The following is a 115,343-nucleotide window of genomic DNA, read 5'->3' as shown; positions in this document are numbered from 1 at the left end:
GTCCTGGCCGGTACCGTCGCCCTGATCCTCGTCGGACAGATCGCCATCCCCCTGCCCTTCACCCCCGTGCCGATCAGCATGGGCACCTTCGCCGCCCTGGGCGTCGGCGCCGTCCTCGGCTCGCGCCGCGGCGCCCTGTCCGCGCTGCTCCTCGGGGTCCTGGCCGCCGTCGGCGCCCCGGTCCTGGCCGGCTGGAGCGGCGGCGTCGTGGCCACCTTCGGCTACGTCGTCGGCTACATCCTCATCGCCGCCATCGCCGGGCGCGCCACCGCCGTGTGGTCGCGCCGCTCCGGGTCGACGGTCTCCCGAGTCGCCACCGGCGTCGCCCTCATGCTGCTGGCCTCCGCCTCGGTGTACGTGCCCGGCGTCGTCTGGCTGAAGATCGCCACCGGCGCCAGCTGGAGCGCCGCCCTGAGCATGGGACTGGTCCCCTTCATCGTGGGTGACGTCCTCAAGTCCCTGGTCGCCACCGGCCTGCTGCCTGTGGGTGGCAGGCTGCGCTGACGGCCTCGCGCCGGCCCCGTAGCGGTCCCAACCCCGATCCACCTTATAGGTCCGGTCCTTCGCGTGCCCCGCCGAGCCCCCGCTCGGCGGGGCACGCGGGCCTTAAGGCTCGGATCGGGGCAGGTCGGCGCGGGTTAGAGTGCCGGTATGAGTCAGCCCGAAAGGCGGGCCCTACCGGTTTTGTCCGTCATGGACATGGTCCCCGTCAGCGCCGGTCGCAGCCGCTCCGACGCCCTCAACGACATGATCGCCCTCGCTCGAGCCGCCGACGCCGCCGGCTACGAGCGCTACTGGCTGGCCGAGCACCACGGCTCCACCACCTACCTGTCATCGGCCACCATCGTCCTCATGGGACAGGTCCTGGCCGCCACCGAACGCCTCGGTGCCGCCTCCGGCGGGATCATGCTGCCCAACCACGCCCCGCTCGTCGTCGCCGAGCAGATCGGCACCCTGGCCACCCTCTACCCCGGCCGGGTCGACCTGGGGCTGGGGCGCGCCCCGGGCACGGACCGGCGCACGGCCGCCGCACTGCGCCGAGGAGCCTCCGATCCCCGCCGCTTCGCCGAGGAGATCCTCGAGATCCTCACCTACCTGGGCGACGAGCCCGCCCCGGAGCCCCACCTGGTCCCCGGCTCCCTCCTCCTGGGGGCCGCCGCCGCTCCCGACGACGCGCTCCAGGGCGGCGGGGCCGACGGTCCCCGGGTGAGGGCCATTCCGGGCGAGGGCACCCACCCTGGCGTGTGGGTGCTCGGCTCCTCGGTCAACGGGGCCCGCGTCGCCGGACGGCTCGCACTGCCCTTCGCCGTCGCCTCGCACTTCGCCCCGGTCCAGGCTGAGGCGGCGATCGCCACCTACCGCTCCGTCGTCGAGTCCCGGGGGGAGGGGGATCGGGGGACTCAGGCCGCTGCGCGGGTCGCGGCCGCTGTCAACGTCATGGTGGCCCCCAGTGACGACGAGGCCCGCCTCCTGTTCAGCACCGCCATGGCCGCTGCCGCCCGCATCGTCGGCAACCGCCCCGGCCCCCTCGACCCGCCCACGGCCGACCCGAACGCCTGGCGGGCCTATGCGCCGGGCAGGGAGGCGGCCGTTGAGTCCGCCATGTCCCTGTCCTTCGTGGGAACGGCCGACGACGTCGCCGCCCGCCTGCGCGAGCAGGCCGACCGCTGGGACCTCGACGAGATCCTTGTGGTCACCTACGCCCACGACCCGGCCCTGAGGCGACGCTCCTACGAGCTGCTCGCCCAGGCCTGGCACGCCTGAGCAGGTCATTTTTCCGTATTCTCCTACATGTGACCAACGTGTCGACTCTGTTTCCTGGTTGGACGTAGGATCTCCGCTCATGGGCGGAGCCCGAGCGTCCTGCGCGCCTCCATCCCCATATCCCAATGACGGTCCTCGTCAGTTCCATGCCCCATGGAGGTCGCATGAACCACGCTCTGACAGTGTCGCGCCGCAGCTTTGGACTCGGCGCGGCCGCCTTCGGCCTGCTCCTTGCCTCAGGATGCTCGCGCGGATCGAGTTCGAGTGGAGGTGGCCTGGGCAGCGGCAGCGGCAAGCTGACCCTGGCCTACAACTCCGACGGCCCGCACAAGACCTGGGCCGAGGCGGTGTGCCACTCGGTCTCCAACGTCCTGGGCATCACGATGGAGCCCCTGCCGGTGGCCCAGTTCTCCGAGATGCGCTCGGCCATCACCGAGCACACCCTCCTGGGCGTCTTCCGCTCCGGCTGGTCGGCCGACTACCCCTCGCTGGAGAACTTCCTCAACGCCACCTTCCAGACCGGCGCCAGCGCCAACGACACCCAGTACTCCTCGAAGACCTTCGACGACCTGCTGGCCCAGGCTGCGGCCGCCACCGATCCCGAGACCGCCTACGGGTACTTCCGTCAGGCCCAGACCCAGCTCTTCGCCGACCTGCCCGGCATCCCGCTGTGGTACCAGAACGGGTTCGGCGGGTACTCCCGCAACGCCTCCAACGTCGACTTCAACTGGACCGGCACCCCGGTCTACGAGGAGGCCAGCTCCAGCGCCAACGGCGGTGTCATCCTGTCCAACCTCGCCGAGCCGCAGAACTCCCTGCTGCCCACCAACACCAACGAGTCCAACGGCGGCCGGATCCTCGACCTGGTCTTCGCCGGACTGGTCCGCTATGACAAGGACGGCAACGTCATCAACGAGGTCGCCTCCTCCATCGAGACCACGGACAACCAGCACTACACGATCACCCTCAAGCCGGGCTGGACCTTCTCCGACGGAAGCCCGGTGACCGCCGACTCCTTCATCAAGGCCTGGAAGTTCGGAGCCCTGCTGTCCAACGCCCAGCTCGGCTCCTCCTTCTTCGAGCGGATCAAGGGCTTCTCCTACGACGAGGACTCCGAGCTGACCGGACTGGCCAAGGTGGATGACCTCACCTTCACGGTCGAGCTGACCGCTCCGGCGTCGGACTTCAAGATCAGCCTGGGCCACTACGCCTATGGCGGTCTTTAATCAAGCTTTTCTTGGGTTGGTGTGATGGGTAGGTGCTCGAAGTCGTAGTCGAAGGTGCGGCTGGTGATGTAGCTGGTGAATGCGGTGTAGGTTTCCTCGGGGTTGTCTCGTTGTATGTTTGAGATGTTCTTCTTGGCGGTGTTCCAGACGTGCTCTATTGGGTTGTGGTCGGGCGCGTAAGGAGGTAGGTAGATCGGCCTGACGCGCTCCAGGGCCTGGCCGGGCTCATACAGGTCAGTGACCGCCTTGGCGTGGTGGAAGCCGGCGTTGTCAAGAACAACAGCGATCTTGTCGTTTGCCGTCTCGCGTACCAGACGGGCCAGGGCCAGGGTGACCTGCTCGGCGTTCTGGTTGCCCTCGATGGGGTAGACGCGCACCTGCTTGCTGGTCAGGCTCAGGGCGCCGAAGAAAGACTGGGCCGAGCGTTCTCGGTCGACATAGATCTTGGTCCGACGGCCGGTGGGCAGCCACATACGCCGGGTGACGGCCTCGTGCTCGACGCGCACCTCGTCGACGGTGTAGACCTCCCAGCCCCGGGCCAGCAGGTCGGCGACCTCCTGACGGACCTGGTCCATTCGCTCGGTGACGGCGGCCTCGTCGCGGCGCTTGTCGAAGGGGTCGGGCAGCTTGAAGCTCATCCCCACGAAGCGCAGGAGCAGCTGGTAGGAGGAGTCTGAGGCGTACTCCACGCCGAACTTGATCCGCACCACGTCACGCAGGGCCGGTACGTCCCAGAAGTCCGCCCTGATCCCGCTCTGGGCCGGTGGCCTACTCAGGATCCGCTTGAGCTGCTCCTTGTGGGCGCGGGTGAGCTTGGCGGCGTTCTCGTTGCCGGCGTGCCCAGTGACAACCGAGTGCAACCTGGAGCACCGCCAGCGGCGCAGCCAGTTGCTCACCGTCCTGCGGCTGCGGCCGACCATCTCAGCGATAACACCCGTGCCGACACCACGAGAGGCATACAAAATGGCCTCAGCCTTTAAACGCACCAGGACGAACGAGTCACCGCGTTTCTTCCACGCCAGAAGAACATCCCGCTCCTCCGCAGTCACATCAACAACCACACACACATTCTATATCGATACCCCCAAAACCACCCGACAACACAACCCCAGAAGGAAACTTTGTTTAATGCCGGCCATACTACCCGATGCCCGAGTCGGCCTTCGCCGACACCAAGGCCTACGGGGCCAAGCCCGTGGGCAACGGTCCCTACCGGCTCGTCTCCTGGGACCACGACAGCCGGATCGTCCTGGAGCCGAACCCCGCCTACGCCGGCGGGCGCACCGTGGCCAACCAGGGCATTACCTTCAAGCTGTACACGAGCTATGACTCGGTCTACAACGACCTGCTGGCTGACGTCCTCGACATCACCGACTCCATCCCCGACGCCTTCCTGCCCACCTTCCGCGAGCAGCTCCAGGGCCGCGCCGTCAACAAGCCCGCCGCCTACTTCCAGGGACTGGCCATCGACGTCACCCACGAGCACTGGAAGATGGACGAGGAGGGCCGCGCCCGCCGCGCCGCCATCTGCCGGGCCATCGACCGCAACCTCATCTGCGAGAAGCTCTACTACGGCACGCGTACACCGGCCAAGGACTTCACCGCCCCCACCGTCGAGGGCTGGACCGCCGAGGTGCCGGGCAACGAGGTCCTCACCTACGACCCCGACGAGGCCCGGCGCCTGTGGGCGCAGGCCGAGGCCATCTCAAAGTTCTGATCGGGAGGAAGAAGTAGACATGCTTCGCTACGTCGCACGCAGGCTGCTGCAGATGGTCCCGGTGTTCTTCGGGGCCACGCTGCTCATCTACGCGATGGTCTTCGCCCTGCCGGGCGACCCCATCGCCGCGCTCGGGGGCCAGCGCTCGCTCAGCCCCGAGGTGATCGAGCAGATCAGGGCCAGCTACCACCTCGACAAGCCCTTCATCGTGCAGTACCTGCTCTACCTCAAGGGACTGCTCACCCTGGACCTGGGCCAGTCGCTGCGCGGAACCGAGTCCGTCCTGGACGTGCTGGTGCGGGCCTACCCGATCACCATCAAGCTCTCCCTCATGGCCCTGGCCTTCGAGGCCGTCGCGGGCATCGGCTTCGGCCTCATCGCCGGGGTGCGCAAGGGCGGCTGGTTCGACGCCACCGTCCTGGTGCTCTCCCTCGTGGTCATCGCCGTGCCCACCTTCGTCATCGGCTTCGTCCTGCAGTTCATCATCGGGGTCCGCCTGGGGTGGCTGCCCGTGACCGCCGGCGAGAGCCCCGGCTTCACCGAGCTCCTCATGCCGGCCATGGTGCTGGGCGCCGTCTCCTTCGCCTACGTGCTGCGCCTGACCCGCACCGAGGTCGCCGAGAACCTCACCGCCGACCACGTGCGCACCGCCCGCGCCAAGGGCCTGAGCGGGGCCCGCGTCATGATCGTCCACGTCCTGCGCAACTCCCTGGTCCCGGTGGTCACCTTCCTGGGCGCCGACCTGGGCGCCCTCATGGGTGGTGCCATCGTCACCGAGGGCATCTTCAACATCAAGGGCGTGGGAGGCACCCTCTACTCCGCCATCATCCGCGGCGACGGTCCCATGGTCGTGTCCTTCACGACCGTGCTCGTGCTCGTCTTCATCATCTCCAACCTCCTGGTGGACCTGCTCTACGCCGCCCTGGACCCGAGGATCCGCTATGCCTGAGAACATCACGTCCCCCACCACGCGCCCGGGGCAGGAGCGCTTCGTCAGCCAGGACGACGAGCTCGGCCTGGGCGCCGTCGACGCCGTCGCCGACGAGTCCGCCCCCGCCTCCGTCTGGCTCGACGCCTGGAGGCAGCTGCGCCGTCGCCCCATCTTCTGGGCGGCCTCACTGCTCATCGCCGTCGCCGTGCTGTTCTCGCTGGTCCCCGGCCTCATCGCCCCGCGGGACCCCGGGTACTGCACGCTGGTCAACTCCTACCAGGGCCCCTCCTGGGCCCACCCCTTCGGCTTCGACATCCAGGGCTGCGACATCTTCGCCCGCACCGTCCACGGCGCCCGGGCCTCGGTGAGCGTCGGTATCTTCACCACCCTCATCGTGGTCCTCGTCGGCTCGGCCGTCGGGGCGCTGGCCGGGTTCTTCGGCGGGATCTTCGACGCCCTGCTCTCGCGCGTCACCGACATCTTCTTCGCCGTGCCCTTCGTCCTGGCGGCCATCGTCGTCATGCAGATGTTCCGCAACGACCGCTCGATCCTCACCGTCATCCTGGTCCTGGCCCTGTTCGGCTGGCCCCAGATCGCCCGCATCACGCGAGGCTCGGTCATGAGCGTCAAGAACGAGGACTACGTGACCGCCTCCCGGGCCCTGGGCTCGGGGCGCATGGCCATGCTGCTGCGCCACGTCATGCCCAACGCGGCCGCCCCCATCATCGTGACCGCCACCGTCGAGCTCGGCGTCTTCATCGTCTCGGAGGCCACCTTGAGCTTCCTGGGCATCGGACTGCCCGCATCGGTCGTCTCCTGGGGCGCGGACATCGCGGCCGCCAAGGACGCCCTCAACAGCCACCCGAGCGTCCTGCTCTTCCCCGCCGGCGCACTGGCCCTGACCGTGCTCGGCTTCATCATGCTCGGCGACGTCGTCCGCGACGCCCTGGACCCGAAGGCCCGCAAGTGACACCGACCAACGCATCCTCATCGATCAGCACCCAGGCCAGCGCCCCGGCCCGCTCTGACAAGGGCTTCACCCCCGCGGCCTCCTGGGACGCGGCGAGCGACCCGCTCCTGGAGATCACCGACCTGGAGGTCGCCTTCCGCTCCTCGACCGGACTCGTCCCGGCCGTGCGCAAGGCCGGCCTGACCCTCTACCCCGGACAGTCCGTCGCCATCGTGGGGGAGTCCGGCTCCGGCAAGTCCACCATGGCCCACGCCGTCATCGGACTGCTTCCCGGAACCGGCCGGGTCACCGGCGGCACGATCCGCTTCCAGGGGCGCGACATCACCCACCTGAGCCCCCAGGAACTCACTGCCCTGCGCGGCTCCTCCATCGGCCTGGTGCCCCAGGACCCCATGTCCAACCTCAACCCCGTGTGGTCCATCGGCTTCCAGGTCAAGGAGGCGCTGAGGGCCAACGGCCTGGCCGGCGTCGCCGACGACCGCCTCGCCCACCTCATCGCCGAGCACACTGAGCACGCCGACGAAGCCGGGAAAGACACCGAGAAACCGGCCCCGTCCGTCGGCGGGCGCATCGACGTCGACGAGCAGGTGGCCCTCCTGCTGGAGCAGGCGGGCCTTCCCGAGGCCTCCAGACGGGCCAAGCAGTACCCCCACGAGTTCTCCGGCGGCATGCGCCAGCGCGCCCTCATCGCCATCGGACTGGCCGCCCGCCCCGACCTGCTCATCGCCGATGAGCCCACCAGCGCCCTGGACGTCACCGTCCAGCGGCGCATCCTCGACCACCTCCAGACCCTCGTGCGCGAGCTGGGCACCGCGATGCTCTTCATCACCCACGACCTGGGGCTGGCCGCCGAGCGTGCCGAGCACATCGTCGTCATGCACCGCGGCCGCGTCGTGGAGTCCGGGCCGAGCCTCGAGGTCCTCCAGGACCCCCGCCACCCCTACACCCAGCGCCTGGTCAAGGCCGCCCCCTCCCTGGCCTCCCGCCGCATCGAGTCCGCCCACGCCCGCGGCATCCAGGTCACCGACGACGAGCTCCTGGGCGCCAGCCTCGGGGCGACCTCCACCGAGGAGATCCTGCGCGTGGAGCACCTCACCAAGGTCTTCGAGGTCCGCGGAGCCAAGGGCAACGACAAGACCCTCACCGCCGTCGACGACGTCACCTTCGGCATCCGCAAGGGCACGACGACGGCGCTCGTGGGCGAGTCCGGGTCCGGCAAGTCCACGGTCGCCAACATCATCCTCAACCTCATCGACCCCACCTCCGGCAAGGTGTTCCACGACGGGGTCGACCTGTCCACCCTGGGACCCAAGGAGCTCTTCGCCCTGCGGCGCATCATGCAGCCGGTCTTCCAGAACCCCTACGGCTCCCTGGACCCGATGTACTCGATCTTCCGCGTCGTCGAGGAGCCGCTGCGGGTTCACCGGATCGGCACCGCCAAGGAGCGCGAGGAGCGCGTCGCCGAGCTGCTCGACATGGTCTCCCTGCCGCGCTCGGTCATGCGGCGCTACCCCCACGAGCTCTCCGGCGGTCAGCGCCAGCGCGTCGCCATCGCCCGCGCCCTGGCCCTCAAGCCGGAGATCGTCGTCCTCGACGAGGCGGTCTCTGCCCTCGACGTGCTGGTCCAGGCCCAGATCCTGCGCCTGCTGTCCGAGCTGCAGTCCGAGCTGGAGCTGACCTACCTGTTCATCACCCACGACCTGGCCGTCGTGCGCCAGATCGCCGACGACGTCGTCGTCATGGAGCACGGCCGGATCGTCGAGGCCGGGGCGGCCGACGAGCTCTTCGCCTCGCCGCGCCAGGACTACACCCGCGAGCTCATCCGGGCCGTGCCCGGTGCGGGCATCGACCTCTACGGCGACGAGGCGGCGGACAAGGCGGCGGAGGTGTGAACGGCGGGCATGATGCGCCCGTGCCCACTGTCGCACCCACCGTCGTCATCCGCTCCCTGCCGGCCCGCCTCGGGACCGCCCTCATCGCCGTCGCCTCGCCGGCGATGGCCCTGACGATCGGGCTCGCCGACGGCCCCGCCCGCGGCCTGAGCGCCCTGGTCTGGGCGAGCCTGCTGTCCTTCCTCACCTGGCTGCTGTGGTGGGCGCCGCAGATCACCCTGAGCCCTCAGGCCCTCGTCATCCGCAACGCCTGGCGCACCCACGTGCTGGGCTGGGACGAGGTCGAGATGTGCCGCACCCGCTGGGGACTTTCCGTCATCACGTCCGATGACGTGGAGGTCAGAGCCTCGGCCGCACCCCGCCGCGGTGGGATGGCCGAGGCCTTCCGACGCCGCCAGATGCTGCGCGAGCAGCAGGAGCGACACGACGGGCTTCGGGGCTCCGAGACGGTTCCGGCCGCAGTGGTGCGCCCGGAGTACCTGACGGGGGAGGGGAACCACCGCACCAACCTCGACGCCGGCGACGCCGGGGCCCTCATCACCGCCTATGCCGAGCAGGTGCGCAGCCAACGTGGCGACCCTGCGGATGCGGCGGCTGACGCAGCGGCAGGCGCGGCGGCCGACACGGTGGCCGGCGTGACCAGCAGCCTCAACCGGCTGGTCGCCGTCGTCGCCGGAGTGCTCGCCGTCGCGATCGTGGCTGTCACGGTGCTCCTGTGACGGATCCTGTGACCTGACGCGCCGGTGACGTGAGCGTGAGTGGGCGCACAGGCGAGGTGTTGGCCCAACCATGGCAGGTCAGGACCGGCGTCCTCTAATCTTTCCCTGTTTCATGCCCCTGGTGGCCGATGCCGTGAGCGGCGTTCGGCCCACGGCGTCCCCCACCGGAAGAAGTGCCCCCTATGAGCGTGCGCCAGGACCTGCGTAACGTCGCCATCGTCGCCCACGTCGATCACGGCAAGACCACTCTTGTCGACGCCATGCTCTGGGAGGCGGGCGCCTTCGGGGCCCGGGCCACCGAGGAGAACACGGCCGAGCGCGTCATGGACTCCGGCGAGCTGGAGCGCGAGAAGGGCATCACGATCCTCGCCAAGAACACCGCCGTCCACTACGCGGGGCCCGCCGCCGTGGACGCCGGCTGCCCCGAGGGCATCACCATCAACGTCATCGACACCCCCGGGCACGCCGACTTCGGCGGCGAGGTCGAGCGCGGGCTGTCCATGGTCGACGGCGTCGTCCTCCTCGTCGACGCCTCCGAGGGACCCCTGCCCCAGACCCGCTTCGTGCTGCGCAAGGCCCTGGCCGCGAACCTGCCGGTCATCCTCGTGGTCAACAAGGTGGACCGTCCCGACTCCCGGCTCGACGAGGTCGTGGCCGAGTCCACCGACCTGCTGCTGTCCCTGGCCAGCGACCTGGCTGACGAGCACCCCGACATCGACCTCGACGCCGTCCTGGACGTGCCCGTCATCTACGCCTCCGCCAAGGCCCGCCGCGCCGACACCGAGGCCCCCGCCGACGGCGAGCTGCCGGCCAGCGAGAACCTGGAACCGCTCTTCCGCACCATCATCGAGCGGATCCCCGGCCCCTCTTACGAGGAGGGCGCGCCCCTGCAGGCACACGTCACCAACCTGGACGCCTCACCCTTCCTGGGGCGCCTGGCGCTGCTGCGCATCCACAACGGCACCCTGCGCAAGGGCCAGGCGGTGGCCTGGGCCCGCCACGACGGCTCGCTCGCCTCGGCCCGCGTCTCCGAGCTCCTCGTCACCGAGGGCCTGGACCGCAAGCCGGCCGAGGAGGCGCACGCCGGTGACATCGTCGCCGTCGCCGGGATCGAGGACATCACCATCGGCGAGTCCCTCGTGGACCCCGAGGACCCGCGCCCGCTGCCGCTCATCACCGTGGACGACCCGGCCATCGCCATGACCATCGGGATCAACACCTCCCCGATGGCCGGGCGCACCAAGGGCGCCAAGGTCACGGCCCGCCAGGTCAAGGACCGCCTGGACCGCGAGCTCATCGGCAACGTGTCTCTGCGGGTCCTGCCCACCTCCCGCCCCGACGCCTGGGAGGTTCAGGGACGCGGGGAGCTGGCGCTGGCGATCCTCGTGGAGCAGATGCGCCGCGAGGGCTTCGAGCTGACCGTCGGCAAGCCGCAGGTGGTCACCCGCACCATCGACGGTAAGCGCCACGAGCCCATCGAGCGCATGACCATCGACGTCCCCGAGGAGTACCTGGGCGCCGTCACCCAGCTCATGGCCGCCCGCAAGGGGCAGATGGAGACCATGACGAACCACGGTACCGGCTGGATCCGCATGGAGTTCCTCGTGCCCGCCCGTGGCCTCATCGGCTTCCGCACCCAGTTCCTCACCGATACCCGCGGCACCGGAATCGCCTCCTCCATCGCCGAGGGATACGCCCCCTGGGCCGGTCAGATCGTCTCGCGCACCACCGGCTCCCTGGTCTCCGACCGCGCCGGAGCCGTCACCGCCTACGCGCTCATCCGCCTGCAGGACCGCGGCAGCTTCTTCGTCGAGCCCACCCAGGAGACCTACGAGGGGCAGGTCGTGGGGGAGAACCCCCGCGGCGAGGACATGGACGTCAACGTGGTCCGCGAGAAGCAGCAGACCAACATGCGCTCCTCGACCGCCGACACCTTCGAGGCCCTCGTGCCTCCGCGCCGTCTCACCCTGGAGGAGGCCCTCGAGTTCGCCGCCGACGACGAGTGCGTCGAGGTCACCCCGGACGCCGTGCGCATCCGCAAGGTCATCCTGAACTCCCAGGAGCGCTTCCGTGAGAACGCCCGTCGTCGTCGCGCCGAGGCCTGAGAGGAACCACCACCCATGAGCCAGTCCGTCAACCGCGGGGAGAAGTCTGTCGCTTCCGCCGCCTCTCCCGAGGTCGTGGAATCCGCCGAGCCCGTCAAGCCGGCACATCCGACCGGCGCGGAGCCGACCGCGCAGCCGACCGTGGAACAAGCTGAGGAGCAGACCGACGAGCGGGCCGATGCCGCGGCCCCTCCTGCTGAGACCAGGAGCTCCGACGACACCCCGACCGTCAACCTCGATGATGAGTCCGGGGACTCCGATGACTCCGACGACTCCGATGACTCTGAGGGCGGGCAGGCCGAGGAGTCCGACGACGAGACCCGGGGCGCGCAGCCGACTGCCGAGGGGGCTCGAAGCGTCGCCGAGAGCCCCGCGGGGGAGCCGACGGAGGAGGCGGATCGGGACGCGGACGAGAACCCGGACGCGACCCCGAGTGAGCCCGCGGCTGAGACGCCGGTGACGCAGCCGGCCGGGCCGCAGATGACGGCAGACTCCGGTGGGACGGCTCCCGACAGGATGCCGACCGTTCGGCTGACCGGCTCGCTGGGCCGGCCCGCCGACGGCGCCGAGCCCGAGGCCGAGACTGCGTCGGCGTCGTCGCAGAACGAGGCCTCAGCCGCTGAGCCGGTGGCGACGCCGGCGTCGGTGGACGTCGTCGACGAGGCCGCCACCCCGGCCGAGGCGCTCTCGCCGTACGACCCGACCGGTGCGGATGCTCCGCCCTCTGCCGCCGAGCCCGGTGAGCGCGCCGCATGGAGCCCGCAGTCCGAGGGGATGCCGCCGTCGATCGCGCCGAAGAGCCCGGCAGCCGCAACGCCTTCGTCTGCGCAGTCTCAGTCCGAGCCCCAGCAGGACGCCGCCGTCGTAGCCGATGCTGCCGAGCCCGCCGGGGTCTACCTCGAGCCCACGGGTGAGGCCGCCTTCCCGGCCGCCCTCCCCGAGCCCGCCGCCAAGGCTGAGAAGTCTCAGAAGCCCGATAAGGCTGATAAGGCCGCGACGAAGACCGACAAGGCAGCGGCAGGATCGAGCGCCTCGCGTCGTCGGCGCCTCGTCCCCGCCGCCTGCGCCGCCGGAGCCGCGGCCCTCCTGCTGGCCTGGGGCGGCATCGCCTGGTGGACCACCCAGCACATCGCCTCGGGCACCAGCGTCTCCGGCGTCGACGTCTCCGGCCTCAGCCCCAAGGAGGCACGCGACCGGATCAGCAAGGGCGTGGGCGACCAGCTCGCCCAGCCGGTCACCCTCACGGTGGGGCAGGGCAGCTCCGAGCTCGTGCCCTCCGGCTCGGGCGTCTCGGTGGACACCGACGCCTCGGTCAAGCAGCTCACCGGCTTCACCCTCAACCCCGTCACCCTGGCTCACCGCCTGAGCGGTCAGCGCACCGACGCCGTCATCCGAGTCGATGCCACCACCCTGCGCGGCGCCCTGGAGGACCGGGTCGACACGATGGCCAACGGAGCGGTCTCCGCGACCGTCACCCTGGAGGGCACCAAGCCGGTGACCACGCCCGCGAGCAACGGCGTCGGCCTGGACGTCGACGCCTCGGTCAAGCAGCTCACCGGCTCCTGGCCGCTGGGCGAGCAGACCATCGCCATGCCCGAGGGCACCGCGGTCCCCGCCATCACCGACGAGGAGGCCACGGCCTTCGTGAACGGCACGCTCACCCCGCTGCTCGCCAGCGGGCTGACCGTCGACGGCGCGGGCGCCGGTGCGCAGGGCCAGAGCGCGGGGGGAGCGGCCGCGGCCTTCTCCCCCCACGACACCGCCGGCATGCTGCGGATCTCCTCCGAGGGAGGTGCCCTGAGCGCCACCTTCGACCCCACCGCCCTGCACGACGCCGTCGTCGCCAGGATCGGCCAGGTCGAGACCCCCGCCCAGAACGCCACCTGGAGGATCGACGGCTCCGCCGCCGGTGCGCCCGGCGCGCGCCCCCAGTACGTCCCCTCCGCCCAGGGCAAGGTCATCGACACCACGGCCCTGTCCGAGAGCCTGCTCAAGGCGGGCACCTCCGCCACCGACGTCGCCGGGAGGACCGTGGCCCTGCCGATGGTCGTCGCCGAGCCGACGGTGACGACGCCGCAGAACGAGTGGGGCATCAGTGAGCCGGTCGGCGAGTTCGCCACCCCCTACAACAGCGGGGACGCGCCGCGCACCCAGAACCTCACCCGCGGCGCCGAGCTCGTCAACAACACCGTCGTCAAGCCCGGCGAGGTCTTCTCCCTGGAGCAGACCCTCGGCGAGGTCGACTACGACCACGGGTTCGCCGACGCCGGCGTCATCTCCAACGGCCAGCACGTCGACTCCCTGGGCGGTGGGCTGAGCCAGGTCGCCACCACCGTCTTCAACGCCGGCTTCGAGGCCGGTATGGATGACACTGAGCACCACGCCCACCAGTACTACTTCGACCGCTACCCGGCCGGGCGTGAGGCGACCCTGTGGACCGGTAGGCTCGACGTGAAGTTCACGAACTCGACCTCCAGCTCGGTGCTGGTCCAGGCCTGGTTGGACGGCGAGCAGATCCATGTGCGCCTGTGGTCCACCAAGTACTACGACGTGTCCATCACCTCCTCGGAACGCTTCAACTTCCGTCCGGTGACCACCGAGCGCAAGTCGGGTCCCGGCTGCGAGCCGTACTCGGGCGGCAACCCCGGCTTCGACATCACCGTCACCCGCACCCGCAAGCACGACGGCAAGGCCCTGCCCGACGACGTGCTCACCACCCAGTACGCCGCGGACAACAACATCGTCTGCTCCTGACGCGGAGGCTCGTGCCTCCGGCCCCGGTGGAGGTGAAGGCCAAGACGTTGAGAGTGACGCTGAGGGTGATTTTGTCCAAATGGGACGACTTTGACGCTGTCTCCGGACGCCTCCGTGAGACGGCAACGCTCTGACCTGCGCAGATGTCAACGGTCCGTGGGATGTCGGATGTCAAAGTCGTCCCTCCTGGACACTTTTCGGTCAACATCGCCTCGGATTCCGGTCGCACGTCGGGGCCTTGCTCAGGGTGCTCCCCACGGTGTGGGCTCGGTACCTGAGAGCGGTGTTATCTACGACATTCGCGCCGTGGCAGTGACGTAATCGTGCTGCGACAACCCCGAGTTTTCCGCGTGCTGACGGCCACTCTTCCGCCTCTTGGGTCTATGGGCCCTGGAGGACCATACTTGCCCCGACCCCGCCATCCGCGCGGGAGGTTCCCCGGAGAAGAAAGGACACTGCTGCTATGACGTACGTCATTGCCCAGCCCTGCGTTGACGTCAAGGACCGTGCTTGCGTCGACGAGTGTCCCGTCGACTGCATCTACGAGGGTGAACGCAGCCTCTACATCAACGCCGACGAGTGCGTCGACTGCGGGGCCTGCGAGCCCGTGTGCCCCACCGAGGCGATCTTCTACGAGGACGATGTTCCGGAGGAGTGGGAGGACTACACCCGCGCCAACATCGACTTCTTCGAGCTCAAGGGCCTGGGCTCGCCCGGCGGCGCCCAGCGGACCGGCGCCCAGGACTACGACGACCCCATGATCGCCGCCCTGCCTCCGCAGAACGACGAGTGGAAAGAGGCCAACGGCTACTGAGCCGACGGCGCGGGGCCGCTCGGGGGTGGAGGCGCACCCGGCGTGTGAGGAAGAATCGGTGCCGTGAGCACCAGCGCGACACCCGAGACCTTCCCCAGCCCCCACCTGCCCCGCCGCCTCGCCCTGCCCGACTTCCCCTGGGACTCGCTGCGCCCCTACCGGCAGCGCGCCGCCGAGCACCCCGACGGCGTCGTCGACCTCGCGGTGGGTACGCCCGTCGACCCCACCCCCGAGATCGCCCGGACCGCCCTGTCCGCGGCCGCCAACGCCCCCGGCTACCCGGCGACGGTCGGCGCCCCCGTGGTGCGCGCCGCCATCATCGAGTGGATGGAGCGCCGCCGAGGCGTGGCCGGTCTGGGCGACGAGGAGGTCATCCCCACGATCGGCTCCAAGGAGTCCGTGGCCCTCCTGCCGCTGCACCTGGGTGTGGCCCCCGGCGACCTCGTCCTGCACCCACGGGCCGCCTACCCCACCTACGACGTCGGTGCCCGCCTCGTGGGCGCCACCCCCGTCCCCGTGGACACCGACGCCGACCCCGACACCTGGGACATCGCCGACGACGCGCGCGTCGCCGTCGTCTGGCTCAACAGCCCCGGCAACCCCGACGGCCACGTCCTGAGCGCCGAGCAGATGGCCCGGATCGTCACCTGGGCCAGGGGCCGCGGCGCCGTCGTCATCTCCGACGAGTGCTACGCCGAGCTCGCCTGGGACTCGCCGTGGGACGCCGAGCCGATCCCCAGCCTCCTGGACCCCCGGGTCGGGGGAGCATCGGGCCGGGGCGGTCTGCTCGCCCTGTACTCCCTGTCCAAGCAGTCCAACCTCGCCGGCTACCGCGCGGCCTTCCTCGCCGGTGACGCCGCCCTCGTGGGTGCGGTCACCGAGGTGCGCAAGCACACCGGGATGCTCATGCCGACGCCGGTCCAGGCCGCACTCGTGGCGGCCCTCGGCGACGAGGCGCACATGGAGGTGCAGAAGGAGGTCTACCGGGAGCGCCGCGAGGTGCTCGTGGAGGCCACGGCCGCCGCCGGGCTCGTCAACGACCCGGCCTCCGTGGCCGGCCTGTACCTGTGGCTCAAAGGGCCGGACTCGATGAGCGCCTACGACCTGGTGGGAGCCTTCGCCGAGCTCGGCATCGTCGTGGCCCCCGGTGACTTCTACGGCGAGGCCGGGGCCGGTCGGGTGCGCATGAGCCTGACCGACACCGACGAGCGCGTGGAGGCCGCCGCGCAGCGCCTGCGCTCGGCCGAGGCTACCGCCCTCTTCGCCGGCTGAGCCACCCGCGACCATAGGGTCCTCATAGTCTGCGTTCAACCTGCTCTTAAGTTCATAGGACAGGTTCCTCAACATGAGTTCATTCATGAGAACGTCTCGCCGTGCACTCCTGTCCGCCGGAACCGTTGCGGGTGCAGGTCTTGCACTCGGTGCGTGCTCATCGAAGGCAGCCTCCGCGACAACCACGTCCTCCGCCGCACCATCCTCATCAGCGGGAGGCTCGACGGCGTCGAACGGGTCGAACGGGGCGAACGCCTCCTCCAGTGCGAGCACCTCGGGCCCGGTGCCGACGATCGATGAGCTCAAGCCTCTGGCGTCCTCCTTCACCCAGTCCTCCTACAGCGACTCGGAGACCGGGAAGTCCTTGCCGTTCAACATCTTCCTGCCGGAGGGGTACGACGCCTCGGGAAGCTACCCGCTCGTGCACTTCATCGCCGACGCCTCCTTGGTGGGTGGCGAGGTGACCGCACCGCTGAGCCAGTACGGGGCGCTCATCTGGGCGCACCGGGTCACCCAGGACCTCCACAAGTGCGTGGTCGTGGTCCCGTGCTACCCGGAGGTCGTCCTCGATGACCACGACGGATACACGACGACCGACTGGATGGACGTCACCCGCCGGTTCGTTCCCTGGCTCCAGCAGCAGTACGCCATCGACTCCAGCCGCGTGTACGGGACCGGTCAGTCCATGGGCTGCATGATGCACATGGTGATGGCGGCCCAGGACCCGACGATGTTCTCGGCCTGCATGTTCGTCGACGGCCAGTGGGACCCCACTCAGCTGACTGGGCTGGGTTCGGCCACCTGGGTCTACCAGGTCGCCGGCGGTGATGACCGGGCCTTCGCCGGGCAGCAGGCCGTCAAGGAGATGCTGACCTCCGCCGGCGTCGACTTCGCGGTCGCGCCGCAGGAGTGGGACGCCACGGCGTCGGCCTCCGAGCTCGACGAGCAGACGAAGGCCCTGTTCAGCCAGGGCAAGGCGCGCAACTTCTCGGTCTTCAAGGCCGGCACCGTCATGGAGGCCAACCCCACCGCCAGGATGGAGCACATTGCCTCCTTCGAGCCCGCCTACAAGCTGACCGGGATGCGCACCTGGCTCCTGGACCAGAGGAAGTAGTAGCCGCTAAGCGCTGGTCTCCTGGGGCATCGAGGCCGTTATTCGGCGTCGGTTGCGAGGCTGTTGATAAGTTTATCGCTCGACATTGGGCTTGATAACTTTATCAAGCGGCCGCGAGAGGCCGGTGGGCCGGGACGCGGAGTCACTGAGACGCTCCAATGAGACGACGTCGTGACAGCATACCCCGTACAGTGTGCGCTGGGTCCGCCGGACACCCCCGTGGGCCCTGGCCTCGCCGTCGCGATGCGCGCGGCCCCGAGCCCCCAGGAGACATGATGACGAGCACCCCCACCCCTGCCGCGGCCTCAGTCGAGCAGCCGGAGCCGACGCGGTCCGGCGCCGTCGACGGCCCCGGACTGCTGAGCGTTGATGACAAGAACCTTGAGCTGCCGCGCACCCGGGCGACTGACGGCGCCGACGGTTTGGGCGTGTCCAAGCTGCTGGGCTCCACCGGCGTGGTGACGCTCGACCCGGGCTTCACCAACACGGCGTCGTGCACCTCGCAGATCACCTACATCGACGGCGCCGCCGGCATCCTGCGCTACCGCGGCTACCCGATCGAGGAGCTGGCCAAGTCCTCGACCTTCCTGGAGGTCGCCTACCTCCTCATCAACGGCGAGCTGCCCGACCGCGAGTCCTTCGAGCGCATGCAGCGGCGCATCTCGCGCCACCGCCTCCTGCACGAGGACTTCCGCAGCTTCTTCACCTCCTTCCCCTCCTCGGGCCACCCGATGGCGATCCTGCAGGCGGGGATCGCGGGCCTGGCCACCTACTACGAGGACACCCTCAACCCGCACGACCCCTACGAGCGCGAGCTCGCTACGGTGCTGCTGCTGGCCAAGATGCCCACGATGATCAGCTACATCGCCCGGCGCGCCATCGGGCTGCCGCTGCTCTACCCGGACCCGCAGCGCTCTTACGTCGAGGACTTCATCCGCCTGACCTTCGGCATGCCCTACCAGTCCTACGACATCGACCCGGCCGTGGTGCGGGCCCTGGACATGCTCCTCATCCTGCATGCCGACCACGAGCAGAACTGCTCGACCTCCACCGTGCGCCTCGTGGGCTCGGCCGACGCCAACATGTACGCCTCCGTGGCCGCGGGCGTGGGGGCCCTGTCCGGCCCGCTGCACGGCGGGGCGAACGAGGCGGTCCTGCGGATGCTGGACACCATCCAGAGCTCGGGGATGAGCACGGCCGAGTTCGTCCGCAAGGTCAAGGACAAGGAGGACGGTGTCCGGCTCATGGGCTTCGGCCACCGGGTCTACAAGAACTACGACCCGCGCGCCGCGATCGTCAAGGAGACCGCCCACGACGTCCTGACCCGCCTGGGCTCCGACGACGGCGACCGCAAGCTCGAGATCGCCATGGAGCTGGAGGAGACGGCGCTGCGCGACGAGTACTTCGTCTCCCGCAGCCTCTACCCGAACGTCGACTTCTACACCGGGCTCATCTACCAGGCGATGGGATTTCCCACGAAGATGTTCACGCCCCTGTTCGCGCTCGGGCGCCTGCCGGGCTGGATCGCCCAGTACCGCGAGATGATCGCTGACCCCGCCAAGCGGATCGGGCGGCCTCGCCAGGTCTACGACGGCTCCACCGAGCGCCACTACGTGGCCATGCACCGGCGCAAGCACGACGACGGCCAGTACCCGGCCACCCGCGCCGGCGTCCCCAGCCTCGACCGCGTCACCAGGGTCTGAGGCTCAGGTCCTCAGGGCCCTCATGGCCGATTCGGACATCGTTGGGATGCCGGACAGGCCCTCGCGTTCCTTGTGGGCTCCTGCCGTGGTGGTCGACGTCGTAGACCCGGTGGTCTGTAGCCGGCCTGTCGCAGGGGACCGGGGCTACGGCGTCGCCGGTCGCTTCCGGGCGCCCACTCCACGAGGTCCGGGTGGTACTGGCCGGGGTTTAACCGCACTGCATGTGCCTCCGGATCACGTGGAGTCCCCCCATGTCCTGGCCAGTAGCACCCCAGTCTCGTGCAGTATCGGTGGGCTCCACGAAGACAACGGCACTTCTGAAGGCTCTCGTGGAGAGTTGCGGCACTCTTGAAGGCTGTCGTGGTGGGATCTGGGGCCTACAGCCTGGTCAGGTCGACCTTGCCCATCTGCAGGATCTTCTCGCGCGTGGCGGCGTCGGTCATGAGCTCGGCGATGTTGTGGGGGACGACCTGCCAGGAGACGCCCCAGCGGTCGACGCACCAGCCGCAGCGCTCGGCCTCGGGCACGGCCGACAGCCCCGCCCAGTAGCGGTCGATCTCCTCCTGGTCGCGGCAGGAGACGATCATGGAGACCCCGGGCGTGAAGGTGAAGTCGTGGAAGGCACCGGCGTCCATGGCGGCCATCCAGGTGCCGCGCAGCGTGAAGTCGGTGAACATGACCGTTCCCGCCTCCATCGGCCCGCCCTCCTCGTAGCGGTACAGGGCCCCGCGACGGGCGTCGTCGAACAGGTCGATCCAGGCGTTTGTAGCCTCCTCGGCGTTGGCGTGGTTGGTGCCGCCGAACATGAAGGACGGAATGACGAAGGGGCGCGGCTCACCGGCCGGGTCGGTGAGCATGAGCTGCCAGGTCATGCCGAAGCGGTCGCGGACCCAGGCGTAGCGCGGCGAGAAGGGGTACTCGCCCAGCTCCATGAGCACCCCGCCGGCGGAGAGCTGCTCGTAGAGCTCATCGAGGTAGGTCCGGGCCTGGTCCTCGCCGCCGAACAGCAACGGGTCGAAGTTCAGGATGCAGCTGATCGACGGGTTCGGGGCGTACTGGTCGCCGCCGTCGATGAGCGAGAGCCGGAAACCGTGGATACTGACCGTGGCCGCGAGCCCGGGTGCCTGCTCGACGACGTGGGCCTCGCGGAAGACGTCCGCGTAGAACTGGGCGGCCTCGGCGGCGGTGCCGTCGCACCAGACGGCGGGGGTGATGAGTTGATCCATCCGGTCACCGTAGCGCCAACGAAAGCCGGCGATCCAGCAGTCCGAGGGATCTGACCTGTGGCGTGACAGAGCGGTCATAGTGGCCGACGGTATTAGTAGCATGGACTTCCCTGAGCGAAGGGGCGACTCATCGAAGGTTATTCAGGGGCGTGTATGGGGGTTTAGGGGTTCGGTGTGTTGAATGGGTGACGGCTCGTTGGTCTGAGAGAATCAGATTGCTACATGAAACCTCTCAGGAACGAGCCGTCATGGGTAAGGGTATCACAGGCCTGGACAGAACGCAGTTGAGCTGCCTGGTGGAAATGGTGCTGGGTGATACTGAGATCTCCTTGGCGCCAAGAATTCTTGGCCCACTGGCCGCGGTGCGGGCGACGTTGATGTATTTGCGCACCAACACCTCCCAGGAGGCGATCGCCGAGATCATGGGGGTGTCACAGCCGACGATCTCGCGGGCGATCTCGGTGGTCACCCGGATCATCGCCAGGGTCTTGGGGCCTGTGCTGGCGACCGTCGAGGAGGTCCCCCATGGGGGCGTGCACATCATCGACGGTACGCTCCTGCCGTGCTGGAGCTGGAAGGATCGGACGGACCTGTGGTCGGGCAAGCACAAGCGCACCGGCCTGAGCCTGCAAGTGCTGGTCAGCCCCGCCGGGCGCCTGCGGTGGGCCTCAGACCCGCTACCGGGGGCCACCCACGACACCAAGGCCATCACCACCTCCGGTCTCTTGGAGGAGATCGACCCCTCCTGCTGCATCGCCGATAAAGGCTACATCGGAACCGGGGTTCTCACCCCCTACAAGAAACCTCCCAACAGTGAGCTCACCAAGGCCCAGAAGCAGGCCAACAAATCCCTAAATGAAATCCGGTATGTCGTGGAGAGAACCATCGCGCACATCAAATCCTGGAAGATCCTGGCCCACGACTACAGGCGCCCCCTGCACACCTTCAAAGAAACTATCACAGCCACCCTAGCCCTCTACGCCTACACCAACCCCTGAATAACCTTCATCACTACTCACCGCCCCTATAGTGCCCGCGCGCCGTCCCCCTGGGCATTCGCCGGCTCATCGGCCTACCCAGGTGGATCCGGCCTGGTTAGGGTGACCTCATGAGTGACAAGCCCGCTGACTCCGCAGACTCCGCCGCCTCGACCGACTTGCCGCTGCCCTACGCCGACCGGCCCATCGCCTCCGCTCCCGGCCACTGGGTCCTGGCCCGGGCCGGCAAGCGCGTCCTGCGGCCCGGCGGCGCCGCCCTGTCCGCCGCCATGCTCAGCCACGCCGCCCTGGCCGGATCCGACGTCGTCGAGCTCGCCCCGGGCCTGGGACGCACCGCCGCCGAGATCATCAAGGCCCACCCCGCCTTCTACACGGCCATCGACCGCGACCCCGACGCCGCCCGGCGCGTGGCCGCCGTCGTCGGCGACCTCGGCACCGTCCGCCAGGGAGAGGCCGCTGACACCGGCCTGGACGGGGCCAGTGCCGACGTCGTCGTCGGCGAGGCCATGCTCACCATGCAGGGGGACAAGGGCAAGGCCGCCATCGTCGCCGAGGCCGCCCGCGTCCTGCGCCCCGGCGGCCGCTACGCCATCCACGAGCTCGGCGTCACCCCCGACGACATCGACGAGGAGCACTACACCGAGCTGCGCCGCGACCTGGCCCGCTCCATTCACGTCAACGCCCGCCCCATGACCGCTGCCGCCTGGAGACAGCTCATGGAGGAGGCCGGGCTCGTCGTCGACTGGGTCGACACCGCCCCCATGGCCCTGCTCAAGGTCGGACGCAACATCCACGACGAGGGCCTGGGCGGCTTCCTGCGGATCGCCCGCAACGTCGCCGCCGACAAGGAGCTGCGCCAGCGCGTCCAGGAGATGGCCGCCACCTTCAAGCGCTACGAGAAGGACATGGTCGGCATCGCCCTGGTGGCCCACAAGCCCGAGTCCTGAGCGCGCCCCTCCCGAGAGCTCCGGCGGCCCGGCCCGGTCCCGCCTCGTGGACGTCCCGAGGTCCGGCGGCCGCAGCACCGTTATCAGGGTGAATGAGCCCGCTGCGCGATAACCTCGCCCTGGAAGTCTGAGCTCCATGGACGAAAGGACCAGCCGTGCCCGCTGAGATCTCACCGGTCTCACCGGTCTCACCGCGCAGGACCGGACCCTCCCGCCGTCAGGCCCTGGCCGGCGGCGCCGCCGGGGCCCTCGCCGCCCTCCTGGCCGTCTCCGGCTGCTCCAAGAGCTCTGACGGCCCGCGCCTGCTGACCGTCCCGCGCGAGGACATGGGCACCTTCACCCGCAACTTCAACCCCTTCACCACCAACAGCGCCCCCATGACCGGGCAGGCCGTCTACGAGCCCCTCCTCATCGTCAACCCCCTCAACGGCGAGATCACCCCCTGGCTCGCCGAGTCCTGGGCGATGGCCGACGACGCCACCTCCCTCACCTTCCACCTGCGCCCCGGCGTCACCTGGTCCGACGGCAGGCCGCTGGTCGCCAAGGACGTCGTCACCACCTTCGCCGTCCACCGCGCCGTCACCGGCGGCTACGACTACCTCGACACCGTCACCGCCACCAGCTCGACCGCCGCGACCCTCACCTTCACTCGCCCCTACTCCATCGCCCTGCAGGAGCTCGGCAGCCAGCTCATCGCCCCCGACCACGTGTGGTCCACCATCTCCGAGCCCGCCAAGTTCCCCAACCCCGACCCCGTCGCCACCGGCCCCTTCACCCGGGTCACCGGCTTCCAGGCCCAGTCCTTCGACCTCATGCCCAACCCCACCTACTGGGGCAACAGCCGCCAGGACGACGACGCCGACGACGCCGGCGCTCCCGCCCCGAGCGCCTCACCGAGTCCCACACCGAGCGCCACTGCGAGCCCTACCTCGGTCCCCGGCATCCGCATGCTGGCCTTCGCCGGCAACGACAGCGCCAACCTGGCCGCCGTCAGCGGCGACGTCGACTGGGCGCCCCAGTACATGGCCGACATCCAGACCGCCTACGTCGACAAGGACCCCCGCCACCGCCACTACTGGTTCCCCGGCGCCGACTCCACCATCCAGTGGACCCTCAACACCACCAGGGCCCCCTACAACGACCCCGCCTTCCGCAAGGCCCTCAGCCGGGCCATCGACCGCAGGACCATCTGCGCCACCGGCATGTCGGGCTACGCCCAGCCCGCCGACCCCACCGGCCTGAGCGAGAGCTTCCAGGCCTGGAAGGACCCGGCCGTGGCCGCCCTGGACCTGTGCACCTACGACAAGGCCGCCGCCGCCACCGCCCTCGACGCCGCCGGCTACACCCTCGGGTCCGGCTCCAAGCGCCTGGGCCTGGACGGCAAGCCGCTGGCCCTGACGATCCAGGTGGGCTCGACGTCGTCGGACTGGCTGAGCGTCGCCCAGATCATCGTCCAGAACCTCGCCGACGTCGGCATCAGCGCCACCATCGACTCACCGGACTGGAACGAGGTCACGGCCGCCCTGGAGACCGGCACCTTCGAGACCGCCGTGTGCTGGTCCTCGCTGGGCGCCACCCCGTACACCTACTACGAGTCGGCCATGAGCACCCAGAAGGTCAAGCCCATCGGCACCCACGCCCTGGAGAACTACCACCGCTTCGGCGACGAGCAAGCCACCGAGCTCCTGGGCCGGTTCGCCGCCACCACCGACCAGACCCGGCAGATCGCGATCTGCCACCAGATCCAGCAGCGCTACGCCGACCAGCTGCCCGTCATCCCCCTGTTCCCCGGACCGGTCTGGGGCGCCTACACCGACGAGCACTTCACCGGCTGGCCCGACCAGGACAACCCCTACGCCTCGCTGAGCACCCGCGCCGCCACCACCGTCCTGGTCCTCAACTCCCTCAGGCCCCGCGCCTGAGCCGCCGCCTCAGGGCATCCGCCCCGAGCGCCTCGATGCGGGCGGGCCACGCGCGACTACCGAGCACTCAGGCAGAACGGGGACACTGTCCCCGGCGGGCGCCCCACCGCGTCCGCCGGACCTCGACACCCAAGAACCGGGAACAGGACCGGGAAGGAGGAACGCGCCGGTGGCCTACATCCTCAAGCGCCTGGGCTACTACCTCCTGGCCTTCTGGGCCTCCATCACCCTCAACTTCCTCCTGCCCCGACTCATGCCCGGCGACCCCGTCTCACGCATGTTCGCCCGCTCCAGCGCCCGCCTCACCGACACCCAGGCCCTCCAGCTGCGCCGGCTGTTCGGGCTCGACGACGCCCCCCTGTGGCAGCAGTACCTCAGGTACCTCAGGTCCGTCCTGACCGGGGACCTGGGCGTGTCCATCTCCCGATTCCCGGCCCCCGTCAGCGAGGTCATCGGCAGCCAGATCGGCTGGACCGTCCTGCTCGGCGGCCTCGCCCTGGTCATCGCGGCCGGCGCCGGCAGCCTGCTGGGGATCCTGGCGGCCTGGCGGCGCGGGGGAGTGGCCGACTCGGTCCTGGTGCCGCTGCTGGTCTTCCTCGGATCCTTCCCCTACTTCTGGCTGGCCATGGGCGCCCTCTACGTCCTGGGGGCGGGGCTGGGCTGGTTCCCGCTGCGTCACGCCTACACCGCCGGGACCGTCGTGGACTGGTCCAGCCCGGCCTTCCTGGCCGACGTCGCCCAGCACCTCGCGCTGCCGGCCCTGACCATCGTCGCGGTCTCTCTGGGCGGCTGGGCGCTGGGGATGCGCAACACGATGATCGCCACAGCCTCCCAGGACTACATCCTCCTGGCCGAGGCCAAGGGGCTCTCGCGCTCGCGGATCATGCTGCGCTACGCCGCCCGCAACGCCATGCTGCCCACGGTGACCGGCGTCGGCATGTCGCTCGGCTTCATCGTGGGCGGCTCGATGCTCACCGAGGTCGTCTTCGCCTACCCCGGTATCGGCTACCAGCTCTTCAGCGCCGTGAGCGCCCTGGACTACCCGCTCATGCAGGGCATCTTCCTGACCATCACCACCGCCGTGCTGGCCGCGAACCTCCTGGTGGACCTCGTCTACGTCCGTCTCGACCCCCGGGTGCGCACCGGCGGGCAGGGGGCGTCATGAGACCGGTCGAGCAGGACAGCCAGCAGGACATCCGACGACGCGCACGGCAGCGGGTCCGACGCTCCGGCAGCCCCCGGCCGGGTCTGCTCGCCTCCCTGGCCCGCTCCCACCGGGCCCGGGCCGGAGCGACGATCCTGGTCCTGTTCGTCGTCGGCGCCCTCCTGGCCCCTGTTCTCAGCCCCGGCGACCCGACCCGCATCACGGGCGCACCGGCCGCCGCGCCGAGCCCCGCCCACTGGCTCGGTGTGACGCCCAAGGGGCAGGACGTGCTCGCCATGACCCTGTGGGGTGCCCGATCCTCCCTGGCCGTGGGCCTGGGGGCCGGCGCGGCGGCGACCCTCGTGGCCCTCGTTGTCGGGCTGGCCTCGGCCTACCTGGGGCGGGTGGTCGACGGCCTGCTGTCCGTGGTGACCAACGTCTTCCTCCTGCTGCCGGGGCTGCCGCTGCTCGTCGTGCTGGCGGCCTACATGCCTTCGGGGTGGGTCAGCATCCTCATCGTCCTCGTCGTCACCGGCTGGGCCGGAGCCGCCCGTGTCCTGCGCGCCCAGGCCATGAGCCTGCGCGGCACGGACTTCGTGGAGGCCGCCGTCGTCACCGGGGAGGGGCCGGTGGGGATCATGGTGGGGGAGATGCTGCCCAACATGGCCTCGGTGGTCATGTCCACGCTGCTGGGCTGCGTCAACGCCGCCATCGGTGCCCAGGCCGGCCTCGAGTTCCTGGGGCTGGGCCTCTCCGGCTCCGTGTCCTGGGGCACCAACCTCTACTGGGCGGCCACCGACGGCGCCCTCATGACCGGGCGCTGGTGGACCTTCGTGCCCTCGGGCCTGAGCATCGCGCTGGTCGCCTACGCCCTGGCCCTCATCAACGCCGGCGTTGACGAGGCCACCAACCCCCGCCTGCGCCGGCCCGGGGAGGTCCTGACATGAGGCGTCCCGCATCTCGTTGGGCCGCCCCGGGCGGTCCCGCTGGCCGGGACGGCCAGCCCCGTGAGGAGCACGGAGGTTCGGGGCCGGTGCTGCGCATCGAGGACCTGAGCGTCGAGTACGACGCCGGCGAGCGAGCCGGAGCGGGCCGGAGCGTCGTGGGCGCCGACCGGTTCAGTCTCACCGTCGAGCGCGGAGAGGTGATGGGCCTGGCCGGGCCCTCCGGCTGCGGCAAGACGACGGTCGCGGGCGCGATCATGCGCATGCTGGGGCCGGCGGCGCGCATCACCGGAGGCCGCGTCACGGTCGGCGGACGAGACGTCCTGGCCCTGGACCCCGAAGAGCTGCGCCGCTTCCGCTGGCGCCAGGTCGCCATCGTTCCCCAGTCCGCCATGAACGCCCTCAACCCCGTCATCACCGTCGGCGAGCAGATCGTCGACGTCCTGACCACCCACGAGGGCCTGGCGCGCAGTGCCGCCCGTGAGCGCGCCGCCGAGCTCCTGGGGTCCGTCGGCATCCCGGCCGACCGCCTGCGCGCCTACCCCCACCAGCTCTCCGGCGGGCAGCGCCAGCGCGTGGTCATCGCCATGGCCCTGGCCCTGGGGCCCCGCCTGCTCATCCTGGATGAGCCGACCACGGCCCTGGACGTCGTCGTCCAGCGCGAGATCATGGAGCTGGTGCTCACGCTCAGGGAGGGCCTGGGCTTCTCCGTCCTGCTCATCACCCACGACCTGTCGCTCCTGGCCGGGGTGTGCGACCGCATCGGCGTCATGGAGGCGGGCTGCCTCGTGGAGCAGGGGCCGGCCGCCAGCATCCTCAGCGCGCCTACCCACCCGGCCACCCAGGCGCTCGTGGCGGACCTGCCGACGCGCTCCGGAGCCGGGGCCCGGCCACCGGTTCCGGAGGCACCGGTCCTGGAGGTGCGGGGCCTGCGCAAGGAGTTCCCCGTCGGCGGGCTGCTCTCGCGGCGCACCGTCCCGGCCCTGGCCGGCGTCGACCTGACCCTGCACCGCGGTGAGATCCTCGCACTGGTGGGGCGGACCGGATCGGGCAAGTCGACGCTCGCCCGCATCATCGCGCGCCTGGAGACTCCCACCGCGGGGCGCCTCCTCCTGGAGGGGCGCGATGTCCTGGCCGAGGAGCCGCGCCGCGCCTCCAGCGGCTACCGCAGCCGGGTGCAGATGGTCTTCCAGGACCCCTTCGCCTCCCTCAACCCGGCCCGGACCGTTGGACACGCCCTGGGGCGGGCCCTCGCCCTCCACCGGAGCGCACCGGGAGCCGGTGGGAGCGCCGTCGGCCGGGCAGACCGGGACGGCCGGGCTGAGACGGCGGCCGGGCTCCTGGAGGCCGTCGGCTTGAGTCCCGACCTCCTGGGGGCGCGCCCCCACGAGCTCTCCGGCGGGCAGCGTCAGCGCGTGGCCATCGCCCGGGCCCTGGCCCGCAACCCCGAGGTGCTGATCGCCGACGAGCCCACCTCGATGCTGGACGCCCCGCTGCGCGCCGGAATCCTCGACCTGCTGCGACGCCTGCGCCAGGAGCGGGGCCTGTCGATCCTGCTCATCACCCACGACCTGGCCTCGGCACGCTACCTCGCCGACACGACAGCGGTCCTCCACGCGGGACGGATCGTGGAGTCAGGCCCCACGGCCGAGCTCATGGAGCACCCCGCCCACTCCTACACCCGCCTGCTCGTCAGCGCGCCCCTAACTCGGAGAAGACCGGCCGTCTCCCGCGACTGAGGCGGGAAACGGCCGGATCAGGCCGCCGTGGCAGCAGGTGGCCGGATGCCCTACTGGTTGGCGTGCAGCGCCGAGTTCACCAAGCAAGTTCAACAAATTCGAGTGAGTCATGCCGGACTGACACAGTCCGGCTGAGGCGACTACGGGCCTCTTGCCCTATTGGTCGTCGCGGCGGGCTTCCTCGAGCGCCGGTGGGCTACCGGGGCGGTCGATGGCGACGTGGGGGACACCGTCGGGCTTGGGGCCGAATCTCTTTCGGATGCGGGCGGTGTTGACCTTGTTGAGCTCCATCATGGACAGGTAGTAGTCCAGGAAGTCGTCATAACGCTCAACGACCTCTCCGGACACCCAGGAGACGGTTCCCTCTGCTGGGGTGCCGGGCCTGCCCATGAGGGCGATGTCAATCGACTCCAGTGAGGCGACGATGGTGAAGTGGTCGGCGGCGATGACGCCGCCGGAGGCCATGGCCGCCACGCACTCGGGCAGGTCCAGCTGGATTTGGCCCGCTTTGTGCAGGTCTCCGCCGAGCAGGTCGCTGGTGGAGAAGATCGTCATGTCCTGGTAGAAGCAGGGCCATCCGTCGGCGGTTAGGAGGAAGCTGCGGTAGGACTCCGGGAGGCGAAAACCCAGCTGGGCCTCGGTGCGGGCGCCGACGATGTTCCACGGCGCTCCTGTACTCGATGCAGTGGTGTCGTCAGGGACTCAGATGTCGAGTCGGCGCAGCAGGTCGGCCGGTGGCAGGGTGCCGTCCTCGATGTAGGCCCGGAACACTGGTACGGCCTGCTCGCCGGTGAAGACCTCCTCGGGGTGGACCTGGATCGTGAAGGGCTCAGCACCACCGTTGTCCCAGGACACCGTCGTCCATGCCTCAGGGTCAGCCACAGGCTCACGGGCCACCGCGTACTGCTCGTAGGAGTTGTCCTCATGGGTCACGCGGATCTCAACCGTCATCGCCTCCGTCGACCCGCCACACTGAATATACGTCGCCCGCGCCGGAGACGAACGAGGAACATCATCAACATGCCACACCCCCTCAGGCAACGCCCACACCAACATGGAAAAATGCTTCACGCCGTCCATGAATCTTGAGGTAGACATACGCCGAGTTACTCGATTTGCGAACTCTTGCGGTGTCTGAGGTAGAAAAAAAGTTTCAACTCGGCCATTCTTACCGTTTGTTTCATAGGCAAAGCGTCTCACTGTTGTTTCTCAACTCTCTTTACTGGCTCTTCGTGTTTGAGAGTGTAGTAAGCAGGGCCTATTGACCTGTTTGGTGGGGGTGGTGGGGGCGTCGTTGCGGTGGGTGAAGGTCAAAGGTCCCCGATGATGGGAGCTGCTACACAGTCCAGTTGAGAGACCTCGACGTGCCGCCCCGGTCCGCTCACTGCTCAAAGGTCGTCGCGGCGGGCGTTTCCTGATATTGGTCTCCCTTTGGAGTAGTCGATGACGGCATGGGGGACGCCGTCCGGCTTGGGGCCGTCCTTCTCCCGTATATCGGCGGTGTCGAGCTTGTTGAACTCCATCATGGTCAGGTATAGTGTGATTAAAACAAGATTCGTGTTGCTGGTTTTGTTGTTGGGTTGGTGATCGGGTATTCGTGGGGCGTCCGATGTGGGGGTGTCGCTTTCTCGTGGGGTGCTTGGCTGCTGGTGCTGGCTTCTTTTGTTGTCGTCTCTTGTGTTGTCGGCGTTTCGTGTGAGCTCTCGGGTCGAGGGCGGAATATCATGCTGGGATGGACAGGGTCGTGGTTAGTGATGATGAGTGGACTGTTTTGCAGGGCTATAAGCACCAGGCGCCTTACAGGTTGATGCGTTTGAAGTCCGAGGCGGTCGTGCTGCTGTCCAAGGGTGTGGATACCGCGGTCGTGGCCCAGGTCGTCGAGCGCACGCCCGAGACGGTGCGCAGCTGGGCTCGGGAGTGGAACCGGTACCGCCTGGCCTCAATCCACACCGGTCACGCCGGCAACCTCAACGCCTCCAGGCTCACCGCCACCCAGCGCCAGGAGGTGGCCGGGGTACTGTCCCGGCCCCCGTCGGAGCAGGGCCTGCCCATCGGGTTCTGGGACGTGCCCCATCTGGCGGCCTGGGTCTACGACCACTTCGAGGTGGAGTACGCCTCTGCCGCCTCCTACCGGTTCCTGCTGCACATGGCGGGCCTGTCCTTCCACCGCCCCCAGACCGTTGACCAGCGCCGCCCGCCCCAGGCGGACGTTGACCAGCGCATGAGCCAGATCCGTTCCGAGATCGTCCGCAAGTGGTCCGATCCCGAGGTGATGGTGGTGTGCGCCGACGAGGTGCGTATCGAGCACGAGGCGATCGTGCGCAGGGCGTGGATCCGCCGGGGGGACGCCGCCCGCCTGGAGGTCGACCGCCGCCGCCAGGCCCAGTCCTACATCGGCTTCCTGCACGAGACCGACGGCACCGTCGACTTGATGACCCTCGACTGGCAGGACACCGGCACCATCACCCAGGCCCTGATCGACCTGACCGTGAAGCACCCCGACAAGAAGAAGATCGTCATCGTGTGGGACAACGCCTCCTGGCACCGTTCAGCAAAGCTCACAAACAGCCTCAAGACCATCAAGAACCTCGAGAGGATCCACCTGATCAACCTACCCGCCTACAGCCCCGACGAGAACCCCATCGAGCACGTCTGGAAAGAAGCAAAGGACAGTATCAGCAACCACCAAAGAGCCACATTCCCCCAAACCCGACAAGCATTCGAGACCTTCATCCAGGCAAACAAGTTCCCCTACCGACTCACAAAATAATCTCGTTTAAACTCCACTACAGCAGCCTTAGTCGCCATCCACTCCGGAATGAACTCCGGATCCCGGGGGTGAATCCTCAGCTCCACCGCAGCACCCTGCTCAGACACCGGCTCACCCATCCACATAGGTTCACGCATCCAGTCCGACTCCTGATGCAGCACCCCATCAGCAGCCTCCATCCACAAGTGCGAGTACAACCACGCACCCCGAACAGGATCCACCTGAGCCGGACGAAGGGCATCCATAGAAAAACCCAGTTTAGCGGGAAAGCGTACGGACTTACGCTGGCCGTCAATCGTCAGCCAGTTGATGATGTGCCCGGTTCTGTGGATGGCGTTGTACTCGATGTCGACCCGGGTCCCACCACTGTCACGCAGCCACTCCCGCAGCATCCCCTCGAACCGGTCAAAAGCCTCCTGGGCACTCAGGTTCTCAACACTCACAGACACTACCTCCTAGTGATGGTTCACGAACGGCTGATTCTGATCGACTCCAGACGCGTCCGTCCACGTCGCTTTGAAATCAGTGGGTACTTGCTCGGTCTTGGTCAGCTCCGGCCCGACCGGGTCGCGGTAGTTGAAGTCTACGGCGAAGCCATTGTAGTTCCCCGGGTCCTTGGCGATCTGCTGCTCCAGCTGCAAGTAGGACTCAAAACCGCTGTCGGGGAAGTTCTGGTTGACCTCCTTGAGCATCGCCACCACGTTGATCCTCTCAGGCGGCCCATGGAACTGGGTACCTGCCCCGTGCACACCGTATCCAGGTCATCCGCGCACGACCCCAGCTTGGTACCGATATTCGACCATGTCGAAGCCGCCGCAGCCACCGCGTCACTGTCACCGGTGAGCTCATTGAGCCACTCGTTGAGACTGCCCAGGTGCTCAATGACCCACGCCACCCCAGCCGACAGCGCCTCACCCAGAGGATCCATCACCGCCGAGGCCGTGTCAGCAGCCGTCGCCAAAGTCGCCAGACCACCAGCAACCCAGCTCTTGGACTCAAACACCTCTGACGCTCCAAGAGGAGCATCAGAGGCGAAAGCCAGAACGAGTCACCTTACGCCGGTGGAGCGCAATGTCCGACGGCGCAGGAAAAGAGGCTGCGGTCCTGCGCCGGGCGGGGGACACAGGACCACAGGGCCCTCTTGTTCTTCGTGCGGTCAGACATCAAGTCGGCGCAGCAGCTCGACCGGCGGCAGGGCACCGTCCTCAATGTAGGCCCGAAACACCGGCACAGCCTGCTCACCGGTGAACACCTCCTCAGGGTGGACCTGGATCCTGAAGGGCTCAGGGCCCCCGTCATCCCAGGACACCGTCGCCCACGCCTCAGGATCAGCCACAGGCTCACGAGCCACCGCGTAGTGAGTGTAGGAGTCACCTCCGTCGGAGACCCGCACCTCAACAGTCATCGCCTCATGAACACCTGCGACCTGCATGTAGCTGTTGAGGGAAGGGTCGTTCTTGGGAACATCCTCCGGCCACATCACCCCCTCCGGAAGCGCGCACACACCAAACGAAAAGAAACCGCCGAGTCGCAGGAATTTCGGAGACTCCAGCTGATCTTTTATCTCGTTGAAAATTATGTTCGGCGTCTGCGGAGTGAGGAAATTATTCCTTAAGCCGAACCTCGGACTGACGGTCCATGTCGTAAAACGTCTTTCCATTTCATCCTCCTCAAGGCTACTCGTAAGTATACGCCACTCTCACGACTTCTATAGTGTGATTAAAACAAGATTCGTGTTGCTGGTTTTGTTGTTGGGTTGGTGATCGGGTATTCGTGGGGCGTCCGATGTGGGGGTGTCGCTTTCTCGTGGGGTGCTTGGCTGCTGGTGCTGGCTTCTTTTGTTGTCGTCTCTTGTGTTGTCGGCGTTTCGTGTGAGCTCTCGGGTCGAGGGCGGAATATCATGCTGGGATGGACAGGGTCGTGGTTAGTGATGATGAGTGGACTGTTTTGCAGGGCTATAAGCACCAGGCGCCTTACAGGTTGATGCGTTTGAAGTCCGAGGCGGTCGTGCTGCTGTCCAAGGGTGTGGATACCGCGGTCGTGGCCCAGGTCGTCGAGCGCACGCCCGAGACGGTGCGCAGCTGGGCTCGGGAGTGGAACCGGTACCGCCTGGCCTCAATCCACACCGGTCACGCCGGCAACCTCAACGCCTCCAGGCTCACCGCCACCCAGCGCCAGGAGGTGGCCGGGGTACTGTCCCGGCCCCCGTCGGAGCAGGGCCTGCCCATCGGGTTCTGGGACGTGCCCCATCTGGCGGCCTGGGTCTACGACCACTTCGAGGTGGAGTACGCCTCTGCCGCCTCCTACCGGTTCCTGCTGCACATGGCGGGCCTGTCCTTCCACCGCCCCCAGACCGTTGACCAGCGCCGCCCGCCCCAGGCGGACGTTGACCAGCGCATGAGCCAGATCCGTTCCGAGATCGTCCGCAAGTGGTCCGATCCCGAGGTGATGGTGGTGTGCGCCGACGAGGTGCGTATCGAGCACGAGGCGATCGTGCGCAGGGCGTGGATCCGCCGGGGGGACGCCGCCCGCCTGGAGGTCGACCGCCGCCGCCAGGCCCAGTCCTACATCGGCTTCCTGCACGAGACCGACGGCACCGTCGACTTGATGACCCTCGACTGGCAGGACACCGGCACCATCACCCAGGCCCTGATCGACCTGACCGTGAAGCACCCCGACAAGAAGAAGATCGTCATCGTGTGGGACAACGCCTCCTGGCACCGTTCAGCAAAGCTCACAAACAGCCTCAAGACCATCAAGAACCTCGAGAGGATCCACCTGATCAACCTACCCGCCTACAGCCCCGACGAGAACCCCATCGAGCACGTCTGGAAAGAAGCAAAGGACAGTATCAGCAACCACCAAAGAGCCACATTCCCCCAAACCCGACAAGCATTCGAGACCTTCATCCAGGCAAACAAGTTCCCCTACCGACTCACAAAATAATCTCGTTTAAACTCCACTATATCACCTCGCCTGTGTCGAGACGAACTCGTGCTGGGTTGTCAGAGGAGACAGCCCGATCGAATTCTCTCTGCTCCGCCTTAAGGGAGGCGGAGCCGTGCTTATTCTCAATCCCAGTCCAGGTACCATCCGCCTCCTGAGCCAACCCATCATAGAACCGCCCCTGTTCGACCCCGTCTACGTGAGCCTTACGCTGCTCCTCAACCATCCGCTGAAGAGGTTTGCCAGCCTCTTCTCTCTGTTGAGAATACACTTCTCTTCCTTGGCGCTCGTAGTCGGCATAGGTGTTCGCCCCGCCGTTACGCTCTGTAAAGCGGCCTCTGGCGTCGCGACGGTCACCACGGTCAGTCCGATCATTCTTCGGATCAACCTCGGACTTGCCAGCACCGCTGGCGGACTCTGTTGGGGTCTCTTTGCGTTTTTGGCCCCAGCGGCCTTCGTTGGGGTTGGACCGTGAGGGCTTGGTGGTCTTGGGACCCTTGGGCCTGTAGACGGTGGGGCTAGCCTTGGTCACCTCACGGGCCTGGCGCGTGGTCATACCCGGCGCCCCGGCCAGTGCCTGCTGCGGGCGCAGGGAGGACAGGAAGTCACCGACCTGCCGAGCAGCCCCGGCAACGCCGTCACCGGCCTTAGCCGCAGCCTCACCGATACTGGAGGTGATACGACCGAAAGCCGCACCCACATCGTCAAGCAGCTTGCTGGCCTTGTCCAGCAGGCCCTTGAGGTTCCTGGCCGACAGAACCACGTCGGCGACCTCCTTGGACAGGCGAGTCACCCACGACGACACATCAGCAATCACCGAGGCCACCGCCCACGGCGCCGCCAGACCCGCCGTCAGCACCCCGATCGCCACCTTCGAGGCCACCTTACCGATCACATCAGCAATCGCGTCACGCACCAGGTCATGCACCATCCGCACAATCACCGAGGCCACCGTCAACCCACCCGAGATCGCGCCGGCCACCTGACCGGTCATCCTCAGGTGCGAAGCAGACCCAGCCTGCAACGACTTGAACGTCGCCACAGCCAACGACTCCTGACCCGCCAGACGCCCCGTGCACACCGTCTCCAGGTCATCAGCGCACGAACCCAGCTTGGTACCGATATTCGACCACGTCGAGGCCGCCGCTCGCCCCTACGGTGGCGAACCAGAAGCCCGACGACGCAGTAAGTGAATCGCCCCGGGTTTGATGGAGGCGGTGATGACACGGAAGGATCACTGTCATGGGACAGAGGAAGTACCCCGATGAGCTGCGCGAGCGGGCCACGAGGACGGGCCTTGGAGGCGCTGGCCGACCCGGCGCGGGCCAAGGGCGCGATCCGCAGGATCGCCGAGGAGCTGGGAGTCCACCCCGAGGCTCTGCGCTCCTGGGTCAAGAAGGCCCAGGTCGATGGTGGTCTAAGACCGGGAACCACCACCGATGAAGCGCAGCGGATCAAGGAGCTGGAGAAGGAGGTCCGAGAGCTGCGAAGAGCCAACGCGATCCTGAAGAGCGCGTCGGCTTTTTTCGCGGCGGAGTGTGAGCGCCCGTCGCGCTGATCTGTCAGTACATCGAGGCCAAGAAGGAGGAGTTCGGGGCCTGGCCGATCTGCGCCACGCTCAGCGAGGCTGGTGTGCAGATCGCCCCGAGCACCTACTACGCCCGTCGTAGCCGTCCTCCATCAGCCAGGTCGTTGCTCGACGAGGCCCTCAAGGCGGAGATATCCAGGGTCCACAAGAACCAGCTACTCGGTGCTGGGGGCCCGCAAGATGCACGTGATGCGGGGTCGCCCTTGAGGTCGCCGAGCGTCACGGAGCCGGTCACGTGGCCCGCTGTACCGTCGAGCGGCTCATGGGCGACCTGGGTCTGCACGGTGTCAGGCGCGCCAAGTCGCCCAGGACGACCCGCTCGGCACCTCCGGACCGGTGCCCGGCCGACCTCGTCAAAAGGCATTTCAGCGCGTTCAGGCCCAACGAGCTGTGGGTCGCCGACATCACCTATGTGCGTACGTTCTCGGGGTGGGTCTACGTCGCCTTCGTCACCGACGTGTTCTCGCGGCGGATCGTGGGGTGGCAGACCACCTACCGGCCAGTGTGCACCGACCTGGCTCTGGACGCCCTCAAGATGGCCGTCTGGCAGCGAAAACGCACCGGGGCTGATCTCTCTGGCCTGGTGCACCACTTGCGACCGCGGCGTGCAGTACCGGTCCATCCGCTACGGGCAGGCCCTATCAGACTGCGAGGCAGTCGCCTCTGTAGGCTCTAAGGGGGATTCCTACGACAACGCTCTGGCCGAGGCGCTCAACTCGCTGTACAAGGCCGGGGCTCATCCGTAACCAGGGACCTTGGGAGGACATCGACGCCGCCCGTGGTCGCCACCGCCGAGTGGGTCCACTGGTACGGGCACCATTCGCCCTCACTCCGCCATCGGCATGCGCACCCCCGCCGAGCACGAAGCCGCCTGGGCCCCCGACACCCACCACGACCACCACCGCCAGGAACAACCACAACCAACTAAACCGGCTCTTCGCGTTTGAGGGTGTGGTAGCTGAAGCCTATTGAAGTGTATAGGTGGGGTGGGTGCGTCGTTACACCAGGTAGGGGTCGAGGTCCCCCGATGATGGGAGCTGCTACACACGCCACCTGAGAGACCTCGACGTGCCTGAGACTTGAATCGCCCCGGGTTTGATGGAGGCAGTGATGACACGGAAGGATCACTGTCATGGGACAGAAGAAGTACCCCGATGAGCTGCGCGAGCGGGCCACGAGGACGGGCCTTGGAGGCGCTGGCCGACCCGGCGCGGGCCAAGGGCGCGATCCGCAGGATCGCCGAGGAGCTGGGAGTCCACCCCGAGGCTCTGCGCTCCTGGGTCAAGAAGGCCCAGGTCGATGGTGGTCTAAGACCGGGAACCACCACCGATGAAGCGCAGCGGATCAAGGAGCTGGAGAAGGAGGTCCGAGAGCTGCGTCGGGCCAATGAGATCCTGCGCAAAGCGAGTGCGTATTTCGCCCAGGCGGAGCTCGACCGCCGGTAGAGGTCATCGACTCCTTCATTGACGACAACCGGCGGGATCTCGGGGTCGAGCCGATCTGCACTACGCTCAGCGAGGCTGGTGTGCAGATCGCCCCGAGCACCTGACTCACGCCCGCCGTAGCCGGCCTCCTAGCGCCAGGAGCCTGCGCGATGAGATCCTCAAGGCGGAGATATCCAGGGTCCACAAGAACCAGCTACTCGGTGCTGGGGACCCGCAAGATGCACGTGATGCTCAACCGACCCGAGGCCGCCGAGTGTCATGGTGCCGGTCACGTGGCCCGGTGCACCGTCGAACGCCTCATGGGCGACCTGGGTCTGCGCGGCGTCCGCCGCGCCAGGTCCCCGCGCACCACGCGCAGCGCACCGCGAGAGCAGTGCCCGGCCGACCTCGTCAAAAGGCATTTCAGCGCGTTCAGGCCGAACGAGCTGTGGGTCGCCGACATCACCTATGTACGCACCTTCTCCGGATGGGTCTACGTGGCTTTCGTGACCGACGTGTACTCGCGGAGGATCATCGGCTGGCAGACCTCCACGAGCCTGTACACCGACCTGGCCCTGGACGCCCTGAGCATGGCCGTCTGGCAACGAAAGCGAACCGGTGCTGACCTGACGGGCCTGGTGCACCACTCCGACCGTGGGGTGCAGTACCGGTCCATTCGCTACGGGCAGGCCCTGTCCGACTGCGAGGCAGTCGCCTCTGTAGGCTCTAAGGGGGACTCCTATGACAACGCTCTGGCCGAGGCTCTGAACTCCTTGTACAAGGCCGAGCTGATCCGCAACCAGGGCCCTTGGGAGGACATCGACGCCGTCGAGGTCGCCACCGCCGAGTGGGTCCACTGGTTCAACACCACCCGGCCACACTCCGCCATCGGTATGCGAACCCCTGAATCGCCCCGGGTTTGATGGAGGCGGTGATGACACGGAAGGATCACTGTCATGGGACAGAGGAAGTACCCCGATGAGCTGCGCGAGCGGGCCACGAGGACGGGCCTTGGAGGCGCTGGCCGACCCGGCGCGGGCCAAGGGCGCGATCCGCAGGATCGCCGAGGAGCTGGGAGTCCACCCCGAGGCTCTGCGCTCCTGGGTCAAGAAGGCCCAGGTCGATGGTGGTCTAAGACCGGGAACCACCACCGATGAAGCGCAGCGGATCAAGGAGCTGGAGAAGGGAGGTCCGAGAGCTGCGAAGAGCCAACGCGATCCTGAGGAGTGCGTCGGCTTTTTTCGCGGCGGAGTGTGAGCGCCCGTCGCGCTGATCTGTCAGTACATCGAGGCCAAGAAGGAGGAGCTCGGGGCCTGGCCGATCTGCGCCACGCTCAGCGAGGCTGGTGTGCAGATCGCCCCGAGTGCCTGCTACGCCCGTCGTAGCCGTCCTCCATCAGCCAGGTCGTTGCTCGACGAGGCCCTCAAGGCGGAGATATCCAGGGTCCACAAGAACCAGCTACTCGGTGCTGGGGGCCCGCAAGATGCACGTGATGCGGGGTCGCCCTTGAGGTCGCCGAGCGTCACGGAGCCGGTCACGTGGCCCGCTGTACCGTCGAGCGGCTCATGGGCGACCTGGGTCTGCACGGTGTCAGGCGCGCCAAGTCGCCCAGGACGACCCGCTCGGCACCTCCGGACCGGTGCCCGGCCGACCTCGTCAAAAGGCATTTCAGCGCGTTCAGGCCCAACGAGCTGTGGGTCGCCGACATCACCTATGTGCGTACGTTCTCGGGGTGGGTCTACGTCGCCTTCGTCACCGATGTCTTCTCGCGGCGGATCGTGGGGTGGCAGACCACCTACCGGCCAGTGTGCACCGACCTGGCTCTGGACGCCCTCAAGATGGCCGTCTGGCAGCGAAAACGCACCGGGGCTGATCTCTCTGGCCTGGTGCACCACTTGCGACCGCGGCGTGCAGTACCGGTCCATCCGCTACGGGCAGGCCCTATCAGACTGCGAGGCAGTCGCCTCTGTAGGCTCTAAGGGGGATTCCTACGACAACGCTCTGGCCGAGGCGCTCAACTCGCTGTACAAGGCCGGGGCTCATCCGTAACCAGGGACCTTGGGAGGACATCGACGCCGCCCGTGGTCGCCACCGCCGAGTGGGTCCACTGGTACGGGCACCATTCGCCCTCACTCCGCCATCGGCATGCGCACCCCCGCCGAGCACGAAGCCGCCTGGGCCCCCGACACCCACCACGACCACCACCGCCAGGAACAACCACAACCAGCCACCACCGGAACCAGATAAACCAGCCTCCACAAAACCCGGGGCTTGACAAAGAGCACCCCAACGGTCAAGCCCTCAAGGACGCCGAACCACGCGAGCAGCAAAGCCGTGGGGGTCGAGCCTACTGGCTCGACCCCCACGAGAGTGATCGGACAGCGAGGAGCTCACCCGATTAGCACGTCGCGCAAGCCCCTTCAGGCAGAGTCAGCTGGCAAGAACCGCCGGAATCGCCTCATCCAGGTACCACAACCAGAACCCCCGACGAGCAGCCACATCAGTCTCATCCACCGGCATCCAGTTCAAAGCGCCAGCAACGACTGAAGCACAGCAGTAACTAGTTTCTAACGAGTCTGGGAGTAGTTCGTCGTCATCCTCAATGTAGTCGGCGGTATCAAAATCAGAATTTCTGAAGCATGCCGACGTGACCATGTGGGCTGCACCATCCGCCAAAGGCGCGACCGAAGCCTGGAGTTCATTTGAATCATCGACCTCATCGTATATCTCTACAAGAAAGTCATCGGCTTCTGGCTCTGCCTGGTCGGGGGTGATGCGGCGATCAACAAGCCCTTGAGTCAAAGTGAGCATGTCGTCAATCTGATTATTTCCAGGGAAGGCGGTCTCCCAGCGTTCTTGAACATGTCGCACGGATAACATTTTCAAAGCAATCCGATTATGATAGGAGACTTCTGCGTCGGCGGGATCTGTCATTGCGCGCCAAATCCGAATGCGAGCGCCGAGGGAAAGTATTCCTTTGATGTTGTCTTCGGCGGAAAGTTCTGATTTTCCGTTTTCGATTTCGATGTTTACCGCATTCATGTCAATCATAGATAATGTTCCTCATTCTATATCGCGTGCATCACAGTCGCTAAGATGCTTCTGTGTCCACTACTTGTATTCGATAGATCCGTCAGCACGAAATATCCACGTCTTTTTTGGGTCGGTGACGTACCAGTCGCGGCCCTCGTGTTGGGCTAGTTTAGAGAAGTAGGCTTGGCAGTCAGAGCAGCATGGCTTGCCGACGCCGATGTATGGCTCCTTAGCGGTCAAGGACAACTGTTTTTCTGCATGTGACGCATTGTACTGTCCCTCGATTCCATTGTCGTTGCGGCGGTGAGGCTTAGGTTCATGTCCTATTTCTTTACATTTCTCTAGGACCTCATCAACGTTAGGGTCTTGGTAGCCTGGGGGTCGCCTAGTTTTACTCCATCCACTCAGTGTTCTCACATGATCAGAGGCGGGCGTCTTATCTTTATATGCCACTTTTTCCTGCAGGGCTTTACGTAGATCTTTTGCTCGGGCATATGCTTCCTTGGATGTTTTTACCGCGTCCCCCTCGCCTCCGCCGCCCTTGGGTGGAGTACCTCCTCCGCCGCCTCCACCTCCTTTGCCGGGCGGAACAGCGCCGTCAGCTCCTTTAGCGCCGTCAGTGGCCGCGTCTACCGCGTCTTCAGCGGCCTCAACGGCATCATCAGCCTTCTTGGAGCCGCGGCCCATGAGCATAGCCACCAGGGCAGCGAACTTCTCACCCACATCATCGAACAGCTTGCTGGCCTTGTCCAGCAGGGTCTTGAGGTTCCTGGCCGACAGAACCACGTCGGCGACCTCCTTGGACAGGCGAGTCACCCACGACGACACATCAGCAATCACCGAGGCCACCGCCCACGGCGCCGCCAGACCCGCCGTCAGCACCCCGATCGCCACCTTCGAGGCCACCTTACCGATCACATCAGCAATCGCGTCACGCACCAGGTCATGCACCATCCGCACAATCACCGAGGCCACCGTCAACCCACCCGAGATCGCACTGGCCACACCACCGGTCATCCTCAGGTGCGAGGCAGACCCCGCCTGCAACGACTTGAACGTCGCCACAGCCAACGACTCCTGACCCGCCAGACGCCCCGTGCACACCGTCTCCAGGTCATCAGCGCACGAACCCAGCTTGGTGCCGATATTCGACCACGTCGACGCCGCCGCAGCGACCGCGTCACTGTCACCGGTGAGCTCATTGAGCCACTCGTTGAGACTGCCCAGGTGCTCAATGACCCACGCCACCCCGGCCGACATCGCCTCACCCAGAGGATCCATCACCGCCGAGGCCGTGTCAGCAGCCGTCGCCAGAGTCGCCAGACCACCAGCAACCCAGCTCTTGGACTCAAACGCCTCCTTGAGGTCGAAGCCGTCCTCGATCAGACGCGTACCCGTCCAGACGGTCTCCGAGTCCTTCACCTCGGCAACAAGCTCGTTACCCGTCACCGATCACGCCCCCACCTGACGCGCACCGGAAGCGGCGTCAGCGTCCGCACCCTCCAGAGCGCTGGCCGTGCCGCGCAGGCCGGTGGCGCTGTTGCGCAGCCCCTTCTCAGCGGAGTCCATCATCGCGTCGGCAGCGCTCTTGACCAGCGTGTAGGCCGGCAGGAACAACGGCGAGCACATCAGACCAAAGGCGTTATCCCCCAGCGCCGCACCCGAGGCGTCCCGCGCCTGAGCCACACCAGCAGCCACCGCATCCGTATCCCCGGCACCAGAACGCAACGTCCCACCATCAACCTGAATGTCCGCCACTACCGTCCCCTTTCCCGTTCCTGCTATAGTGTGATTAAAACAAGATTCGTGTTGCTGGTTTTGTTGTTGGGTTGGTGATCGGGTATTCGTGGGGCGTCCGATGTGGGGGTGTCGCTTTCTCGTGGGGTGCTTGGCTGCTGGTGCTGGCTTCTTTTGTTGTCGTCTCTTGTGTTGTCGGCGTTTCGTGTGAGCTCTCGGGTCGAGGGCGGAATATCATGCTGGGATGGACAGGGTCGTGGTTAGTGATGATGAGTGGACTGTTTTGCAGGGCTATAAGCACCAGGCGCCTTACAGGTTGATGCGTTTGAAGTCCGAGGCGGTCGTGCTGCTGTCCAAGGGTGTGGATACCGCGGTCGTGGCCCAGGTCGTCGAGCGCACGCCCGAGACGGTGCGCAGCTGGGCTCGGGAGTGGAACCGGTACCGCCTGGCCTCAATCCACACCGGTCACGCCGGCAACCTCAACGCCTCCAGGCTCACCGCCACCCAGCGCCAGGAGGTGGCCGGGGTACTGTCCCGGCCCCCGTCGGAGCAGGGCCTGCCCATCGGGTTCTGGGACGTGCCCCATCTGGCGGCCTGGGTCTACGACCACTTCGAGGTGGAGTACGCCTCTGCCGCCTCCTACCGGTTCCTGCTGCACATGGCGGGCCTGTCCTTCCACCGCCCCCAGACCGTTGACCAGCGCCGCCCGCCCCAGGCGGACGTTGACCAGCGCATGAGCCAGATCCGTTCCGAGATCGTCCGCAAGTGGTCCGATCCCGAGGTGATGGTGGTGTGCGCCGACGAGGTGCGTATCGAGCACGAGGCGATCGTGCGCAGGGCGTGGATCCGCCGGGGGGACGCCGCCCGCCTGGAGGTCGACCGCCGCCGCCAGGCCCAGTCCTACATCGGCTTCCTGCACGAGACCGACGGCACCGTCGACTTGATGACCCTCGACTGGCAGGACACCGGCACCATCACCCAGGCCCTGATCGACCTGACCGTGAAGCACCCCGACAAGAAGAAGATCGTCATCGTGTGGGACAACGCCTCCTGGCACCGTTCAGCAAAGCTCACAAACAGCCTCAAGACCATCAAGAACCTCGAGAGGATCCACCTGATCAACCTACCCGCCTACAGCCCCGACGAGAACCCCATCGAGCACGTCTGGAAAGAAGCAAAGGACAGTATCAGCAACCACCAAAGAGCCACATTCCCCCAAACCCGACAAGCATTCGAGACCTTCATCCAGGCAAACAAGTTCCCCTACCGACTCACAAAATAATCTCGTTTAAACTCCACTATAATCGACCAATCGGACGCGGAAGCCACCCTAACCACCGTTCGGTCGCGCGCGGGCGCAGGCTGACTGTCAAGTAATTAACACGACTCCGGCCATGCGTGGGCTCGACACCAGGCACATCAACCTGCTATTGCAAGGTGCGGTTCACTCCGCCGCCACGACTGACGCGGTAGCTCAATGACTCGTGCGAAAGGGGAAAAGGGGAAGGAGGAGGTCCCGACTGGGGGGATTGGCACGATGCGATTCACCCGGCCAAGACCTCGTCAGCCAGTACGGAACCGGTGCGGAAAACCGGCTCAGCGGCTCACTGGTTGGCGTGCAGCGCCGAGTTCAGCTCGATGCCCTTGCCGCCGCGGGCCAGCGCCTCGACGGCGCCGGACTGGGAGTTGCGGCGGAACAGGACGTTGGAGGCGCCGGCCAGCTCGCGGGCCGAGACCACGCGTGGCTCCTTGAACAGCCCGTGGCTACCGGGCACCACGCCGCCCTGCGGCATGAGGGAGACCTTCGTGCCGGCCGTCAGGTACAGGCCCGCCTCGACGACGCAGTCGTCACCCAGGGGGATCCCCAGCCCCGAGTTCGCGCCCAGCAGGCAGCGCTCGCCCAGGGCCACCCGCTGGCGGCCGCCGCCCGAGAGCATGCCCATCGTGGAGGCGCCACCGCCGACGTCGGAGCCGTCACCGATGACAACGCCCTGGGAGATGCGGCCCTCGACCATGGAGTGGCCCAGCGTCCCGGCGTTGTAGTTGACGAAGCCGGCGTGCATGACCGTGGTGCCCTCCGACAGGTAGGCGCCCAGGCGCACGTTCGCGGCGTTGCCGATGCGCACGCCCGAGGGCAGGACGTAGTCGGTCATGCGGGGGAACTTGTCCACCGAGTGCACCTGGACCGGGCGGCCCAGGGCGGCGCGCAGGCGGGTGCGAGTGGTCTCGAAGTCCTCGGCGCGGCAGGGTCCGGCGGAGGTCCACACCACGTTGGGCAGGCGGGAGAAGATTCCGTCGAGGTTGACGGTGTTGGGCTCGGCCAGCCGGTGGGACAGGGCGTGCAGGCGCAGGTAGGCGCCGGCGACGGTCTGGGGGGCGTCGTCGAGGTCGGCCCAGGTGCGCACCACGGTGGTGTGGACACCACGGGCCTCGTCGCGGCGCTCCATGGCGCTCAGAGTCTCCAGGAGGTCGGCGTGCCCGTCCTCGGGCTCGTCGCCGAGGACCGGGCGGGGGTACCACACGTCAAGGGTGTTGCCGTCGTCGGTCACGGTCGCCAGACCGAGACCCCATGCGCTGCGAGTCGTCATGGGGAACACCCTACGGGAAGCGGTGGCTGACCGCGGTGGACGGACGTGCGAGAATCGCCGCATGGCGCGCACGACGATCCACCTCATGCGGCACGGCGAGGTGCACAACCCCGAGGGCATCCTCTACGGCCGCCTGCCCGGCTACCACCTATCGACCCTGGGCCACCAGATGGCCCAACAGGTCGCCGACGTCCTGTCCGCCTCGGGCCACGACATCACCCGGGTCATCACCTCGCCCCTGGAGCGGGCCCGCGAGTCCGGCGCCCCCACGGCCGCCGCCTTCGGCCTGACGCCGACGACGGACGCCCGGCTCATCGAGGCCGGCAACAGCTTCGAGGGCGTGGCCGTCAACCGCAACCGCTGGATCCTGGCTCACCCCGCCTACTGGCGCAGCTACGTCAACCCGCTGCGCCCCTCCTGGGGCGAGCCCTACCGCGAGATCGTCGAGCGCATGCGCGGCGCCATCGTCTCCGCGCTCGACGTCGCCGAGGGCCACGAGGCGCTGCTCGTCTCCCACCAGCTGCCCATCTGGTCGCTGCGCCTCTTCCTGGAGGGACGCTCCCTGGCCCACGACCCGCGCCGGCGCCAGTGCGCCCTGGCCTCCCTGACCTCCTTGACCTTCGAGGACCGCACCCTGGTGGGGCTGGCCTACTGGGAGCCGGCCGGGGACCTGCTGCGCCAGGCCCGCGACATGGTGCCCGGCACCTCCGCCGCCCAGGCCGCCACCGGCCACGGCAGTCCTGGCGACCGCGGCGAGGCGGCCCGGTGACCCAGCAGCCGCCCTCGCGTCCGGTCGGCAGCGAGCTCGCGCGCACCGCCACCCGTTCGGCCGCCTCCGGCGCCGGATCCCGGCGGCCCGCCCCACGGCGCCCCTGGACCGGGCAGGACTTCGTGTGGTGGCACACCGCCGCCGTCCTGACCGCCACCCGCCAGGGCCGTCGCCCCAACCCGGTCTCACCGACCATCGACCCCGTGCGCCCGTCCCTGGGCTCCGGCGAGGTCATGCTGGCCACCTGCGACGCCGAGCTGCTCATGTGGCGGCGCGGGGATGCCACCTACAACCCCTCACGCGGCTTCTTCCTGGCCGGCGGGCCCGTCGGCCTGGCCCTGACAGCCGCATTCTTCGGTGGGCAGGCCTACCTCAACCACCGCCGCCGGCGCGCCGCCGAGGCCGACGCCGTCGAGAAGTGGCGCCACCTGGCCGGTGCCCGCCTGACCGTGTCCACCCACGGCATCTACCTGGGCACGGGGGAGGGCGTCATGCCCATCTCCTACGCCGACATCCAGGAGGTCCGGCTCACCGCCACCGGCGAGATCGTCATCGCCGCCGCCAACGCCTCCGGCTCGGTGCGCCTCAAGATCCGGGCCCAGTGGGCCGAGCTCGTCCTCATCCTGTGGTCGGTGCGCTACATGCCCGAGCACCCCCAGGTCGTGGGGCGCACCTGGATCCCGGGGGACTGGCTCATCCACGCCGCCGCCCACGGCTACGACGTCGACACCGGCCCCTGGCCCCAGGCGCCCGCCGCCCTGCCCTGAGCCCGCCGACCGCCACGGCGCACCGCGACGTCTCAGGAGGTCTCGGTGCGTGCCGGAGTCCCGCCAGTCCTGGGCCTCTCCGGTTCAGTGCTGGTTAGTGCCGGTTCAGTGCCGGTCGCTTCCCGACCGGTCGGAGTCGTCCGTCTCCCCAGCATCCTTCCCGGTCTCGTCGTCAGCCGGCTCGTCGGCATCGCGACCGCCGGCGGGCGTCTGCGGGTGGTGCTTACGACGACGAATGTCCTGCTCCAGGTCCCGCAGGAACTCCGGGTCGTCGTCGGGCGCCACGGGACGGGCCCGCTCCGGGCGACGGAAGGTCGTGCCCTCCTTGGAGGACCACACCGTGGGCTCCACGTAGCCGCCGCGCTCCTCAGCGGCCTTGACCCGCGAGACGATGATCCAGGCGATCGGACCGATGGTGGGGAACAGGACGATGAGGGAGATCCACAGGAACTTCGGCATCCGCGCCGGCATGCTCTCCTCCGGCGTGCGAGCGCAGTCCAGCAGGGCGTACAGCGTCAGGGCGAACACCAGGACGATGAGGACGATACGCATGGGCCAACCCTAACCGAGCCGGACGGCCCCGCCGACCCCGCCCCTGCCCGCCGGCGCATCCCACCCACCGCGGGGCGTGGCACGATCATCCCGTGCCCACCGCGCCCACCATCCGCCTCCTGACCGGCGGAACCGCCCCCGACGACGTCGCCGCCCTGCGCACCGCCCTGGCCGAGCGCCTGGCTCAGCGCGGCCTGCTGGGGCCCGGAGACGGTCGGCCGGCCGCGAGCCCCCTCCCGCTGCTCGTGCCCATCGGCCCGAGCGAGGACGCGGACCAGGTCCGGGCCGACCTGGCCCGCCGCATCACCCGAGTGCCCCCGCGCACCGACCTCATCCTGCGCACCTCCGGCTCCACCACCGGCACCGGCCGGCTCATCGCCATCAGCGCCGCCGCCCTGGCGGCCTCGGCCCGCGCCACTCACGATCGCCTGGGCGGCCCGGGCACCTGGCTCCTGCCCCTGCCCGCCCACCACGTCGCCGGCCTGCAGATCCTCATCCGCTCCCTCATGGCCGCAACCGCACCGGTCGTGGTCGACACGAGCACGGGATTCAGCCCGACGGCGCTCGCGGACGCCCTGCGCTCCGCCCGGCCCGTCCACGGCCCGTCCACGGCCCGCCTCTACACCTCCCTGGTTCCCACCCAGCTGGTGCGCGTCCTGCGGGACCCGGCGGCGAGCAGCGCCCTGGCGCAGGCCGACGCCGTCCTTCTGGGCGGCGCCGCCGCCGACCCCGCGCTGCTGGCCCGGGCCCGAGGGGCCGGCATCACCGTGGTCACCACCTACGGCATGAGCGAGACCGGTGGCGGCTGCGTCTATGACGGCCGCCCCCTGGACGGCGTCGAGATCTCCATCCAGGACCCGGACGCCGACGGGTCCGGCCGCATCCTCATCTCCGGGCCGGTCCTGGCCGAGGGCTACCTGCACTCACCCGAGCTCACGCACGACGACGCCGGTGAGGGCTTTGCCGACAGCGCCGGCGCACGCGTCCTGACCACCTCCGACCGCGGCCGTCTTCGCCCCGACGGGCGCCTGGAGGTCCTGGGGCGCCTGGACGACGTCATCATCACCGGTGGCATCAAGGTCGAGCCCCGCTACGTGGAGGAGGCCCTCACCGGACTGGAGGCGGTGGCCGAGGCCTGCGTCGTCGGCCTGCCGGACGAGCAGTGGGGCAGCGTCGTCACCGCCGCCGTCGTGCTGGAACCCGCCGCCGGGCGGGAGGGTGCGGGCGCTCCCGACGGCGCCGCCCTGCGCGAGGCGGCCCGCGCCCGGCTGGACGGGGCCCGCGCCCCCAAACGGGTCGTCATCCTGGAGGGTCTGCCGCTGCGCCCCAGCGGAAAGGTCGACCGGCGGGCAGTCGCCCGGATCCTCGCTGAGGCCGCAGCCACGGCCACACCCCCGGCCGCCGAGTCCCCGGGACCCTCCGCGCCCTCCTCTACGCCAGGGCCCTGATCTCCGCCTGGCTCGGGCAGGTCGCCGGGCCGAAGCGCGTTGTCGTCAGGGCGCCTGCCACATTCGCCCAGCGCAGCGCCGTCGTCATCGCCGTACCCCGGGCCAGGGCGGCGGCCAGGACCCCCGAGTGCGCGTCCCCGGCCCCGTTGGTGTCCACCGGCGTCACCGGGATGCTCGGGGTGTGCACCGCCGCGCCGCCGTCGGCGAACCAGGATCCCTGCTCCCCGGCCCGGACCAGCACTGTCCCGAGCCTGCCCGAGAGCGCCTCACAGGCGCCGGCATGGTCGCCGGCCTCCACCCGCAGCCCCAGACGGTCCGCGAGCAGGCCGGCCTCCCGCTCGTTGAGCGACCAGATCGGTCCCAGCGCGCCGATCCTCTCCAGCGAGGGCAACGGGACCGAGCCGACCATCGGGGAGACGTCGAACAGCGCCGTGCACCCCACCCGGGCCTCGACCAGCCGCCCCACCAGTCGCTCCAGCGCGGCCGTGGAAGCCGTATCGGTCAGTGAGTAGCCGGAGAGGTAGACGACGTCGTCGCCGCGCACCTCCAGGTGGTCGAAGGCATCGACCGGGCCACGGGTCTCGGCCCCGCGCGTTGAGACGAAGGTGCGCTCGGCCCGCGCGTCGGTCATGGCCACGCAGTAGCCCTGGTCTCCCGGCGTGATGGGCCCGACGTGGGCAACCCCGATCGCCTCCAGCGCCCCGCGGGCGGCCTGGGCGAAAGGGCCCTCGCCCAGCGGTCCGGCGTACAGGGTCTCGACGTCGAGCCTGCGGGCGGCCGCCAGCACGTTGAAGCCGCCGCCGACGGCCATGTCGGCCTCGTCGGCGAACACGTCGGCGCCCGGCTCGGGAACCGCCTCGAGCCGCAGAGTCAGGTCGATGACGACCTGTCCGGTGTGAAGGACTCGCCCGCTCACGGCCGCCTCCTCTCCGCGGCGGTCCCCGAGGACCCCCGGCTGCCGGAACGGATCGCGAGCAGGGCCTCGCAGACCGGAGCGAGCTCCAGCTCGGAGCGTTCCAGTACCTGGCGGACCGGCTCGGCCGGGAGCAGGCGGGGCGCGCTCGCCCCCAGGATCGCGCCGGCCATCGCGGCGATGGTGTCGGTGTCGCCCCCGAGCTCGGCGGCGAAGCACAGTCCGTCCAGGGGCCGGTGCGCGAACTCGCGCACGATGACCAGGGCGCAGGGGACCGACTCGGCCGACTCCACCGAGGTTCCGACGCAGGTGCGCAGGTGCTCGGCCAGAGCATCGCCGTGCAGGCCGCGGCTCGTCTCCAGGGCCAGGCGGGCGCGGGCGGCGACGGAGGCCTTCTCCGTCCAGTGGCCCACCTCGGGGCGGGCGGACACGAAGTCCAGTGCCGCCTCCAGGGCGCAGGCGGCGTCCGCGCCGTCGACGGCCGCGCTGACCGCGGCGGCGATGAGCCCGGCGGCCTCCAGGCCCTGACGGGTGTCGTGGGTGACCAGGCAGGAGGCGTGAACCGCCCGGGCCAGGGCATCATCCGAGCTGTCCAGGCCAAAGGCGATGCCCACCGAAGCCACCCGCATCGCGGCGCCGTTGGTGGTGCCCTCCCTGCCGGTGCGGCGCGGGTCGGCCCCGGCGCGCACCCGTTCCAGGGCGAGCTTGGTGGAGGGGCCCAGCAGGTCCAGGGAGCCGCGGGCGCGCATGTCGTCCTCCCAGGTCAGCAGGGCCTCGGCGAGCCGGTGGGGGTCGATGCGGCCGTGACCGTCGATCAGGAGACCGGCCAGGATGAGGGCCTGCTCGGTGTCGTCCGTGACACTGCCCGCAGGCATCGAGGGGGCGACGGGCTGCTCGGCCACGGCGTCGCGCAGCCCGGTGATCGTGCCGTAGTGCCGGCGGATCTGCGCCGGGCTCATGGACTGGGTGGGCATGCCCAGCGCGTCACCGAGGGCCAGGCCGGTCAGCGCCCCCAGGGCGCGCTCTCGGACCGAGGGCGCACCTGCTGAAGGCTCGGCCACGGTCTCGCCCGAGGGGTGATGAGGGCGGGGATCGGTTTGTCTCACGGAGGTCCTTCTGACGACGAGGAGCACCGGCCGCCGCACCGGCAGGAGGGCGCCGGCTCCTGCGCCGGCCCCGGTACCGGCCACGGCGCTGGTAGGGTCACTGCCGCCTACCTTAGAGGAATGGAGAGAGGAGCGGAGGAAGCCGTGAGCGCCGAGACAGCACAGGACGGCGGGCCCCGCGCCACCAGCTGGGCGGAGGTGGTGCGCCTGCGCACCCTGCCGGCCGCCGTTGCCCCCGTCATCCTGGGCGCCGGAGCCGCCGCCGCGATGGGGGACTTCTCAGTGGTACGGACCCTCCTGGCCGCGGGGGTGGCCCTGGCGCTGCAGGTCGGCTGCAACCTGGCCAATGACTACTCCGACGGCGTGCGCGGCACCGACGACGAGCGCACCGGTCCTCCCCGCCTGACCGCCTCCGGGCAGGTCTCCCCCCGCACCGTCAAGCTCGCCGCCTTCGGCTGCTTCGCACTGGGGGCCCTCCTGGGTCTGGCGCTGCTGGTGCTGAGCGGTCACTGGTGGCTGCTCGCCGTGGGCGCCGCGGCGATCGCGGCCGCCTGGTTCTACACCGGTGGGCCCCGCCCCTACGGCTACGCCGGCCTGGGGGAGCTGTTCGTCTTCATCTTCTTCGGCCTGGTGGCCACGGCGGGCACCACCTACGTCCAGGCCGACACGGTCCCGGGATGGCTGTGGCCCTCGGCCTGCGGAATCGGCCTCCTCGCCTGCTCCCTGCTCATGGTCAACAACCTGCGTGACATCAACACCGACCCCGCTCACGGCAAGATGACCCTGGCGGTCCGCCTGGGGGAGCAGGGCGCCAGGCGGGCCTTCTCCCTCATGCTCTGGCTGCCCCTGGGGCTTGGGGCCGTCGCGCTGGTGTGGACACGGGAGACCGGTTCGGCCGCTCCCGCCGACGGCGGAGGCCATATCAGCCCCTTGCTGGCCCTGGTCATCGCGGTGGCCGCGCCGCTCCTGCTGGTTCCACTGGTCCGGCGTGCGACCGCTCCGGTACGGGCCGGAGCAGGGGGCCGTGACCTCATCGGCTCCTTGCGCGACGCCGGGCTCCTGGAGCTTGCCTACGGCATCGTCTTCGCTGCCGCCACCGTCATCGTCACCCTGTGAGCCCGGCCGCTACTGCACGAGGGTGGGGTGCTACTGGCTGGGAGGCGGGTGTACTCCACGTGGGTCAGGTTCCCGTGCAGTGCGGTTAACCCCCAGCCAGTACGACCCGGACCCCGTGGAGTAGGCGTCAGCCGGCGGACAGCGGGCGAACGAACAGCGTGGGCCGCACCGTTGGTAACGGTGCGGCCCACGTGAGCTGCACTGTGGTGTCGCGCTGAGCTCCGGTGGCTCAGCGGGCCGGTTCGGCGTCGAGCGGAACCCACGGGTCGGGCTGGTGGGTGATGCGGTTGCGCAGGTCGCGGCGCACGAGCTCGATGGACCACAGCCAGATGACGTGCCCCAGGGCCTCGGAGAAGTGCTCCGCCCAGGTCTGCCCGCCGGCCACCCACGGGAAGGGCGAGGGGACCGTTCCCGTCAGCGGCATGAGCACCAGGTGCGCCCCCACCCACACGAGCAGACCGAAGGCGGCCCCCTGCCACAGCGTGATCGCCTTGTAGTACTCCGCCATGACGCAGTAGAAGACGGCGAAGACGATCGCGAAGCTGAAGTGGATGATGAAGGAGTAGATCGGCAGGCCCTCGTTGCCGTTGAAGGTGACGCCGGTGTGGGACTGCTCCGGGCTCATCCCCAGCTGCTCGAGAAGCCGCTGGGGAGGGTTGGTGGCGTTGCGCTCCGGGGTGCGGGGCGGGAAGGGGACCTCCCAGCCGAACTTGACGATGGCGGAGAAGAATCCTCCGATGATGCCGACGACGACCGCGGTTCCGATTCGTCGTCGCGCGGGGTCGGTCTTCTCCAGCAGGGTGGACAGCATGGGTGTCTCCTGGGGTCGGGGGCACGAGCGGTGTGATGACCGGGTCGGCGGACGGCTTGCAGATCGAACGGTGTCTTAGTCGTCCGTTGTCCACCGACCCGGCCCCCGGAAGCCTGGCACGGGAGACGGTCCGGCCGCAACGCTGTCGTGACCTGTGGTTGATCGTGTCCCGCACGTGTCCCGTGCGTGGTCGAGGCCAGGGGCCGGGGAAGGCACGGCGAGCGCCCCGCCACAGCTGTCGCTGCGACGGGGCGCTCGTCAGATGGGTAACGCGGGGTCCGCCGGCTCAGTTGCCGCCGCCCTGCTGGCTGTCGCCCTGCTGGCTGTCGCCGCCCTCGGAGCCGCCCTGCTGGCTGCCGGCGCTGCTGTCGGCACCGCCCTGGTGGCCCTCGTGGTTGTCACCCTGAACGGAGCCGCCCTGCTGGCTGTCGCCGCCCTCGGCCCCACCGGTCTGGTTGTCGCCGCCCTCGGCGCCACCGGGCTGGGCGGAGCCGCCGCCGGCCGCGCCGCCCGTGCTGTTGGAGCCGGCGCCACCGGACACCTTGCTGTCGGCGCTGGGGGCGGCGGAACCGCCGTCGCTGGTGCTGCCGGCCGTCTTCTCGGTGGCAGGGGTGGTCGAGTCGCTCGAGCCGGAGCCCGAGCAAGCGGCCAGACCGAGTCCGGCGGTGGCGATGAGGAGTGAGGCGGCGAGGGTCTTGGCACGTGTAGCGGTGAATCGCATGAGTTCTCCTTATGCGGTTGCTGGTGCAGTGTCAGTGCGGGATGGCCCGCTCTTGCGGATCCGGAGTCGCCGTCGTCCATGGAGTTCATGTGGGAGACCGACGGCGCTCGCCGTGAGTGACGATCGTCATAGACGGCTATGTGGTTGTTCGACAATCCCGGTTGCCGATGGCTCCGAACCTCTTTCGAGACTAGCAACAACAAACGGACCGAAAGGGTGAATCATCGTGACAACCATCTCTAGTTTGGTGGTCATCGGACTGCTCGGAGGGCTCATCACGGGTATCTCGCCGTGCGTGCTCCCCGTCCTCCCCGTCATCCTCCTCTCCGCGGGAGCGCAGGGCGCACGCGGTGATGGCGAGGAGTCCGACGTCGGCCTCGCCTCCCGTTTTCACCCCTACCTCGTGGTCAGCGGCCTTGTGGTCAGTTTCACGGTGTTCACGCTCCTGGGATCGACCCTGCTGAGCCTGCTCCACCTGCCGCAGGACCTCATTCGGTGGGTCGGCATCGTCATGCTCGCGCTCATCGGCCTGGGCATGATGGTTCCGAGGGTCATGGAGATCCTGGAGCGTCCTTTCGCACGCTTCCAGCGCTTCGGAGGCTCGAAGAACCCCTCGAACGGCTTCCTCCTCGGCCTGGTGCTGGGAGCCGCCTACGTCCCCTGCGCCGGTCCCGTCCTCGCCGCCGTCGCTGTGGCGGGTGCCACCGGGAAGATTGGTGTCGACACCGTCGCGCTGGCCGTGTCCTTCGCCCTGGGCACTGCGATCCCGCTGCTGGCCTTCGCTCTGGCCGGGCGCGGCATCACGGAGCGGATCCGGGCCTTCCGCACCCGCCAGCGCGCCATCCGCGTCACTGCCGGCGTCGTCATGCTCGGCCTGTCCGTGGCACTCGTCCTGGACGCCCCGGCCGCTCTCCAGCGCCGTCTGCCGGACTACACGGCCTCCCTCCAGGCCCGCACCGACACCCTCCTCCACGGCAGCTCCTCAGGCGCCTGCCAACCCGGAGCCACCGAGCTCGGCGACTGCGGGCCCCTGCCCGCCATCGACGGCACGGTCGCCTGGCTCAACACCCCCGGCGACCAGCCGCTGACGCAGAAGGACCGTGCCGGCAAGGTCACCCTGGTCGACTTCTTCGCCTACTCCTGCATCAACTGCCAGCGCTCGGTCCCCGGCATCGAGAAGCTGCACCAGACCTACGCCTCGTCAGGCCTGCAGGTGATCGGCGTCCACTCCCCGGAGTACGCCTTCGAGAAGGAGGTCGACAACGTGCGCGGCGGCGTCGAGCGCCTCGGCATCACCTACCCGGTGGCGGTCGACTCCAACCTGACCACCTGGACCAACTTCAACAACCACTACTGGCCCGCCCACTACCTGGCCGACGCCAAGGGCAACGTCCGCCAGACGCACGTCGGCGAGGGCGGGGAGGCCACCACGGAGAGGCTCGTCCGCGAGCTGCTCAAGCAGGCCAACCCGAACGTGAACCTCCCCGCCCCCGTCTTCTCCGAGGCCAGTGACGACGCCGCAGCCTCCTCCAGCCCCCGCACCCCCGAGACCTACCTCGGCTCGGACCGGGCCTCCGGCTTCGCCCAGGGCACCTTGAGCAAGGGGCAGCACTCCTTCACCTTCCCCTCCAACCTCCAGGCCGACACCTTCGCCCTGGACGGCACCTGGAAGGTCGAGCCCCAGTCGATCGCCCCGGTCGAGGGTGCCGGCCGGCTGCGCCTGTCCTACCGCGGTAAGCAGGTCAACCTCGTCGTCTCCGGGGAGGGTGACCTGACCTGGACGGTCGACGGGCAGACCCGCACCGCCCACGTCTCGGGCGTGCCCAACGGGATGGAGCTGGTTCGCACCGATGAGGTGGGCTCGGGCGTGCTCGAGCTGGAGGCCTCGCCCGGGCTGCAGCTCTACTCCTTCACCTTCGGGTGACCCGGCGGTGACGCAGTCAGTGGCCCGGTGCCCTTCCCGGCAGAGGGCTCAGGAGGTGGTGCGGTGAGCCTGGCGACGCTGGAACCGCGCACCACGGCGCGCACCGTCTGCGCCGTCGGTCTCGCCTACCATTCCCCTGTGACAAGCACGAGCAGCTCCGAGGCGGAGTGGATCGCTCAGGTCGCCGACGGCGACGCCGACGCCTTCGCCCGCCTCTACGACGCCTGGTCCTCTCGCCTGTTCGCACTGATCCTGCAGATCGTCGTCGACCGCGCCCAGAGCGAGGAGGTCCTCCAGGAGGTCTTCCTCGAGGTGTGGCGCACAGCCGGCACCTTCTCACCGGCCCGGGGCAGCGCGCGGGCCTGGCTGGTCACCATGGCCAGGCGCCGGGCCATTGACCGGGTCCGCTCCTCCCAGTCCTCCCGGGACCGGGAGAGCCGCTGGCACGACTACATGCCCGACGTCGACCTGACGGTTCAGCAGGTCGAGGACAGGCTCGTGGGCCAGCAGGTGCACCGGGCGCTTGAGGCCGTGGGGGAGCCCTACCGCTCCACCATCGAGCTGGCCTACTTCACCGGCCTGACCCACCGGGAGATAGCCCGCCGCACGGGCACCCCGCTGGGAACGGTCAAGACACGCATCAGGGATGGAATGGCACGGTTACGACGAGAGATGAGGGGGCAGTCATGAACGACCGCGAGAACACTCGCGAGGACGCCGTCAACGGTGCCGCCGGTGCCCTGGGCGCCGTGGGCCTCGACGGCGCCCAGGGCACCGACGACGTCGACACCGTCGATGACGAGGCCTTCGATGATGAGGCGCTCGATACCGAGACGACCGAGACGGCGGCCCTGCTCGGCGCCTCGCTGAGGCCCGTGGCCCCACCCGCCGAGATCCGCTCCGCCCTGCTGGAGGTCATCGCGCGCGAGCCGCGGGCCCAGGCCGACGGTGCCGACGGCGCCGGTGGGTTCGGCAGCGACTCTGCGGCGAGCTCCTCCGCGATCCCAGCCGCCGAGCACGGGGCTGATGGCGCGGAGGCGGCCGTCGTCCCTCTCGATGCGCGTCGCCGGCGCCGCTCCGCCTGGCACACCGGCCTGGTGCGGGCGGCCGCGGCCGTGGTCCTACTCGGCGTCGGCGTCGGCGTGGGGCGCTGGAGCGCACGGGGCGCGGTCGATGAGGCGATGGACTCCATGGCGACCTCCATGGCACCGACCCAGCACTACGCCCACCTCAACCAGGCCCAGGACGTCCAGCGGGTCACCGACACGATGCCGGACGGCCATGTCGCGACCCTCACCTGGTCGCGCGACATGAGCATGACCGCACTGACCCTGCCGGCCGCCATGAAGGAGTCGGCCGGCGGCCGCAGCCTCCAGGTCTGGCTCAGGGAGGGGGACAGGACGACCTCGCTGGGCGTCTACGACCCCCGGGACGGCGCCGGCTTCTCCTTCCTCGATGTCATGCCCGAGCCCGGTCAGCAGATCGTCATCACCCTGGAGCCGGCGGGCGGATCGGCCCGGCCGACGACGCCGCCCCTGGTCACCCTGCGGGTGAGTGAGGACTCCGACCGCTCCGGCGCGACGACCGGCTCGCCGGTCCCCGAGCCCGCAACCGGCCCCACCGGCGAGTCCGCCTAGTGGCCGGTGGCGCGCAGCAGGAGCGAAACACACCCATTGTTGTGACGTAATTAACAATCAAATCGGTCTCAGGAGTCCGCCCTGGGCACTGACGGACGTCAGCTCCTGTGGGGCAGCCGCCCGTCCGGCCGCGGTTCTCCGCGACGGCGTCGGTGGGCCGTGAGGGGTGGTCGATAGCGGATGCTGGAGTGGGGGAAATGACGAACTTTTCTTCTTCCGTTCTGCGAAAAGCGCTAGGAGCTTTTGTTCCCCTCTTTGTCCCCTCGGTTTTGGTACTCACCTTGATCCAGGATTTCGACGTCGCATCCGGTGTGGAGAACCCGGTTCCATGGTTGATGGCGGGTCTCGGCAGTATTGGTTACCGGTGGTCTTATCGAAACGTCACAGGGTGACGTATCGCGATCAGAAGTAGTACGGGAAGGGCGACCAGTCGGGGGCGCGGCGCTGGAGGAAGGCGTCGCGCCCTTCGACGGCCTCGTCGGTCATGTAGGCCAGGCGCGTGGCCTCCCCGGCGAAGACCTGCTGGCCGGCCAGACCGTCGTCGGCCAGGTTGAAGGCCAGCTTGAGCATGCGAATCGCCTGCGGGGACTTGCTCGCCACCGTGGCCGCGTACTCCAGGGCCCGCTCCTCGAGCTCGGCGTGGGGGACCGCCTCGTTGACGACCCCCCAGCGCTCGGCGGTGACGGCGTCGTAGGTGCGGGCCAGGAAGAAGATCTCGCGGGCGCGCTTGTCGCCGACCTGGCGGGCCAGGAGCGCGGAGCCGTAGCCGGCGTCGAAGCTGCCGACGTCGGCGTCGGTCTGCTTGAAGCGGGCGTGCTCGATCGAGGCCAGGGACAGGTCCGCGACGACGTTGAGGCTGTGCCCGCCGCCGGCCGCCCAGCCCGGTACTGCGGCAATGACGACCTTGGGCATGGTGCGGATGAGGCGCTGGACCTCCAGGATGTGGAGGCGCCCGGCCCGGGCGGTGTCGAGACGGGCCTGCGCGGCGGCCACATCGGCCTCGTGGCTGTAGCCATCGGCGTCACCGGGGTCCTGTCCTCGCTCATGCTCCCGTTCGTAGCGGTATCCGTCTCGGCCGCGGATGCGCTGGTCGCCTCCGGAGGAGAAGGCCCAGCCGCCGTCGCGCGGAGAGGGGCCGTTGCCGGTGAGGATGACGGCGCCGACGTCGCCGCTCATGCGCGCGTGGTCCAGGACCCGGTAGAGCTCGTCAACGGTGCGGGGGCGGAAGGCGTTGCGCACCTCGGGGCGGTTGAAGGCCACCCGGACCACCGGCAGGTCCTGCAGCCAGGTGCCGTCCTCGCTGCGGAGGCAGCCCCGGTGGTAGGTGACGTCGGTGAGGGCCTGCGCCTGAAGCGCCTCGGTGGTCTTGGCGTCGGGCTGGGCGTGGGTGAAGCCGGGCACCTCCCGCCAGCGGGCGGGGTCGAAGATCTCCGAGACGCGGCGCGGCAGCGGGTGGGCCGGGGCGGGGGTGGGGTTCATGGCTCCAGCGTAGGGCTGCTGGGACTTCTCGGCCCCGGGCCCCGGTGCCGGATGCCGTTCAGCGCGGCCTCTCAGTTCCCCAGGGCTGCGGCGATGAGCTCGGTGCGCGAGGTGTGGCCGAGGCGGTGGAGGACTTCGGAGACGTAGATTCGCACGGTGTTCTCCGAGATGCCGAGTCTGCGGGCGATGCGCCGGTTGGTCAGGCCCTCCAGGAGGCAGGTGTAGACGTCCTGGAGCCGGGGCGGGAGGTCGCTGACCAGCTGCTGCATGCGGGCCTCGGCAGTGGCGCGGCGCTGCTCGGACTGGTAGGCGCTGACGAGCATCTCCGTGGGGCGCGAGGACATGACGGGCTCGCCACGGCTGGCGCGCAGAAGCGCAGCGGCAACGTTCTCCGTGCTCTCGTCCTTGGTGATGAACCCGTTGACGCCCTCGGCCAGGGCGTCGGCCAGCATCTCGTCACGGCTGAAGACCGTGAACATGACGATGGGCATCTTGGGGAAGCGCTGGTAGATCTCCCTGGCGGTCCGGGCCCCGTCCATGTCCGGCATGTCGCTGTCCAGGAGGACGACGTCGACCGGCTGCTGCCCGGTCATGAGGAGGCTGATGGCCTGCCTGCCGCCGGAGGCGGCGGCGACGACGGTAATGGCCCGCTGCGTGTCGAGCTGCTCGGCGAAAGTGGTGCGGATAAGCGGGTCGTCATCAACGATGAGGACTCGTAGGGAACGCAGGGTGTGGCTAGGCATAAGCGGCTCCGTCCGGCGGTGATATGAGGGATCGTGCATTAGTGGCTGGTGTGGCGATCTCGTTCCAGGGCAGGCTGGCGAGAACGGTCCAGGAGGTCCCGATACGGTTGGAGCTGAGAGATCCTCCGGCGTTTTCGAACCGGTCCTGGAGCGCCCATAAACCGTATCCTCCGCTCATCTCCTCGGGGACCTTCTGCTCCCGCCAGGGCGAGCTGCAGCTGATGAAGAGGGTGTCCTGCTCCAGCTCCACGAACAGGGAGACCAGATCGTGCGGGGAGTTGTACTTCAGGGCGTTGAGGGTGTTCTCACGAATGAAGGCGACCAGGAGCCGACCGGGCTCGGAGCGGTGCAGCGCCGGAATCTCCTCGATCCCGTCCAGATCGGCGTCCAGGACGATCTCGCGCTGAGCCAGCGTGGAGATGCTGGAGTCCACGATCTCCCGGAGGGTGGGCTCTTCCTTGGGCGGCCCCTGGGAGACGGCGAGGTTGTGGATGAGCAGGCGCAGGTGGGCGAGGGCCTGCTGGGTGCGGTCCTGCAGGTCGAGCATGTGATCGCGGTCATCACCAATCGGGAGTCTGATGGAGCGGGAGATGATGAGCATGCGGGTGAGGTCCGCGGCCAGGTCGTCGTGGAGGCTGTCGGCGATGTCGCGGCGCAGCTGCTGAATGAGCTCGGCGGTGATCTCCTTGGAGCGCTCCGCCTCCTGCTGCATCTCCTCGAAGCGTTCTTTTGTGTTACGGATGAGAGAGCCGACAGATGCGCAGAATCCTCCCCAGATAACTGTCCAGAATACTGCTGGAAGGAACGGAATTCCTGAGATGAGCTGAGCGAAAATAAATGTCGATATTTGGATGAGAGTCAGTCTGTGTTCGCGTGCTGCCAGAAGGTCGGCGATGATAACATAAACGAGAGTCCAGGCCCAAACTGGACGTACTCCTGGTGCGGAGAAAAATGCAACTAGCACAATGGAGAATGTGAATACTCCAATGCGCCGATCTTTTGCGTAGACATATGGAATGAAAGAAAGTATCTGGAGTGCTTCCCAAAATATGGGTAAGTTCAGGTTGGCTTTGTAGGTAAAGTATGTGGAGACGTCTAGAAGAATGATGGGCGTGATGGTTAGCAGAAGTACGGTTCGTCTCAGGTGCGGTAAAAACCTGCTAAACCGCACCCAGAACACTGAGGGCAAACTGTCGTTACGCATTAACCCTTGATAGCGATTTCGTCTCTGTGAGGCTTAATTTTATAGGAGACTGACTGTGAAAGTGTAGGTGGTCGCTGTGTTTATGAATGCCTCCTCGTGTATTCTGTATGAGAAGAATCTCGCCACCCCTAGGTTGAACCTAGGGGTGGTCGAGATGGGACTTACTTAGTCAAACCAACGGCTCATTTTTCTGTCGCACCAGGGGGAAGGAGGGAAGATGCACCAATCACGGATGGGTTGTCCAAAAGCGCTCACCGAATCGTCCTGTCTTGCGGGGGCGCCGGTTGGTGCGGCACTTGCGGGAGTCGCGAAGCCCGCCAGGAGGAGGGCGACAAGGGACAAGCGAGCAACGGTTTTCATGAGGGGAACTCCTGACTCGGGGGAGGTGATAAAGGCAATTCATCCTACCATTCTTGCGGTTTGTGACAACTGCGTATCTTCGGCTCCCCAACTGATTCGCTGCTCAACAAAAGGCGTCGGGACGGAGCTGGTCTCCGCTCTCCCAGTCGCCTGCGCGGGACACGCGCAGGTCGCCTCCTCCGCCTCCCGCTACCCTGTGACCATGACGCAGACCGGTGAGACTGCCAGCCGCCCCTTCATCCCCGTAGCCGACGGCGGGGGGCGAGTCGACTCCGAGACCGGCGCCCTGCGCGAGGTGATCGTCCACCGCCCCGGTGGGGAGATCGCCCGCCTGACCCCCATCAACGCCGACTCCCTGCTCTTCGACGACGCCCTCAACATCCCTCGGGCGCAGGCCGAGCACGACGCCTTCACCGCGATCCTGCGCTCCGAGGGCGTCGTCGTCCACGACTTCCGCGAGCTGTTCACCGAGGTGCTCGCCGTGCCCGAGGCCCGCGACCTGGTACTGGATGAGGCCGTCGGTCCCGACGTCGTCGGCGTCTCCGCCTCCGAGCTGCTCATCGACTACTTCCAGTCCCTTCCCGACGCCGAGCTCGCCGAGGTGCTCCTGGCCGGCATCACCCGCGCCGAGCTGCGCGAGCGCCTCAGCCAGGCCGACGGGCGAGACCTCTTCTCCTCCACCTACCTGTCCACCCTGGAGGGGCAGTTCGTCGTCACCCCCCTGCCCAACCTGCTCTTCACCCGCGACACCTCCGCCTGGCTCTACGGCGGGGTGTCCGTCAACTCCATGGCCCTGGAGCCGCGTCGGCGCGAGGCCGTCGGCTATGAGGCCGTCTACCGCTACCACCCCGCCTTCGCGCCCCGCCTGGCCGAGCTGGGCGACGCAGCCGTTGACGGAGCGTCCGGCGCTGCCGCCCCGGCCACTCGTCTGTGGCGCGAGCAGGGCCGGGTGTCGGCCGCCTCCACCATTGAGGGCGGCGACTTCCAGATCCTGGGGAACCGCACCCTCGTCATGGGACTCACGCACCGCTCCACCGCCGCCGGCGTGGAGCGCCTGGCCTCCCAGCTCTTCGAGGCCGAGGTGGCGGACAGGGTCATCGGCGTCCACATGCCTGACGCCGCCTTCTACACCCAGCTCGAGGCCGTCATGCACCTGGACACCCTCATGACGAAGGTCAGCCCCGACACCTACCTGCGCTTCCCCGGCTTCACCGAGGTCACCACGGTGGAGATCGAGCCCGGACCGGCCGGCCGGGCCCTCAAGGTGACGGTCCACGACGGCTCCGAGATGGACGCGGTCCTCGCCCGCGCCGCCGGCATCGACTCCTTCCGCGTCATCAGCCCCGGCGCCTCCGACGAGGCCGAGGCCCTGCGAGAGCTCGCCCGCGACTCCTGCAACGTCGTCGCCCTGGCACCCGGGCGCGTCATCGGCTACGCCCACAACCAGTGCGCCAACGACGCCCTGCGCAAGGCCGGCATCGAGGTCGTCGAGACCCCCGGCGTCGAGCTGGTGCGCGGCCGCGGCGGCTCGCACTGCATGACCTGCCCTGTCACCCGCGACGCCGTGTGAGCGCCGGGTGGGCGCCGTGTGATCGCCGGGTGAGCACGGCCGCCGGTCAGAGCAGCCGGCGGGCCCCCGGACCCGGCCTGGTCACGATCGTCGCGGCGCGCTCGGCCAGGCCCTCACGGTCCCGGTAGGCCTCAAGCCACTGGGCGGCGAAGTCCTCGGCATGGTCGGCCGGAACCAGGGCGTACACCGACCCGCCCCACCCGGCACCGAATGAGGAGGCGCCGATGGCGCCCACCTCACGGGCCAGCGACACCATGAGCCGGGTCTGCGGCACCTGGTTGCGCAGACCCCGGTCGGCCAGCTCCTGGGAGCGCTCCAGAACCTCGCCCACGCCGGGGTCGGCCGCGGCGATCAGCCGAGCGCCGGCCGGCACCAGCACGAGGGACTCGATGAGGAACTGCTCGATCCTCTCCCGCTCGTAGCCGGGCTCGCACAGGCTCAGCAGCTCCTTCAGGGCAGGATCGCCGGCCGCCTGCTCGCCGTCGGCGTCCCCGACCAGGTGCCTGACCGCGCCGGCCAGCGAGGCGTCGGAGCGCCCAGTGGCCTCGTTCCACCTGGCCAGCACCGACTGGACGGTTGCCGGCCCGCGGTTGTAGTCCTCCAGGGCCGCGCCGGTCTTGTGCGCCAGAACCCCGCTCACCCCGATGACGAGCGCCCACTGGGAGGGGAAGGAGACGGTCCGCATGATGCGCATCGGGTCGAATCCGGCCAGGAGCAGCCGGTCCTGGGCCCCGCACAGCATGCCGGTGTGGTCCTCGCTCCCGCCGCGGGTGCCCACCCCCGTGGTCCCTGGCAGGTCGTGCCAGGCCCGTCCGCCCTCCACGGCGGCCAGGTAGCCGGCCAGGGACAGCCGGTCGGGCATCGCCTCGATCCACCGGGGCTCCTGGCTCCACCCGTTGAGGTCGGCCAGGGCCAGGGCGGTGGCGCACACGAGCGCGGAGGACGAGCTCATCCCGGAGGCCGGCGGCAGGTCCGAGGAGATGGACAGGTGGGCCGCGGCGGAGGCCCCGAAGTTGAGGGTGAGACGGTCCAGCACCGTCTGAAGGTAGTGGCCCCAGTGACCCGGCTCCAGGCCGGGGTCCACCCCGGCGAACAGGGTGACGGGATCGCCGCCGTCAGTGGTCACGGTCAGGGACGACGGCGGCCCCTGGGTGCGCCGTGCTCGCGCCGTGATCGCCCGGTCGACGGCGCCGACCAGGACCGAGCCGCCGGCGTAGTCGGTGTGCTTGCCCAGGACCTCGACGCGCCCGGGCACCCTCCACGCGACCTCCTCGGGCGCCCGGCTCGCCACCCGGCTCACAGTGACACCTCCACCCCGGCCAGGCGGGCCTCGACCTCGGACACGTCCTCGCGACGGGACAGGTCCAGGACCGCCCCGGTGGCCGGGAGGACCGACACCGGGCCGGGCAGGGCGCGCACGGCGTCGACGATCTCCAGCTCGCCGCGCGGTGAGGGGACGATCCGGCGGCAGGCGGCGAAGATCTCGCTGGTGAAGCCGAAGGCGTTCATCGACACCAGGGCCTGGGGCCCGGCGGCCTGGACGACCTCGGGGGAGGGCTTCTCGACGATCTCCTCCAGCAGCCCGTCGTGGGCGCGTACGAGCGCGAAGGCGGCGACCCTCTGGGCAGGGATGTTCGACTCGGCCACCAGGGCGGCGCGCTCGAAGCCGGCCAGGGCGTTGCCCCGGTGGCGGGCCAGGTCATGCAGAGCCCGGTGCGGGTAGTAGTTGTCCCCGTTGACCATGAGGAAGGGCTCATCACCCACGGCCGGCTCGGCGGACAGGACGGCGTCTGCCGTACCTCGGGGCTCGGCCTGGACAGCCAGGTCGATCGTGAGCCGCTTGGGCTCCAGGGAGTCGATGTGCCTGCGGAAGTCCTCGTGCTCGGGGCCGACGACCAGAACGACCCGCGTGATCCCGGCCTCGGCCAGGGCCGACAGGCCGTAGTCGATGAGCCGGTGCTCCCCGATGGGCATGAGCGCCTTGTAGCCGCAGGCGGCGGCAGCAGCCTGCTGGGAGGTCAGGCCGGAGCCGGTCGGGTCGGCCGCCCGCATACGGGTGCCCAGGCCACGGGCCAGGACGACGGCGGTGCGGGTCTGCTCTGCAGCGTCAGTCATGTGGATCCTTCCTCCTGCTCGTCTCAGGCGCCCAGGCCGTAGTGGCTCGCGACGGCGGCCGCGGTCGCCCGGGCCTCGTCACCGGTGGGCATCTCGGCGAAGACCCGCAGGAGCGGCTCGGTGCCGGAGAAGCGGATCGTCACCCAGCCGCCGCCTGAGAAGTACACCTTGCAGCCGTCCTCCCAGGAGACGCGCTCAACGTCGTGGTCGAAGGCGGGAAGATCGTGGGCGCAGAAGATGCGCTCCTCCAGGTCGGCGCGCCGCTCGGGGGTGAAGCCGTAGGCGCCCTCGACCATGACGAGCTCGCCGTACCGCTCCACGATATCGGCGTAGAGCTCGGAGAGCCGCTTGCCGGAGGCCGCCACCGCCTCGACCAGCAGGGATCCGGCGTAGACCCCGTCCTTGCCGGGGATGTGGCCGCGCACGGTCAGCCCGCCGGAGGACTCGCCTCCGATGACGGCGTCGGTCTCAGCCATCTTCGCGCTGATCCACTTGAAGCCGACGGGCACCTCGTAGCAGACCTGCCCGTGGGCGGCCGCCACCCGGTCCAGCAGGTGGGTGGTGGACATGTTGCGCACGGCCGGGCCCGTCCACCCCTTGCGGGTCAGCAGGTAGTCGTAGAGCAGGACCAGGACCTGGTTCGGGGTCAGGTAGGCGCCGGTGTCGTCGATGATTCCCAGGCGGTCCGCGTCACCGTCGGTGGCGATGCCCAGGTCGGCGCCGGACTCGACGACGGCGTTGCGCAGGGTCGTCACGGTTCCCTCGGCGGGCGAGGGCATGCGGCCCCCGAACAGCGGGTCGTAACGGTCGTGGATGACGTCCACCTGGCAGCGGGCGGTCAGCAGGATCGTCTGCAGGCTCGTCTCGGAGACCCCGAACATCGGGTCCAGCACGATGTGCATGTGGGCGTGGCGGATCGTCTCGGTGTCGAGCTTGTCAATGATCGCGTCCAGGTACCAGTTGATGGAGCGCTGGACAGTGACCAGCTCGGAGGAGCGGGCCGCATGGGGCTCGACGCTGCGCACGTCCTCATCCGTCAGGAGGCTCACGGAGGCGGCGAGCTCATTGGTGAACTCCAGGTCGGCGTCGCGGCCACCGGGCAGGAAGATCTTGATGCCGTTGTACAGGGCCGGGTTGTGGGAGGCGGTCACGGCCATCCCGTAGGCGGCCTTCAGACGGCGCACGGTCCACATGGTGGTGGGGGTCGGCGAGGGGCGGTCGATGAGGGTGACTCGGACGCCGTTGCCGACGAGCACCTCAACGGCCCACCAGGCCGCGGTGTCCGACAGGAAACGGCGGTCGTAGCCGATGACGACGCCCTGCTCGGCCGTGCCCTCAGCGACAATGCGGTTGGCCAGCCCCTGGGTCAGGAGCCTGACGTTGGCGCGGGTGAACTCATCACCGATCACGGCTCTCCAGCCGCCGGTGCCGAAGTGGATCATGGTTGTTCCTCGGGTGAGGTGGCCGCCGCCCGGGACGGGGCGGCAGCGCGGATACGGGTGGACACGGGACTGGGGAGGGTGGGGCCGGTGTCGGGGCCGGGCTGAAGGTCGGGGGCTCTCAGCCCTTGACGGCGCCGGCTGCCAGGCCGGACTGCCAGAATCGCTGCAGGCCCAGGAACAGCACGATCAGGGGGATGACGCCCAGAAGGGCGCCCTGGAGGAGCGCGCCGTACTGGGGGTTGAAGTAGGTCGACATCCCGTAGAGCCCCAGGGTGACGGGCTTGAGCGAGGCGGAGTTGATGGTCATCAGGGGCAGGAAGAAGTTGTTCCAGGTCGCCACGAAGATGAACAGGAAGATGGTCACCATCGCCGGGGCGAGCAGCCGCAGCACGATCGTGAAGAAGATGCGGATCTCGCTGGCCCCGTCGATGCGGGCCGAGTCGATGATCTCGTTGGGCACCGAGGAGTCGGCATAGACGCGGCCCAGGAAGACGCCGAAGGGGCTGACCGAGCACGGCAGGATGACCGACCAGATCGTGTTGGTCAGGTGGACGGCGTCGAGGACCAGGTACAGGGGAATGGTCAGCAGGGCGATCGGCATGAGCAGACCGGAGAGGATGGCGACCTGGACGGCGCCCCGACCGGCGAAGCTGAACTTGGCCAGGCCGTAGCCGGCGGCGACCGACAGGAGCGTGCCCAGCACCCCGGCCACGCTCGAGTAGAGCAGGGAGTTGAGGATCCAGCGCCAGAAGAGCCCCTGGGTCCAGCTCATCAGCGCGGTGTAGTTGGCCGAGACGTTGTTGCGGTGGGAGAACCACCACCCGGAGGTGGTCAGCAGGTCGGAGTTGGACTTGGTGGAGGAGACGATGAGCCAGTAGACCGGGCCGAGCATGTAGGCCAGGACGATGACCAGGACCGCGATGGTCAGGACCCGTGAGGGGATCGACGGGCGCAGTGAACGGGGGATGTCGGTGGGCTTCACTTGTCGATCCTGTTCTGCACGAGGGCGTAGAGGGCGGCCAGGGTGCCTGCCACGCAGGCGATGAGAACGGAGACCGCGGAGGCCGGACCCGAGCCGGATGGTGACAGCGCGCCGGTCATCGAGTTGTAGGCCATCATCATCGGGGTGTAGTCCAGCCCCATCCACTGGTTCTGGTTGTACATAACGGTGGGCTCGTTGAACAGCTGCACGGTCCCGATGATGGACAGCAGGACCGCCAGCAGGGAGGCGGAGCGGACCATGGGGATCTTGATGCGCCGGACGATCTGCCAACCGGTGGCGCCGTCGATGCGGGCGGCCTCGTAGAGCTCGTGGGGCACGGACTGGAGCGCCGCCAGGAAGATGAGCATGTTGTACCCGGTGAAGGTCCACGTCGTGATGTTCGCCATGGACCACAGCATGATGTTCCTGCCGAAGAAGTCGACGTGGAGGCCCACCAGCCCCAGCAGCTCGTTGATCGGGGAGAAGGTGGGGTTGTACATGTAGAGCCACATGATCGCGGCCACGATCCCGGGGATCGCGTAGGGCAGGAAGAAGCCCAGACGGAAGACCGTCACCCGTCTGACCAGGAGCGAGTCGAGCACCAGCGCCAGGGCGAGGGCCGCCAGGATCATGACCGGGACCTGGACCACCCCGAACAGCAGGACCCGTCCCATCCCCTTCCAGAAGGCGGGCTGCCCCGCGGCCTGGACGTAGTTGTCCAGGCCGACGAAGGTGCTGACCTTGTCCCCGCCGCCGTACAGGTCCCCGCCTGAGGCGACGTCCCGGAAGAAGGACCGGTAGACCGACACCACGATCGGGATGAGGAAGACGACGGTGAACATGATCATGAACGGAGCCACGAACCCGATACCCGCTCGGGCCTCCCTGCGCCTGCGCAGCGAGGTGGTGCGCAGGCCAGGAGAGGCTGTCCGCTGAGGTGCCGAGGGAGCGGGGGAGCGCCCCGTGGTCGTTGTTGTCGTGCTCATGGTGTTCTCACTTCGATCGTGGTGCCGATCACTACCTGTTTCTTCCCGCTGCTGCCTACTCGGCAACGGGCAGGTTGGCGTCCTTCAGGGAGCTGACCGCGGTCTTCTGGGCCGACTGGAAGATGTCGTCGACCTTGCCGGTCCCCTTCCCGGCCGCCTCGGCGGCCTGGGTCATGGGGTCGGTCAGGGAGGGCCAGGTCGGCATGAAGCCGAACTTGGAGTTCACGGCCGCGTTGGCCTTGGTGAACTCGGCGTAGACGTCCTGGCCCCCGAAGAAGGTGGAGATGGACTCCGGGGTCTTCACCGGCGCCTTCGCGGTCAGGACCAGGCCCTGGGTGGCCAGGTCGTCGACCTGCGTGTTGAACCAGTCGTTGAAGGCCATGGCCCCCTCGGGGTTGGAGCAGCCCTTGAGAACGGCCACGCCGGATCCGCCGTCGGGACCGGACATGGGGGTGTCACCGAAGGCGGGCAGCTGGGCGACCGCCCAGGAGCCGGCGTTGGGGGAGTCCTTCATCGTGTCCGCCAGAAGCGCCCCCTCCCAGGCCGCCCCGATGGTGCCGATGAGCTGCTGGTCGACCAGCGCCTTGCCGAAGGCGTCGTCCCAGCGGTTGGCCACGAGGGCCGTCTTGGAGTCCAGGAGACCCTGCCAGAAGGTGGAGACCTTGGCGGTCTCCGGGCTGTTGACGTTGACCTTCCACTTGTCGTTCTCAGCGCTGAACCACTGCGCGCCCGCCGCGGCCGACTGACCCGCCAGGGTGTTGGGGGCCTCGTCGGGCTCGAAGGCCACGGCGTACTTGCCCTGGGCCGCCGCCTTCTGGGCGACGTCGGCCAGCTCGGCGCTGGTGGTGGGCACGCTCAGTCCGAGCTGGTCGAAGGCGGCCTTGTTGTAGAAGTAGACCAGCGGGCCGGAGTCCTGCGGCAGGCCGACGACGGTCTTGCCCACCGTCATCAGCGACATCGACCCCTCGGAGAAGTGGTCCTTGTACTTCTCCGCCTGCTGGGACACGTCGGCCAGCAGGCCGGAGGAGTAGAGCTTGGGGATCTCGGCGTAGCCGACCTGCGCCAGGCAGGGGCCGGTTCCGGCCTTCACGTCGTTCTCCAGCTTGACGTTCATGTCCGAGGCCTTGCCGTCGAACTTGGTGGCCTCGACCTTCATGTCGGGGTGCTCGGCGTTCCACCGGGCCACGATGTCATTGACCTTGGTCATGCCCTCGCCGTCGGGAAGGCGGTGCACGTAGCGGATCACGCCGTCGGACGAGGACGAGCCGGACGAGGACGTGGCGGAGCAGCCGGCGACGATCATCGCGAAGGCGAGCATCGAGGCGGCCAGTGCGTGTTTCTTCATGGGTTCTTCCTTCTTCGTCATTGAAAAGGACCGGCGGATGCCGGAAGGAGTGAGGATGGGGTGGTGACGGGAGCGAGTCGGCACGCTGTCGGCACGGGCCCGTCTGCGGAACATGGAACATGGGTGCTCACTGCGCCGGAGCGGTGAGCCACTGGTGTCCTCCTTCCTCCAGACGCACTGTCCGGGGGCCCTGGGGCGTCGGTACCGTCGTGGTGACGGGTTCGAGCGCGTTGTTGATGACGAGGGTGGTGCGCCCGTCGGGGTAGGCGGCCACCTCCACCCGGGGGTCGAGGGCCGCCCAGCGGGAGAACTCCTCCTCCTGGCCCGCGGCCCAGAAGACCGCGCGGTGCAGGATCCGGGAGTTCTGGGCGCAGTAGGGCAGTCCCGTGGCGTACACCGCTCTGCCCCGGCCCGCCTCGTTGGCCGCGAGGCGGACCTGGCCGTCCGCGGCGTCGAGCACCTGAGTGGTGGGGCTGGTGACGACGACGTCGGGGGTGCCCTCGCCGTCGTCGAAGCCACCGGCCAGGTCGCGGGTGATGAAGTGCTCCCGCACCTGCGGAAGGGGACGACGGGTGCTCAGGCCCCAGCCGATCTCGCGGTCGACGCCCAGGACGTCGGCGAGCTGGAAGGTGACCCCGTGGGCGGGGTGGGCGCTGGGAGCCCCCACCCCGATGAGGCCCCCGCCGCTGGTGACGAAGGAGCTGACCGCGGCGACCAGCGCCGGGTCCGCCTACTGCGCGCCCCCGGAGAAGGCGGTGCCCTCGGCCCCCGCGCAGATGAGGACCTTCACGTCCTGGGCGGCGCCTGCGCGCACCTCGTCGAGGGAGAGGAACTCCACCTCCAGGGGCAGGCCCGACAGCGCCTCCAGAACCCCCAGGTAGGAGTAGGTCTGGCGGTACCACAGCGCGTGCGCCACCATGTGCGTCATCCAGGAGCGCAGGCGGCCCCACGAGTTGATGACGGCGACCTTGAAGCCGGGGACCAGCGGCCGGTGCCCGGCGGATCGGGCGTGGATGGAGCGGAACTCCGAGACGATCTGCTCGACGCGGTCGATGAAATCGGGGTGCTCGACGGCCAGGGACAGGTAGCCGCCGTAGCCGATCCGGTCCAGTGGGGAGCGCACGATGGCTCGGCGGGCCTCCAGCCAGCTGCGGTTCGCCTCGGCGATGGGGTCGCCCCCCGGGTGGAAGACGTCGGGGAAGAAGTAGGGAAGGAACCTGCCCTCGGTGTACCGGACGTGGGGGATGTCGGCGATCATCCTGCAGGTCGCCCCCGAGCCGACGGAGCCGACGACGGCGTCGATGCCGGTGGCGGCGAAGTGCTCGCCGTAGGGCTCGGTGCCGATCCAGTTGTCCCCCAGGAACATCATCGCCTCCTTGCCCCGGGCGTGGACGGCCTCGGTCAGCTCGCGCACCCGGGAGGTCACGAAGCGCTGCTGGAAGTCGATCCAGTCGCGGAAGGCGCGGGTGGGGACCCGGAAGGGGGAGTTGTAGTACCCGGCGTCGACGAAGTCCTCGGCGCTGAGGCGGTAGCCGTACTCCTCCTCGAAGGCCTCCAGGGCGGGGAGGCTCACCGAGGCGGAGTAGCCGAACCAGTCGACGTAGCGCTCGGCGGCGTCAGCGCCGTAGACGAGGGTGAAGTGGTAGAAGAAGGTGGTGAAGCGGACCACGTCCACCTCGGGATGCTCGTCGAGCCAGGACCGCAGGTGGGAGCGGACGTGGGCCCACGTGGCCTCGTGGCGCACGTCGAAGGGCTTCTCCCTGGTGCGCGAGGGGTCGTCGTCCCAGCCGTTGGTGAGGTAGTTGTACATCTGGGTCGGGTCCCAGATCTGGGTCGCCAGGAAGCTGACGGTGTAGACGTGGCCGGCGAGCGCCTCGTGCACGGTGACCGTGCGTCCATCGGCGCCCACGCTCCATGCCGTGGCTGGCAGCTCCTGGCCGGTGGTGCGGTCATGGGCCTGCCACCAGCGGGAGACGTCGCAGCCGGTGTCCGGGCGGACCTGGTCGGCGAACCAGGAGGACAGCAGGTCGATGCCCAGCGGGCCGTCGGTGGTGGCGATGACCCGGTCGGACATGAGGAAGATCCGGGTGGCCTCCTCGGGGTGGGCGTCCGCCCAGGCGTTGTCGCCGCGGCCCACGAAGTAGGTGGAGTAGACCCTGGTGGCCAGCTCCGAGACGATCCCGGGCAGCTCAGTGCCGTCGGAGTTCCGCACGGCGTCGGCGCCCAGTCGGGCGATGAGGGAGCGGATGGCCTCGTCCATGCCGGTCTGGATCGGCAGGGTGAGGCGTCCTGCCTCACTGGAGGGGCGCGGCGCGGGCTGGGTCTGGAGAGACATCAGCACTCCTTCGGGCCGAATAGTCTGAACTCCGAACAAAATACAGCATGCGCATTCCGCCCGCTACTGGCGAGGCGGTAGATAGGCGCGACGGCGGCTAGGCGTCGTGTCCGAGATCCACCAGGCAGGGGTTGTCGAGCACGGATTCCAGCGCCACGAGAGCCGCCCCATGTGACGAAGCCCACTTTCCAAGGTGGGAGACCTCCAGCCTCGCTCTGGCCCGCTCATCGAGGAGACGCGCCTCCAGGGCGGCGGTGGTGGGGGCGATGAACACGTCCGCGAAGGCGGCCAGGTATCCCGACAGCACGATCACCTCGGGGTTGAGGACGTCCTCCAGGATCGCCAGCGCGCGTGCGAGGGCCTGTTGGGAGAGCGCCAGCCTCTGCGCGAGCCCGGTGTCGCCGGCGTCGAACCGGCGGCGCAGGATCTCGATGCGCTGCTCCAGGGAGGCGGTTTCGTCACGCACCTCATCGTCCGGCGGGTACGCCGAGGTCAGCGCCTGCAGGCCGGAGCGGGTCTCCCAGCAGCCTCGTCTCCCGCACCGGCACGGCAGGCCCTCGGGCTCCACGGGCATGTGCCCGACCTCGCCGGTCAGGCCCAGCCAGCCCCGCAGGAGGTGCCCGTCGGCGATGATGCCTGCGCCGATCCCGTCCCCGCCCGACAGGTAGAGCAGGTTGCGCACCCCGGCGCCCGCATAGCGCTCGTAGGTGGCCAGCGCCGCGAGCTTGGCGTCGTTCTCCAGCGTGATGAGGGGGACGTCCTGATGGGAGGTCATGTGGCGGGTGACTGCGCTGCGGACCTTGTCCGCCAGGGCGACGTCGTGCCATCCCAGGGCGGAGGAGTAGCGCACGGTGTCGTTGGCGTAGTCGATGATCCCGGGCTGGGCCAGGACGATGCCCGGAACCTTCGTCCCCTGCTGCGCCAGCCGGTCCAGGGCGCGAGCCAGCATGGTGCCGATGCGCTCGATCATCCTCTCCGGGCGGTGCCCGGCCTCGCCGACGAGCTCGGAGCTGCGCAGGACAACCTCCCCCGACAGGTCCGTGATGGACAGGAGCAGCGAGGCCCCGCTGATCTCCAGGCCTATTCCGGCGGCTGCGCGGGGGGCCGTGCGCAGGCCCGTGCTCGGTCTGCCCACCCTGCCGGACAGGTCGGGCTCCTCCTCGATGAGCAGACCTCGTGAGCACAGCTCGGCCACCAGGGTCGACACCGTCGCCTTCGACAACCCCGTCTCCCGGGCCAGGCGCGTGCGTGACAGCGCGGGGCTCTTCTGAAGGTGCCGCAGGATGAGCGACATGTTCGAGATGCGCACGTCGGCATGGGCCTTGGGGCTCTGCGCTCCCGGGCCTTCGAGGAATCCTCGAGGACCCGGCCCGTCCACCGGGGTCCATCCTGCAGTCGGCACGCCAGTCTCCTCCTTCATTGGTCGGCTCTCTGGGTCGTGATCGTGTCCCTCAGCCTAGTGATTCTGGGGTGGCGACCGGCCCGCTTCGGAAGGCGGCCTGCGCCGTCGTCGGCGGTCCGATCCGTCTGTGCGGGTGGTGACGTCGGGTGGGGGCGGTGGTCCTCAGACGTCCTCCGTCGGCTCAAGGTGGAGGGAACCTAGAATGAAATGTGAATATATTCACTTGGAGAACCCTTGAGAACCTCCGGTTGCGGATGCTCGAGTTGTTGGTTATGTGACGCGCCTGTGGTCTAGATGAGTGCGACCCATGGAAGTCCTCTTATTCGTGATCGTTTCAATCGATTCCGGCCGTGCGGGGCGATGGACCCGGTCCTGATCCTGCGGCGCTCATCGCCCCGTTCTCCGAGCCTGTCCCGGACCATGCCCGGAGGTGTGTCAAGGCCTCAAGGCCCGCGAATCCGCGGCTTCTGAGGCCTTCTCAAATTGACCGCCTGCATGTTCCGCAGCACCATGAAATGGGCTTGCGACCGTGATGGGGCCCGGAGGCGGCTCTCACAACACGTTTCCGGATTCTCGCGGGCGGCCCTGGAGCCTGGAGCTAGATCGCGAGGAGTACTGTGAAAGTCATTGAGGCCAGCCATGTCTACAAGGTCTTCGGGCGGCGACCGTCCGACGGCGTCAAGAAGCTCAAATCAGGCAGGACACGGGACGAGCTGAGGAAGTCGGGGCAGACCGCCGCCGTCATCGACACCTCCTTCGACGTCGACAAGGGAGAGATCTTCGTCGTCATGGGGCTGTCGGGCTCCGGCAAGTCCACGCTCATCCGCATGGTCAACGGTCTGCTGCCCATCACCGCGGGCAGCATGACCCTCTATGGGGAGGACCTGGCCCACATCTCCAAGCCGAAGCTGCGCGACCTGCGCCGCAAGCGCGTCTCCATGGTCTTCCAGAACTTCGCCCTCCTGCCGCACCGGACGGTGGGGGAGAACGCCGCCTACGGCCTGGAGATCCAGGGCGTGGGCCGTTCCGAGCGCGAGCGCCGGGCCGAGGAGGCCCTGTCGATGGTGGGCCTCGAGGGCTGGGGCGGCTACAAGCCGGGCGAGCTCTCCGGCGGGATGCGCCAGCGCGTGGGTCTGGCCCGGGCGCTGGCCGCCGAGACCGACATCCTGCTCATGGACGAGGCCTTCTCCGCGCTGGACCCGCTGATCCGCCGCGAGATGCAGGATCAGCTCATCGACCTCCAGGGCAAGCTCGGCAAGACCATCCTGTTCATCACCCACGACCTCAACGAGGCCATGAGGCTGGGGGACCGGATCGCCATGATGCGTGACGGCCGCGTCGAGCAGGTCGGCACCGCCGAGGAGATCCTCCGCGATCCGGCCTCCGACTACGTCTCACGGTTCGTGGCCGACGTCGACCGCTCACGGGTCCTGACGGCCGGCTCCATCGCGGAACCGCCGTACGCGGTCCTGGGCTCGGACCGCAGCCCCCGCGCCGCCCACAAGCTCCTGCGGGAGAACCAGCCGCCGTGGTTGCTGGTGCAGAACCGCGACCGTACGCCCTTCGGCTACGTCTGGGAGGACGACGTCGCCCGCGCGGTCAAGGAGGACTCCAACGTCCTGCCGCTGTCCACGATTCACGAGATGCCGGTCGTGCCGCACTCGACCCCCGTCAACGAGCTGTTCGCCTACGCCGCGCAGCATGCCGCCCCCATCGTCGTCGTCGACGACGACGGGCGGATCTCCGGCGTCATTCCGCGCGTCACGCTGCTGGCCGCCATCAGTGAGCAGAACCAGGACGTCAGTGCCTCCAGCGCCGGGAGCCCCGAGCCCGCGGCCCGCGGCGGCGCCCCGCAGGGCGCCGGGGCCGAGCGGGCCACAGAGCGGACAGACGAGCAGGCCGCCGAGGCCAGTGAGACCACCGAGGCCGAAGGAGCCGACGCCTGATGATTCCCGCACAGACCCCCATCCCCAAGATTCCTCTGGGCTCGATGGTCGAGGCCCTCATCGACTGGATCCAGAACCATCTTCACGGATTCCTCTCCGTCGTCTCCCAGGCCGGAACCTCGGTCAACGACACCCTCGTGGACCTGATCCTGGCCGTGCCGCCCCTGCTCATGGTGGTCGTCTTCGTGCTCATCGCCTGGGCGGCGAAGTCGTGGAGGCTGGCCGTGGGGACCGCCGTCACCTTCCTGCTCATCATCTCCCTGGGGCAGTGGCGCAACGCGATGGAGACGCTAGTCCTGGTCACCCTGGCGACCCTGACCGCTCTCATCCTCGCGATCCCCCTGGGGATCTGGGCCGCCCGCAACAAGTACGTCAGCGCGCTCATCCGCCCCATCCTCGACCTCATGCAGACGATGCCCGCCTTCGTCTACCTCATCCCCTCGGTCCTGTTCTTCTCCATCGGCGTGGTTCCCGGCATGTTCGCCACCCTCATCTTCTCCATGCCTCCCGGGGTGCGCATGACCGAGCTGGGCATCAAGCAGGTGGACAAGGAGACCGTCGAGGCGGGGCGCTCCTTCGGCGCCACCGACTGGCAGATCCTGAGGGGCATCCAGCTGCCCTTGGCCGTCCCCACCATCATGGCCGGCGTCAACCAGGTCATCATGCTGGCCCTGTCGATGGCCGTCATCGCGGGCATGGTCGGGGCCGACGGCCTGGGGAAAGAGGTCGTCAACGCCCTGTCCACCATCGACATCGCCAAGGGCACTGAGGCGGGCCTGTCCATCGTGTTCCTGGCGATCTTCCTGGACCGGGTGACCGCGGCCCTCGGGGCGCCGCGGGAGGAGGGCTCGCTGCTCTCACTGATCAAGAGGCGGTGACCCATGACTCGACTGACCCGACGGTGCTTTTCCGCTCCGCCCTCTCCGGTGCCGGGCGCGTATCGAAGGAGCGCCATGCAGACCTCCCGCCGCACGTTCACCACCGCCCTCACCTCGCTGGCGGCAGCGGGCGCCCTGTCGGCCTGCGGGGCATCCAGTGGGGGTGGTAAGCGGCTTCGCCTCGGCTTCATCCCGTCCTGGAGCGACGGCCTGTCCATGACCCACCTGCTCAAGACCCAGCTGGAGAAGGCCGGCTACCGGATCAAGCTCATGGACCTCAGTGAGGCCGGGCCGCTCTACGCGGGGCTCAGCCAGGGGGCGGTCGATCTCTACCCCTCGGCGTGGCCCGACATCACCCACAAGGACTACATGGACAAGTACCGCAGGTACATCGAGGACCTGGGGACGTACTACGACTCGGCCAGGCTGTGCTGGTCCGTCCCGGACTACTCCTCCATGACCTCGATCGAGGACATCAAGCCCCGTGCCTCGCAGATCGACAACCGGATCGTCGGCATCGAGTCGGGGTCCGGCCTGGTCAAGGTCTCTGAGGAGCAGGTGATTCCGGCCTACGGCCTGCAGGACATGAAGTTCCTGACCTCCTCAACCGCGAGCATGCTCACCGAGCTCAAGAAGGCCGTCGACGCCAGGCAGGAGATCGTGGTCACCCTGTGGCACCCCTTCTGGGCGAACACCACCTTCAACATGCGTGACCTGGAGGATCCCAAGGGCGCCTTCGGCAAGGGGGAGGGCCTTCACTTCCTGGGGCGGGAGGGTTTTGCGCAGGACTTTCCCGAGCTCGCCAGGTGGCTCGGTTCCATCAAGATGGATGAGGCCACCTACGGCAGCCTCGAGGACATGGTCGTCAATACCTATGGTGAGGGCAAGGAGGACGAGGCGGCCATCGCCTGGTCCCAGAAGTACCCGCGCTACGACTTCAAGACGTCCTGAGGCGGCATGTCGGCTCACCCCGGTCATGCGGGCGGTGGCCTGAGTCGAGTCCGGCGTGAGTGAGGCCGGACCAGGCGGCCACGACCGCTCCGAGTGCGATGGCTTCGAGGATGCCGAGAAGGGTTCGTCCGTACACCATCCCCCCACAGGGGGACGGCCGGCTTCCAGGCGGTGTCGCCCCCTGCGGGGGGCGGGGGGCCAGTGCATCGTGCTCTCCGAGCTCGTGAGTCTTGCGGCCTACACCTGCCGCGTAGCCGTGCTAGCGAGACTGTGACTGTCTTTGACTGTCTTTGCGGCCGGTGATCGTCGGTGGTGGCGAGCGGATTCTGTTATCCGGGGTCCCTCAGGCCCGAAGGCATTCGCATCACCAGAATCACCAGAGGCAGGGGGCGGATCCAGGTGGACTGTCTGAGTCGCTTGCGTCTCCTTGCTCTTCCATCGTAGGGTGGCGATTGGTTTAACTGACCGTTAATTCGCTTGTTGGGGAGGGGTATGGCGGACAGGGCTAGGACCCGGGAGAATCTTCAGAGGCTTGCCGACTTCGTGGGCGGTAGGACCAGGTCCTTGGGGTTCGAGGACGGTTCGGACGGGTCGCCGGCTGATCCTGGAGGCGCGTACGCCCGGGGCGTCAACGCTTCTGACACTTGGACCTCCGCCCTGGCGGACCAGGAGGCGGAGTCGGTCAGAGAACCTGTCAATAGGCTGGCGGAGGACTTCGCCAGCCTCTACAGCATTCTCGTGTCGGAGAGAGACTCCCCGTCCTTGCAGGATGATTGACATAGGCCGCGGTTTCTCTCAAGCCCGATAGTCTCTGAGGAGGTTATAGACAGTGGGAGTCATTAAGCTCAATCCTGATAACTTGAGGAAGAAGCTCAAGGGTATTCGGGAGAAGGTTGATGAGGCGGGGCGTGCTCGGGCGAGTATTGATAGGGAGAGTGAGAGTCTGGGGGACCCGTCACCGTCCGATGCGGTTGGTGAGTTCTGCAACAATACGGCTGTCCATATTGATGCTGTTCGCCTCCGCGTTGATCAGATCGAGGCTGAGATGAATCGTATTATCGAGCTCAATGCGAATGGTGTCGCCACCATGAACGGTGGGACAATCACCGTGGCGAATGTCCCTGATGCGGTCCTCCAAGCGGGGGAGGGCGAGTTCAACACCTGGAGCCAGGGGGCACTGGACGCCAAGGATGCGTAGACCCTCGCCAATGGCGGGCGCCCAAGAAGCGGCCGCACAGCCACTGATGTTCAGGCCTCAATGGAGACAAACAAGGACAGTTCATCCTATTCGACAGCTTTCATCGACGAAGTCGGGCCGGAGAACATTACTAAGCTCCCATTCGTATTCGCCACGGAGGAGCAAAAAGAAAAGGACGGATTCAACACTCAAGTTGCATCAACGCTGGGAAATATACTAGCAGCCGCCTCCAGCACGTGGGGCAGTGAAAAGGCCAAAAAAGTATCAGACGCGATCTTCGAAACCGTCAACGGCGGAGGCGATTATAAGAATCCAAACAACTACCTTGCGATCCAGGAGCAGGAAACGAAGCAGCTAGTTGCCCTCAACTATATTCTAGGTCATCACGACGCCGACGGAAATCACGTGAACGATCTACGCTTCGGAACCGATTTCCTGGTGAGTCTCGCTGAAGACCTAGCGACGATCGACCCTGAGATCATTGAGACCAATCGTCTTAACGCTAAATTCTCCGGCGATAAGGGCTATGCCGTACTATACGACAAAGGTTATTCATTCAACCCCATGGGTGGGGTCTTGGACGCCATGGGAGGTAACGTTGACGCAGCTTTAAAGTACCTGGCTCCTAACGGAAAGGATGGGAGCGTTAATGCGAGTCGTGTTGAAGCACTATCAAAATACGACTGGAGCTGGGACCCTGCCGGATTCGCCGGGTTCACAGCCGCAGTCGCCTCAGCGTCCAGCAAACGAGCCTCCACAGTAGATAACCCTTCCGGGGGTGCTTCCGAAAGCGAAAGAGCACGTCAGCTGGCCGGCGTAGCTGTCCATGAAATTGCGGCAAATGTATCTGAATACAACCCCAGCAAACGCTCGTGGCAACAATCAGGCAACGCTGTCGTCTACAGTGATGACGCAAAGGCCAGCCTCGGAACCCTTCTAGCGAACTGTGCACCTGAGTTAACTCAAGCCTGGAACGGAGGATCGGCGGTTGATCCGTCAACCGGAAAAAAACTCCCCGAGGCGACAGTGGCCGACTTCAATGCGCTCGCATATCGTGTCGCCGACAGTCAAGATGCCGCCGCCACTATTGGTGCAAGTCTCGCCAAGCATGCAACCGGAAAGTCTGCGGAGCAAATCGAGCGCTTTCAAGGAAACAAAGATGCTCAGCTTGCACAAATCAATGAGGCATATTCAAGAGGATCCGCTGCCCTTAATCATTTCACGGCAATTGCTGACGTTAAAGCAGATGCGATTAATGAACAATTAAAAGAGGACACAAGTGTGCGAAGCGCCAACGCAGCAGCTGCTTTAACGGGATTTACAGCAGTGGCCTCAGGAGGACTCAGCACCCCATTTCAGACAGACGCATCACTGGCAACGACAACTTTAACTAGCCCCCTTGTGACTAACGAAATATTCGGCACAAAGAAAGTCGAATCCACTATGGGAGCCAACCCTGATGAACAAATGTGGGCCTACGCGGTACGGGATGCCGCGAACGCGGGACTAACGACTTCTCCGTGGAAGATTGTGAGCAATACCCGTGGATTACCTCAAACAGTGACGGTAAGCACGGAATCGATTTATCAAAGGCATCTCAGGAGGATCTGAAAGATATTAGGTCCTGGACCGACACCATCCCCGAGCACATCACTACAACGGTTCCAGATCCTAGTGAACCCAGCGGGCAAAGAACTGAACCAGGAGACCCCTCCCTCAAGAAATTAAGCAATCAATTTATGGGAAAATCCGCCAAGGGTCGCTCAAACGGACTTGAGGATGCCCAGAAGCGGAAGGGCTAAGGAGATCAAAGGTGATGATGGGTAGCTTGCTGTCGTCAAGAGCGCTGTGCGGAACAGCAGTAGCTCTTCTTCTTTTAAGTGGGTGCTCCCCTAATGGTTCCATGAGAGCCGCGAGGGTATCTGCCTCCAGCACGGCTGCGGTAGCGCGCAACGTTCCGTTGTGTGATGTAGCCGCTGCAGGCGATGTCGAAAGAGTACTGAACCAACAGATAAGAATGTTTTCTTATGAGCGCGATGGCGCCTTCTATGCCTCGTATTCATGCATAGTATACGGGTTTTCTGAGCAACAAGTTGAAGTGGAAGATTTTGAGGTCGCATTTACTGAGTTAACTACAGAAATAGACCTTCCTGGGTTATATGACGCTCACACATACTCAGAGGCGGCGGCTCTTCAGCGCGCAACCCGCTTCACCCTGGACGGCACCGACAGCGAAGGTGTGACGATCCCTCTGGAGACCAACAATTGGGCAGCGCTGTGGCAGTACCCGGACGGCACAGTCCTCACCGTCCTCTGGAGAACGAGGGTGCTGGCGCGTAACCGTGGTGGTGGCCCGTGTCAGCCGGTGTGGGCCACCACCACGGTTGTCTTCCGAAACTGGGGTGGGGCCGTGAATTTATCGGTGTCGGCGGAGTCGTCAGGAGAGGTACTCAGGGTACTCCACAAAGGGGTCGTGCTCGCGATGATCCACCCACTGATCAATGACCTCCTGGGCCGTGATACCGGGAGTCAAAACGGTATGACCATCAAAGCTGTTGGTGGTGAACCATAGCATCAGGTTGGGATCCGGGTTAAGGGACCGTACCCACACAGCGATGTCGGCGGCCTCCTCAAAATCTGCCCCGCCAACAGATATAAGCCGACCGTCACGGAAGTGACTGATAATCGTCGACGCCCCGTCCGGGGGTGTCAGAATTTCTACATCGACCTCGCGGTCGGCGGATGCCACAGATATTGTCCTACAGTCTGGCCACTGTTGCTTTCCTTCGCTGAGGAATGTGTCAGTATCGGCGATGACGCGCCCTGAGTTGAGTGTGGTGTAAAGATACCTGACGCTCATTTTTACTTCTCCTTCTAGGTTATGGAACCAGTTGGATGTGCAGCTCCACATCGGGGCCGAGAATGTCTCGGGCGCGCTGACCGAGAAACTCTGCAGACTCCGGGGTGTTGGTGACCAGGGTCAGACTAGAGACAGGATTGCCCGACGACCTTATCACCTCACCGTACACCTTCATCTCATCATTGAAGTCTCCCATGAGGAACTCAGGAGCCTTGCCTTGATAGAGGGCACTGTCTCCACCTCCTGTGTGCTTGGCGTCCCAGGCCTTGGTGATTCCCGTGCCATCCGTGGTGACTGAGTCCGCCCAGACGGTTTCACCACTGTCGGTCGTTAGCTGGCGCTCGACATCGGTCCCCAGGACCCTGTGCTGGTACTGGTACGCCTCTGTCGACGGCGAGCGAGTTTTCGTGGGGAGCTCGTCATACCATTCTTGAACTTTCCCCGGGTCGTCCCACTGCGTGGCGCCCTCACCGGTAGCGGCGCTGCTGTCGGCCTCCACCCTTTCGGGCGCGTTAGCCTTAGCAGCGTCGTCGGACTGCTTCGCGCTGGGCCTGGCTGCCTCTGCCGCGTCATCGCCGCCCTTAGCACCAGCACCCGCTTCGTTGAGTGTTTGGCCCCAGCGGCCCTTGTTAGGATTGGGGGTCTTGGGGCCGTCGGGTCTGTACGCGGTGGGTCTGGCTTTGCCGGTTCGGCGGGCCTGGGCCATGGACAGAGTCATGGCGGGGGTGCCGGCCAGTGCCGGCTGGGGGCCCAGGGAGGAGGCGAGGTCCTGGACCTGTTCGACCCTGCGCTGGGCGGTGGCAGCGATATCGGTGCCGACCCTGGTTGCGGTCTCACCTGCCTTAGCCGGGATGCGGGCGAAGGCCTCACCCACGTCATCCAGCAGGCGCCTGGCCCGCTTCAGCAGCTCCCCCAGGTTCCTAGCCGAGGCCACGGTGTCGGCGACCTCCTTGGCCAGGCGGGTGACCCAGGCCGAGACGTCCGCGATGACTGAGGCCACCGCCCACGGAGCCGCCAGACCAGCAGTGAGCACCCCGATAGTGACCTTCGAGGCAGTCCGGAGGTGATCGTGCCGATCACGTCAGCAATCGCGTCACGCACCAGATCGTGCACCATCCGCACCACCAGGGAGGCCACTGTGAGCCCACCGCTGATGGCCCCCGCCAGGCCGGCGGTCATGCGCAGGTGCTGCGCGGACCCTGCCTGCAACGACTTAAACGTCGCCACCGCGTAGGACTCCTGACCGGCCAGGCGACTGTTACACACCCGGTCCAGGTCGTCGGCACAGGACCCCAGCTGGGTGGAGATGTTCGTCCACGTCGAGGCCGCTGCGGTCACGGCGTCGCTGTCACCGGTGAGCTCATCCAGCCACTCGTTGAGGCTTCCCAGGTGCTCAATGGCCCAGGCCACCCCGGCGGCCAGGGCCTCACCCAGGGGGTCCACCACCGCTGAGGCCACGTCCGTGGCCGTGGCTACAGTTGCCAGGGAGCCGGCGACCCAGCTGCCTGACTCAAAGGCCTCCCGAAGATCAGCCCCGTCCTCCAACAGACGAGAACCAGACCACACCGTCTCGCTCTCCCGAACCTAGGCCACAAGACCGTTCCCCGAACCACCACCCACCGGGGCCCTAAGAGTGTCACCCACCGCAGATCACACCCCCGCCCCGAGAAGACCCCGCGCACCAGCGGCAGCATCCGAATCTGTGCCCTCCAGGGCCGCGGCCACACCGCACAGGCCAGCGGCACCGCAACCCAGCACCTGCTCACCTCGCTCAGCGACCCGCGACAGAAGATCCTCAACCAACCGATCAGACATGCCGCCCACGCTAACCACCACCAGCAACTACCACCTGTTAGATAGACAACACAACCACACCCACACGCACTCCACCCAAACCCTTGAGCTTGGACTCCGTGCCGGCGGCGCGTTCCTTGAAGCCGACCGGGACCTCGATCTGGGGCACGCGCAGGGTGGCGGCGTGGACCGTCAGCTCGGTCTCGAACTCGCGGCTCATGGCGGGGAAGGTCTTGACGAACCGGCGCGAGAAGACGCGGTAGCCGGAGAACATGTCGGTGACGTGGGTGTCGAAGACCCGGGAGGTCAGACAATTAAAGGCCTTGATGAAGGTCATTTCAGAGGGTGGTGTATGCGTAGAGTGTGAGGGTTGCTGTGGTGGTTTGGGGAAAGTTTCTACTGGGGCCGATGGTTGTGGTGGAGGATCTTGTAGGAGGTGATGTGGGTGATGTCGCGTTCGGTGGTGGGGCTGGTTACATTGAAGGCGACGTTGGTCTGTTTGACGATATCGGTCAGCGTCCTGACTATCCGTGACGATCGTCGGCTGTGACACCCCCAAGATGTCGACGATCAATGCCTGAGAGATATCTGGAAGATAATTTCACTGAAGATGCAGAGAATACGTCAGTTAACTGCGCTTCGAGGTCCCGGGACCCCAGGGAGCCTGGCCAATATCTCCGTCCTGGACAACTGGGTCCACCAGGCCGATCAGCTGGCGGTTATCAAGATCCGTACTATTCTTTACCACGACAGTTCGTTCCTGCAGCAGGGTTTCTGTATTCCGGTTGCATTCTCTCACAGAAACGAGTCGTCACCCCATCGCCATACCCCTACTTTCTCATCAGCCAGCCTCACCCTGAATAACCTACATTTTCTTGCAGAAACGGTTGGTCAGTCTTCATCGATGCGGTTGCCGTCCTCGTCGAGGTAGTAGCCCTCGTCGTCGATGGGGCGGAAGGTCATCCGGCCCTCGGCGATCTCCTCGGCGAAGTGCTCCCGGGTCATGAGGCGGGTCTGATGGGCGCGTTCCTTCATCTCCTCGTGGGACATCGTGGTCTTCCACGGCCGTTCCAGCGTGCAGGTGACCACCATGAACAGCGCCCAGGTGAGAAGGGTCAGCTGAGTGAGGGAGGGCGGTGCGAAGACCGCGGCCGCCAGTGCTCCGCCGATGGCGGGGCAGATGATGGCGGCAGTGGTGCGTTGTGTTGCGTTCATGTCGTTGGTGCGTTGGATGCGCATGGTCAGGCGCATCGTGGTGGCGTCGAGGGTCTCACGTACCGTGGTCGCTACGATGGCGAACCCCGTGACCTGGTCGGAGCCGAGCCCAGCGTGAGTGAGGGCGGACCAGGCGGCCACGACCGCCCCAAGTGCGATGGCTTCGAGGATGCCGAGAAAGATCCGTCCGTACACCACCCCCCACAGGGGGACGGCCGGCTTCCAGGTGGTGTCCTCCTCTGCGGGGGTGGTGGGCTGGTGCATCGTGCTCTCCGAGCTCGTGGGTTTTGCGGCCTGATCAGAAGCAGGCGTTGACGACGCTATCGAGTCCGAGAATTCCCATGAGGACGGTGGTCGCCTCCCCACCGATCTGGGCGGCTGCGAAACCTCCTCGGATGGCGGCGATGATGCCGCTTACGCCGCCCCAGATTGCCCGGGCCTTCCTGATCCAGGAAATGACTTTCGCAGCAGGTATCCCGTACTCGGCGATGACGGCCGCGACAGCAAGCAAGCAGCCTCCGATCCCCATCTGCGCCGCTTCCGCCTGCGTGGCGGCGGGCGCTTCGACAACAGTGATGCCGTTGGTGGCGGCGGTGAGGCGCTCCTTGTAGTTGGGTGTCATGGCCGGGTCGGCGTTCTTGAGGTCGTCGGGGACGGCCTCAAGGGCGTTGAGGATGTCGGTGAGCTTCTGATCCTTCTGGGCGTCAGTCAAGGCGGCCGCCTTGCCTGGTGGAACCGCGTTGGCTGGGCGTGTCACACCGGCGAAGGCGGTTGGCGACGTCAGAGTCAGCGCGACGCCTGCGGTGCCGGCTGCCGTAGCAGTCCTCAGGAACTTCCTGCGGTCCATGTCTCTTCTCCTTTCGATGCATGTACGAGACTGGAGCTCTTTCCAGAACGAGCCTATGAATCTCGTGGCAGTTGTCACACTTGAAGGGAGTCAAGGAGGAGACTGCTGCCGGCCCGATGGTGATCGGGGTAACGCCGGCGGTGTGTGCCAGCGGTGTCGCAGGGGGTGGTCATAGCTGCCGTGACGCGGGTGCGCTGAGGTGTCGATATGCGGCGGGGGCCGGGGCGCGGGGGCACGGCCCACAGACGTGCGGGCGCGCAGTACGTGCGCAGCGGGGCGGGACGTGAGACAATATCCCAGCTGGTTGAATCGGGGTGCTGGACGATCCTCTCGTGGGCCTGCGGGTCATCGTTGAGACGCCGCCCGGCTGAGCTCGGGGACGTAGCGGCGGCCGTCGCGGAAGTCGGCGGTGACGTACTCCGGTGGGATCGGCTGGGGCTGATGGACGCGCTCCTGGATGGCGTCATAGCCGAGCGAGGTGTCCCACGGCCTCTCGATGACGGCGACGAAGGCCATGAAAGGCAGCCATGTGAGAACCGTCAGTGCCGTCGTCGACGCCGGGGCGAGGAGCCGGGCCGCCAGGAACCCGGCGAGCGCCGGGCAGGTCACGGCGATGAGGGTCAGCAGGGGGCCGTGAGCGTCCCGGGAGCGCCGGGCCCGCATGATGAGCCGGTGCGCGCAGGCGTCAACGACCTCCCGCACGGCCACCGCCGCCAGGGAGAACAGGACTGCCCGGCCGAGTCCCAGGCCGGCCCCGGCCATGGCGGACCAGGCCAGCACGATGCCCGTCAGCCCGATGGCGCCGGGCATCCCGAGAACCAGGCGACCCACCACCATCGCGGACACGGGGGTGACAGGTCTCCATCGGCCGTGTCCTGTGCCGTCCGGTCGCGTGTCGCCCATAGTCACGGACTCCCCCTATCGGCTCGATCATGAATTCAGCCGCTTGAGTTATTCTACAGAGCCCGTGTGAGACGTTCTCGCACCGACGGCGGTGGTCGGTGTCGGTGCGAGACGTGCCTTACCATCGTCCCGGCTCACCGCACTGAAAGGACCCCTTATGACCGCGCTCGCCGCTCCTGACCCCACCGTCCTCGCCGACCTCAAGGGCCGCAGCTTCCTCAAGGAGCTCGACTTCACTGCCAAGGAGTGGAGCATCCTGCTTCAGCTGGCGGCTCAGCTCAAGGAGGATAAGAAGGCCGGCCGTGAGGTCAAGCGGCTGACCGGCAAGAACATCGCTCTCATCTTTGAGAAGACCTCGACGCGCACCCGTTGCTCCTTCGAGGTCGCCGCCTACGACCAGGGGGCGCAGGTCACCTACCTGGACCCCTCGGGCTCCCAGATGGGTCACAAGGAGTCCGTGGCGGACACCGCCCGGGTCCTGGGCCGCATGTTCGACGGCATCGAGTACCGCGGCGACAAGCAGTCCAAGGTCGAGGAGCTCGCCGCCCTGTCCGGCGTGCCGGTGTGGAACGGTCTGACCGACGAGTGGCACCCCACCCAGATGCTGTGCGACTCCCTGACGATGCTTGAGCACGCCGGCAAGCCCGCCGGCGAGATCTCCTACGCCTACATCGGCGACGCCCGCTTCAACATGGGGCGCTCGCTGCTCATCAACGGTGCGCTCCTGGGCGCTGACGTGCGCATCGTGGCTCCCAAGGAGCTGTGGCCCGACGACGAGTGCGTCGCAGCCGCCCGCCGGCTCGCCGACTCCACCGGTGCCCGCGTCACCCTGACCAAGTCGGTCGAGGAGGGCGTTGCCGGCGTCGACTTCGTCCACACCGACATCTGGGTCTCCATGGGTGAGCCCAAGGAGGTCTGGGACGAGCGCATCGCCCTGCTGCGCCCCTACCAGGTCAACGCCTCGCTCATGGAGATCGCCGGACCGCAGGCCAGGTTCATGCACTGCCTGCCCGCCTACCACGACCGCAACACGACCGTGGGCGAGGAGATCTTCCAGGCCACCGGCATGGACGGCGTCGAGGTCACCAACGACGTCTTCGAGTCCGAGGCCTCCATCGTCTTCGACCAGGCCGAGAACCGCATGCACACCATCAAGGCGGTCATGGTCGCCACCCTGGGCGACTGATCGGCGGACTGAACCGGCAGAACCGGCAGGGGAGTGGGCCTCCGGCCGACGACGTCGTACGGCTCCCGTTCGGGCGTTCGTCGAGGTGGGGCCCGCCACCCTTGTCCCGGTTTCATCATGCTGGTTGAAGATCGTGCGTATTCTGTGCCCGTGAGTCCAGACCATCAGCATGCCGGCGGCGAGATCGACATCGCCTCTCTTCATGCGCAGGACTCCACCGGCCTGCTGGACCGGATCGACCGTGCTGTCGTCTGGGACATCCCCCTGACGACGCCGTTTCGCGGCATCACCCGGCGCGACGGCGTCCTGCTCCACGGCCCCCGAGGCTGGGGCGAGGTCGCGCCGTTCTGGGACTACGGGTCGGAGGCCGGCGCGCCCTGGCTCGCCTCCGGGCTGTCCCAGGCCCTGGGAAACGCCTTCCTGCCCCGCTACCGCGAGACCATCGCGGTCAACGTGACGGTTCCCGAGGTCGGTGCCCAGGAGGCCGCCGAGATGGTGCGCTCCTCAGGGGCCAGGGCCGCCAAGGTCAAGGTCTCCGGCAGCCGCGAGCGACGTTCCGCCGACCTGGAGAGGCTCGAGGCGGTCCGCTCGGCCCTGGGCCGTTCCGGGAAGGTGCGCATCGACGTCAACGGCGCCTGGGACGTGGACACCGCCCGCGAGAACCTGCCGCAGATGGATCGGGCTGCCGGAGGGCTGGAGTACGTCGAGCAGCCCTGCGCCACCGTCTACGACCTGGCCGACCTGCGCCGCGCCGTCGACGTCCCCATCGCCGCCGACGAGTCGATCCGGCTGTCGGCCAACCCCCTGGAGGTCGTGCACCGGCGCGCCGCCGACGTCGCCATCCTCAAGGTCGCCCCGCTGGGCGGTGTGAACCGGGCCCTGGACATGGCCGAGCGCCTCGGGCTGCCGGCGGTGGTCTCCTCGGCGCTGGACACCTCCGTGGGCATCACGGCCGGCGCCACGCTCGCCTTCAGCCTGCCGTCCCTGCGCCACGCCTGCGGCCTGGGGACCGTGCGCCTGCTGACCCAGGACGTCGCCGAGCCCAGCGTCGTGCCCCGCGACGGGACCCTGCGCGTCGGCGACAGCACCCCCGTCTCCGAGAGCCTCCTGAGCGAGGTGAAGGCTGGTCCCTACCTCACCAGGCACTGGCAGACGCGCCTGCTGCACCTGGCCGGCGCCCTGCACGCCCGCCGCCAGCGCGAGGCCCGCGACCCGAGCCGGGCCGTGGCCGGGCTGCCACTGTGAACCGCTGCGTGTGAACCTCTGCGCAACCGGTGCCGGAGCAACCGGTGTCGGAAACTGACCGAACTGTGATGAATCGCAGGGGGAAGGAGACCGGGCGCTCTCGTATTCTCGCCCCTGTGACCGACTCCCCGGAGTGCCCGCAGCTCCCGCCCGCCGTGGCCGACGCCCGCAGCCTCGTAGCGGCCCTCCTGGCCGAAGGCGTGCACGAGGTCGTCCTGTGCCCGGGGTCTCGCAGCGCTCCGCTGGCGGATGCCCTCGCTGACGCCGCCGACGCCGGGGCCCTGAGGCTACGGGTCGTCCTGGACGAGCGCAGTGCCGGCTTCATCGCGCTGGGCGCCGCCCGCGCCCACGCCCTGAACGGGGACAGCCGGTGCGCCGCCGTCGTCACCACCTCGGGGACGGCCGTGGCCAACCTCCACCCCGCCGTCAGCGAGGCCGACGCCGCCGGCATCCCCCTGCTCGTCATCAGCGCCGACCGACCCCACGAGCTGGTCGGCACCGGCGCCAGCCAGACCACCGAGCAGACCGGTCTCCTCGCCCCGGCCCTGCGCCTGACCGTTGACCTGCCCGCCGACCTGTCCGCCGACCTCGGGAGCGCCGCGGCCCACACCGCCATCGCCGGGCAGGCGCGTCGCGCCGTCGCCGCAGCCACTGGGGCCCTGAGCCGAGACCCCGGGCCCGCCCAGATCAACGCCCGTTTCCGGCCTCCTCTGACGACGAAGGGCGCGGCGCCGGCCGTCCCGCCGCCCTCCGGTCCGCCGGCTACTGATGCGGCTGCGCCGACCGCACCTCTTCCGAGGGCCGGTGCCCAGAGCGGCGAGCGGCCCGCTCGCGGGTCCACCCAAGGAGGTCGTCCGGGAGTCGTCGTCGCCGGGGACACCGCCCATCCCGCCGTCGGGGCCCTGGCCAGGGCGCTGGCCGAGCACCTCAACTGGCCGCTCCTGGCCGAACCCACCTCCCAGGCCCGCAGCGGCCCCCAGGCACTGACCCGCTACGCCGAGCTCCTGGGCACCCGGCCCGGCCGTGAGCTCGCCGGGCGCGCTGGCCACCTCGTCGTTGTCGGCCACCCCAGCCTCAGCCGCTCGGTCACCGCGCTGCTGGGACGCGACGACCTCGACGTGACCGTCCTGACCGAGCGCGCCCGGTGGACCGATGTCTCCGGACGGGCCCACCGCGTCATCCCCATCGACGGTCCGGGTCACTTGTCGCCCGACGACGCCCACCACCGGGCGACCCGTCTAGCCGGCTCCCTCGGCTTGAGACCGGCCGACGCCACCTGGAGCGCCGCCTGGAGACAAGCCATCGCCGACCTGCCCGAGCCGGATCTCCCGGGCAGCGCTGACATCTCTGCCGACGCCTCTGCCGACGCCTCTGCCGACGCCGCGGTGACGGCCGTGTGGGAGGCGAGCCTCCTGCCCGGCGCCCCCACCCTGCTGGTCGGCTCCTCGATGACGGTGCGCCGCCTCGACCGCCTCGCCCGCCCCGGCGGCCCTGGTCATGCGGCCCCACGGGCCGTGGCCAACCGCGGCCTGGCGGGAATCGACGGCACCATCGCCACCGGAATCGGGCTATGGATGGCATCGGGGCGGCCGGTGCGTGCCGTCATGGGGGACCTCGCCTTCCTCCACGACGCCATGTCAATGGGGAGAGGACTCCATGAGGAGGAGGCCGACCTTCAGGTCATCGTCGTCGATGATGGTGGAGGGACGATCTTCTCCCACCTTGAGTACGCCCACACCACAGCGTCTGGTCGGTTCGAGCGGCTCTTCGCCGCGCCCCAGTGTGCGAGTATTTCTACACTGGCCTCCGCTCTGGGGGCTCGAGTCCATACCCCCGAGGACGCCGCGGCCCTCCAGGCGCTCCTGGCGGAACCGGTCGACGGAATGAGCGTCATCCTCTGGAGGGTCGGCGGGTCGTCGATGGGCGCACGCCTAACGCCGGGACGACATGAGCAACGATAGAGACAGACGGCACCGCGTTGAGCCCGCGGGGAAACCGGCTCGTCGAGCCCACCTCCCACTCTCATCGCGTTGTGACACAACGGTTACATGATCCACAGCACACTCTCGGGAAACAATCGGAAATGGTGCAGAGTCCTGAGATTATCTACCTGCGGACCTGGACAGGGCGCAAGGCCCGAGGAGGAACACATCTATGAGCGGTTACGACGAGACGAGCTCGGAGGCCCACCGGCCCACTGACCCGACCCTGGCTGCGGGCGACAGTCATCCCGGCATCGGCACCCAGTCCGCTACGAGTCAGGAATCGTCGTCGGCGGCGGCGTCCGGCAGCGAGGCTCCGGAGGAGTCCTCGAACCAGCCCCTGAGCATCTCTCCGAGCCGGTCCGGCTACGAGAACCTCTCGCAGGCCTACGGGGCGGACACCTCCCAGCCCGAGCCGGTCCTGCCCAGTCCCGCCCAGACGGCGGACGCGGAGCATGCCGAGCGCACCCGGCCTCTGCCCGCGGACCAGCCCACGTCGGTCTACGATCGGCCCGCTCGGGACTCCTCCCCGTCCTACGACGCCCACCAGCAGGATCAGTACCAGTCTGCACAGGGCCGGAACCCGTCCCCGCAGTACCTCCAGCAGCAGGGCCCGTACCCCACCTCCCCTCAGGGGCTGCAGGCGGCGTCGTACAGCCAGTCATCCGCTCAGCAGCCCTACCAGGTGCAGCAGGCGCACCTTGGCTCGCCCTACACGAGCGTTCCGACGACGCCCGACGGCTACGACGCCGCCCACTCGGAGGCCCACGGTGCCGGTGCGTCGGCCGGTGACGCGCAGGCCGGCCCCAGTGGCTACGAGCCCGTCGGCGCCGCGGGGGGGTCCTTCTACGCGACCTCGAACGTCGCAGGCACTCAGAGCGGCAGGAGCCGACGTCGGGGACCGGGCTGGTTCGCCCTGGTGGCCTCCTTCGTGGTCGCATCCCTGCTGGGTGCCGGTGGTGCCGTCGGCGCGATCAGGTACATGGATGCCCGCGGCTATGGCGCCTCGTCGCGCTCCTCGGCCGCCCCCACCGCGATTGCCACGGGCGACACGACCAAGACCGTTGACAGCACCGGCCAGGCCCCCAACTGGGAGGCCGTCTCGGCCGCGGTGTCCAACGCCGTCGTGTCCATCGCCGTCGCCAGGACGAACAGGACGGCCCTGGGGTCCGGGGTCATCTTTGACAAGGAGGGGCACATCATCACCAACAACCACGTGGTGGCCGGTGCCTCGCAGATCCAGGTGACGCTGGCCGACGGTCGCGTCTACGAGGCCGAGATCACGGGGACCGACCCTGCCACCGACCTGGCGGTCATCCGGCTCAAGGACGCCCCCGACAACCTCACCGTCGCCCAGCTCGGTGACTCCGACGCGCTGACCACGGGCCAGGACGTCATGGCGATCGGAAACCCGCTGGGCCTGTCCTCCACCGTGACCACCGGCATCATCTCGGCGCTCGACCGGCCCGTCGTCAACGCCCAGGGAGAGGGTGGCGAGGGCGGCTCGGGCAGCGGTTCATCCTCCTCGGCCGTTTACACCAACGCCATCCAGATCGACGCCGCCATCAACCCCGGCAACTCCGGCGGCCCCCTGTTCGACAAGAAGGGGCGGGTCATCGGCATCACCAGCTCCATCGCCACCACGGGGGGATCCGGCTCCGGCGAGAGCGGTGGATCGGGCAGCATCGGCATCGGGTTCGCCATCCCCGTCAAGCTGGCCGAGAAGGTCGCCAGGCAGCTCATCGAGTCCGGAGCCGCCACTCACGCCTATCTGGGGGTCAATCTCGATACCGATGCCGCTGAGGTGGACGGCACCAAGCGCGCCGGTGCCAAGATCACCTCGGTCGAGAGCGGCTCCCCGGCCGACAAGGCCGGCCTGAAGAAGGATGACGTCGTCATCGCCATCGACGGCAAGACCACCTCCCAGGGTTCTGCCCTGACCGGCTACGTGCGCCAGTACTCCGCCAACGACAAGGTCAAGCTCACGGTCATCCGCGAATCCAAGCAGCAGGACATCGACGTGACCCTGGCCGAGCGCAAGGACTCCTGACTGGGCGTGCCTCTACGTGTCCTGTCCGGTCCGTGGGCTCCAGGTCCAGGATCCGTCGGTGAGTTCTTCCTCGGTGGGTTCCAGGACGGCGAGGACGGTGCTGAGGGCCTCGGGTCCTGAGAGCTTGGCGCGCAGCCGGCCGTCGGTGGAGAAGGTGCTTAGGAGGCGTTCGAGCTGGCGGAAGGTCAACGGAAAGAAGCTGATCGGATACTTCAGTTCTCGTCTCTTTCTGAAGGAAACCACGACGATACCCTGTTGGAGTCTTGCCAGTCTCGGGTGTGCCCGCCAAAGAATGGTGTCAGTGTGGCCGTCAAATTGAGTGAACTGGATTCCGTGCCTGTCTATAGTGATTCGCTTCAGAGAAAGATTGTGAAGGCGTAACTTCCTCGGATGAGGTGGATACTTGAATGCGAGGATGAATAGTCCGGCGGGGCCGAGCCAGTCTCCTCGAGTGTGAATTGACCAGGTGAATACCGCTAACGGTCCGGTTAGGGATGCCAAGAGTGTGAAACTGGTTTCGTAGGCTGCCAGCAACGCAGGGCAGCGCATAGTTATTTGTCGTTCTTGAAGAGTCCAATATGTACGCCCTCTCCTCATGAACGCCTTCATGTGAAAGGAAGCGACTGTATAGTGTAAAAAAATTGAAGTGAAATACAGAAACGCTATCGATGTGGTTGCATTATCAAAATAATATGTGAGGAAACATGAGAGTCCCGCGACGCATGTTAAGGCAAGCATAACAAACGGGAGGTACTTCCTGCCCCTGTCTCCACTTTTTGGTGAAGCGGTCTTGCTGGTTCGTTTCGAGAACAGTTTCATGTGTTGAAGTCTTCGTGAGGCGGTGTCACTGATCTATTGTAAGGTCTTTGCTGTAACTCCGCTAGAACTCCAGGTCCAGGATCCGTCGGTGAGTTCTTCCTCGGTGGGTTCCAGGACGGCGAGGACGGTGCTGAGGGCCTCGGGGCCTGAGAGCTTGGCGCGCAGGCGGGTACTTCTGGAGAAGGTGCCCAAGAGGCGCTCGAACTGGCGCATGCTCAGGGGTAGGTAGCCGATGGGGTAGCGCAGGTCTTCGTGGTTCTTGATAGCAATCACTGCGTATCCCTGATACACTCCGGTGAGGCGTGGGTGGGCCTGCCATGGAATGATTTCCGTACGTCCATTGATTTGGGTGAGTTCGACTCCATTGTTGCTGAGAGAGATTCTCAGCCGAGTGCCGCACCTTGGGCGGAGAATTGGAAAAAGGTAACACATGCCAATTACGCCCAATGTTGCCAATCCAAATGGAATCATCCATGCGCCACGCGGCCCAAGCATTGCAACAATCATGCTCACAACGCTGGAGAACGCAAGTAGGGAAAGTGTGCCCACTTCTGCCCAGATCAATACTGGCGGAGCAATTAGTTCTACTCGCATTCCATTACTGGTCCAATGCAGTATTCCTGTAGAAATCTGGCGCCTTAGCGCAAGTAGAGATAGCATGGTACATGCTATGAAGAAGACCATATAAAGAAGGCCTATCAACGCAGGGGTGTTGCCGGTTCGGTAGGGAAAAAGAGATATGAGGGCCACAAAGAGGCAGATTAGGGCCAGTATTGCTAGCAAGACATTTCTCCTCTTGTCTGCTAGGGCCATCGGATCAATCCGAGAGTGGTGCGCCATTATCTGTGCTCAATATTCTAATGTTGTGGGGTTGGTGTGGAATTTATGAAAATTCGCCTAGGTGTGTCGGTGAATCTTGTCGTATTAGTGATGCAGAAATGCAAGCTAATAGATAATGCTCTATCCGAACACTGCTTTCCATCCTGCGTAAGCCGTGTCGCCCACCCAGCCTGCAGCATCCTTGATGCCTTCATCAATTTTCTCTCTTGTGCGGAGGGGGACGCAATTTTCGTAGACCCATCCTATGCCTGCGGCTGCTGCTGTTCCTACAACGACTCCTGCGGCGATTGGGACCCATGCGGGTGCACTGCCTACAACGGCGACAGTTGCTGCTGTAGCTAGTGTCGCGTGTCGTTAGTTGTTTTGTGGTTGGTGTTTAGGATGATGGGGGGTATGGCGAATAGACCTGCTCCTGGACTGGTTCTGCGTGAGGGTGACCTGGAGGTGCTCGAGTCCTGGCTGCGTGCCACGACGGTGCCGGCTGGTTTGGCGCGGCGGGCGCGGATCGTGCTCCTGGCTGCTCAGGGGGTGGCTAACAGTCGGATCGCGCAGGCGGTGGGGGTCAGCGTCCCCACGGTGGTCTCCTGGCGGCGCCGCTACCAGGCCGGGGGTGTGCGGGGGCTGGAGGACGCGCCCCGCTCGGGGCGTCCCAGGCAGGTGCCTCGGGAGCGGGTCGTGGCCGCTACCTTGGCGCCACCTCCCAAGAGGTACGGGGTCACGCACTGGTCGAGCCGGCTGCTGGCCCGTCACCTGGGCATCGGCAACGCCACCGTGGCGCGGGTGTGGCGCAGCTATGGGATCCAGCCCTGGAGGTCGGGGACCTTGAAGTACTCCACCGATCCCGAGCTGGTTGCCAAGGTCACCGACGTGGTGGGCCTGTACCTGGCACCCCCGGACAACGCCGTGGTGCTGTGCGTCGACGAGAAGTCCCAGATCCAGGCCCTGGACCGCACCGCCCCGATGCTGCCCATGGCGCCGGGCAGGATCGAGCGGCGCACCCACGACTGCACCCGGCACGGCACCTCCACCCTGTTCGCCGCCCTGGAGGTCGCCACCGGCCGCGTCACAGCCGCCTGCAAGCCCCGCCACCGCAGTACCGAGCTGCTCGTCTTCCTGCGCCAGGTCACGCGCGCCTACCCCGACGACGAGCTGCACCTGGTGATGGACGACTACGCAACCCACAAGACCCCCGAGGTGCGCGCCTGGCTGGAGGCCAACCCCCGCGTCCACGTCCACTTCACCCCCACCAGCGCCTCCTGGCTCAACATGGTCGAGATCTTCTTGTCCGTCATCGACCGTGCGGCCATCCGCCGAGGAGTCTTCACCTCCGTCAAGGACCTCAGCACCAAGATCCGCGCCTTCATCAATGGCTGGAACCAGCGCTGCCACCCATTGAACTGGACCAAGACCCCCGACGAGATCCTCACCAAATGCCAACCAAAAACAAACTAACAACACAAGACACTAGCGGCCCCAGGTCCAGGAGCCGTCGGTCCGTTCTTCCTCGGTGGGTTCCAGGACGGCGAGGACGGTGCTGAGGGCCTCGGGTCCTGAGAGCTTGGCGCGCAGCCGGCCGTCGGTGGAGAAGGTGCTCAGGAGACGTTCGAGCTGGCGCATGCCCATGGGGAGGTAGCCGACGGGGTAACGGATCTCCTGGCGGCTCTTGAGGGTGATGATCGCATCACCCTGGTGGATGCCCATGAGATGTGGGTGGGCCTTCCAGGGGATAACGTCCGTGTGTCCGTCGATTTGAGTGAGCTCGATACCGCTCTTAGTAAGGGAAATTCTCTGTCGAGTGAGCCCTCGTGCTCGAACGATAGGCATCAAGTATCGAACACCTATCGATCCAATGATGAGAAGAGCAGCTGGTCCGATCCATTCACCGCGTTGTCGTAGGACCCAGGCTACGATGCCAAGAGGGCAGGAGAGACTCACTAGCAGCAGTGTCCCAAGTTCCCAATTGACTAATGTCTTTGTAGTCGTCAGAACCACGCCGCGCTCACTGTGACGCCAAAAATGACAGATTTCATGTGCGCTCTTCCTTAAATAAAACTGCGAAAGATATAGTGACGCAATCGGTGCGGACAGATACAGAAATGAGAATCCAGTGACATACTCACTGTAGTGGAATGCGCCGCAGCCGGCAGCAATGGCAAGAAAAAGACAAAATAGGAATAGGTTAACCCCTTTGGAACGTCCCTCGTCAGCTTTTTCGGCGGAGTGTAGTCTTGTTTTCTTCATTGACGGGTCTTGTGGTTTTCGATATTCGTACTACGCATAACGTGATTCCTGTCTGATCTGACTCAAGGAAGGTTATTCAGGGGGTGGTGGTGTAGGTGTATAGCAGGAGGGTGGCTGTGATGGTTTGTGGGAATGTGTTCAGGGGGCGTCGGTAGTCCTCCTTGAGGATCTTCCAGGTCTTGATGTGGGCGTTGACCTGCTCGACTATGTACCTGACCCGGTTGATGCTGCGGCTGACCTTCTTGGCGGTGTCGGAGAGCTTTTTGCCGGCCGGCTTCCTTGGTGGGGTGATCATCCCTCGTCCGATGTAGCCCTTGTCGGCGACCCACCCGCTGACGTCGAGGTCCTCGAGCAGGCCGGAGGCGTCCAGGGCGGCGACGTCATGGGTTGAGCCCGGGCAGGGATCCGAGACCCACACCAGACGACCGGCGGGGGTGACCAGGACCTGGACGTTGAGCCCGGTGCGCTTGTGCTTGCCCGACCACAGCTCGGGGTGGGCCTTCCAGCTCCAGCAGGGTATCAGGGTGCCGTCCAGGACGTAGTCGCAGCCCGGGGCGACCTCCTCGGCGGTGATGAGGTAGCCGTCCAGGGCGCGGGTGACCAGCTCAGTCAGGGTCTTGACGGCCCGGGAGACGGTGGGCTGGGACACGCCGAGCAGCTCACCGATGACAGCCTGGGGAAGGTTGTGGCGCAGGTAGATCAGCGTCGCCTGCAGCGACCCGGCCACCCCGAGGATCGCCGGGATGGTGTGGAGCGGTTTGCTCTGGCTGATCCACTGGGTCAGCTCGGCGAACTGATGGGCACTCAGCCCGGTGGTACACTTCACGGCGATGGCTCGTTTCCATAGGGGCTTTGTCTGGCGACAAGAATTCTCCCACAGGAACGAGCCATCACCCCTGCATAACACACCCACCCAAACCCCAACACCCTCCCCTGAATAACCTTCAAGGAGAACCTGAGCCGAGTGAGGTTCCTGATGCAAAAAGGTGATACAAGGTAGTGGGAGGCTATTGCGCCCATTGTTTCCAATCTAGTTGGAACCGCCATAAGTCTCGAGTGTTTTATGTATGAAGAGTGTTTGCTGTGATTAATGTTGGAGAAATAGCGATGAATATCCCTAGCTCCAGCGACTGTGTGGTTGTTGCTCGTAAATTTTACGTAAACACGCTGCTGTCGTATCTGTCCCTTGCGAATCATGGTTTACAAACTTACTGTGGAGATTAATGAATGAGCTGTCCTTGGGCGGTGATATGGATAAAGCTGGGATTGTGGTCCAACTATCAGTCTTCATCTATATACGGTTGAGATGTGAAACTATAACTGAATTGTCGAAGGCCTCACCCGAATACGGCTTTCCATGCTGATCCTACAGCGGCATTCCAAACGTCCTTGATTCCCTCGTCGATGCGTTCCCGGGTTCTGAGTGGAACCCAACTTTCATACGCTTTTCCTACGCCCCAAGAGACTGCGCCGCCGACCAGTACAACAACTGCCGCAGTACCCAAAGCGGGAAGCGTGGCGGCGACCGCTGCGGTGACTACTGCTCCGGCGGCAAAACCCGCAACTGTCTCTAATCCAACTTGACTTGGAGATTTTCCGTTATAAATTTCCCATCCAGAAAGCGCCAAGGTTAAAGTGGTGCCTGTGCGCTGTGCGATTTTTTTTGCCTTGGCCGTAAGTGTAGGTGAGCCGCCTTTGGCGCGGGCTGATGCTTCGGCTCGTCTAGCCACCGAATCTGGATTCGGAGGTTTTTTACCTGCCCTTACTTGCGGGTTTCCTGATTTGGCTGCTGCGCGTGCAGCTGCCGCTGGAGTGGCTCTTTTGACAAGTTTATCAAAAGGTGTGCCGTAGAACTTGTTCTCAATTACAAGTTCGCCTATCTTGATTGACCCGTCTTGCATTGCCTTCACTTGAAGTTCATACAGAGGGGAAGTTTCACTGATTGTCATGTGCTGGGCGACCCAGTCGGTAAGTTGTTTGCGAGTCGCGTTCACATCATTTTGTAGGCTGTCGAAGACCTTTTTCTTCTCCAGGTATTTTTCGTAATTATCGTGAGCGGTTTGCCAAGTGCTCTTTTGTGTAGCTGTAGCATTCTTCGGGGCGTTTCCTGGGTCTGAGACTGACTCGGGTGCTTGGATGTAGCGATCATCTCGGACGGTCAGCTCTCCCGCTTTGGCGTCGTCTCGATAGCCGGCCATATCTTGCTTTCGCCAAACCACTTGATCGTGCCAAGACTCGATGGTGTCAATAGTGGGGGTGAGTTCTTCGGCGGCGTCATCGCAGCCTGCGCAGATGTCGTTGATGTAGTCGTTAAGTGCGACTCCGAACTCTCCGGTTAAGTCGAGGCGATCAAGTGATGTATTTCTGAGGCTAGTGCTGGCCTCTTCGAATCCGGTCTTGAGTTTACCTAGCCATTCTGCTGCTGCATGTATGTCTGCAGGGCTGGCGTCAATTAGTGTGTCAATTTCGGTCGTATTAGTATTAGCCATTTGGTGTCTCCTCGGCAAGTTTGCGGATGTTAGCGGCGGTTTCTGCGTCGACATCGCCAAGAGAACTTACTCCATCGCGGATCGCGGTGGCCCCGTAGTCGGCTGCCTGTCCGAAGGTTCCTGAGGCTTCTCCGAAACTTGTTAGAGCGAAAGTGATGTAGGTTTCTCCTTCTCCGTACTTTTCGGAGGTGGGTATGCTATCGGCGTTGGCCGTCAAGTCGGATTCTGCGTCGATGAAAGCGTTTTTTACTTTCTGGGCTGCGTCGTAGTCTACCTTCAACTGTTTCTGGGTCATCGGCTGAGTCTCCCATCGTCTTCTTCGTCGGGTCCGCGCCATAGTTCCTTGGGCATGGCCATGTCAAGGTAGATGACATCGTATGGATGGTCTGCTTCAAGCTCATGGAGTCGGTTCGTATGACACAGGATCCACGGTTGGTGTGGTCCCATGCAGTCCGCGAGACGGTCCAGAGCGGTATATGCCAGCAGCGCGGTCCGCCCGTCCTTCGTGCGGCGCATCTCCACCTCGGCGCCCCACTCTCCCGGCGTACGGCACGGCAGATATACCACGGGCGGAATGATGGGGCGTTGAGGCTCGCCCGCAACTGACTGTTCAGTGGAAGAATCCATAAAGGAACGGTAACAGAGCTCGTGCGGCCTTGTCCTGAGTATTGGCGTTCAGGATCTGCTCGTTCGTCGGCGCATTGAGTGGGACTCAGCCGGGCACGCCCAGCGCCCCCAGCATGGGGCGCATCTTGGCGGTCGTCTCCGCCAGCTCATCGACCGGCTCGGAGTCCGGCATGATGCCGCCGCCCCCGAACACCCTCGCGGGGGACTGCGGTCCAGGACCCTCCGGGGGCAGCTGGGCACTGCGCAGCGCGATGCACCACTCGCCCTCGCCGTGCCAGTCCACCCAGCCCACCGGCCCGGCGTAACGCCCCCGGTCCATGGACTCGGCCTCCTCAATGAGGCGCGCCGCCGCCTGAGTCGGCGTCCCGCACACGGCCGCCGTCGGGTGCAGCGCGTCCACCAGCGCCAGCGCCCCGGTGTCCCCGGCGACGACCCCGGTGACGTCGCTCGCCAGGTGCAGCACATTCGGCAGCGTCAGCACGAAGCGGGCCGGGGCCTCCACCACCGAGCACAGCGGCTCCAGCGCCGTGATCGCTGACTCCCGGGCCAGCTCATGCTCCCGGTTGTTCTTCTCCGAGCCCTCCAGCCAGGACGCCAGGCGCGCCGTCGCCAGAGCGTCCTCACCGGCGTGCCGGCGGGCAGTACCGGCCAGCACCCTGCTGATGAGGCGCCGATCCCGCAGACGCAGCAGCAGCTCAGGGCTGGCCCCCACCATCTGGTCGACGGCGAAGACCCAGGTGGAGGGGTAGTCACGGGCCAGGCGCCGCAGCACCGTACCGGTGGCCAGCAGCCTGCTCGGGCCAACCAGCACGTCACGGGCCAGAACCACCTTGCGGGCCTGCCCCGTGCGCATCCGCTCCTGCGTGGTGGAGACAGCCTGGCACCACTGCTCCTCGCTAAGCGCTCCGGTCTCGACAGCGGCAGCGCCACCGGAGTCCCTGGCATCGCCGGCTCGCTCCCGGTCAACCGCTGCGCGCGCCTGCGCCACCATCGCCCTCAGGAGCATCTCGGGATCCGGGTGCTCCGGCTCGGTTCCGTCGTCAGCCTCCGGCACCACGGTCGTCAGCCAGGCGCCGGAGTCGTCGAGCCCGACGAGGATCTCGGGAACAACCAGGACCGAGGACTGCTTGGAGGCGGGGGAGAAGGTGATCGCGCCCAGCGCCACCGGCCCGGTTCCGGGGCGCACCAGCGCATCACGCCACCAGGCCGCGCCGACGACGGCCCGCCACGCGGCCCGCAGCGCCTCGATGCGGTCCGCCCCGTGGGCCTCGATCACCAGGACACGGCCCAGGCCGATGAGCCCGCGCCCCTCGTGCACCCAGGAGCTGACATCCGCACGGCCCGCCAGCAGGTCGATGAGCGTCAGCCCCTCCAGCGCGTCCTCAGGCAGCTCGTGGGTGTGGAAGGACAGGCGCGGCGACGCGACCCGGCAGTGCTCGGCCCTCACGACGTCGGCCCCAAAACCCTGCTCAGACCAGTTCTCACTGCTCGCCACGGGCGTGCTCGGGCCGGGTGGCCCGGTGGACCGCGACGATCCCGCCGGAGAGGTTCTTGTAGCCCACGCTTCGCCAGCCGGCCTCGTGTATGAGGCCGGCCAACTCCCGCTGGTCCGGCCAGGCCAGGATCGACTCGCCCAGGTAGTCATAGGCCTCGGTGTTGGATGAGACCACGCGGGCGGCGGTCGGCAGTGCGCTGCCCAGGTAGAAGCGGTACAGACGTCGGAAGGGAGGTGAGACCGGGGTGGAGAACTCCGCGATGACGATCCGGCCGCCCGGCACCGTCACCCGGTGCATCTCCGACAGTGCCCGCGCCGTGTCCTGAACATTGCGCAGCCCGTAAGAGATGGTGACGACGTCGAAGCTCTCGTCGGCGAAGGGCAGCGCCGTGGCATCCCCGGCCACGAAGGCGATCTCAGGATGACGGCGCTTGCCCTCCGCCACCATGCCGGTGGAGAAGTCGCAGGCCACGACCTCGGCGCCGTCGGCTGCGTACTCCACCGAGGAGGTGCCGGTTCCCGCGGCCAGGTCCAGGACCCGCATCCCCGGCCCCGCGGCGACGGCGGCACGGGTCACCTGACGCCACATGTGCACCTGGAACAGGCTCATCACGTCATTGGACAGGTCGTAGCGGCGCGCGACGGCGTCGAACATCCCGGCGACCTCACGCGGGTCCTTGGCGAGGCTGGCTCGAAGGGGGGAAGGGCTCATGGGGAGCATCATCGCAAATCCCGGCTGAGAAACCGGTCTGACGCTGTGCAGGTGGCTCGGTGGAGGGCTCGTGGGGAAGGGGGCTCGCGAGGCCCCTGCGAGGCCCGTGAACGCCTGCCCGGACGGGCTAGGACCCAGGTCCCGTCCGACAATGTTGAAATTCGTCACTCACTTGCAGCGTAATTATGGGGCGCCGCAACCGTCCGTTGAGGTGGGGACTTTCCTGAACATTGCCGTCACAGCAACGAAAACCTCTGTTCGCCACCTCTGTCGGCGGTCTCGTCATGGCGGCGTCCGCCCCCTGGGTACAGTCGGCACAGGCTCCGCCGAGCGCGGGGCCTGCATTACGGTGCCAACTGTGATGCCTACGACAACACCCGCCGTACCAGAAGTGCCGAGGAGGGAAGCCCGAGTGACTCAGGCAGCTGCCCAGTCCAGCGCCTCCACGACTGCCGACGTCATCGTCGTCGGGGCAGGCCCGGCCGGATCCTCGGCGGCCTACCACATGGCCACTCTCGGCCTCGACGTCATCCTCCTGGAGAAGCAGGAGCTCGGCCGCGACAAGGTCTGCGGTGACGGGCTGACCCCCTCGGCCGTGCGCGAGCTCGTCTCCATGGGCGTGGACACCTCCGGCTGGCAGCGCAACCGCGGTCTGCGGGTCATCGGGGGCGGGCACCTCCTCCACTTCCCCTGGCCCGAGCAGGCCTCCTTCCCCTCCTACGGGATGGCCCGCCCGCGAGCCCTGCTCGACCGGGACCTGGCCGAGCACGCTGCCGCGGCCGGCGCCCGCCTGCTGACCGGCGTGACCGTCACCGGTCCCGTCACCTCACCCGCCGGCCGGGTCACCGGTGTCGAGGCCCGCCCCACCAACCGGGTCGCCTACCCCGGTATCGAGGGGCCCACCACCTTCTCCGCCCCCCTGGTCGTCGACGCCGGTGGCGTCTCGGCCCGCCTGGCCACCGCCGTCGGACGCACCAAGAACGAGCGCCGCCCCATGGGCGTGGCCGTGCGCGCCTACTTCCGCTCCCCACGCGCCAAGGACGCCTGGATGGAGTCGCGCCTCGAGCTGTGGGACGGCAAGCCCGGCCAGTCCGACCTCCTGCCCGGCTACGGGTGGATCTGGTCCGTGGGGGAGGGGCTGGTCAACGTCGGCCTCGGCTCGGTGTCCTCGCGCGCCTCGGCCACCGCCATCGACTACCGCGCCGTGTTCAACCGCTGGATGGACAACGTCCCGGCCTCCTGGGGCTTCACCAAGGAGAACCAGGTCGGGGGCCTGGTCAGCGCCGCCCTGCCCATGGCCTTCAACCGCAAGCCCCACTACGCCGACGGACTCATGCTGCTGGGAGACGCCGGCGGCATGGTCTCACCCTTCAACGGCGAGGGCATCGCCCAGGCCCTCATGTCCGGCCGCCTGGCCGCCCAGGCCGCCGCCCAGGCCGCCGCCCGCTCCACGACGTCGGGCCGCGAGCAGGTCCTGGCCCAGTACCCCAAGGCCCTCAGCGCCGAGATGGGCGGCTACTACACGCTCGGCCGCGTCTTCGTCGCCCTCATCGAGCACCCCGAGGTCATGCGCCTGTGCACCCGTTACGGGCTGCCGCGCAAACGCCTCATGAAGCTCGTCACCAAGCTCCTGTCCGACGGCTGGGAGCGGCGCGGCGGCGACGGAATCGACCACTTCATCCAGCTCCTGACAAGGATGGTGCCGGAAGCATGAACCCCTACGCCTCCCTGCTCATCATGGCCGCGCTGGCCCTCGTGGTCGCCGTCGGCGGCCTGGCCCTGAGCGCCATCGTCAGCCCCACCCGGCGCAACCGGGTCAAGGTCGCCAACTACGAGTGCGGCATCGACCCCACCCCCACCAACACCGAGCACGGGCGCTTCCCCGTCTCCTTCTACCTGGTGGGCATGACCTTCATCATCTTCGACGTCGAGGTGGTCTTCCTCTACCCCTGGGCCACGGCCTTCGGGCGCCTGGGGTTCTTCGGGCTGGGCGCGGCCGTCCTGTTCATCGGCCTCATCACCGTGCCCTACATCCTGGAGTGGCGCCGCGGCGGGCTGGACTGGGACTGAGACGCACGGATCGAGCACGAGGCACCAACAACGGGACCCACGGGCTGCACGCGGCCCTGACGATCTCAAGGAGAACACAGCAGTGAAGAGCATGAAAAAGCACAACGCCTTCATGGCGTCCATCCCCTCCAAGCGCAACGACCCCTACGCGGCCGCTGCCGCCGAGGTGGACAACCCCGGCTTCCTGCTGACCACCGTCGAGAAGCTCGCGGGCCTGGCCCAGGCCCGCTCCATGTGGCCCGTCACCATGGGGCTGGCCTGCTGCGCCATCGAGATGATGGCCGCCGGAACCCCCCGCTTCGACATGGCCCGCTTCGGCTGGGAGGTCTTCCGCGCCTCCCCGCGCCACGCCGACGTCATGATCGTCTCGGGCCGCGTCTCCCACAAGATGGCCCCGATCGTGCGCAACGTCTACGACTCCATGCCCGAGCCCAAGTGGGTCATCTCCATGGGGGCCTGCGCCTCCTCGGGCGGGATCTTCAACAACTACGCCGTCGTCCAGGGCTGCGACCACATCGTCCCGGTGGACATCTACCTGCCCGGCTGCCCGCCCCGCCCCGAGATGCTCCTCAACGCCATGCTCGAGCTCACCCGTCAGATCGAGAAGAAGCCGCTGTTCAAGCACCGCGAGGAGATCGCCCGCGCCGTCGAGGCCGCCGCCCTGTCGGCCACTCCCACCCATGAGATGAAGGGCCTGCTCGCATGAGTGAGAAGAACGCCCCGGCGAACGCCTCCGGCCCGGACGCCCTGCCCGAGATCCCCGAGGTCTCAGCCGTCCCCGCCGTCCCCGAGGTGGCCGGCACCCCCGTGCGCCCCGAGCTGCGCCTGGAGGTCATCGCCGCCCCCACCGGCCAGTTCGGCGCCTCCGACGCCGGCGACACCACCGGCTACGGCGAGCACCGCAGCGTCGTCACCCTCGCGCCGGCCGCCGTGCGCCCCTACGGCAGCTGGTTCGACGGCGTCGTCGACGCCCTCATCGAGGACCTCCAGGACGCCGGCGTCGACCCGGCCGCCGCCATCGAGAAGGTCGTCATCGAGCACGACGAGCTCACCCTGTTCGTCGCCCGCGAGCACCTGCTCGACGTCGTGCGCCCCCTGCGCGACGACCAGGACCTGCGCTTCGAGCTGTGCCTGGGCGTCAGCGGCGTCCACTACCCCCGGCTGGCCGGCCGCGAGCTGCACGCCTGCATCGAGCTCATGAGCCTGACCCACGGCGGGCGCCAGCTGCGCCTGGAGGTCGCCTGCCCCGAGTCGGACCCGCACGTGCCCTCCATCGTCTCGGTCTACCCCGGCAACGACTGGCACGAGCGCGAGACCTGGGACCTCATGGGCATCGTCTTCGACGGACACCCCCACCTGACCCGCACCGCCATGCCCGACGACTGGGTGGGCCACCCCCAGCGCAAGGACTACCCGCTGGGCGGCATCCCCGTCGAGTACAAGGGCGCCCAGACCCCGCCCGCCGACACCCGGAGGTCCTACCGCTGATGAGCACCGCACGCACCTTCCGCGCCTCCGGCCCCGCCACCGACGACCTGTCCGAGGGCCTCGACCAGTTCACCGTCAGCGGCGGGGACTGGGACGACGTCGTTGCCCAGATCGCCGAGCGCGACGAGGCCGACCGCCTGCGCAACGACCGCATCGTGCTCAACATGGGCCCGGTCCACCCCTCCACCCACGGCGTGCTGCGCCTGGTCCTGGAGGCCGACGGCGAGGTCGTCACCGAGGTCCGCGTCGGTACCGGCTACCTGCACACCGGCATCGAGAAGAACATGGAGTACCGCACCTGGGTCCAGGGCGAGACCTTCGTGACCCGCATGGACTACGTGGCCCCCTTCTTCCAGGAGGTCGGCTACGCGCTCGCCGTCGAGAAGCTCCTGGGCATCACCGACGACGTCCCCGAGAAGGCCACCGTCACCCGGGTGCTGCTCATGGAGCTCAACCGCATCGCCTCCCACGTCGTGGCCGTGGGCACCGGGGGCAACGAGATGGGCGGCACCACGCTCATGACCATCGCCTTCCGCTGCCGCGAGAACATCCTCAAGGCCTTCGAGATGGTCTCCGGGCTGCGCATGAACCACGCCTACGTCCGCCCCGGGGGCCTGGCCCAGGACATCCCCGAGGGCTTCACCGAGTTCGTGCGCTCGGTCATGCCCGACATCAAGCACGACATCCACGAGCTCGAGCTGCTGCTCCTGGAGAACCCGATCCTCAAGTCCCGCTTCATCGGCGTGGGCGAGATCAGCCTGGCCGGCGGGCTCGCCCTGGGGCTGACCGGCCCGTGCCTGCGCGCCGCCGGCTACCCCCTGGACATCCGTCGCACCAAGCCCTACTGCGGCTACGAGACCTACGACTTCCGGGTGCCCACCTACAAGGTCTCCGACTGCTACAACCGCCTGCGGATCCGGCTGGACGAGTCCTACGAGTCCCTCAAGATCGTCTCCCAGTGCCTGGACCGCCTCGACGAGATCTCCGCCCGCGGCGAGGACCCCTCCAACACCACGATGGTCGCCGACCCGACCATCGCCTGGCCCGCCCGCATGGCCATCGCCACCGACGGGCAGGGCCAGTCCCTGGAGCACGTGCGCGAGATCATGGGCTCGTCCATGGAGTCCCTCATCCACCACTTCAAGCTGGTGACCCAGGGCTTCCGGGTCCCGGCCGGCCAGGTCTACCAGACCGTGGAGCACGCCAAGGGGGTCCTGGGCATCCACGCCGTCTCCGACGGCGGCACCCGCCCCTACCGGGTCCACTTCCGCGACCCCTCATTCTCCAACCTGCAGTCGCTGGCCCTGATGGGCGAGGGCGGCATGATCGCCGACCTCGTGCCCACCCTGGCCTCCATCGACCCCGTCCTGGGAGGCGTGGACCGCTGATGAGCACCACCGAGAACGCAGTCAACCCGGCCGGCCCGGCAGCGCCGGCCGTCAACCCCGCCGTCGAGACCATCGCCACCGTCAGCGCCGTGGGCCCGGTGGGCACCGTGGCGGCCGCCGCCGTCGCCGCCGGCTACGCCCCCGACGTCGCCCAGGGCCTCCAGGTCGACATCGAGCGGATCATCGCCCGCTACCCGTCGGGCAAGGAGCGCAGCGCCCTCATCCCGATGCTCCACCTCATCCAGTCCGTGGACGGCTACGTCTCACCGGCGGGCATCGCCCTGTGCGCCGCCCGGCTGGGCCTGGAGCGCGCCGAGGTCAGCGCCGTGGCCACCTTCTACAGCCAGTTCCGCCGCCACCCGGCCGGCACCTACCACGTGGGCGTGTGCACCAACGCCCTGTGCGCCGTCATGGGCGGGGACGAGATCTGGGCGGCCGTCACCGAGCACACCGGACTGGGCGCCGAGGAGACCAGCGAGGACGGCACCATCAGCCTCGAGCGCATCGAGTGCAACGCCGCCTGCGACTACGCCCCCGTCGTCATGGTCAACTGGGAGTTCTTCGACAACCAGACCCCCGACTCCGCCGTCGCCATGATCGAGGCCCTGGAGCGCGGCGAGGACGTCGCCCCCACCCGGGGCCCCGAGACCGTGCCCACCTTCCGCGAGAACGAGCGCCTGCTCGCCGGCTTCGAGGACGGCCGCAGCGACGAGGGGCGCGGCCCCGGCGAGCCGACCCTGCGGGGCCTGCGCATCGCCCGCGAGCAGGGCTGGACCGCGCCCAAGGAGGAGAGCAAGTGAGCGCCACCGCCACCTACACCGCGCCGGGCACCCTCACCCCGGTCCTGAGCGACCTGTGGGACCAGGAGCGCTCCTGGACCCTGCGGTCCTACCTCGAGCACGGCGGCTACGAGGGCCTCAAGCGCGCCAAGACCCTCAGCCCCGAGGAGCTCATCACCCTCATCAAGGACTCCGGCCTGCGCGGACGCGGCGGCGCCGGCTTCCCCACCGGCCTGAAGTGGTCCTTCCTGCCCCCGGTCGACGGCGGCCCGCGCTACCTCGTGGTCAACGCCGACGAGTCCGAGCCGGGCACCTGCAAGGACATTCCCACGATCATGTCCAACCCTCAGGCGCTCATCGAGGGCATTGCCATCACCTCACGGGCCATCGGCGGCGACCACGCCTTCGTCTACCTGCGCGGCGAGGTCCCCCACGTCTACCGCCGCCTGCTCGGCGCCGTGCGCGAGGCCACCGAGTCCGGCCTGCTGGGCACCGGCTTCGGCCTGGACGGCCAGCAGCGCCTGCGCATCACCGCCCACGCCGGGGCCGGCGCCTACATCTGCGGTGAGGAGACCGCCCTGCTGGACTCCCTGGAGGGCCGGCGCGGACACCCCCGCCTCAAGCCGCCCTTCCCCGCCGTCGCCGGCCTCTACGCCCGGCCCACGGTGGTCAACAACGTCGAGACCATCGCCTCGGTCCCCGCGATCCTGGCCCGCGGCGCCCAGTGGTACTCCGCCATGGGCACCGAGAAGTCCAAGGGACACGGCATCTTCTCCGTGTCCGGCCACGTGGCCCGCCCCGGCCAGTATGAGGCCCCCTTCGGCATCACCATGCGCGAGCTCATCGAGCTCTCCGGAGGCATCCGAGCGGGCCACGAGCTGAAGTTCTGGGTCCCGGGTGGATCCTCGACGCCGATCTTCGGTCCCGACGAGCTCGACGTCCCCCTGGACTACGAGTCCGTGGCCGAGGCCGGCTCCATGCTGGGAACCCGCGCCCTGCAGGTCTTCGACGAGACCGTCTCCGTGGTGCGCGTGGTCACCCGCTGGACCGAGTTCTACCAGCACGAGTCCTGCGGCAAGTGCACTCCCTGCCGCGAGGGCACCTACTGGATGCGCCAGATCATGCTGCGCCTGGAGGCCGGGCGCGGGCTGCCCGGCGACGTCGAGAAGCTCGAGTCCATCGCCTCCAACATCGCCGGACGCTCCTTCTGCGCCCTGGGCGACGCCTCCGCCACCCCGGTCCTGACCGGCATCAAGCGGTTCCGCGAGGAGTTCGAGGCCGGCTACACCGCCGCCGCCGGCGAGCTCTTCCCCTACGCCGCCTCCTCCGTCTTCGAAAGCGCACGGTGAGCCATGACTGCTGAGACGACCACCAAGAGCCCCGCACCGGTGGGGCCGCCGGCCCCTGAGATGGTCCACATGACCATCGACGGGCTCCCTGTCGAGGTCGAGAAGGGCACCCTCCTCATCCGCGCCGCCGAGCAGGTCGGCGTGCGCATCCCGCGCTTCTGCGACCACCCGCTGCTCGCGCCGTCGGCCAACTGCCGCCAGTGCCTGGTGGAGGTGGCCATGCCCGGGCGCGACGGCGTCGTGCGGCCCATGCCCAAGCCCCAGCCCTCCTGCGCCATGACCGCCATGGAGGGCATGGAGATCTCCACCCAGGCCACCAGCGAGGTCGCCGCCAAGGCCCAGGCCGGCACCATGGAGTTCCTCCTCATCAACCACCCGCTGGACTGCCCCGTGTGCGACAAGGGCGGCGAGTGCCCCCTGCAGAACCAGGCCCTGGAGCTCATGGCCTCCGGCGGCCAGTCCGCCACCCGCTTCACCGACGTCAAGCGCACCTTCCCCAAGCCGCTGCGCCTGACCAGCAACATCCTGCTGGACCGTGACCGCTGCATCCTGTGCCAGCGCTGCGTGCGCTTCGCCGACCAGATCCCCGGAGACCCCTTCATCGCCCTCCAGGGACGCGGCGGCGGCCACCCCTCCTACGACATGGACGGCCACCCCGAGCACGCCGGCGGCCTGTACTCCGAGCAGATCGGGCGCTTCGACGCCCGTGTCCTGGACTTCTCCACCGGCTCCGCCGAGCAGTCGATCGACGCCGACCTTCAGACGATCCGCGGCGTGCCCTCCCTGAGCGCCCTGGGCGACCTGACCGGCCCCGGCGGCGAGCCCGGCGCCTCCGACGGCACCGACTACGGACCCGACCTGGGGGCCGGACGCGAGGACCTGGACGTCTCCGGACGGCCCTTCGCCTCCTACTTCTCCGGCAACATCATCCAGATCTGCCCCGTGGGCGCCCTGACCTCGGCGAGGTACCGCTTCCGGGCCCGCCCCATGGACCTGGTCTCCACCGACTCCGTCACCGAGCACGACGCCTCCGGCTCGGCCATCCGCGTCGACATGCGCCGCGGCGTCGTCCTGCGCCACCTGGCCGGCAACGACCCCGAGGTCAACGAGGAGTGGATCACCGACAAGGACCGCTTCGCCTTCACCTGGTCCGCCCAGCCCGACCGCCTCACCGTGCCGCTCGTGCGCGACGAGGAGACCGGCGAGCTCGTCACCACCTCCTGGTCCGATGCCCTGGACGTGGCCGCCCGGGGCCTGGCCCGCGCCGCCTCCGACGGGGGAGTGGGACTCCTGCCCGGCGGCCGCCTCACCCTGGAGGACGCCTGGGCCTGGTCCCGCTTCGCCCGCACCGTCCTGGGCACCAACGACATCGACCAGCGCGTGCGCACCCACAGCCTGGAGGAGGACACCTTCCTGGCCGCCCGGGTGGCCGGCACCGGCCTGGGTGCCGTCACCTACCGGCACCTGGAGAGGGCCGGACAGGTCCTGCTCCTGGGCCTGGAGCCCGAGGACGAGTGCGGCTCGCTGTTCCTGCGCCTGCGCAAGGGCGTGCGCGCCGGCGGCGTCAACGTGGCCACCGTGACCACCTGCCTGAGTGCCGGCAGCCGCAAGCTCTCCGCCCAGGCCATCCTCACCCCGCCCGGTGAGGAGGCCCGCGTCGTCGCCCACCTCAGCCAGACCCACCCCGCCCTCGTCGAGGCCCTGCGGGCCGACGGCGCCACCATCCTCGTCGGTGAGCGCGCCGCCCGCGTGCCCGGCCTGCTCAGCGTCGCCGACGCCCTGGCCACCGCCACCGGCGCCCTGCTGGCCTGGGTCCCGCGGCGCAGCGGCGAGCGCGGCGGCATCGAGGCGGGCCTGCTGCCCGGGCTGCTGCCCGGCGGGCGCCCCGTGGCCGACCCCGAGGCCCGGGCCCAGGTCGAGCGGGCCTGGAACATGGGCCCCGAGCACCACCTGCCCACGTCGCTGGGCCGCGACGCCACCGGGATCCTCTCCGCCCTCCTGGACGGGACCCTCGGCGGCGCCGTCGTCGGCGGCATCGACCTGCGCGACTTCCCCGACCCGGGCCTGGCCCGCGCGGCCCTGGCCGCCAGCGGCTTCACCGTCCAGCTCGAGGTGCGCCGCAGCGAGGTCAGCGAGCACGCCGACGTCGTCCTGCCCGTGGCCCCGGCGGTGGAGAAGAACGGCACCTTCGTCAACTGGGAGGGGCGCGTGCGTCCCTTCGGCCAGGCCCACGTCTCGCGCGCCCGCACCGACCGCCAGGTCCTGGGGATGCTCGCCGATGAGATGGGCGTCGACCTCCAGGTCGACGACCTGGTCACCCTGCACGAGCAGCTCGCCGCCCTGGGCCTGTGGCGCGGCCAGCGCATGCCGGTCGCCTTCGGCCGCGCTCCGACGCCCGGCGCCGGGGCGGCCATCGTCGTCGGCGGCGTGGAGGCGCGCCTGACCACCCACAAGCCCATGCTCGACGCCGGGCGCCTCCAGGACGGCGAGCCCTTCCTGGCCGCCACCGCCCTGCGCCCCGTCGCCAAGGTGGGTGCCGACCTCGCCCGGCGCCTGTCGCTCGTCGGGGGCGATGAGGTGACCGTGTCGACCGCCACCGGGTCGATCACCCTGCCGGCCGTCGTCGGCGGCGTCAGTGACGGGACCGTGTGGCTGCCCGAGTGCTCGGCCGGATCCACCGTCCACCAGACCCTGGGCGCCGGCCACGGCTCCCAGGTCACCCTGACCCATGCAGCGGAGGTACTGAGGTGAACCCGATCTACGTGGCTCAGGCGGCCGCCGCCGACGACGCCGTCTCCAACGGGGGCGTGGTCGCCGACTTCTCCGCCGAGACCTGGTGGCTGACCCTCATCAAGGCCGTCTTCATCGTCGCCTTCCTCATCGTCAGCGTCATGATGGCCCTGTGGGTGGAGCGGCGCGGCCTGGCCCGCATGCAGACCCGCCTGGGCCCCAACGTCAACGGCCCGCTCGGACTGCTCCAGGCGGTCGCCGACGCCGGCAAGCTCATCATGAAGGAGGACTTCTGGCTCAAGGGGGCCGAGAAGATCATCTACCTCCTGGCCCCGCTCATCGCCGCCTTCAGCGCCTTCATGGTCTACGCGGTCATCCCCTTCGGGCCGCAGGTGAGCATCTTCGGCCACTCCACGCCCCTGCAGCTGACCGACTTCCCCGTGGCGGTCCTCTACATCCTGGCCATCACCGCCTTCGGTGTCTACGGCATCATCCTGGGCGGCTGGTCCACCCACTCCACCTACCCGCTCTTCGGCGCCGTGCGCTCCGCCGCGCAGGTCATCTCCTACGAGCTGAGCATGAGCCTGTCCATCCTCACGGTCTTCCTGGCCTCGGGGACCATGTCCACCTCCGGGATCGTCAGCGCCCAGCAGCGGATCTGGTGGGCCGTGGCGATGCTGCCCAGCTTCATCATCTACGTCATCTCCATGATCGGTGAGGTCAACCGCCTCCCCTTCGACCTGCCCGAGGCCGAGGGCGAGCTCGTCGCCGGCCACATGGTCGAGTACTCCTCGATGAAGTTCGCCTGGTACTTCCTGGCCGAGTACATCAACATGTTCAACGTCTCGGCCGTGTGCGTCACCCTGTTCCTGGGCGGCTGGCGCTCGACGATCCTCAGCCTGTTCTGGGACGGCGCCAACTCCGGCTGGTGGCCGATGCTGTGGTTCATCGGCAAGGTCTGGGCGGTCATGTTCTTCATGGTGTGGACCCGAGGCACCCTGGTGCGCATCCGCTACGACCACTTCATGAAGCTCGGATGGAAGGTCCTCATCCCGGTCTCCCTGGTGTGGTTCGTGCTGGTCGCGGTCGTGCGCGCCTTCCGCACCTTCTCCGGCGCCTCCGCTCAGGCCCTCCTGCTGCCGCTGGCCGTCGTCTTCTGCATCATCATGCTCATCCTCTTCCTCATGCCCGACAAGGAGGACGAGGAGGAGCTCTACGACGATGACGAGTACGAGGACGAGGAGGGCGACGACGTCGAGATCATGAGCGCCGACGACGACCACGTCGCCTTCCTCGAGGGCTTCCCCGTCCCGCCGCTGCCGGGCGAGTCCCTGCCGCCCTCGCCGCGCGCCCGACGCGCCGCCCTGGCCGGTGACTCCGAGGGCTTCGAGGACGGTCCGGCGACCGCCGTCGGCCTCCTGGAGGACCCCGACCTTGAGGCCGACGACGACGCCGACTGGGCTCAGTCCGCTGACTCGGCCGACTCAGCGAGCTCCGCGGCCTCCGCCGGGTCTCCCGACTCCTCCGGTGCTGAGACCTCCGCCCCGGCCCGCACCGGCGCGGACGCGGCCACCGCCCTGCCCACCTTCACCCTTGGCCTCAAGGCCGACCAGGCCAGCGACAAGACCACTGAGGCACCCCAGGAGGGAAAAGATGACTGATCGCCCGCACCGTTCCCGGGGCTCCCAGCACGACGACTGGCTGCGCGACGCTCCCTCCGCTCTGGCCCGGGCCTTCGCCCCCGTGGCCGGCTACGGGGTCACCATCTCCTCGATGTTCCGCCCGGTGGTCACCGAGCAGTACCCCTTTGAGCCCGCCCAGGTGATGCCCCGCTACCACGGCCGCCACCAGCTCAACCGCTACGACGACGGCCTGGAGAAGTGCATCGGCTGCGAGCTGTGCGCCTGGGCCTGCCCCGCCGACGCGATCTACGTCGAGGCCGCCTCCAACGAGCCCGGCGCCCAGTACTCGCCCGGGGAGCGTTACGGGCGCGTCTACCAGATCAACTACCTGCGCTGCATCTTCTGCGGCATGTGCATCGAGGCCTGCCCCACCCGGGCCCTGACCATGTCCACCGACTTCGATGAGCTTGTCGGCCCCGGCCGCGAGGGTCTCATCTACGAGAAGGAGGACCTGCTGGCCCCCGTGCCCGACGGCGCCGTCGCCGCCCCCCACCCCATGGTCGAGGGCACCGAGGACGGCGACTACTACCGCGGCCGGGTCACCGGCTCCACCCAGGCCCAGATCGACTGGGTGCGCGCCCACCGGCCCGACGACCCCAGCCTGGCCGGCGCCCGCGCCAAGGCCGCCTCCACCGCCTCCGGCTGGGGCACGAGGCAGACCGTCAAGGGGGCCGTGCGATGAGTGCCCTCCTGCTGCCCGCCGCCTCCGCAGCGGTCCCCGCCGTTGTCCCGGCCGCTGTCCCTGCCGCGCTGACCGGCGATGGTCGCCTGGGGCTGGGCGAGACCATCGTGTTCGGCGTCGTCGCCCTGGTCACCGTGGCCTGCGGCATCGGCGTCCTGACCGCCAAGAGGGCCGTGACGGCCGCCATCAACATGATCGGCATCATGATCTCGCTGGCCGTCCTCTACATCGTCAACGAGTCGCCCTTCATGGGGATCACCCAGGTCGTGGTCTACACCGGCGCCGTCATGACCCTCGTGCTCTTCGTCATCATGCTCGTGGGCGTCGGCGGCGACGAGCCGGTGGGGGCCGCCGGCTCGGTCATGAGGCGCCCGGTCCTCATCCTCCTGGGCCTGGGACTGGCCGGGGTACTGGGCGCCGCCGTGTGGCGCACCACCCTGCCGACGCCGGCCGGGCTCAAGGACGGCGCCAAGGCCGCCCCCGACCTGCTGGCCGTCACGCTCTACAACGACCACGTCGTCACCATGGAGCTGACCGCCATCCTGCTCATCATCGCCGCCGTCGGCGCCCTGACCCTCACCCACCGTCAGCGGATCCGGGCCCGGCTCAGCCAGCGCCGCGTGGCCGCAGGCAAGATGCAGGCCTACGCCTCCAAGGGCGTCCACCCCGGTCAGAAGCCGATGCCCGGCGTCTACGCCTCCACCAACTCCGCCGCCGCCCCGGCCCTGGGCGCCGACGGCGAGGCGGTCGAGGAGTCCGTGCCCCGGGTCCTGAGGGCCCGCGGCCAGGGCCTGGAGCTGTCCGACGTCTCCCCGGAGATGGGCCTGGCCCAGCGCTCGGGGAAGATCATCTCCCGGCAGGACAGTGTCGGCGGCGTCGGGGACGCCGGATCCCAGCGCACCGGCCGCTCCGGGATGCCCGCCATGCCCGGTGCCGCCGCTCCCGCCGTCGAGCAGCCCGTCCTCGGCGACGATGACGACTTCGAGCCCAAGGAGGAGAAGTGAGTCTCCCCATCGCCGTCTACATCATCCTGGCCGGGGTCCTGTTCGCCCTGGGGGCGCTTACCGTGCTGCTGCGCCGCAACGCCATCATCGAGCTCATGGGGGTTGAGCTCATGCTCAACGCCGTCAACCTCGTGCTGGTGACCTTCTCCCGGATCCACGGCAACCTCACCGGCCAGGTCTTCGCCTTCTTCGTCATGGTGGTGGCCGCCGCCGAGGTCGTGGTGGGGCTGAGCATCGTCGTATCCATCTTCCGCACCCGCAGGTCCACGTCGGTCGACGACGAGAACCTGCTCAAGAACTGAGGGGAGAGGCCACCGACATGTTTCCCGCTCCTGTCACCGCCGTCGTGACGCCCCTGACCGAGGCCACCGGCCCGGCCTCCTGGGCGTGGCTGCTCATCGCCGTACCCGCCGCCTCGGCCGCCCTCCTGCTGCTGGCCGGTCGCCGCTCCAACGCCTGGGGCCACTGGCTGGGCCTTGCCGCCTCCCTGGCCACCGCCTGCCTCGGCGTGGGCATCCTCCTGCAGGTCCTGGGCCTGCCCGCCGAGGAGCGCGTCATCGAGCTGCCCCTCTACCACTGGTTCACCGCCGGCAACCTGAGCATCGACGTCGGCCTGCGCCTGGACCCGCTGTCGCTGACCTTCGTGACCCTGGTGACCTGCGTCGGCTTCCTCATCCACCTGTACTCGGTGGCCTACATGGCCCATGATCTTCACCGGCGCCGCTTCTTCGCCTACCTCAACCTCTTCATCGCCGCGATGCTCACCCTGGTCCTGGGTGACTCCTACATCGTGCTCTTCGTCGGCTGGGAGGGCGTGGGGCTCGCCTCCTACCTGCTCATCGGCTTCTGGAACACGGCCGACGCCGACGCCCCCCAGGGTGAGCAGGTCACCAGCCGCGAGAACGCGGCCGCCGCCAAGAAGGCCTTCGTCATGAACCGCGTGGGCGACGTCGGCCTCCTGCTGGCCATGATGACGATGGTCGGCCAGGTCGGCTCGGTCTCCTTCGACGCCGTCTCCGCCGCCGCCCTCGACGGCTCGGTGGCCACCGGCTGGCTCACCGCCATCGGCTTCTTCCTGCTCCTGGCAGCCTGTGGTAAGTCCGCCCAGTTCCCGCTCCAGGCCTGGCTGGGTGACGCCATGGCCGGTCCCACGCCGGTCTCCGCCCTCATCCACGCCGCCACGATGGTGACTGCCGGCGTCTACCTCATGGTCCGCTCCGCCGCCGTCTTCGAGGGCGCCCCGGACGCCCAGATGGCCGTCGCCGTCGTCGGCGCCATCACCCTGCTGCTGGGAGCCGTCATCGGAAGCGCCAAGGACGACATGAAGAAGGTCCTGGCCGCCTCCACCATGAGCCAGATCGGCTACATGATGCTGGGCGCCGGGCTCGGCCCGATCGGCTACGCCTTCGCCATCTTCCACCTGCTCACCCACGGCTTCTTCAAGGCCCAGCTCTTCCTGGGGGCCGGCTCGGTCATGCACGCCATGAGCGACCAGGTCAACATGCGCCGCTTCGGCGGCCTGCGCAGCGCCATGACGATCACGTGGGTCACCATGGGCATCGGCTGGCTCGCCATCCTGGGGGTGCCGCCCTTCTCCGGGTTCTGGTCCAAGGACCGTCTCATCGAGGCCGCCTTCGTCGGCGAGGGCGCCAAGCCCTGGATCCTGGGAACCATCGCCCTGCTGGGCGCCGGCCTGACCGCCTTCTACATGTCTCGTCTGTTCTTCATGATCTTCCACGGCCAGCGGCGCTGGACCACGGACAAGGACCTGGAGGGCGAGGTCCACCCCCACGAGTCCGGCTGGCTCATGACGCTGCCCCTCATCATCCTGTCCGTGTTCTCCGCGGGCCTGGGCGGGCTGCTGACCTACAACAACATGTTCGTCACCTGGCTGGAGCCGGTCACCGGCCACGCCGAGCACGGCGAGCCGGTCCTGCCGGCCACCGTCATCATGGGCGCCACCCTCGCCCTGGTCGTCGTCGGCGTCGGTGTGGCCTGGTGGATGTACGTGCGCCGCCCGGTGCCCGTTGTCCTCCAGCCCGCCAACGTCCTGGTGGAGGCCGCCCGCAAGGACATGTACCAGGACGCCGTCAACGAGGCCCTGGCCATGCGCACCGGTCAGGGACTCGTCCTGGCCACCGACGCCGTCGAGCGCTACGTCGTCGACGGCGCGATCGAG

The 115,343-nt window shown here is 67.6% G+C and carries 96 protein-coding genes, 6 pseudogenes and 1 other annotated feature (2 of these 103 only partly in view); of the genes and pseudogenes, 58 read left to right on the top strand and 44 right to left on the bottom strand.

Annotated features, from left to right (window positions below; translation table 11 throughout):
• From EL340_RS08385 to EL340_RS08375, 3 genes are all read left to right on the top strand, one after another.
• Window positions 1–504: the 3' portion of a biotin transporter BioY gene (locus EL340_RS08385; protein WP_126414226.1), read on the top strand. It extends 81 nt beyond the left edge of the window; the window shows 504 of its 585 coding nt (coding positions 82–585); its start codon lies beyond the left edge, outside the window; its stop codon occupies window positions 502–504.
• Between the two features lie 147 nt (window positions 505–651).
• Window positions 652–1,764: an LLM class flavin-dependent oxidoreductase gene (locus EL340_RS08380; RefSeq protein WP_126414225.1), complete on the top strand. Its 1,113-nt coding sequence runs from the start codon at window positions 652–654 to the stop codon at window positions 1,762–1,764.
• A gap of 164 nt (window positions 1,765–1,928) precedes the next feature.
• On the top strand, window positions 1,929–2,990 hold the full coding sequence (locus EL340_RS08375; protein ID WP_232022947.1) for an ABC transporter substrate-binding protein: 1,062 nt from the start codon (window positions 1,929–1,931) through the stop codon (window positions 2,988–2,990).
• Here EL340_RS08375 and EL340_RS08370 read toward each other — a convergent pair.
• A complete protein-coding gene (locus EL340_RS08370; RefSeq protein ID WP_126413152.1) occupies window positions 2,987–4,051 on the bottom strand; it encodes an IS630 family transposase in 1,065 nt (354 codons plus the stop codon). The two genes, EL340_RS08375 and EL340_RS08370, sit on opposite strands and share 4 nt — an antisense overlap.
• A gap of 86 nt (window positions 4,052–4,137) precedes the next feature.
• On the opposite strand from EL340_RS08370, the gene EL340_RS08365 reads away from it, so the two are divergent.
• The 12 genes from EL340_RS08365 (at window position 4,138) to EL340_RS08315 (ending at window position 18,981) form a co-directional block, all read left to right on the top strand.
• Window positions 4,138–4,707 (top strand): ABC transporter substrate-binding protein, encoded by a 570-nt coding sequence (locus EL340_RS08365; RefSeq protein WP_232022946.1) that lies wholly within the window; start codon window positions 4,138–4,140, stop codon window positions 4,705–4,707.
• 19 nt (window positions 4,708–4,726) lie between these two features.
• The gene (locus tag EL340_RS08360) at window positions 4,727–5,656 is read left to right on the top strand and encodes an ABC transporter permease (RefSeq protein ID WP_126414224.1); all 930 of its coding nucleotides are present in this window, start codon (window positions 4,727–4,729) and stop codon (window positions 5,654–5,656) included.
• Window positions 5,649–6,608 (top strand): ABC transporter permease, encoded by a 960-nt coding sequence (locus EL340_RS08355; protein ID WP_126414223.1) that lies wholly within the window; start codon window positions 5,649–5,651, stop codon window positions 6,606–6,608. Before EL340_RS08360 ends, EL340_RS08355 begins: the two co-directional genes overlap by 8 nt.
• The gene (locus tag EL340_RS08350) at window positions 6,605–8,500 is read left to right on the top strand and encodes a dipeptide ABC transporter ATP-binding protein (RefSeq protein WP_126414222.1); all 1,896 of its coding nucleotides are present in this window, start codon (window positions 6,605–6,607) and stop codon (window positions 8,498–8,500) included. Before EL340_RS08355 ends, EL340_RS08350 begins: the two co-directional genes overlap by 4 nt.
• A gap of 20 nt (window positions 8,501–8,520) precedes the next feature.
• Window positions 8,521–9,219 carry a hypothetical protein gene (locus EL340_RS08345; RefSeq protein WP_232022945.1) on the top strand — a complete coding sequence of 233 codons (699 nt, stop codon included), beginning with the start codon at window positions 8,521–8,523 and terminating at the stop codon, window positions 9,217–9,219.
• A gap of 182 nt (window positions 9,220–9,401) precedes the next feature.
• Complete coding sequence (gene typA, locus EL340_RS08340; RefSeq protein ID WP_126414220.1) at window positions 9,402–11,324, top strand: translational GTPase TypA; 1,923 nt, start codon at window positions 9,402–9,404, stop codon at window positions 11,322–11,324.
• Between the two features lie 15 nt (window positions 11,325–11,339).
• Window positions 11,340–14,078 (top strand): VanW family protein, encoded by a 2,739-nt coding sequence (locus EL340_RS08335; RefSeq protein ID WP_126414219.1) that lies wholly within the window; start codon window positions 11,340–11,342, stop codon window positions 14,076–14,078.
• 463 nt (window positions 14,079–14,541) lie between these two features.
• Window positions 14,542–14,892: a ferredoxin gene (fdxA, locus tag EL340_RS08330; protein WP_126414218.1), complete on the top strand. Its 351-nt coding sequence runs from the start codon at window positions 14,542–14,544 to the stop codon at window positions 14,890–14,892.
• Between the two features lie 63 nt (window positions 14,893–14,955).
• Window positions 14,956–16,164, top strand: coding sequence for a succinyldiaminopimelate transaminase (dapC, locus tag EL340_RS08325; RefSeq protein ID WP_126414217.1), 1,209 nt, complete (start codon window positions 14,956–14,958; stop codon window positions 16,162–16,164).
• A 153-nt stretch (window positions 16,165–16,317) separates the two neighbouring features.
• Complete coding sequence (locus EL340_RS15430; RefSeq protein WP_232022944.1) at window positions 16,318–16,464, top strand: hypothetical protein; 147 nt, start codon at window positions 16,318–16,320, stop codon at window positions 16,462–16,464.
• Window positions 16,448–17,278, top strand: coding sequence for a carboxylesterase family protein (locus tag EL340_RS08320; protein WP_232022943.1), 831 nt, complete (start codon window positions 16,448–16,450; stop codon window positions 17,276–17,278). Before EL340_RS15430 ends, EL340_RS08320 begins: the two co-directional genes overlap by 17 nt.
• Before the next feature lie 275 nt (window positions 17,279–17,553).
• Window positions 17,554–18,981: a citrate synthase gene (locus tag EL340_RS08315; protein ID WP_126414215.1), complete on the top strand. Its 1,428-nt coding sequence runs from the start codon at window positions 17,554–17,556 to the stop codon at window positions 18,979–18,981.
• A 377-nt stretch (window positions 18,982–19,358) separates the two neighbouring features.
• On the opposite strand, the gene EL340_RS08310 is transcribed toward EL340_RS08315, so the two are convergent.
• Window positions 19,359–20,207 (bottom strand): VOC family protein, encoded by an 849-nt coding sequence (locus EL340_RS08310; protein ID WP_126414214.1) that lies wholly within the window; start codon window positions 20,205–20,207, stop codon window positions 19,359–19,361.
• 248 nt (window positions 20,208–20,455) lie between these two features.
• On the opposite strand from EL340_RS08310, the gene EL340_RS08305 reads away from it, so the two are divergent.
• The 6 genes from EL340_RS08305 to EL340_RS08280 all read left to right on the top strand — a co-directional run bounded on the left by EL340_RS08305 (window position 20,456) and on the right by EL340_RS08280 (window position 27,901).
• Window positions 20,456–21,205 carry a transposase family protein gene (locus EL340_RS08305; protein WP_197722279.1) on the top strand — a complete coding sequence of 250 codons (750 nt, stop codon included), beginning with the start codon at window positions 20,456–20,458 and terminating at the stop codon, window positions 21,203–21,205.
• Window positions 21,206–21,315: 110 nt separating this feature from the next.
• Window positions 21,316–22,152 (top strand): class I SAM-dependent methyltransferase, encoded by an 837-nt coding sequence (locus EL340_RS08300; RefSeq protein WP_126414213.1) that lies wholly within the window; start codon window positions 21,316–21,318, stop codon window positions 22,150–22,152.
• Between the two features lie 155 nt (window positions 22,153–22,307).
• Window positions 22,308–24,074 carry an ABC transporter substrate-binding protein gene (locus EL340_RS08295; RefSeq protein ID WP_126414212.1) on the top strand — a complete coding sequence of 589 codons (1,767 nt, stop codon included), beginning with the start codon at window positions 22,308–22,310 and terminating at the stop codon, window positions 24,072–24,074.
• Window positions 24,075–24,243: 169 nt separating this feature from the next.
• Window positions 24,244–25,239, top strand: a complete 996-nt coding sequence (locus EL340_RS08290; protein ID WP_126414211.1) for an ABC transporter permease — start codon at window positions 24,244–24,246, stop codon at window positions 25,237–25,239.
• Complete coding sequence (locus EL340_RS15425; protein ID WP_126414210.1) at window positions 25,236–26,165, top strand: ABC transporter permease; 930 nt, start codon at window positions 25,236–25,238, stop codon at window positions 26,163–26,165. Before EL340_RS08290 ends, EL340_RS15425 begins: the two co-directional genes overlap by 4 nt.
• Window positions 26,162–27,901 carry a dipeptide ABC transporter ATP-binding protein gene (locus EL340_RS08280; protein ID WP_126414209.1) on the top strand — a complete coding sequence of 580 codons (1,740 nt, stop codon included), beginning with the start codon at window positions 26,162–26,164 and terminating at the stop codon, window positions 27,899–27,901. Before EL340_RS15425 ends, EL340_RS08280 begins: the two co-directional genes overlap by 4 nt.
• A 156-nt stretch (window positions 27,902–28,057) precedes the next feature.
• Here the strand turns inward: EL340_RS08280 and EL340_RS08275 are convergent, their stop codons facing one another.
• From EL340_RS08275 to EL340_RS08265, 3 genes are all read right to left on the bottom strand, one after another.
• On the bottom strand, window positions 28,058–28,456 hold the full coding sequence (locus EL340_RS08275) for a hypothetical protein (RefSeq protein WP_232022942.1): 399 nt from the start codon (window positions 28,454–28,456) through the stop codon (window positions 28,058–28,060).
• 147 nt (window positions 28,457–28,603) lie between these two features.
• Window positions 28,604–28,852 carry an NTP pyrophosphohydrolase gene (locus EL340_RS15815; protein ID WP_197722285.1) on the bottom strand — a complete coding sequence of 83 codons (249 nt, stop codon included), beginning with the start codon at window positions 28,850–28,852 and terminating at the stop codon, window positions 28,604–28,606.
• 437 nt (window positions 28,853–29,289) lie between these two features.
• A complete protein-coding gene (locus EL340_RS08265) occupies window positions 29,290–29,427 on the bottom strand; it encodes a hypothetical protein (protein WP_197722284.1) in 138 nt (45 codons plus the stop codon).
• Window positions 29,428–29,708: 281 nt separating this feature from the next.
• On the opposite strand from EL340_RS08265, the gene EL340_RS08260 reads away from it, so the two are divergent.
• Window positions 29,709–30,671 (top strand): IS630 family transposase, encoded by a 963-nt coding sequence (locus EL340_RS08260; protein ID WP_232022928.1) that lies wholly within the window; start codon window positions 29,709–29,711, stop codon window positions 30,669–30,671.
• Here the strand turns inward: EL340_RS08260 and EL340_RS08255 are convergent.
• The 3 genes from EL340_RS08255 to EL340_RS15415 form a co-directional block, all read right to left on the bottom strand.
• On the bottom strand, window positions 30,653–31,114 hold the full coding sequence (locus EL340_RS08255; protein ID WP_232022940.1) for a hypothetical protein: 462 nt from the start codon (window positions 31,112–31,114) through the stop codon (window positions 30,653–30,655). The genes EL340_RS08260 and EL340_RS08255 overlap by 19 nt on opposite strands.
• Before the next feature lie 12 nt (window positions 31,115–31,126).
• Window positions 31,127–31,363 (bottom strand): hypothetical protein, encoded by a 237-nt coding sequence (locus EL340_RS08250; protein ID WP_232023303.1) that lies wholly within the window; start codon window positions 31,361–31,363, stop codon window positions 31,127–31,129.
• A 464-nt stretch (window positions 31,364–31,827) separates the two neighbouring features.
• On the bottom strand, window positions 31,828–32,331 hold the full coding sequence (locus EL340_RS15415) for an NTP pyrophosphohydrolase (RefSeq protein ID WP_232022939.1): 504 nt from the start codon (window positions 32,329–32,331) through the stop codon (window positions 31,828–31,830).
• Window positions 32,332–32,654: 323 nt separating this feature from the next.
• Here EL340_RS15415 and EL340_RS08240 point away from each other — a divergent pair, with 323 nt between their 5' ends.
• Window positions 32,655–33,617 (top strand): IS630 family transposase, encoded by a 963-nt coding sequence (locus EL340_RS08240; protein ID WP_232022928.1) that lies wholly within the window; start codon window positions 32,655–32,657, stop codon window positions 33,615–33,617.
• Between the two features lie 16 nt (window positions 33,618–33,633).
• Here the strand turns inward: EL340_RS08240 and EL340_RS15110 are convergent, their stop codons facing one another.
• Window positions 33,634–34,659: a hypothetical protein gene (locus EL340_RS15110; RefSeq protein WP_197722283.1), complete on the bottom strand. Its 1,026-nt coding sequence runs from the start codon at window positions 34,657–34,659 to the stop codon at window positions 33,634–33,636.
• A gap of 200 nt (window positions 34,660–34,859) precedes the next feature.
• Between EL340_RS15110 and EL340_RS15955 the strand changes: the two are divergent.
• From EL340_RS15955 to EL340_RS15945, 3 pseudogenes are all read left to right on the top strand, one after another.
• Window positions 34,860–36,152 (top strand): annotated as a pseudogene (locus tag EL340_RS15955) (IS3 family transposase).
• A gap of 185 nt (window positions 36,153–36,337) precedes the next feature.
• Window positions 36,338–37,552: pseudogene (locus EL340_RS15950) on the top strand (IS3 family transposase).
• Window positions 36,614–36,745, top strand: a sequence feature (AL1L pseudoknot). It overlaps the preceding pseudogene by 132 nt.
• A 33-nt stretch (window positions 37,553–37,585) precedes the next feature.
• Window positions 37,586–38,743: pseudogene (locus EL340_RS15945) on the top strand (IS3 family transposase); the annotation flags it as partial.
• Window positions 38,744–39,059: 316 nt separating this feature from the next.
• On the opposite strand, the gene EL340_RS08200 reads toward EL340_RS15945, so the two are convergent.
• From EL340_RS08200 to EL340_RS08190, 3 genes are read right to left on the bottom strand one after another with little or no spacing between them, the layout of a single operon-like run.
• On the bottom strand, window positions 39,060–39,680 hold the full coding sequence (locus EL340_RS08200; RefSeq protein WP_167470556.1) for an Imm5 family immunity protein: 621 nt from the start codon (window positions 39,678–39,680) through the stop codon (window positions 39,060–39,062).
• 60 nt (window positions 39,681–39,740) lie between these two features.
• The gene (locus tag EL340_RS15410) at window positions 39,741–41,111 is read right to left on the bottom strand and encodes a hypothetical protein (RefSeq protein WP_232022938.1); all 1,371 of its coding nucleotides are present in this window, start codon (window positions 41,109–41,111) and stop codon (window positions 39,741–39,743) included.
• 3 nt (window positions 41,112–41,114) lie between these two features.
• Complete coding sequence (locus EL340_RS08190) at window positions 41,115–41,420, bottom strand: hypothetical protein (RefSeq protein WP_126414202.1); 306 nt, start codon at window positions 41,418–41,420, stop codon at window positions 41,115–41,117.
• Between the two features lie 298 nt (window positions 41,421–41,718).
• On the opposite strand from EL340_RS08190, the gene EL340_RS08185 reads away from it, so the two are divergent.
• Window positions 41,719–42,681: an IS630 family transposase gene (locus tag EL340_RS08185; protein ID WP_232022928.1), complete on the top strand. Its 963-nt coding sequence runs from the start codon at window positions 41,719–41,721 to the stop codon at window positions 42,679–42,681.
• 322 nt (window positions 42,682–43,003) lie between these two features.
• Here the strand turns inward: EL340_RS08185 and dapD are convergent, their stop codons facing one another.
• On the bottom strand, window positions 43,004–43,987 hold the full coding sequence (gene dapD, locus EL340_RS08180; RefSeq protein ID WP_126414201.1) for a 2,3,4,5-tetrahydropyridine-2,6-dicarboxylate N-succinyltransferase: 984 nt from the start codon (window positions 43,985–43,987) through the stop codon (window positions 43,004–43,006).
• Window positions 43,988–44,048: 61 nt separating this feature from the next.
• Between dapD and EL340_RS08175 the strand changes: the two genes are divergently transcribed.
• Together EL340_RS08175 and EL340_RS08170 are read left to right on the top strand one after the other, a co-directional pair.
• A complete protein-coding gene (locus tag EL340_RS08175) occupies window positions 44,049–44,756 on the top strand; it encodes a histidine phosphatase family protein (RefSeq protein ID WP_126414200.1) in 708 nt (235 codons plus the stop codon).
• Window positions 44,753–45,523: a hypothetical protein gene (locus EL340_RS08170; protein WP_126414199.1), complete on the top strand. Its 771-nt coding sequence runs from the start codon at window positions 44,753–44,755 to the stop codon at window positions 45,521–45,523. Before EL340_RS08175 ends, EL340_RS08170 begins: the two co-directional genes overlap by 4 nt.
• A 105-nt stretch (window positions 45,524–45,628) precedes the next feature.
• Here the strand turns inward: EL340_RS08170 and EL340_RS08165 are convergent, their stop codons facing one another.
• Window positions 45,629–46,075 (bottom strand): PLD nuclease N-terminal domain-containing protein, encoded by a 447-nt coding sequence (locus EL340_RS08165; protein WP_126414198.1) that lies wholly within the window; start codon window positions 46,073–46,075, stop codon window positions 45,629–45,631.
• Between the two features lie 92 nt (window positions 46,076–46,167).
• On the opposite strand from EL340_RS08165, the gene EL340_RS08160 reads away from it, so the two are divergent.
• On the top strand, window positions 46,168–47,523 hold the full coding sequence (locus tag EL340_RS08160; protein ID WP_126414197.1) for an AMP-binding protein: 1,356 nt from the start codon (window positions 46,168–46,170) through the stop codon (window positions 47,521–47,523).
• On the opposite strand, the gene EL340_RS08155 is transcribed toward EL340_RS08160, so the two are convergent.
• Window positions 47,507–48,439: a PfkB family carbohydrate kinase gene (locus EL340_RS08155; RefSeq protein WP_126414196.1), complete on the bottom strand. Its 933-nt coding sequence runs from the start codon at window positions 48,437–48,439 to the stop codon at window positions 47,507–47,509. The two genes, EL340_RS08160 and EL340_RS08155, sit on opposite strands and share 17 nt — an antisense overlap.
• On the bottom strand, window positions 48,436–49,410 hold the full coding sequence (locus EL340_RS08150; protein WP_232023302.1) for an ADP-ribosylglycohydrolase family protein: 975 nt from the start codon (window positions 49,408–49,410) through the stop codon (window positions 48,436–48,438). The genes EL340_RS08155 and EL340_RS08150 overlap by 4 nt, the downstream gene beginning before the upstream one ends.
• Window positions 49,411–49,686: 276 nt before the next feature.
• Here EL340_RS08150 and EL340_RS08145 point away from each other — a divergent pair, with 276 nt between their 5' ends.
• Window positions 49,687–50,658: a 1,4-dihydroxy-2-naphthoate polyprenyltransferase gene (locus EL340_RS08145; RefSeq protein ID WP_232022937.1), complete on the top strand. Its 972-nt coding sequence runs from the start codon at window positions 49,687–49,689 to the stop codon at window positions 50,656–50,658.
• A 229-nt stretch (window positions 50,659–50,887) separates the two neighbouring features.
• Here the strand turns inward: EL340_RS08145 and EL340_RS08140 are convergent, their stop codons facing one another.
• Window positions 50,888–51,469: a YagU family protein gene (locus EL340_RS08140; protein WP_126414193.1), complete on the bottom strand. Its 582-nt coding sequence runs from the start codon at window positions 51,467–51,469 to the stop codon at window positions 50,888–50,890.
• A gap of 286 nt (window positions 51,470–51,755) precedes the next feature.
• On the bottom strand, window positions 51,756–52,190 hold the full coding sequence (locus tag EL340_RS08135) for a hypothetical protein (RefSeq protein ID WP_126414192.1): 435 nt from the start codon (window positions 52,188–52,190) through the stop codon (window positions 51,756–51,758).
• Between the two features lie 226 nt (window positions 52,191–52,416).
• Between EL340_RS08135 and EL340_RS08130 the strand changes: the two genes are divergently transcribed.
• The 3 genes from EL340_RS08130 to EL340_RS08120 all read left to right on the top strand — a co-directional run bounded on the left by EL340_RS08130 (window position 52,417) and on the right by EL340_RS08120 (window position 55,751).
• Complete coding sequence (locus EL340_RS08130; protein WP_197722282.1) at window positions 52,417–54,114, top strand: cytochrome c biogenesis protein CcdA; 1,698 nt, start codon at window positions 52,417–52,419, stop codon at window positions 54,112–54,114.
• Window positions 54,115–54,177: 63 nt separating this feature from the next.
• Entirely contained in the window at window positions 54,178–54,804 is a 627-nt protein-coding gene (locus EL340_RS08125; protein ID WP_126414191.1) for a sigma-70 family RNA polymerase sigma factor, read from the top strand.
• Window positions 54,801–55,751, top strand: coding sequence for an anti-sigma factor (locus tag EL340_RS08120; RefSeq protein ID WP_126414190.1), 951 nt, complete (start codon window positions 54,801–54,803; stop codon window positions 55,749–55,751). Before EL340_RS08125 ends, EL340_RS08120 begins: the two co-directional genes overlap by 4 nt.
• Window positions 55,752–56,153: 402 nt before the next feature.
• Here the strand turns inward: EL340_RS08120 and EL340_RS08115 are convergent, their stop codons facing one another.
• From EL340_RS08115 to EL340_RS15405, 3 genes are all read right to left on the bottom strand, one after another.
• Entirely contained in the window at window positions 56,154–57,230 is a 1,077-nt protein-coding gene (locus EL340_RS08115; RefSeq protein ID WP_126414189.1) for a 1,4-dihydroxy-2-naphthoyl-CoA synthase, read from the bottom strand.
• 71 nt (window positions 57,231–57,301) lie between these two features.
• Window positions 57,302–57,973, bottom strand: a complete 672-nt coding sequence (locus EL340_RS08110; protein ID WP_126414188.1) for a response regulator — start codon at window positions 57,971–57,973, stop codon at window positions 57,302–57,304.
• Window positions 57,966–58,685 carry a sensor histidine kinase gene (locus tag EL340_RS15405; RefSeq protein ID WP_232022936.1) on the bottom strand — a complete coding sequence of 240 codons (720 nt, stop codon included), beginning with the start codon at window positions 58,683–58,685 and terminating at the stop codon, window positions 57,966–57,968. Before EL340_RS15405 ends, EL340_RS08110 begins: the two co-directional genes overlap by 8 nt.
• A 1,054-nt stretch (window positions 58,686–59,739) precedes the next feature.
• On the opposite strand from EL340_RS15405, the gene EL340_RS08095 reads away from it, so the two are divergent.
• Window positions 59,740–61,107, top strand: a complete 1,368-nt coding sequence (locus tag EL340_RS08095; RefSeq protein WP_126414185.1) for an arginine deiminase — start codon at window positions 59,740–59,742, stop codon at window positions 61,105–61,107.
• A 46-nt stretch (window positions 61,108–61,153) separates the two neighbouring features.
• Here EL340_RS08095 and EL340_RS08090 read toward each other — a convergent pair whose 3' ends face one another.
• From EL340_RS08090 to EL340_RS08055, 8 genes and pseudogenes are all read right to left on the bottom strand, one after another.
• On the bottom strand, window positions 61,154–62,407 hold the full coding sequence (locus EL340_RS08090; RefSeq protein ID WP_232022935.1) for a galactokinase family protein: 1,254 nt from the start codon (window positions 62,405–62,407) through the stop codon (window positions 61,154–61,156).
• Complete coding sequence (locus tag EL340_RS08085; RefSeq protein ID WP_126414184.1) at window positions 62,404–63,222, bottom strand: nucleotidyltransferase family protein; 819 nt, start codon at window positions 63,220–63,222, stop codon at window positions 62,404–62,406. The genes EL340_RS08090 and EL340_RS08085 overlap by 4 nt, the downstream gene beginning before the upstream one ends.
• 23 nt (window positions 63,223–63,245) lie before the next feature.
• The gene (locus EL340_RS08080) at window positions 63,246–64,664 is read right to left on the bottom strand and encodes a phosphoglucomutase/phosphomannomutase family protein (RefSeq protein WP_126414183.1); all 1,419 of its coding nucleotides are present in this window, start codon (window positions 64,662–64,664) and stop codon (window positions 63,246–63,248) included.
• 118 nt (window positions 64,665–64,782) lie between these two features.
• Window positions 64,783–65,646 (bottom strand): carbohydrate ABC transporter permease, encoded by an 864-nt coding sequence (locus EL340_RS08075; RefSeq protein ID WP_126414182.1) that lies wholly within the window; start codon window positions 65,644–65,646, stop codon window positions 64,783–64,785.
• Entirely contained in the window at window positions 65,643–66,632 is a 990-nt protein-coding gene (locus tag EL340_RS08070) for a carbohydrate ABC transporter permease (protein ID WP_126414181.1), read from the bottom strand. The genes EL340_RS08075 and EL340_RS08070 overlap by 4 nt, the downstream gene beginning before the upstream one ends.
• Window positions 66,633–66,687: 55 nt before the next feature.
• Window positions 66,688–67,977, bottom strand: coding sequence for a type 2 periplasmic-binding domain-containing protein (locus EL340_RS08065; RefSeq protein ID WP_126414180.1), 1,290 nt, complete (start codon window positions 67,975–67,977; stop codon window positions 66,688–66,690).
• Window positions 67,978–68,104: 127 nt separating this feature from the next.
• Window positions 68,105–70,312, bottom strand: a pseudogene (gene gnpA, locus EL340_RS08060) (1,3-beta-galactosyl-N-acetylhexosamine phosphorylase).
• A 97-nt stretch (window positions 70,313–70,409) separates the two neighbouring features.
• Window positions 70,410–71,714, bottom strand: coding sequence for an ROK family transcriptional regulator (locus tag EL340_RS08055; RefSeq protein ID WP_232022934.1), 1,305 nt, complete (start codon window positions 71,712–71,714; stop codon window positions 70,410–70,412).
• Window positions 71,715–72,331: 617 nt separating this feature from the next.
• Between EL340_RS08055 and EL340_RS08050 the strand changes: the two genes are divergently transcribed.
• The 4 genes and pseudogenes from EL340_RS08050 to EL340_RS08025 all read left to right on the top strand — a co-directional run bounded on the left by EL340_RS08050 (window position 72,332) and on the right by EL340_RS08025 (window position 78,298).
• Window positions 72,332–73,660, top strand: a complete 1,329-nt coding sequence (locus tag EL340_RS08050; RefSeq protein ID WP_126414178.1) for a quaternary amine ABC transporter ATP-binding protein — start codon at window positions 72,332–72,334, stop codon at window positions 73,658–73,660.
• Window positions 73,660–74,538 (top strand): ABC transporter permease, encoded by an 879-nt coding sequence (locus tag EL340_RS08045; RefSeq protein ID WP_126414177.1) that lies wholly within the window; start codon window positions 73,660–73,662, stop codon window positions 74,536–74,538. Before EL340_RS08050 ends, EL340_RS08045 begins: the two co-directional genes overlap by 1 nt.
• Window positions 74,539–74,613: 75 nt before the next feature.
• Window positions 74,614–75,489, top strand: coding sequence for a glycine betaine ABC transporter substrate-binding protein (locus tag EL340_RS08040; protein WP_126414176.1), 876 nt, complete (start codon window positions 74,614–74,616; stop codon window positions 75,487–75,489).
• An 829-nt stretch (window positions 75,490–76,318) separates the two neighbouring features.
• A pseudogene (locus EL340_RS08025) lies at window positions 76,319–78,298 on the top strand (DUF6571 family protein).
• An 826-nt stretch (window positions 78,299–79,124) separates the two neighbouring features.
• Here EL340_RS08025 and EL340_RS08020 read toward each other — a convergent pair.
• The 3 genes from EL340_RS08020 to EL340_RS08010 form a co-directional block, all read right to left on the bottom strand.
• On the bottom strand, window positions 79,125–79,547 hold the full coding sequence (locus EL340_RS08020) for a hypothetical protein (protein ID WP_126414172.1): 423 nt from the start codon (window positions 79,545–79,547) through the stop codon (window positions 79,125–79,127).
• A gap of 19 nt (window positions 79,548–79,566) precedes the next feature.
• The gene (locus EL340_RS15105) at window positions 79,567–80,580 is read right to left on the bottom strand and encodes a restriction endonuclease fold toxin-2 domain-containing protein (protein WP_197722280.1); all 1,014 of its coding nucleotides are present in this window, start codon (window positions 80,578–80,580) and stop codon (window positions 79,567–79,569) included.
• Window positions 80,581–81,399: 819 nt separating this feature from the next.
• Entirely contained in the window at window positions 81,400–81,678 is a 279-nt protein-coding gene (locus EL340_RS08010) for a glycosyltransferase family protein (RefSeq protein ID WP_232022933.1), read from the bottom strand.
• Window positions 81,679–81,704: 26 nt separating this feature from the next.
• On the opposite strand from EL340_RS08010, the gene EL340_RS14935 reads away from it, so the two are divergent.
• Window positions 81,705–81,875: a hypothetical protein gene (locus EL340_RS14935; RefSeq protein ID WP_164719360.1), complete on the top strand. Its 171-nt coding sequence runs from the start codon at window positions 81,705–81,707 to the stop codon at window positions 81,873–81,875.
• Window positions 81,876–82,232: 357 nt separating this feature from the next.
• Here the strand turns inward: EL340_RS14935 and EL340_RS08005 are convergent, their stop codons facing one another.
• The 3 genes from EL340_RS08005 to EL340_RS07995 form a co-directional block, all read right to left on the bottom strand.
• Complete coding sequence (locus EL340_RS08005; RefSeq protein ID WP_126414171.1) at window positions 82,233–82,820, bottom strand: hypothetical protein; 588 nt, start codon at window positions 82,818–82,820, stop codon at window positions 82,233–82,235.
• A gap of 34 nt (window positions 82,821–82,854) precedes the next feature.
• A complete protein-coding gene (locus tag EL340_RS08000) occupies window positions 82,855–83,403 on the bottom strand; it encodes a hypothetical protein (RefSeq protein WP_126414170.1) in 549 nt (182 codons plus the stop codon).
• A gap of 345 nt (window positions 83,404–83,748) precedes the next feature.
• On the bottom strand, window positions 83,749–84,240 hold the full coding sequence (locus EL340_RS07995; protein ID WP_126415384.1) for a hypothetical protein: 492 nt from the start codon (window positions 84,238–84,240) through the stop codon (window positions 83,749–83,751).
• 223 nt (window positions 84,241–84,463) lie between these two features.
• On the opposite strand from EL340_RS07995, the gene argF reads away from it, so the two are divergent.
• The 4 genes from argF to EL340_RS07975 all read left to right on the top strand — a co-directional run bounded on the left by argF (window position 84,464) and on the right by EL340_RS07975 (window position 90,769).
• The gene (argF, locus tag EL340_RS07990) at window positions 84,464–85,492 is read left to right on the top strand and encodes an ornithine carbamoyltransferase (protein ID WP_126414169.1); all 1,029 of its coding nucleotides are present in this window, start codon (window positions 84,464–84,466) and stop codon (window positions 85,490–85,492) included.
• A 117-nt stretch (window positions 85,493–85,609) separates the two neighbouring features.
• Window positions 85,610–86,737, top strand: a complete 1,128-nt coding sequence (locus tag EL340_RS07985) for an o-succinylbenzoate synthase (RefSeq protein ID WP_126414168.1) — start codon at window positions 85,610–85,612, stop codon at window positions 86,735–86,737.
• A gap of 116 nt (window positions 86,738–86,853) precedes the next feature.
• Window positions 86,854–88,698, top strand: a complete 1,845-nt coding sequence (gene menD / locus EL340_RS07980; RefSeq protein ID WP_232022932.1) for a 2-succinyl-5-enolpyruvyl-6-hydroxy-3-cyclohexene-1-carboxylic-acid synthase — start codon at window positions 86,854–86,856, stop codon at window positions 88,696–88,698.
• A gap of 193 nt (window positions 88,699–88,891) precedes the next feature.
• Window positions 88,892–90,769 (top strand): trypsin-like peptidase domain-containing protein, encoded by a 1,878-nt coding sequence (locus tag EL340_RS07975; RefSeq protein ID WP_126414166.1) that lies wholly within the window; start codon window positions 88,892–88,894, stop codon window positions 90,767–90,769.
• A 12-nt stretch (window positions 90,770–90,781) separates the two neighbouring features.
• Here the strand turns inward: EL340_RS07975 and EL340_RS07970 are convergent, their stop codons facing one another.
• Together EL340_RS07970 and EL340_RS07965 are read right to left on the bottom strand one after the other, a co-directional pair.
• Window positions 90,782–91,012: a hypothetical protein gene (locus EL340_RS07970; RefSeq protein ID WP_126414165.1), complete on the bottom strand. Its 231-nt coding sequence runs from the start codon at window positions 91,010–91,012 to the stop codon at window positions 90,782–90,784.
• 609 nt (window positions 91,013–91,621) lie between these two features.
• Window positions 91,622–91,861, bottom strand: coding sequence for a hypothetical protein (locus EL340_RS07965; protein WP_232022931.1), 240 nt, complete (start codon window positions 91,859–91,861; stop codon window positions 91,622–91,624).
• Between the two features lie 960 nt (window positions 91,862–92,821).
• On the opposite strand from EL340_RS07965, the pseudogene EL340_RS07960 reads away from it, so the two are divergent.
• Window positions 92,822–93,896, top strand: a pseudogene (locus EL340_RS07960) (IS630 family transposase).
• On the opposite strand, the gene EL340_RS07955 reads toward EL340_RS07960, so the two are convergent.
• The 7 genes from EL340_RS07955 to EL340_RS07925 form a co-directional block, all read right to left on the bottom strand.
• Window positions 93,893–94,129: a hypothetical protein gene (locus EL340_RS07955; protein WP_232022930.1), complete on the bottom strand. Its 237-nt coding sequence runs from the start codon at window positions 94,127–94,129 to the stop codon at window positions 93,893–93,895. The pseudogene EL340_RS07960 and the gene EL340_RS07955 sit on opposite strands and share 4 nt — an antisense overlap.
• A 616-nt stretch (window positions 94,130–94,745) precedes the next feature.
• Window positions 94,746–95,495, bottom strand: a complete 750-nt coding sequence (locus EL340_RS07950) for a transposase family protein (RefSeq protein ID WP_232022929.1) — start codon at window positions 95,493–95,495, stop codon at window positions 94,746–94,748.
• A 511-nt stretch (window positions 95,496–96,006) separates the two neighbouring features.
• Entirely contained in the window at window positions 96,007–97,158 is a 1,152-nt protein-coding gene (locus EL340_RS07945) for a hypothetical protein (RefSeq protein WP_126414162.1), read from the bottom strand.
• A complete protein-coding gene (locus EL340_RS07940; RefSeq protein ID WP_126414161.1) occupies window positions 97,151–97,453 on the bottom strand; it encodes a hypothetical protein in 303 nt (100 codons plus the stop codon). Before EL340_RS07940 ends, EL340_RS07945 begins: the two co-directional genes overlap by 8 nt.
• Window positions 97,450–97,674: an SAV_915 family protein gene (locus tag EL340_RS15810; RefSeq protein WP_309340614.1), complete on the bottom strand. Its 225-nt coding sequence runs from the start codon at window positions 97,672–97,674 to the stop codon at window positions 97,450–97,452. Before EL340_RS15810 ends, EL340_RS07940 begins: the two co-directional genes overlap by 4 nt.
• A gap of 196 nt (window positions 97,675–97,870) precedes the next feature.
• Entirely contained in the window at window positions 97,871–99,232 is a 1,362-nt protein-coding gene (locus EL340_RS07930) for an isochorismate synthase (RefSeq protein WP_126415380.1), read from the bottom strand.
• Window positions 99,233–99,266: 34 nt separating this feature from the next.
• On the bottom strand, window positions 99,267–99,992 hold the full coding sequence (locus EL340_RS07925; protein ID WP_126414160.1) for a demethylmenaquinone methyltransferase: 726 nt from the start codon (window positions 99,990–99,992) through the stop codon (window positions 99,267–99,269).
• A 412-nt stretch (window positions 99,993–100,404) separates the two neighbouring features.
• Between EL340_RS07925 and EL340_RS07920 the strand changes: the two genes are divergently transcribed.
• The 13 genes from EL340_RS07920 to nuoL form a co-directional block, all read left to right on the top strand.
• The gene (locus EL340_RS07920) at window positions 100,405–101,706 is read left to right on the top strand and encodes a geranylgeranyl reductase family protein (protein ID WP_126414159.1); all 1,302 of its coding nucleotides are present in this window, start codon (window positions 100,405–100,407) and stop codon (window positions 101,704–101,706) included.
• The gene (ndhC, locus tag EL340_RS07915) at window positions 101,703–102,062 is read left to right on the top strand and encodes an NADH-quinone oxidoreductase subunit A (RefSeq protein ID WP_126414158.1); all 360 of its coding nucleotides are present in this window, start codon (window positions 101,703–101,705) and stop codon (window positions 102,060–102,062) included. The genes EL340_RS07920 and ndhC overlap by 4 nt, the downstream gene beginning before the upstream one ends.
• Window positions 102,063–102,153: 91 nt before the next feature.
• Entirely contained in the window at window positions 102,154–102,768 is a 615-nt protein-coding gene (locus EL340_RS07910) for an NADH-quinone oxidoreductase subunit B (protein ID WP_178388255.1), read from the top strand.
• Window positions 102,765–103,550: an NADH-quinone oxidoreductase subunit C gene (locus EL340_RS07905; RefSeq protein WP_126414157.1), complete on the top strand. Its 786-nt coding sequence runs from the start codon at window positions 102,765–102,767 to the stop codon at window positions 103,548–103,550. Before EL340_RS07910 ends, EL340_RS07905 begins: the two co-directional genes overlap by 4 nt.
• The gene (locus EL340_RS07900) at window positions 103,550–104,938 is read left to right on the top strand and encodes an NADH-quinone oxidoreductase subunit D (protein WP_126414156.1); all 1,389 of its coding nucleotides are present in this window, start codon (window positions 103,550–103,552) and stop codon (window positions 104,936–104,938) included. Before EL340_RS07905 ends, EL340_RS07900 begins: the two co-directional genes overlap by 1 nt.
• The gene (gene nuoE, locus EL340_RS07895; RefSeq protein WP_126414155.1) at window positions 104,938–105,738 is read left to right on the top strand and encodes an NADH-quinone oxidoreductase subunit NuoE; all 801 of its coding nucleotides are present in this window, start codon (window positions 104,938–104,940) and stop codon (window positions 105,736–105,738) included. Before EL340_RS07900 ends, nuoE begins: the two co-directional genes overlap by 1 nt.
• Entirely contained in the window at window positions 105,735–107,066 is a 1,332-nt protein-coding gene (nuoF, locus tag EL340_RS07890; protein WP_126414154.1) for an NADH-quinone oxidoreductase subunit NuoF, read from the top strand. Before nuoE ends, nuoF begins: the two co-directional genes overlap by 4 nt.
• A 3-nt stretch (window positions 107,067–107,069) precedes the next feature.
• Complete coding sequence (locus tag EL340_RS07885; RefSeq protein ID WP_126414153.1) at window positions 107,070–109,817, top strand: NADH-quinone oxidoreductase subunit G; 2,748 nt, start codon at window positions 107,070–107,072, stop codon at window positions 109,815–109,817.
• Window positions 109,814–111,457 (top strand): NADH-quinone oxidoreductase subunit NuoH, encoded by a 1,644-nt coding sequence (gene nuoH, locus EL340_RS07880; RefSeq protein WP_126414152.1) that lies wholly within the window; start codon window positions 109,814–109,816, stop codon window positions 111,455–111,457. The genes EL340_RS07885 and nuoH overlap by 4 nt, the downstream gene beginning before the upstream one ends.
• Window positions 111,450–112,160 (top strand): NADH-quinone oxidoreductase subunit NuoI, encoded by a 711-nt coding sequence (nuoI, locus tag EL340_RS07875; RefSeq protein ID WP_126414151.1) that lies wholly within the window; start codon window positions 111,450–111,452, stop codon window positions 112,158–112,160. The genes nuoH and nuoI overlap by 8 nt, the downstream gene beginning before the upstream one ends.
• Entirely contained in the window at window positions 112,157–113,164 is a 1,008-nt protein-coding gene (locus EL340_RS07870) for an NADH-quinone oxidoreductase subunit J (protein ID WP_126414150.1), read from the top strand. The genes nuoI and EL340_RS07870 overlap by 4 nt, the downstream gene beginning before the upstream one ends.
• Complete coding sequence (gene nuoK / locus EL340_RS07865) at window positions 113,161–113,466, top strand: NADH-quinone oxidoreductase subunit NuoK (RefSeq protein WP_126414149.1); 306 nt, start codon at window positions 113,161–113,163, stop codon at window positions 113,464–113,466. Before EL340_RS07870 ends, nuoK begins: the two co-directional genes overlap by 4 nt.
• A gap of 17 nt (window positions 113,467–113,483) precedes the next feature.
• Window positions 113,484–115,343, top strand: the 5' portion of a protein-coding gene (gene nuoL / locus EL340_RS07860; RefSeq protein ID WP_126414148.1) for an NADH-quinone oxidoreductase subunit L. It continues 135 nt past the right edge of the window; only the first 1,860 of its 1,995 coding nucleotides appear in the window; the start codon lies at window positions 113,484–113,486; its stop codon lies beyond the right edge, outside the window.

Source organism: Actinomyces viscosus (assembly GCF_900637975.1).
GTDB classification, from domain to species: Bacteria; Actinomycetota; Actinomycetes; order Actinomycetales; family Actinomycetaceae; genus Actinomyces; species Actinomyces viscosus.
This window is presented reverse-complemented; position numbering and strand designations above follow the sequence as displayed.

Coding starts and splice junctions, on each gene's coding strand:
- EL340_RS08380 (WP_126414225.1), top strand. CDS start 652: ATGAGTCAGCCCGAAAGGCGGGCCCTACCGGTTTTGTCCGTCATGGAC.
- EL340_RS08375 (WP_232022947.1), top strand. CDS start 1,929: ATGAACCACGCTCTGACAGTGTCGCGCCGCAGCTTTGGACTCGGCGCG.
- EL340_RS08365 (WP_232022946.1), top strand. CDS start 4,138: ATGCCCGAGTCGGCCTTCGCCGACACCAAGGCCTACGGGGCCAAGCCC.
- EL340_RS08360 (WP_126414224.1), top strand. CDS start 4,727: ATGCTTCGCTACGTCGCACGCAGGCTGCTGCAGATGGTCCCGGTGTTC.
- EL340_RS08355 (WP_126414223.1), top strand. CDS start 5,649: ATGCCTGAGAACATCACGTCCCCCACCACGCGCCCGGGGCAGGAGCGC.
- typA (WP_126414220.1), top strand. CDS start 9,402: ATGAGCGTGCGCCAGGACCTGCGTAACGTCGCCATCGTCGCCCACGTC.
- EL340_RS08335 (WP_126414219.1), top strand. CDS start 11,340: ATGAGCCAGTCCGTCAACCGCGGGGAGAAGTCTGTCGCTTCCGCCGCC.
- fdxA (WP_126414218.1), top strand. CDS start 14,542: ATGACGTACGTCATTGCCCAGCCCTGCGTTGACGTCAAGGACCGTGCT.
- EL340_RS08315 (WP_126414215.1), top strand. CDS start 17,554: ATGACGAGCACCCCCACCCCTGCCGCGGCCTCAGTCGAGCAGCCGGAG.
- EL340_RS08310 (WP_126414214.1), bottom strand. CDS start 20,207: ATGGATCAACTCATCACCCCCGCCGTCTGGTGCGACGGCACCGCCGCC.
- EL340_RS08305 (WP_197722279.1), top strand. CDS start 20,456: ATGGGTAAGGGTATCACAGGCCTGGACAGAACGCAGTTGAGCTGCCTG.
- EL340_RS08300 (WP_126414213.1), top strand. CDS start 21,316: ATGAGTGACAAGCCCGCTGACTCCGCAGACTCCGCCGCCTCGACCGAC.
- EL340_RS15425 (WP_126414210.1), top strand. CDS start 25,236: ATGAGACCGGTCGAGCAGGACAGCCAGCAGGACATCCGACGACGCGCA.
- EL340_RS08280 (WP_126414209.1), top strand. CDS start 26,162: ATGAGGCGTCCCGCATCTCGTTGGGCCGCCCCGGGCGGTCCCGCTGGC.
- EL340_RS08275 (WP_232022942.1), bottom strand. CDS start 28,456: ATGACGATCTTCTCCACCAGCGACCTGCTCGGCGGAGACCTGCACAAA.
- EL340_RS15815 (WP_197722285.1), bottom strand. CDS start 28,852: ATGACGGTTGAGATCCGCGTGACCCATGAGGACAACTCCTACGAGCAG.
- EL340_RS08265 (WP_197722284.1), bottom strand. CDS start 29,427: ATGATGGAGTTCAACAAGCTCGACACCGCCGATATACGGGAGAAGGAC.
- EL340_RS08260 (WP_232022928.1), top strand. CDS start 29,709: ATGCGTTTGAAGTCCGAGGCGGTCGTGCTGCTGTCCAAGGGTGTGGAT.
- EL340_RS08250 (WP_232023303.1), bottom strand. CDS start 31,363: ATGCTCAAGGAGGTCAACCAGAACTTCCCCGACAGCGGTTTTGAGTCC.
- EL340_RS15415 (WP_232022939.1), bottom strand. CDS start 32,331: ATGGAAAGACGTTTTACGACATGGACCGTCAGTCCGAGGTTCGGCTTA.
- EL340_RS08240 (WP_232022928.1), top strand. CDS start 32,655: ATGCGTTTGAAGTCCGAGGCGGTCGTGCTGCTGTCCAAGGGTGTGGAT.
- EL340_RS08200 (WP_167470556.1), bottom strand. CDS start 39,680: ATGATTGACATGAATGCGGTAAACATCGAAATCGAAAACGGAAAATCA.
- EL340_RS08185 (WP_232022928.1), top strand. CDS start 41,719: ATGCGTTTGAAGTCCGAGGCGGTCGTGCTGCTGTCCAAGGGTGTGGAT.
- dapD (WP_126414201.1), bottom strand. CDS start 43,987: ATGACGACTCGCAGCGCATGGGGTCTCGGTCTGGCGACCGTGACCGAC.
- EL340_RS08175 (WP_126414200.1), top strand. CDS start 44,049: ATGGCGCGCACGACGATCCACCTCATGCGGCACGGCGAGGTGCACAAC.
- EL340_RS08165 (WP_126414198.1), bottom strand. CDS start 46,075: ATGCGTATCGTCCTCATCGTCCTGGTGTTCGCCCTGACGCTGTACGCC.
- EL340_RS08150 (WP_232023302.1), bottom strand. CDS start 49,410: ATGCCCACCCAGTCCATGAGCCCGGCGCAGATCCGCCGGCACTACGGC.
- EL340_RS08140 (WP_126414193.1), bottom strand. CDS start 51,469: ATGCTGTCCACCCTGCTGGAGAAGACCGACCCCGCGCGACGACGAATC.
- EL340_RS08135 (WP_126414192.1), bottom strand. CDS start 52,190: ATGCGATTCACCGCTACACGTGCCAAGACCCTCGCCGCCTCACTCCTC.
- EL340_RS08120 (WP_126414190.1), top strand. CDS start 54,801: ATGAACGACCGCGAGAACACTCGCGAGGACGCCGTCAACGGTGCCGCC.
- EL340_RS08115 (WP_126414189.1), bottom strand. CDS start 57,230: ATGAACCCCACCCCCGCCCCGGCCCACCCGCTGCCGCGCCGCGTCTCG.
- EL340_RS08110 (WP_126414188.1), bottom strand. CDS start 57,973: ATGCCTAGCCACACCCTGCGTTCCCTACGAGTCCTCATCGTTGATGAC.
- EL340_RS15405 (WP_232022936.1), bottom strand. CDS start 58,685: ATGCAGCAGGAGGCGGAGCGCTCCAAGGAGATCACCGCCGAGCTCATT.
- EL340_RS08095 (WP_126414185.1), top strand. CDS start 59,740: ATGACGCAGACCGGTGAGACTGCCAGCCGCCCCTTCATCCCCGTAGCC.
- EL340_RS08085 (WP_126414184.1), bottom strand. CDS start 63,222: ATGACTGACGCTGCAGAGCAGACCCGCACCGCCGTCGTCCTGGCCCGT.
- EL340_RS08080 (WP_126414183.1), bottom strand. CDS start 64,664: ATGATCCACTTCGGCACCGGCGGCTGGAGAGCCGTGATCGGTGATGAG.
- EL340_RS08070 (WP_126414181.1), bottom strand. CDS start 66,632: ATGAGCACGACAACAACGACCACGGGGCGCTCCCCCGCTCCCTCGGCA.
- EL340_RS08065 (WP_126414180.1), bottom strand. CDS start 67,977: ATGAAGAAACACGCACTGGCCGCCTCGATGCTCGCCTTCGCGATGATC.
- EL340_RS08045 (WP_126414177.1), top strand. CDS start 73,660: ATGATTCCCGCACAGACCCCCATCCCCAAGATTCCTCTGGGCTCGATG.
- EL340_RS08040 (WP_126414176.1), top strand. CDS start 74,614: ATGCAGACCTCCCGCCGCACGTTCACCACCGCCCTCACCTCGCTGGCG.
- EL340_RS08020 (WP_126414172.1), bottom strand. CDS start 79,547: ATGAGCGTCAGGTATCTTTACACCACACTCAACTCAGGGCGCGTCATC.
- EL340_RS08010 (WP_232022933.1), bottom strand. CDS start 81,678: ATGACCTTCATCAAGGCCTTTAATTGTCTGACCTCCCGGGTCTTCGAC.
- EL340_RS08005 (WP_126414171.1), bottom strand. CDS start 82,820: ATGCACCAGCCCACCACCCCCGCAGAGGAGGACACCACCTGGAAGCCG.
- EL340_RS08000 (WP_126414170.1), bottom strand. CDS start 83,403: ATGGACCGCAGGAAGTTCCTGAGGACTGCTACGGCAGCCGGCACCGCA.
- EL340_RS07995 (WP_126415384.1), bottom strand. CDS start 84,240: ATGGTGGTGGGTCGCCTGGTTCTCGGGATGCCCGGCGCCATCGGGCTG.
- argF (WP_126414169.1), top strand. CDS start 84,464: ATGACCGCGCTCGCCGCTCCTGACCCCACCGTCCTCGCCGACCTCAAG.
- EL340_RS07985 (WP_126414168.1), top strand. CDS start 85,610: ATGCTGGTTGAAGATCGTGCGTATTCTGTGCCCGTGAGTCCAGACCAT.
- EL340_RS07975 (WP_126414166.1), top strand. CDS start 88,892: ATGAGCGGTTACGACGAGACGAGCTCGGAGGCCCACCGGCCCACTGAC.
- EL340_RS07955 (WP_232022930.1), bottom strand. CDS start 94,129: ATGGGCATCCACCAGGGTGATGCGATCATCACCCTCAAGAGCCGCCAG.
- EL340_RS07945 (WP_126414162.1), bottom strand. CDS start 97,158: ATGGCTAATACTAATACGACCGAAATTGACACACTAATTGACGCCAGC.
- EL340_RS07940 (WP_126414161.1), bottom strand. CDS start 97,453: ATGACCCAGAAACAGTTGAAGGTAGACTACGACGCAGCCCAGAAAGTA.
- EL340_RS15810 (WP_309340614.1), bottom strand. CDS start 97,674: ATGCGCCGCACGAAGGACGGGCGGACCGCGCTGCTGGCATATACCGCT.
- EL340_RS07925 (WP_126414160.1), bottom strand. CDS start 99,992: ATGAGCCCTTCCCCCCTTCGAGCCAGCCTCGCCAAGGACCCGCGTGAG.
- ndhC (WP_126414158.1), top strand. CDS start 101,703: ATGAACCCCTACGCCTCCCTGCTCATCATGGCCGCGCTGGCCCTCGTG.
- EL340_RS07910 (WP_178388255.1), top strand. CDS start 102,154: ATGAAAAAGCACAACGCCTTCATGGCGTCCATCCCCTCCAAGCGCAAC.
- EL340_RS07905 (WP_126414157.1), top strand. CDS start 102,765: ATGAGTGAGAAGAACGCCCCGGCGAACGCCTCCGGCCCGGACGCCCTG.
- EL340_RS07900 (WP_126414156.1), top strand. CDS start 103,550: ATGAGCACCGCACGCACCTTCCGCGCCTCCGGCCCCGCCACCGACGAC.
- nuoE (WP_126414155.1), top strand. CDS start 104,938: ATGAGCACCACCGAGAACGCAGTCAACCCGGCCGGCCCGGCAGCGCCG.
- EL340_RS07885 (WP_126414153.1), top strand. CDS start 107,070: ATGACTGCTGAGACGACCACCAAGAGCCCCGCACCGGTGGGGCCGCCG.
- nuoI (WP_126414151.1), top strand. CDS start 111,450: ATGACTGATCGCCCGCACCGTTCCCGGGGCTCCCAGCACGACGACTGG.
- EL340_RS07870 (WP_126414150.1), top strand. CDS start 112,157: ATGAGTGCCCTCCTGCTGCCCGCCGCCTCCGCAGCGGTCCCCGCCGTT.